General features: G+C 71.8%; 85 protein-coding genes, 1 tRNA gene and 1 pseudogene (1 of these 87 only partly in view). 54 read left to right on the top strand and 33 right to left on the bottom strand.

What is annotated here, in order from left to right:
- The first annotated feature begins 169 nt into the window (after positions 1-169).
- The gene (locus tag IE273_RS06490) at positions 170-832 is read left to right on the top strand and encodes a DegT/DnrJ/EryC1/StrS family aminotransferase (RefSeq protein WP_189814196.1); all 663 of its coding nucleotides are present in this window, start codon (positions 170-172) and stop codon (positions 830-832) included.
- A gap of 84 nt (positions 833-916) precedes the next feature.
- Positions 917-992: transfer RNA gene (locus IE273_RS06485), tRNA-Thr, on the top strand.
- A gap of 44 nt (positions 993-1,036) precedes the next feature.
- Here IE273_RS06485 and IE273_RS06480 read toward each other — a convergent pair.
- Positions 1,037-3,796 (bottom strand): SpoIIE family protein phosphatase, encoded by a 2,760-nt coding sequence (locus IE273_RS06480; RefSeq protein WP_189814160.1) that lies wholly within the window; start codon positions 3,794-3,796, stop codon positions 1,037-1,039.
- A 410-nt stretch (positions 3,797-4,206) separates the two neighbouring features.
- On the opposite strand from IE273_RS06480, the gene IE273_RS06475 reads away from it, so the two are divergent.
- The 9 genes from IE273_RS06475 (at position 4,207) to IE273_RS06435 (ending at position 18,696) form a co-directional block, all read left to right on the top strand.
- Positions 4,207-9,666 carry a HAMP domain-containing protein gene (locus tag IE273_RS06475; RefSeq protein WP_189814159.1) on the top strand — a complete coding sequence of 1,820 codons (5,460 nt, stop codon included), beginning with the start codon at positions 4,207-4,209 and terminating at the stop codon, positions 9,664-9,666.
- A gap of 294 nt (positions 9,667-9,960) precedes the next feature.
- Positions 9,961-10,641 (top strand): response regulator, encoded by a 681-nt coding sequence (locus tag IE273_RS06470; protein ID WP_189814158.1) that lies wholly within the window; start codon positions 9,961-9,963, stop codon positions 10,639-10,641.
- Positions 10,642-10,781: 140 nt separating this feature from the next.
- Positions 10,782-13,526, top strand: a complete 2,745-nt coding sequence (locus IE273_RS06465) for a DNA translocase FtsK (RefSeq protein ID WP_189814157.1) — start codon at positions 10,782-10,784, stop codon at positions 13,524-13,526.
- A 288-nt stretch (positions 13,527-13,814) separates the two neighbouring features.
- Positions 13,815-14,657: a helix-turn-helix domain-containing protein gene (locus tag IE273_RS06460; protein ID WP_189814156.1), complete on the top strand. Its 843-nt coding sequence runs from the start codon at positions 13,815-13,817 to the stop codon at positions 14,655-14,657.
- Positions 14,658-14,752: 95 nt separating this feature from the next.
- On the top strand, positions 14,753-16,225 hold the full coding sequence (gene rimO / locus IE273_RS06455) for a 30S ribosomal protein S12 methylthiotransferase RimO (RefSeq protein WP_189814155.1): 1,473 nt from the start codon (positions 14,753-14,755) through the stop codon (positions 16,223-16,225).
- On the top strand, positions 16,222-16,989 hold the full coding sequence (gene pgsA, locus IE273_RS06450; protein ID WP_189814154.1) for a CDP-diacylglycerol--glycerol-3-phosphate 3-phosphatidyltransferase: 768 nt from the start codon (positions 16,222-16,224) through the stop codon (positions 16,987-16,989). The genes rimO and pgsA overlap by 4 nt, the downstream gene beginning before the upstream one ends.
- Positions 16,986-17,531 (top strand): CinA family protein, encoded by a 546-nt coding sequence (locus IE273_RS06445; protein ID WP_189814153.1) that lies wholly within the window; start codon positions 16,986-16,988, stop codon positions 17,529-17,531. The genes pgsA and IE273_RS06445 overlap by 4 nt, the downstream gene beginning before the upstream one ends.
- A gap of 109 nt (positions 17,532-17,640) precedes the next feature.
- Positions 17,641-18,015 carry a helix-turn-helix domain-containing protein gene (locus IE273_RS06440; protein WP_014675397.1) on the top strand — a complete coding sequence of 125 codons (375 nt, stop codon included), beginning with the start codon at positions 17,641-17,643 and terminating at the stop codon, positions 18,013-18,015.
- Positions 18,016-18,225: 210 nt separating this feature from the next.
- On the top strand, positions 18,226-18,696 hold the full coding sequence (locus tag IE273_RS06435; RefSeq protein WP_189814152.1) for a Dps family protein: 471 nt from the start codon (positions 18,226-18,228) through the stop codon (positions 18,694-18,696).
- 379 nt (positions 18,697-19,075) lie between these two features.
- Here IE273_RS06435 and IE273_RS06430 read toward each other — a convergent pair whose 3' ends face one another.
- The 3 genes from IE273_RS06430 to IE273_RS06420 all read right to left on the bottom strand — a co-directional run bounded on the left by IE273_RS06430 (position 19,076) and on the right by IE273_RS06420 (position 26,076).
- Positions 19,076-19,840, bottom strand: coding sequence for an SDR family NAD(P)-dependent oxidoreductase (locus tag IE273_RS06430; protein WP_189814151.1), 765 nt, complete (start codon positions 19,838-19,840; stop codon positions 19,076-19,078).
- A 192-nt stretch (positions 19,841-20,032) separates the two neighbouring features.
- Positions 20,033-20,878 carry an Fpg/Nei family DNA glycosylase gene (locus IE273_RS06425; RefSeq protein WP_189814150.1) on the bottom strand — a complete coding sequence of 282 codons (846 nt, stop codon included), beginning with the start codon at positions 20,876-20,878 and terminating at the stop codon, positions 20,033-20,035.
- A 113-nt stretch (positions 20,879-20,991) separates the two neighbouring features.
- The gene (locus IE273_RS06420) at positions 20,992-26,076 is read right to left on the bottom strand and encodes an ATP-dependent helicase (protein ID WP_189814149.1); all 5,085 of its coding nucleotides are present in this window, start codon (positions 26,074-26,076) and stop codon (positions 20,992-20,994) included.
- Between the two features lie 367 nt (positions 26,077-26,443).
- Here IE273_RS06420 and IE273_RS06415 point away from each other — a divergent pair, with 367 nt between their 5' ends.
- Genes IE273_RS06415 through IE273_RS06405 form a run of 3 tightly spaced genes read left to right on the top strand, consistent with a single transcriptional unit; the run spans position 26,444 to position 28,421 of the window.
- On the top strand, positions 26,444-27,337 hold the full coding sequence (locus IE273_RS06415) for an AraC family transcriptional regulator (RefSeq protein ID WP_189814148.1): 894 nt from the start codon (positions 26,444-26,446) through the stop codon (positions 27,335-27,337).
- A 23-nt stretch (positions 27,338-27,360) separates the two neighbouring features.
- Positions 27,361-28,116, top strand: a complete 756-nt coding sequence (locus IE273_RS06410) for an AzlC family ABC transporter permease (protein ID WP_189814147.1) — start codon at positions 27,361-27,363, stop codon at positions 28,114-28,116.
- Complete coding sequence (locus IE273_RS06405; RefSeq protein ID WP_189814146.1) at positions 28,113-28,421, top strand: AzlD domain-containing protein; 309 nt, start codon at positions 28,113-28,115, stop codon at positions 28,419-28,421. The genes IE273_RS06410 and IE273_RS06405 overlap by 4 nt, the downstream gene beginning before the upstream one ends.
- A 113-nt stretch (positions 28,422-28,534) precedes the next feature.
- On the opposite strand, the gene IE273_RS06400 is transcribed toward IE273_RS06405, so the two are convergent.
- The gene (locus IE273_RS06400) at positions 28,535-29,479 is read right to left on the bottom strand and encodes a hypothetical protein (protein ID WP_189814145.1); all 945 of its coding nucleotides are present in this window, start codon (positions 29,477-29,479) and stop codon (positions 28,535-28,537) included.
- Between the two features lie 80 nt (positions 29,480-29,559).
- On the opposite strand from IE273_RS06400, the gene IE273_RS06395 reads away from it, so the two are divergent.
- Both IE273_RS06395 and IE273_RS06390 read left to right on the top strand, forming a co-directional pair.
- Positions 29,560-29,754, top strand: a complete 195-nt coding sequence (locus tag IE273_RS06395) for a DUF3046 domain-containing protein (RefSeq protein ID WP_189814144.1) — start codon at positions 29,560-29,562, stop codon at positions 29,752-29,754.
- A gap of 246 nt (positions 29,755-30,000) precedes the next feature.
- The gene (locus IE273_RS06390; RefSeq protein WP_229887106.1) at positions 30,001-31,140 is read left to right on the top strand and encodes an AI-2E family transporter; all 1,140 of its coding nucleotides are present in this window, start codon (positions 30,001-30,003) and stop codon (positions 31,138-31,140) included.
- A gap of 24 nt (positions 31,141-31,164) precedes the next feature.
- Here the strand turns inward: IE273_RS06390 and IE273_RS06385 are convergent, their stop codons facing one another.
- Positions 31,165-31,905, bottom strand: coding sequence for a hypothetical protein (locus IE273_RS06385; protein ID WP_229887105.1), 741 nt, complete (start codon positions 31,903-31,905; stop codon positions 31,165-31,167).
- Positions 31,906-31,998: 93 nt separating this feature from the next.
- Positions 31,999-32,496: a hypothetical protein gene (locus IE273_RS06380; RefSeq protein ID WP_189814142.1), complete on the bottom strand. Its 498-nt coding sequence runs from the start codon at positions 32,494-32,496 to the stop codon at positions 31,999-32,001.
- A 236-nt stretch (positions 32,497-32,732) separates the two neighbouring features.
- Here IE273_RS06380 and recA point away from each other — a divergent pair, with 236 nt between their 5' ends.
- From recA to IE273_RS06365, 3 genes are all read left to right on the top strand, one after another.
- Complete coding sequence (gene recA, locus IE273_RS06375; RefSeq protein ID WP_189814141.1) at positions 32,733-33,863, top strand: recombinase RecA; 1,131 nt, start codon at positions 32,733-32,735, stop codon at positions 33,861-33,863.
- Between the two features lie 3 nt (positions 33,864-33,866).
- Positions 33,867-34,760 carry a recombination regulator RecX gene (gene recX, locus IE273_RS06370; RefSeq protein ID WP_189814140.1) on the top strand — a complete coding sequence of 298 codons (894 nt, stop codon included), beginning with the start codon at positions 33,867-33,869 and terminating at the stop codon, positions 34,758-34,760.
- Positions 34,761-35,151: 391 nt separating this feature from the next.
- On the top strand, positions 35,152-37,680 hold the full coding sequence (locus IE273_RS06365) for an ABC transporter permease (RefSeq protein ID WP_189814139.1): 2,529 nt from the start codon (positions 35,152-35,154) through the stop codon (positions 37,678-37,680).
- Positions 37,681-37,868: 188 nt separating this feature from the next.
- Here the strand turns inward: IE273_RS06365 and IE273_RS06360 are convergent, their stop codons facing one another.
- The 8 genes from IE273_RS06360 to IE273_RS06330 all read right to left on the bottom strand — a co-directional run bounded on the left by IE273_RS06360 (position 37,869) and on the right by IE273_RS06330 (position 44,531).
- Entirely contained in the window at positions 37,869-38,309 is a 441-nt protein-coding gene (locus IE273_RS06360; RefSeq protein ID WP_189814138.1) for a rhodanese-like domain-containing protein, read from the bottom strand.
- Complete coding sequence (locus IE273_RS06355) at positions 38,306-38,857, bottom strand: cupin domain-containing protein (RefSeq protein ID WP_189814137.1); 552 nt, start codon at positions 38,855-38,857, stop codon at positions 38,306-38,308. The genes IE273_RS06360 and IE273_RS06355 overlap by 4 nt, the downstream gene beginning before the upstream one ends.
- Positions 38,858-38,928: 71 nt before the next feature.
- The gene (locus IE273_RS45075) at positions 38,929-38,976 is read right to left on the bottom strand and encodes a hypothetical protein (RefSeq protein WP_309506048.1); all 48 of its coding nucleotides are present in this window, start codon (positions 38,974-38,976) and stop codon (positions 38,929-38,931) included.
- Positions 38,977-39,320: 344 nt separating this feature from the next.
- Positions 39,321-40,973 (bottom strand): FAD-dependent monooxygenase, encoded by a 1,653-nt coding sequence (locus IE273_RS06350; protein ID WP_189814136.1) that lies wholly within the window; start codon positions 40,971-40,973, stop codon positions 39,321-39,323.
- A 177-nt stretch (positions 40,974-41,150) separates the two neighbouring features.
- Positions 41,151-42,044, bottom strand: a complete 894-nt coding sequence (locus IE273_RS06345; RefSeq protein WP_189814135.1) for an amino acid ABC transporter permease — start codon at positions 42,042-42,044, stop codon at positions 41,151-41,153.
- The gene (locus IE273_RS06340; protein ID WP_189814134.1) at positions 42,041-42,706 is read right to left on the bottom strand and encodes an amino acid ABC transporter permease; all 666 of its coding nucleotides are present in this window, start codon (positions 42,704-42,706) and stop codon (positions 42,041-42,043) included. Before IE273_RS06340 ends, IE273_RS06345 begins: the two co-directional genes overlap by 4 nt.
- A gap of 75 nt (positions 42,707-42,781) precedes the next feature.
- Positions 42,782-43,618 carry a glutamate ABC transporter substrate-binding protein gene (locus IE273_RS06335; RefSeq protein ID WP_189814133.1) on the bottom strand — a complete coding sequence of 279 codons (837 nt, stop codon included), beginning with the start codon at positions 43,616-43,618 and terminating at the stop codon, positions 42,782-42,784.
- Between the two features lie 136 nt (positions 43,619-43,754).
- Positions 43,755-44,531, bottom strand: a complete 777-nt coding sequence (locus IE273_RS06330) for an amino acid ABC transporter ATP-binding protein (RefSeq protein ID WP_189814132.1) — start codon at positions 44,529-44,531, stop codon at positions 43,755-43,757.
- A 290-nt stretch (positions 44,532-44,821) separates the two neighbouring features.
- Here IE273_RS06330 and IE273_RS06325 point away from each other — a divergent pair, with 290 nt between their 5' ends.
- Positions 44,822-45,508, top strand: a complete 687-nt coding sequence (locus IE273_RS06325; RefSeq protein WP_189814131.1) for a response regulator transcription factor — start codon at positions 44,822-44,824, stop codon at positions 45,506-45,508.
- A 9-nt stretch (positions 45,509-45,517) separates the two neighbouring features.
- Entirely contained in the window at positions 45,518-46,948 is a 1,431-nt protein-coding gene (locus IE273_RS06320; protein ID WP_189814130.1) for a sensor histidine kinase, read from the top strand.
- 81 nt (positions 46,949-47,029) lie between these two features.
- On the opposite strand, the gene IE273_RS06315 is transcribed toward IE273_RS06320, so the two are convergent.
- On the bottom strand, positions 47,030-48,028 hold the full coding sequence (locus IE273_RS06315) for a TAXI family TRAP transporter solute-binding subunit (protein WP_189814129.1): 999 nt from the start codon (positions 48,026-48,028) through the stop codon (positions 47,030-47,032).
- A gap of 130 nt (positions 48,029-48,158) precedes the next feature.
- Between IE273_RS06315 and IE273_RS06310 the strand changes: the two genes are divergently transcribed.
- Positions 48,159-48,590: a pyrophosphohydrolase domain-containing protein gene (locus IE273_RS06310; protein ID WP_189814128.1), complete on the top strand. Its 432-nt coding sequence runs from the start codon at positions 48,159-48,161 to the stop codon at positions 48,588-48,590.
- A 111-nt stretch (positions 48,591-48,701) separates the two neighbouring features.
- On the opposite strand, the gene IE273_RS06305 is transcribed toward IE273_RS06310, so the two are convergent.
- Together IE273_RS06305 and IE273_RS06300 are read right to left on the bottom strand one after the other, a co-directional pair.
- Positions 48,702-49,145 carry a MarR family winged helix-turn-helix transcriptional regulator gene (locus IE273_RS06305; RefSeq protein WP_189814127.1) on the bottom strand — a complete coding sequence of 148 codons (444 nt, stop codon included), beginning with the start codon at positions 49,143-49,145 and terminating at the stop codon, positions 48,702-48,704.
- 59 nt (positions 49,146-49,204) lie between these two features.
- Positions 49,205-49,564 carry a DUF6204 family protein gene (locus IE273_RS06300; protein ID WP_189814126.1) on the bottom strand — a complete coding sequence of 120 codons (360 nt, stop codon included), beginning with the start codon at positions 49,562-49,564 and terminating at the stop codon, positions 49,205-49,207.
- 169 nt (positions 49,565-49,733) lie between these two features.
- On the opposite strand from IE273_RS06300, the gene IE273_RS06295 reads away from it, so the two are divergent.
- The 3 genes from IE273_RS06295 to IE273_RS06285 all read left to right on the top strand — a co-directional run bounded on the left by IE273_RS06295 (position 49,734) and on the right by IE273_RS06285 (position 51,741).
- A complete protein-coding gene (locus IE273_RS06295) occupies positions 49,734-50,297 on the top strand; it encodes a hypothetical protein (RefSeq protein WP_229887101.1) in 564 nt (187 codons plus the stop codon).
- An 86-nt stretch (positions 50,298-50,383) separates the two neighbouring features.
- Positions 50,384-51,067 carry a hypothetical protein gene (locus IE273_RS06290; protein WP_189814125.1) on the top strand — a complete coding sequence of 228 codons (684 nt, stop codon included), beginning with the start codon at positions 50,384-50,386 and terminating at the stop codon, positions 51,065-51,067.
- Complete coding sequence (locus tag IE273_RS06285) at positions 51,067-51,741, top strand: RES family NAD+ phosphorylase (RefSeq protein WP_189814124.1); 675 nt, start codon at positions 51,067-51,069, stop codon at positions 51,739-51,741. The genes IE273_RS06290 and IE273_RS06285 overlap by 1 nt, the downstream gene beginning before the upstream one ends.
- A 26-nt stretch (positions 51,742-51,767) precedes the next feature.
- On the opposite strand, the gene IE273_RS06280 is transcribed toward IE273_RS06285, so the two are convergent.
- Together IE273_RS06280 and IE273_RS06275 are read right to left on the bottom strand one after the other, a co-directional pair.
- Entirely contained in the window at positions 51,768-53,030 is a 1,263-nt protein-coding gene (locus IE273_RS06280) for a cation:proton antiporter domain-containing protein (protein WP_189814123.1), read from the bottom strand.
- A 266-nt stretch (positions 53,031-53,296) separates the two neighbouring features.
- A complete protein-coding gene (locus IE273_RS06275) occupies positions 53,297-54,670 on the bottom strand; it encodes a chitinase (RefSeq protein WP_189814122.1) in 1,374 nt (457 codons plus the stop codon).
- 228 nt (positions 54,671-54,898) lie between these two features.
- On the opposite strand from IE273_RS06275, the gene IE273_RS06270 reads away from it, so the two are divergent.
- Complete coding sequence (locus IE273_RS06270) at positions 54,899-55,735, top strand: SDR family NAD(P)-dependent oxidoreductase (protein WP_189814121.1); 837 nt, start codon at positions 54,899-54,901, stop codon at positions 55,733-55,735.
- A 137-nt stretch (positions 55,736-55,872) separates the two neighbouring features.
- On the opposite strand, the gene IE273_RS06265 is transcribed toward IE273_RS06270, so the two are convergent.
- From IE273_RS06265 to IE273_RS45070, 3 genes are all read right to left on the bottom strand, one after another.
- Complete coding sequence (locus tag IE273_RS06265) at positions 55,873-57,021, bottom strand: MAB_1171c family putative transporter (RefSeq protein WP_189814120.1); 1,149 nt, start codon at positions 57,019-57,021, stop codon at positions 55,873-55,875.
- A complete protein-coding gene (locus IE273_RS06260) occupies positions 57,014-57,535 on the bottom strand; it encodes a regulator component (protein WP_189814119.1) in 522 nt (173 codons plus the stop codon). Before IE273_RS06260 ends, IE273_RS06265 begins: the two co-directional genes overlap by 8 nt.
- Positions 57,536-57,650: 115 nt before the next feature.
- Entirely contained in the window at positions 57,651-57,881 is a 231-nt protein-coding gene (locus tag IE273_RS45070; protein WP_189814118.1) for a hypothetical protein, read from the bottom strand.
- Positions 57,882-58,567: 686 nt separating this feature from the next.
- Between IE273_RS45070 and miaB the strand changes: the two genes are divergently transcribed.
- Entirely contained in the window at positions 58,568-60,097 is a 1,530-nt protein-coding gene (miaB, locus tag IE273_RS06250; protein ID WP_189814117.1) for a tRNA (N6-isopentenyl adenosine(37)-C2)-methylthiotransferase MiaB, read from the top strand.
- Between the two features lie 83 nt (positions 60,098-60,180).
- On the opposite strand, the pseudogene IE273_RS43345 reads toward miaB, so the two are convergent.
- Positions 60,181-60,284, bottom strand: a pseudogene (locus tag IE273_RS43345) (Lrp/AsnC family transcriptional regulator); the annotation flags it as partial.
- A gap of 97 nt (positions 60,285-60,381) precedes the next feature.
- Here IE273_RS43345 and IE273_RS06245 point away from each other — a divergent pair.
- Positions 60,382-61,095 carry a class III extradiol dioxygenase subunit B-like domain-containing protein gene (locus IE273_RS06245; RefSeq protein WP_189814116.1) on the top strand — a complete coding sequence of 238 codons (714 nt, stop codon included), beginning with the start codon at positions 60,382-60,384 and terminating at the stop codon, positions 61,093-61,095.
- A 330-nt stretch (positions 61,096-61,425) separates the two neighbouring features.
- Here the strand turns inward: IE273_RS06245 and IE273_RS06240 are convergent, their stop codons facing one another.
- The gene (locus IE273_RS06240; RefSeq protein ID WP_014675440.1) at positions 61,426-61,713 is read right to left on the bottom strand and encodes an antitoxin; all 288 of its coding nucleotides are present in this window, start codon (positions 61,711-61,713) and stop codon (positions 61,426-61,428) included.
- Positions 61,714-61,737: 24 nt separating this feature from the next.
- Positions 61,738-62,031: a hypothetical protein gene (locus tag IE273_RS06235; protein ID WP_229887100.1), complete on the bottom strand. Its 294-nt coding sequence runs from the start codon at positions 62,029-62,031 to the stop codon at positions 61,738-61,740.
- Between the two features lie 182 nt (positions 62,032-62,213).
- Here IE273_RS06235 and miaA point away from each other — a divergent pair, with 182 nt between their 5' ends.
- The 6 genes from miaA (at position 62,214) to hflX (ending at position 70,908) form a co-directional block, all read left to right on the top strand.
- Positions 62,214-63,152: a tRNA (adenosine(37)-N6)-dimethylallyltransferase MiaA gene (gene miaA, locus IE273_RS06230; protein WP_189814115.1), complete on the top strand. Its 939-nt coding sequence runs from the start codon at positions 62,214-62,216 to the stop codon at positions 63,150-63,152.
- Between the two features lie 371 nt (positions 63,153-63,523).
- Positions 63,524-64,003, top strand: a complete 480-nt coding sequence (locus IE273_RS06225) for a hypothetical protein (protein WP_189814192.1) — start codon at positions 63,524-63,526, stop codon at positions 64,001-64,003.
- A gap of 46 nt (positions 64,004-64,049) precedes the next feature.
- Positions 64,050-64,919 carry a diaminopimelate epimerase gene (gene dapF / locus IE273_RS06220; protein ID WP_189814114.1) on the top strand — a complete coding sequence of 290 codons (870 nt, stop codon included), beginning with the start codon at positions 64,050-64,052 and terminating at the stop codon, positions 64,917-64,919.
- Positions 64,920-65,105: 186 nt separating this feature from the next.
- Positions 65,106-67,577, top strand: coding sequence for a RelA/SpoT family protein (locus tag IE273_RS06215; protein WP_229887099.1), 2,472 nt, complete (start codon positions 65,106-65,108; stop codon positions 67,575-67,577).
- Positions 67,578-67,684: 107 nt separating this feature from the next.
- Complete coding sequence (locus IE273_RS06210) at positions 67,685-69,208, top strand: M1 family metallopeptidase (RefSeq protein WP_189814112.1); 1,524 nt, start codon at positions 67,685-67,687, stop codon at positions 69,206-69,208.
- 209 nt (positions 69,209-69,417) lie between these two features.
- Positions 69,418-70,908 (top strand): GTPase HflX, encoded by a 1,491-nt coding sequence (gene hflX / locus IE273_RS06205; protein ID WP_189814111.1) that lies wholly within the window; start codon positions 69,418-69,420, stop codon positions 70,906-70,908.
- 65 nt (positions 70,909-70,973) lie between these two features.
- Here the strand turns inward: hflX and IE273_RS06200 are convergent, their stop codons facing one another.
- On the bottom strand, positions 70,974-72,185 hold the full coding sequence (locus IE273_RS06200; protein WP_189814110.1) for a trypsin-like serine peptidase: 1,212 nt from the start codon (positions 72,183-72,185) through the stop codon (positions 70,974-70,976).
- 506 nt (positions 72,186-72,691) lie between these two features.
- Here IE273_RS06200 and IE273_RS06195 point away from each other — a divergent pair.
- The 4 genes from IE273_RS06195 to IE273_RS06180 all read left to right on the top strand — a co-directional run bounded on the left by IE273_RS06195 (position 72,692) and on the right by IE273_RS06180 (position 79,673).
- The gene (locus IE273_RS06195; protein WP_189814191.1) at positions 72,692-74,206 is read left to right on the top strand and encodes a diaminobutyrate--2-oxoglutarate transaminase family protein; all 1,515 of its coding nucleotides are present in this window, start codon (positions 72,692-72,694) and stop codon (positions 74,204-74,206) included.
- Between the two features lie 219 nt (positions 74,207-74,425).
- Positions 74,426-76,471 carry an IucA/IucC family protein gene (locus IE273_RS06190; protein WP_189814109.1) on the top strand — a complete coding sequence of 682 codons (2,046 nt, stop codon included), beginning with the start codon at positions 74,426-74,428 and terminating at the stop codon, positions 76,469-76,471.
- A 105-nt stretch (positions 76,472-76,576) separates the two neighbouring features.
- The gene (locus IE273_RS06185) at positions 76,577-77,347 is read left to right on the top strand and encodes a GNAT family N-acetyltransferase (RefSeq protein WP_189814108.1); all 771 of its coding nucleotides are present in this window, start codon (positions 76,577-76,579) and stop codon (positions 77,345-77,347) included.
- A gap of 334 nt (positions 77,348-77,681) precedes the next feature.
- The gene (locus IE273_RS06180; RefSeq protein WP_189814107.1) at positions 77,682-79,673 is read left to right on the top strand and encodes an ATP-dependent DNA helicase; all 1,992 of its coding nucleotides are present in this window, start codon (positions 77,682-77,684) and stop codon (positions 79,671-79,673) included.
- Between the two features lie 227 nt (positions 79,674-79,900).
- Here the strand turns inward: IE273_RS06180 and lexA are convergent, their stop codons facing one another.
- Positions 79,901-80,680 (bottom strand): transcriptional repressor LexA, encoded by a 780-nt coding sequence (gene lexA / locus IE273_RS06175; protein WP_058082171.1) that lies wholly within the window; start codon positions 80,678-80,680, stop codon positions 79,901-79,903.
- A 564-nt stretch (positions 80,681-81,244) separates the two neighbouring features.
- Between lexA and nrdR the strand changes: the two genes are divergently transcribed.
- Positions 81,245-81,796: a transcriptional regulator NrdR gene (nrdR, locus tag IE273_RS06170; RefSeq protein ID WP_189814106.1), complete on the top strand. Its 552-nt coding sequence runs from the start codon at positions 81,245-81,247 to the stop codon at positions 81,794-81,796.
- A gap of 165 nt (positions 81,797-81,961) precedes the next feature.
- The gene (locus IE273_RS06165) at positions 81,962-84,856 is read left to right on the top strand and encodes a vitamin B12-dependent ribonucleotide reductase (RefSeq protein ID WP_189814105.1); all 2,895 of its coding nucleotides are present in this window, start codon (positions 81,962-81,964) and stop codon (positions 84,854-84,856) included.
- Positions 84,857-84,929: 73 nt separating this feature from the next.
- On the opposite strand, the gene IE273_RS06160 is transcribed toward IE273_RS06165, so the two are convergent.
- On the bottom strand, positions 84,930-85,463 hold the full coding sequence (locus IE273_RS06160) for a TerD family protein (RefSeq protein ID WP_189814104.1): 534 nt from the start codon (positions 85,461-85,463) through the stop codon (positions 84,930-84,932).
- Positions 85,464-85,618: 155 nt separating this feature from the next.
- On the opposite strand from IE273_RS06160, the gene IE273_RS06155 reads away from it, so the two are divergent.
- The 3 genes from IE273_RS06155 to IE273_RS06145 all read left to right on the top strand — a co-directional run bounded on the left by IE273_RS06155 (position 85,619) and on the right by IE273_RS06145 (position 87,950).
- Positions 85,619-86,224: a YdbC family protein gene (locus IE273_RS06155; RefSeq protein ID WP_189814103.1), complete on the top strand. Its 606-nt coding sequence runs from the start codon at positions 85,619-85,621 to the stop codon at positions 86,222-86,224.
- Between the two features lie 148 nt (positions 86,225-86,372).
- A complete protein-coding gene (locus IE273_RS06150; RefSeq protein ID WP_189814102.1) occupies positions 86,373-87,032 on the top strand; it encodes a histidine phosphatase family protein in 660 nt (219 codons plus the stop codon).
- Between the two features lie 12 nt (positions 87,033-87,044).
- Positions 87,045-87,950: an ADP-ribosylglycohydrolase family protein gene (locus IE273_RS06145; protein WP_058082174.1), complete on the top strand. Its 906-nt coding sequence runs from the start codon at positions 87,045-87,047 to the stop codon at positions 87,948-87,950.
- Between the two features lie 364 nt (positions 87,951-88,314).
- Here the strand turns inward: IE273_RS06145 and IE273_RS06140 are convergent, their stop codons facing one another.
- Positions 88,315-89,865, bottom strand: a complete 1,551-nt coding sequence (locus IE273_RS06140) for an MFS transporter (protein WP_189814101.1) — start codon at positions 89,863-89,865, stop codon at positions 88,315-88,317.
- Positions 89,866-90,050: 185 nt separating this feature from the next.
- Between IE273_RS06140 and IE273_RS06135 the strand changes: the two genes are divergently transcribed.
- From IE273_RS06135 to IE273_RS06125, 3 genes are all read left to right on the top strand, one after another.
- A complete protein-coding gene (locus tag IE273_RS06135) occupies positions 90,051-90,674 on the top strand; it encodes a TetR/AcrR family transcriptional regulator (protein ID WP_189814100.1) in 624 nt (207 codons plus the stop codon).
- Positions 90,675-90,755: 81 nt separating this feature from the next.
- Complete coding sequence (gene rnhB, locus IE273_RS06130) at positions 90,756-91,457, top strand: ribonuclease HII (protein WP_189814099.1); 702 nt, start codon at positions 90,756-90,758, stop codon at positions 91,455-91,457.
- A gap of 68 nt (positions 91,458-91,525) precedes the next feature.
- Positions 91,526-92,158 (top strand): hypothetical protein, encoded by a 633-nt coding sequence (locus IE273_RS06125; RefSeq protein WP_189814098.1) that lies wholly within the window; start codon positions 91,526-91,528, stop codon positions 92,156-92,158.
- Between the two features lie 601 nt (positions 92,159-92,759).
- Here IE273_RS06125 and IE273_RS06120 read toward each other — a convergent pair.
- A complete protein-coding gene (locus tag IE273_RS06120) occupies positions 92,760-93,380 on the bottom strand; it encodes a hypothetical protein (RefSeq protein ID WP_189814097.1) in 621 nt (206 codons plus the stop codon).
- Between the two features lie 516 nt (positions 93,381-93,896).
- On the bottom strand, positions 93,897-96,062 hold the full coding sequence (locus IE273_RS06115; protein WP_189814096.1) for a RecQ family ATP-dependent DNA helicase: 2,166 nt from the start codon (positions 96,060-96,062) through the stop codon (positions 93,897-93,899).
- A 142-nt stretch (positions 96,063-96,204) separates the two neighbouring features.
- On the opposite strand from IE273_RS06115, the gene IE273_RS06110 reads away from it, so the two are divergent.
- From IE273_RS06110 to IE273_RS06080, 7 genes are all read left to right on the top strand, one after another.
- Entirely contained in the window at positions 96,205-97,767 is a 1,563-nt protein-coding gene (locus IE273_RS06110) for a DUF4192 domain-containing protein (RefSeq protein ID WP_189814095.1), read from the top strand.
- Positions 97,768-98,429: 662 nt separating this feature from the next.
- Positions 98,430-100,346 (top strand): glycogen debranching N-terminal domain-containing protein, encoded by a 1,917-nt coding sequence (locus tag IE273_RS06105; RefSeq protein ID WP_189814190.1) that lies wholly within the window; start codon positions 98,430-98,432, stop codon positions 100,344-100,346.
- Between the two features lie 152 nt (positions 100,347-100,498).
- Positions 100,499-101,257, top strand: a complete 759-nt coding sequence (locus IE273_RS06100; protein WP_014675471.1) for an NUDIX hydrolase — start codon at positions 100,499-100,501, stop codon at positions 101,255-101,257.
- A 162-nt stretch (positions 101,258-101,419) separates the two neighbouring features.
- On the top strand, positions 101,420-104,173 hold the full coding sequence (locus IE273_RS06095) for an ATP-binding cassette domain-containing protein (RefSeq protein ID WP_189814094.1): 2,754 nt from the start codon (positions 101,420-101,422) through the stop codon (positions 104,171-104,173).
- 162 nt (positions 104,174-104,335) lie between these two features.
- Complete coding sequence (locus tag IE273_RS06090) at positions 104,336-105,223, top strand: FadR/GntR family transcriptional regulator (RefSeq protein ID WP_189814093.1); 888 nt, start codon at positions 104,336-104,338, stop codon at positions 105,221-105,223.
- A 435-nt stretch (positions 105,224-105,658) separates the two neighbouring features.
- The gene (locus tag IE273_RS06085; RefSeq protein ID WP_189814092.1) at positions 105,659-107,191 is read left to right on the top strand and encodes an RNA polymerase sigma factor; all 1,533 of its coding nucleotides are present in this window, start codon (positions 105,659-105,661) and stop codon (positions 107,189-107,191) included.
- Positions 107,192-107,311: 120 nt separating this feature from the next.
- Entirely contained in the window at positions 107,312-108,166 is an 855-nt protein-coding gene (locus IE273_RS06080) for a serine protease (protein ID WP_189814091.1), read from the top strand.
- A gap of 99 nt (positions 108,167-108,265) precedes the next feature.
- On the opposite strand, the gene IE273_RS06075 is transcribed toward IE273_RS06080, so the two are convergent.
- Positions 108,266-108,496 carry a DUF7455 domain-containing protein gene (locus tag IE273_RS06075; RefSeq protein WP_053655192.1) on the bottom strand — a complete coding sequence of 77 codons (231 nt, stop codon included), beginning with the start codon at positions 108,494-108,496 and terminating at the stop codon, positions 108,266-108,268.
- A 440-nt stretch (positions 108,497-108,936) separates the two neighbouring features.
- On the opposite strand from IE273_RS06075, the gene IE273_RS06070 reads away from it, so the two are divergent.
- A protein-coding gene (locus tag IE273_RS06070; protein ID WP_189814090.1) for a DNA gyrase/topoisomerase IV subunit B crosses the window boundary here: on the top strand, positions 108,937-110,995 show its 5' portion. Its footprint extends 65 nt past the window's final position; the window shows 2,059 of its 2,124 coding nt (coding positions 1-2,059); the start codon lies at positions 108,937-108,939; its stop codon lies off the right edge, out of view.

The raw sequence follows: 110,995 nt of genomic DNA, 5'->3' as shown, positions 1-110,995 counted from the left end.
CAGCGCCGATGGTACTGCAGGGGGGACCCTGTGGGAGAGTAGGACGCCGCCGAACTCCCTTTGAAAAGGTCGGATCCTGAACTTCGGTTCGGGGTCCGACCTTTTTCTGTTGTGCGTAACGTGTCGTTCACGTTGCGGGCCCAGCATCCCAGACATGGGAACCGCAGCTATGCTCAGGGCCGCCGGCGTAGGAGTCGGTGACGAGGTCGTCGTACCGGCCTTCGGGAACGTCGAGGTCGCCGAGGCCGTGACCCTTGCGGGCGCGCTCCCGGTGTTCGCGGACATAGATCCCGTGACCTACTGCCTCGACCCGGACGCGGTCGAGGCGGCCGTAACCGCGCGTACGGCCGCGGTGGTTGTCGTCCACCGTTTCGGACGGCGGGCCGACACCGGGCGGTTGCACGCGCTCGGGCAGCGGCACGGGCTGCTGGTGCTGGAGCAGGGCGAGTCCGAGGCGCCGTACGACGAGATAGCGCAGCGCAGGGAGCGCGCGGCTTATCTCGACGCCAAGTTGAAGGGCGTACGGACGCCGGACGGTGGGGACGGGCACACCTATCAGCAGTACGTCGTGCGGGTGCCGGGGAACGGTCGGCCGGACCGGGACGCCTTCGCGCGGGCCGTACGGGCCAAGGGAGTCGAGTGCCGGGTGCCGGTGAAGACGCCCGTGCACCGGCTGCCGGAATTCCGCCGGTGCGTGTCGTTGCCGCAGACCGAGCTGGCCGCCGACGAAACGCTCGCGCTGCCCGTGGACGCCGCGCTCACCAAGCGGGAGATGCACCGCATAGTGTCCGCCTGCAACGCCCTGGGCGGTCTGCTTCAGCCCGCCTTCTGACCGGACAGCGCACGAATTTGGGAACTCGGACCTGCTCGGGGTACAGTTTCTTCGTCGCCGCGAGGGAAACCTCGAAAACGACAGGCCCCTATAGCTCAGTCGGCAGAGCGTCTCCATGGTAAGGAGAAGGTCAACGGTTCGATTCCGTTTGGGGGCTCCAGCAAAAATGCCCCACCCTTCCGGGTGGGGCATTTTCGTGCTTCCTCAGGCCTCCGTGTGGATTCCCGGGACCCGCATCGCCAGAATGGCCATGTCGTCGGACGGGGCGTCGGAGGCGAAACGCTCGACCGCGCGCATGATGCGTGCCGCGACCGCGCCCGCCGTCAGACCCGTGCACGTCGTGAGGACGTCGGCGAGGCCGTCGTCGCCCAGCATGCGCGAGCCCTCCCGGCGTTCGGTGACGCCGTCCGTGACGCACAGCAGCACGTCACCCGGGTCGAGCGTGACCGTCTCCTCGTACAGCTCCAGGTCCTCGATGACGCCCAGCAGCGGCTGGGGTTCGGCCGCGGCCGTCACCGTGCCGTCCTGGCGCAGGCGCAGCGGGAGCGGGTGGCCGGCGCAGACCACCTTCAGCTCGGCGCTGCCGTCCTCCTGAGGGCGCATCTCGCCGTAGAGGAGGGTCAGGAAGCGGCTGCGGTCGCCCTCGTCGAGGATCGCGGAGTTCAGGCGCTCCAGCACGGCCGGGCCGGACAGGCCCTCGCGGGCCAGCAGGCGCAGGGCGTGCCGGGCCAGGCCGGTGACCGCCGCCGCGTTGGGGCCCGTACCGCAGACGTCGCCGATGGCGAAGCCGTACGCGCCGTCGCCGATGGGGAAGAGGTCGTAGAAGTCACCGCCGACCTCGTTGCCCTCGCCGGCCGCGCGGTAGATGACCTCGACCTCGACGCCGTCGATCTGCGGCAGGCCCGGCGGGAGCAGGCTGCGCTGGAGGGACTGGCTGATGGCCGTGCGCTCCGAGTACAGGCGGGCGTTGTCCAGGGCGAGGGCGGCCCGGCGGCTCAAGTCCTCGGCGAGTTCCAGGATTTCCTGGCGGAAGTGCTCGTCGGTGGGCTTGCCGAGGGTCAGCATGCCGATGACGCGGTTGCGCGCGACGAGCGGCAGGACGACCGTCTCGCCGCCGACCGCGGAGGCCGTCGCGAGCGTCGGGCCGATGCCGGAGGCGATCTGGTGCGTGGGGCCGCCGGCCAGGCCCAGGCTGCGCATGGAGGTGCGCAGGGCGGCCTGGTGGGCGACCTCGCCGGGGGCCGTCCACACGCGGGCGCCGGGCGTCGGCACCGGGTCCGGCGGGGGGACCTTCGACAGCAACGACTTGATGCCGTCGATGAGTTCCTCGTCCTCGTGCAGGACGTACGACAGGTACGGCTCGGAGGCCTGGTCGGCGATCGTGTAGACCGCGCACCAGGTGGCCAGCGTCGGGACCGTCATCTGGGCCATCAGGGCCAGCGTCTGGTCCCGGTCCAGGGTGCCGGCCAGCAGGTCGGAGGCCTCGACCAGGAAGCTCAGGGAGCCGCGGCGCAGCCGTTCCAGTTCGCCGAGGCGGGCCGACTCGACGGCCAGGGCGATGCGGTCGGCAGCGAACTGGAGGCGCAGCGCCTCCTCGTTGGTGTAGCGGCCGGGCGCCTCGGCGGCGACGCCGAGGGAGCCGGTGAGGCGGCCCTCGACCTTGAGCGGGACGGTGACGACGGAGCGCATGCCGGTTCCGGCGAGCAGGGGTACGGCCCCGGGGACGGCGGCGAGGTCGTCGTGGACGGCGGGCATGCGGGCGGAGCCGTAGCGGCCGGGGCCGGCCTCGACGGGCACGCGCGCGAAGCGCTGGCGGGCGGAGGGCAGGCCGGTGGAGGCGCGGACCTCCAGTTCCGTCTCGTCGTCGGTGGCGAGCAGCAGGAACGCGGAGTCGCCGTCGAGCATGTCGCGGGCGCGTTCCACCGTGCGCTGGAGGAGGCCGTCGAGGTCGTCCGGGGCGGGGGAGCCGATGAACACCTCGAAGGGGTCGGTGCTCTGCCCGTCGACGGACGGGGCCGGGTCGGTGGCCGGGACGCGGGAGGGGGTTTGCAGGACGGCGCGCTCGTGGTCGCGGACGAGGAGGCAGACGGTGGAGGGTTCGCCTCCGGTGTCGCGGACCCTGAGGTGGGAGGCGTACACCTGGGCCACGCGACCGTCGGCGCCGCGGATGCCGTAGGTGCCCTCCCAGCGGGAGAGCTGGAGGGCCTCGGCGATACCGGTGCCGGTGCCCGGGGTGTGCGGCCAGGCGGCCAGGTCGACGAGGGGCTTGCCGATGACGTCGGAGGACGGGTAGCCGAACAGCTCCTCGGCGTCCTCGTTCCAGGCGCTGATGCCGCCCTTCCGGTCGACCTGGAGGACGGCGACGCGGACGCGGCCGTCGGCCAGCGGGAGGAGGTCGGCGGGCAGGGCCGGGCCGGCGGTGCGGGTGCCGACCGGGCGCTCGGGCAGGTTGAGCTGGAACCAGACGTTCTTGTGGGTGGGGGTGTAGTCCACGCCCCAGCGGGTGGCCAGGGCCGCGCAGAGCTGGAGGCCGCGGCCGCCTTCGCGGTCGGGGCTGCTCATGGCGACGGCGGAGCCCTGGAGGGGGACCTCGCGCTCCGGGTATCGGTCGGAGACCTCGATGCGCACGCCGTCCTCGGTGCGCAGGCACAGCACGTCCGCGTGCGTGCCCGCGTGGACGACGGCGTTGGTCACCAGTTCGCTGGTGAGGACGACCGCGTCGTCGACGATGTCGGCGAACCCCCAGCCCTGGAGGGTGTCGCGGACGAAGGACCGGGCGGTCGCGACCGATCGTCCGACGGGCTCGAAACTGGCAGCCGCGCGCGCGGTGATCACAGAACTCCTCGGCCGGTTGTCGACATGCAGGGCTGCGTGGCCGGCCGGCTCGCTCCGCTGCTGCGGCATCAGCTCGCCGGTCGGCTGTGGCTCCGGGGGATGTCCCCCGGGGATCAGTCCGGTGGTCATGGTGTCCGGCCGCCCCTCCGATGCCCGCTCGTACTCGTGCCACCGCCCAGACCGGTCGGACCGGTGCGGCTGGACAGCCGCATGCAAGGTTACTTACCTTCGCGGTCCCAGCGGATGCCGGTCGCCGGTGTTTACGTCCCCAGGGTGTGCGGACGATGTGCGAAGCTGCCGAACTGTTATGGCCTGGTTCGGCCGGGGTGAAACACTGGGCAGGCTTCTGACGAAGGTCGGGTCGGGCTGCGTGCGTTCCGTGTACGGCGGGCAGCAGCCATTGGTGTGGCCGGACCCCGTCTGGCAGAAATACGCAGCAGTAACCGGTACGCGGAAGTAACCGGTATGCCGATGACCGGCAGGCCGGGCCGAAGCGATCGAGCACAGCAGTAACGGTCTACCCCTCCGGGAGGGACACAGTGGAGTCTGGCGCGGCGACGCGAGGTACGAAGACGCGCGCGAAAGGCGAATCGTCCCTGGGCAGGAGCGGCGGCACCACCACGGTGGACACGGCTGCCCTGAACCGGCTGCTGGCGGCGCTCGTGTCGATGCGCGACGGGAACTTCCGCAAGCGGCTCACGGTCTCCGGGGACGGCGTGATGTCGGAGATCGCGGCCGTCTTCAACGAGGTGGCCGACCGGAACCTGCATCTGACCGGTGAGCTGTCGCGGGTGCGGCGCATGGTGGGGCGTGAGGGAAAGCTCACGGAGCGGCTGGAGACGGGGGCCTGTGAGGGCTCCTGGGCGACGGCCGTCGACAACTCCAACGCGCTGGTGGACGACCTGGTCTGGCCGGTCTCGGAGGTCAGCCGGGTGCTCACCGCGGTCGCCGAGGGCGATCTGTCGCCGCGGATGGAGCTGCGGACGCAGGCGCCGGACGGCGGTACGGGGCACCCGTTGCGGGGCGAGTTCCTGAAGGTCGGCCGTACCGTCAACAACCTGGTCGACCAGTTGTCGACGTTCACGGACGAGGTCACGCGCGTGGCCAGCGAGGTCGGCACCGAGGGCAAGCTCGGCGGTCAGGCCCGGGTGCGCGGTATGTCCGGTTCGTGGAAGGACCTGACCGAGTCCGTCAACACGATGGCGGACCGGCTGACCGCCCAGGTGCGCGACATCGCCCTGGTGACCACGGCGGTGGCGAAGGGTGACCTGTCCCGGAAGGTGACCGTCCATGTCGCCGGCGAGATGCTGGAGCTGAAGAACACCGTCAACACGATGGTGGACCAGCTGTCGGCGTTCTCCTCCGAGGTCACGCGGGTGGCCCGGGAGGTGGGCACGGAGGGCATCCTGGGCGGCCGGGCGCAGGTGCCCGAGGTGGCCGGCGTGTGGAAGGAGCTGACGGACTCCGTCAACACGATGGCGGGCAACCTGACCGCGCAGGTGCGGGGGATCTCCCAGGTGACGACCGCTGTGGCCAACGGCGACCTGTCGCAGAAGGTGACGGTTCCGGCGCGCGGTGAGGTGGCGCAGCTCGCCGAGACGATCAACCAGATGACCGAGACGCTGCGGATCTTCGCGGACGAGGTCACGCGGGTGGCGAACGAGGTCGGCGCGGAGGGGCGGCTCGGCGGCCAGGCGAACGTGCCGGGCGCGGCGGGTACGTGGAAGGACCTGACGGACTCCGTCAACACGGTGTTCCGGAACCTGACCACCCAGGTGCGGGACATCGCCGCGGTGACGACGGCGGTGGCCAGCGGTGATCTGTCGCAGAAGGTCACCGTGGACGTGGCCGGCGAGATGCTGGAGCTGAAGAACACCGTCAACGGCATGGTGGACCAGCTGTCGGCGTTCGGTGCCGAGGTGACGCGGGTCGCCCGGGAGATCGGTGTCGAGGGTGAGCTGGGCGGCCAGGCGCAGGTGCCGGGGGCGGCCGGTACCTGGAAGGACTTGACGGACTCCGTCAACACCGCGTTCCGCAACCTCACCGGGCAGGTGCGCAACATCGCCCAGGTGACCACGGCGGTGGCCAACGGCGACCTGTCGCAGAAGGTCACCGTGGACGTGTCCGGTGAGATGCTCCAGCTGAAGAACACCGTGAACACGATGGTGGACCAGCTGTCGAGCTTCGCCGACCAGGTCACGCGGATGGCCCGGGACGTGGGTACGGAGGGCCGGCTGGGCGGTCAGGCCCGGGTGGACGGCGTCTCCGGTACGTGGAAGGAGCTGACGGACTCCGTCAACTTCATGGCCGGCAACCTGACGTCCCAGGTGCGGCAGATCGCCCAGGTGACGACGGCCGTGGCGCGCGGTGACCTGTCGCAGAAGATCGACGTGGACGCGCGCGGCGAGATCCTTGAGCTGAAGAACACGATCAACACGATGGTCGACCAACTGTCCGCCTTCGCCGACCAGGTGACCCGCGTCGCGCGGGACGTGGGTACGGAGGGCCGCCTGGGCGGGCAGGCGCAGGTGCCCGGTGTGGCCGGTGTGTGGCGGGACCTGACCGACTCCGTGAACGGCATGGCCGGCAACCTCACGGCCCAGGTGCGCAACATCGCGCAGGTCGCCACCGCCGTGGCGCGCGGTGACCTGTCCCAGAAGATCACCGTGGACGCGCGCGGGGAGATCCTGGAGCTGAAGAACACCCTGAACACGATGGTCGACCAGCTGTCGTCGTTCGCCCAGGAGGTCACGCGGGTGGCCCGTGAGGTGGGTACGGAGGGCATGCTCGGCGGTCAGGCCGAGGTGCAGGGTGTCTCCGGCACCTGGAAGGACCTCACGCAGTCCGTGAACTTCATGGCGAACAACCTGACCATCCAGGTGCGCAACATCGCCGAGGTGACGACGGCGGTCGCCAAGGGCGACCTGTCGAAGAAGATCACTGTTGACGCGAAGGGCGAGATCCTTGAGCTCGTCACGACGGTCAACACGATGGTCGACCAGTTGTCCAGCTTCGCCGAGCAGGTGACCCGGGTGGCCCGTGAGGTGGGCACCGAGGGCATCCTGGGCGGTCAGGCGCACGTGCCGGGCGTCACGGGCATCTGGAAGGACCTCAGCAACAACGTCAACCTGATGGCCAACAACCTGACCATGCAGGTGCGGAACATCTCCCAGGTGGCCGCGGCCGTCGCCAACGGTGACCTGACGCAGCAGGTGACGATCGAGGCGCGCGGTGAGGTCGCGCAGCTCGCCGACACGATCAACACCATGGTGAAGACGCTGAGTTCGTTCGCCGACCAGGTCACCAAGGTGGCCCGTGAAGTGGGCACGGACGGCATCCTGGGCGGCCAGGCGCACGTGCCGGGTGTGGCCGGCACCTGGAAGGACCTCACCGAGTCGGTGAACCAGATGGCGTCCAACCTGACCGGCCAGGTGCGCAACATCGCCATGGTCACCACGGCCATCGCCAAGGGTGACCTGACGAAGAAGATCGACATTGACGCGCGCGGCGAGATCCTTGAGCTGAAGACGACGATCAACACGATGGTCGACCAGCTGTCCAGCTTCGCCGAGGAGGTCACCCGGGTGGCCCGCGAGGTGGGTACGGAAGGGCAGCTGGGCGGTCAGGCACGCGTGCGTGACGTCGACGGCACCTGGCGGGACCTGACCGAGTCCGTGAACGAGATGGCCGGGAACCTCACCCGGCAGGTGCGGGCCATCGCGCGCGTGGCGACCGCGGTGACCCGCGGCGACCTGAACCTGAAGATCGACGTGGACGCGTCCGGCGAGATCCAGGAGCTCCAGGACTACATCAACAAGATGATCGCCAACCTGCGCGACACCACGATCGCCAACAAGGAGCAGGACTGGCTCAAGGGCAACCTGGCCCGGATCTCGGCCCTCATGCAGGGCCGCCGGGACCTGGAGGACGTGGCCTCGCTGATCATGAGCGAGCTGACGCCGGTGGTGTCCGCGCAGCACGGCGCGTTCTTCGTGGCGATGCCGCTCATGGAGGGCAAGGGCGTCGGCAACGGCGAGGACGACTACGAGCTGCGGATGCTCGGCTCGTACGGCTACTCGATGGGCTCCATGCCGACGTCGTTCCGGCCCGGTGAGGCGCTGGTCGGCACGGCCGCGCAGGAGAAGCGCACGATCCTGGTGTCGGACGCGCCGAGCGGTTACCTGAAGATCTCCTCGGGGCTCGGCGAGGCGCCGCCCGCGCAGGTCATCGTGTTGCCGGTGCTGTTCGAGGGCAAGGTGCTCGGTGTGATCGAGCTGGCGTCCTTCACGCCGTTCACGCACATCCAGAAGGACTTCCTCAACCAGATCGCCGAGATGATCGCGACCAGCGTCAACACCATCTCGGTCAACACCAAGACCGAACAGCTGCTCAAGCAGTCGCAGGAGCTGACCGAGCAGCTGCGGGAGCGGTCGGCCGAGCTGGAGAACCGGCAGAAGGCGCTCCAGGCCTCCAACGCCGAACTGGAGGAGAAGGCCGAGCTGCTGGCCCGGCAGAACCGGGACATCGAGGTGAAGAACACCGAGATCGAGGAGGCCCGGCAGGTCCTGGAGGAGCGTGCCGAGCAGCTCGCGGTCTCGATGCGCTACAAGAGCGAGTTCCTCGCCAACATGTCGCACGAGCTGCGCACCCCGCTCAACTCGCTGCTGATCCTGGCGAAGCTGCTCGCCGACAACGCCGAGGGCAACCTCTCGCCCAAGCAGGTCGAGTTCGCCGAGACCATCCACGGTGCCGGCTCCGACCTGCTCCAGCTGATCAACGACATCCTGGACCTGTCGAAGGTCGAGGCGGGCAAGATGGACGTCTCCCCGACGCGGATCGCGCTCGTCCAGCTGGTGGACTACGTGGAGGCCACCTTCCGGCCGCTGACCGCGGAGAAGGGCCTGGACCTGTCCGTCCGGGTCTCCCCGGAGCTGCCGGCGACCCTGCACACCGACGAGCAGCGGCTGCTCCAGGTGCTGCGCAACCTGCTGTCCAACGCGGTGAAGTTCACCGACTCCGGGTCGGTGGAGCTGGTGATCCGGCCCGCGGGCGCGAGTGTGCCGCAGTCCATCAGGGAACAGCTGCTGGAGGCCGGTTCGCTGCGTGACCCGGGCGGCGAGCTGATCGCGTTCTCGGTGACCGACACCGGTATCGGCATCGCGGCCAGCAAGATGCGGGTGATCTTCGAGGCGTTCAAGCAGGCGGACGGCACCACCAGCCGCAAGTACGGCGGCACCGGCCTCGGCCTGTCGATCTCGCGGGAGATCGCGCAGCTGCTCGGCGGCGAGATCCACGCGCAGAGCGAACCGGGCCGTGGCTCGACGTTCACGCTCTACCTGCCGCTGCACCCGAGCGAACTGCCGCCGCAGGGCTACCAGCAGTCCGTGCCCGCGCTGGAGGCCGGCGACCTGGTCGCCTCCGAGGCGTATCTGTCCTCGGAGCTGTCCGCGGTGGAGATCGAGACGCCGGCCGAGGTGAAGTCGTACCGGGAGACGCAGAACGGCGCCGCCGCGCTCTTCAGGCGCCGGCGGCGGAGCCGGCCGGAGGACGGGCAGCGGCCCGAGCAGTGGACGGCGGTGCCGGAGCAGGAGCACGCGCCGCAGCAGGGCCGCGCGGTGCGGTTCGGCGGCGAGAAGGTGCTGATCGTCGACGACGACATCCGCAACGTGTTCGCGCTGACCAGTGTCCTGGAGCAGCACGGCCTGTCGGTGCTGTACGCGGAGAACGGCCGCGAGGGCATCGAGGTGCTGGAGCAGCACGACGACGTGGCGGTCGTCCTGATGGACATCATGATGCCGGAGATGGACGGGTACGCGACGACCACGGCGATCCGCAGGATGCCGCAGTTCGCGGGGCTGCCGATCATCGCGCTCACCGCGAAGGCGATGAAGGGCGACCGGGAGAAGGCGATCGAGTCGGGCGCCTCCGACTATGTCACCAAGCCGGTCGATCCTGATCACCTGCTGTCGGTGATGCGCCAGTGGATGACCGCGGAGTGACCGCGGGGTGCCCAGGGTGCGCGGATCGGACGGGTGTGCGGTGAACGCCGGGGGAACCTTCGGCGGCCCCGGGGAGTTGCTGCATGATGAGGACCGGGTACGCGGCGGAATTCCGGATTCCGGGAACCATCCGGGGTCTCGCCGCGTTTCCGCTATGTGCACAGTGACATCGCGGTGACAGGGTGTGGCGACAGGCGGGGTGCGGCTACGATGACCGGCACAAGGACGGGCGGCGAAACGGAGTCGTCCCCTGGGGCGGCGCCCGGTGTACAGCCGGGGCGAGGAGGGCGGGCCATGGTGCAGAAGGCCAAGATCCTCCTGGTCGATGACCGGCCGGAGAATCTGCTGGCGCTGGAGGCCATCCTCTCTGCGCTCGATCAGACGCTGGTGCGGGCATCGAGCGGGGAGGAAGCGCTCAAAGCGCTGCTCACGGACGATTTCGCGGTCATTCTGCTGGATGTCCAGATGCCGGGCATGGACGGGTTCGAGACCGCCGCGCACATCAAGCGGCGCGAGCGCACCCGGGACATCCCGATCATCTTCCTCACGGCGATCAACCACGGCCCGCACCACACCTTCCGGGGCTACGCGGCGGGCGCGGTGGACTACATCAGCAAGCCGTTCGACCCGTGGGTGCTGCGCGCGAAGGTCTCGGTCTTCGTCGAGCTGTACATGAAGAACTGCCAGCTGCGGGAGCAGGCGGCGCTGCTGCGGCTCCAGTTGGAGGGCGGCGCCAAGGGCGGAGCCGCCGGGAAGGAGCCGGCCGGGCTCCTCGCCGAGCTGTCCGCGCGGCTCGCGGCCGTCGAGGAGCAGGCAGAGGCGCTGTCCAAGCAACTGGACGACGACTCCGCGGACGCGGCCGCGGTGGCCACGGCGGCCCATCTGGAGCGCAAACTCACCGGGTTGCGCCGTGCGCTCGATGCCCTGGAGCCGGGCGCGGGCGGCGCCGGTGCCTCGGTGCCCTCGCAGAACTGACGTACAGGCGGAACTGACGCGCACCGGGACCGAGGTCACGGATGAGTGTGCGTCAGTACCGGGCCCCGGCAGGCACGACACGAACGGGTGAAGCTGTGGGCACACGTGTCCGCTGTCGTCTCCCCCGGTAACCTCACACCATGGCCTCACGTCCCTCCGCAGCCAAGAAGCAGCCCGCCAAGAAGGCGGCGGCTCCCGCGAAGGCTCCGGCGAAGAAGGCCGCCCCGAGGAAAGCCCCGGTCAAGAAGGCGCCCGCCAAGAAGGCCCCGGCGAGGAAGGCCGTGCCCGCGAAGCCGGCGCCCGCGCCTGCCGGGGGCCTGTACCGGCTCGTGCGCGCCCTCTGGCTCGGCCTGGCGCACGCCGTCGGCGCCGTCTTCCGCGGCATAGGGCAGGGCGCGAAGAACCTCGACCCGGCCCACCGCAAGGACGGCATCGCGCTGTTGCTGCTCGGCATCGCCCTGATCGTCGCCGCCGGCACCTGGGCGGACCTGCGCGGCCCCGTCGGCGACCTGGTCGAGATCCTGGTCACCGGCGCCTTCGGCCGGCTCGACCTGCTGGTGCCGATACTGCTCGCGGTGATCGCCGTACGGTTCATCCGGCACCCGGAACAGCCGGAGGCCAACGGGCGGATCGTGATCGGCCTGTCCGCGCTCGTCGTCGGCGTGCTCGGCCAGGTCCACATCGCCTGCGGCTCGCCCGCGCGCAGCGACGGCATGCAGGGCATAAGGGACGCCGGCGGCCTCATCGGCTGGGCGGCCGCCACCCCGCTGACGTACACCATGACCGAGGTGCTCGCCGTACCGCTGCTGGTGCTGCTGACCGTCTTCGGGCTGCTCGTGGTGACCGCCACCCCGGTCAACGCCATCCCGCACCGGCTGCGGACGCTCGGCGTGCACCTGGGCCTGTTGCGCGACCCCGAGGAGGACCGGTTCGGGGAGGAGTACTACGACGAGCAGTGGCGCGAGGCGACGCCCGCGCGCCCCCGCCGACGCTCCGCCGCCCCGCAGGCGTACGACCCCGACAGCGCCGAGGAGGACGCCCTCTCGCAGCGCCGCGGGCGCCCCAGGCGCTCCGCGGTGCCCCAGCCGGACCCACAGCGGCAGATGGACGCCGTGGACGTCGCGGCGGCGGCTGCCGCCGCGCTCGACGGCGCCGTCCTGCACGGCATGCCGCCGTCCCCGCTCGTCGCCGACCTCACCCAGGGGGTGAGCGCGGGCGAGCGCGAGGACACCACCCCGGTGCCCGCGCCGGCGACCGCCGACGAGCAGGCCCCCGCTCCTGCCCCCAAGCCGGTGCCGGCGGCCCGCCCCAAGCAGGAGAAGCTGACGGCCGGCTCCGTCCCGGACCTGACCAAGAAGGCCCCGGAGGAACCCCGCGACCTGCCCGCGCGCGCGGAGCAGCTCCAGCTGTCCGGCGACATCACCTACGCGCTTCCCTCGCTGGACCTGCTCCAGCGCGGCGGCCCCGGCAAGGCCCGCAGCGCGGCCAACGACGCCGTCGTCGCCTCGCTCACCCAGGTCTTCACCGAGTTCAAGGTCGACGCGCGCGTCACCGGCTTCACCCGCGGCCCGACGGTCACCCGCTACGAGGTCGAACTCGGCCCCGCCGTGAAGGTCGAGCGGATCACCGCGCTGACCAAGAACATCGCCTACGCGGTGGCCAGCCCGGACGTGCGGATCATCAGCCCGATCCCCGGCAAGTCCGCGGTCGGCATCGAGATCCCGAACACCGACCGGGAGATGGTCAACCTCGGTGACGTGCTGCGACTCGCGGAGTCGGCGGAGGACGACGACCCGATGCTGGTCGCCTTCGGCAAGGACGTCGAGGGCGGGTACGTCATGCACTCGCTGGCGAAGATGCCGCACATGCTGGTCGCCGGCGCCACCGGTTCCGGCAAGTCGTCCTGCATCAACTGCCTGATCACCTCGGTCATGATGCGGGCGACCCCGGAGGACGTCCGGATGATCCTGGTCGACCCCAAGCGCGTGGAGCTGACCGCCTACGAGGGCATCCCGCACCTGATCACGCCGATCATCACCAACCCCAAGCGGGCCGCCGAGGCGCTGCAATGGGTGGTCCGCGAGATGGACCTCCGGTACGACGACCTGGCCGCCTACGGATACCGGCACATCGACGACTTCAACCGCGCGGTGCGCGAGGGCAAGGCCAAGGCGCCCGAGGGCAGCGAGCGCGAGCTACAGCCGTACCCGTACCTGCTGGTGATCGTGGACGAGCTGGCCGACCTCATGATGGTCGCGCCGCGGGACGTGGAGGACTCGATCGTGCGCATCACGCAGCTCGCGCGCGCGGCCGGCATCCACCTGGTGCTCGCCACCCAGCGCCCCTCGGTCGACGTGGTCACCGGTCTGATCAAGGCCAACGTGCCCTCCCGGCTGGCCTTCGCCACTTCCTCGCTCGCCGACTCCCGGGTCATCCTCGACCAGCCCGGCGCCGAGAAGCTGATCGGCAAGGGCGACGGCCTGTTCCTGCCGATGGGCGCGAACAAGCCCACGCGTATGCAGGGCGCGTTCGTGACCGAGGAGGAGGTCGCGGCCGTCGTCCGGCACTGCAAGGAGCAGATGACGCCGGTCTTCCGGGACGACGTCACCGTGGGCACCAAGCAGAAGAAGGAGATCGACGAGGACATCGGCGACGACCTCGACCTGCTGTGCCAGGCGGCCGAGCTGGTCGTCTCCACCCAGTTCGGCTCGACGTCCATGCTCCAGCGCAAGCTGCGCGTCGGCTTCGCCAAGGCCGGACGGCTCATGGACCTCATGGAGTCCCGCAACATCGTGGGGCCGAGCGAGGGCTCCAAGGCGCGTGACGTTCTCGTGAAGCCCGACGAGCTGGACGGCGTCCTCGCCGTGATCCGCGGGGAGTCGTAGGGGTGAGGCGCGAAGGGCCGTTCGGCGGACGCGGGTTACGCCGGGTGGCGGGGTCGCCGTGACCCACCCGTTAGCGACCGGTGGGCAACCGTTCCCCTTTGTCGTACGTCCAGTTGAGCGAAAGGACAGGTAGGCGCCCCATCATGGGGTACCAGCCTGTCAAACCATCGGATAGTCCGGCCATTCCGATGGCGCACAAATGTCCTACCGTCCGGTTGTCCCACCCTTTCGTACCCCCCCTAGACTGAGCTTCCAGCACAGGTGGCTACACGCTCGAAAGGCGCCCCCGTGTCCATCGGCAACTCCCCTGAAGACGAGCGTCCGTTCCGAGACGAGTCCCAGGAAGCCCGACCCTCCGTGGGCCGAGCGCTCCAGCAGGCGCGGATCGCGGCCGGGCTCACCGTGGACGACGTCAGCAGTGCCACTCGTGTCCGTATCGCCATCGTGCGTGCCATCGAGGCGGACGACTTCGCCCCCTGTGGCGGCGATGTGTACGCCCGTGGCCACATCCGCACGCTGGCCAGGGCCGTCCACCTCGATCCCGAGCCGCTGATCGCGCAGTACGACGCCGAGCACGGCGGCCGTCCCGCACCCACCCCCGCCGCACCCCTGTTCGAGGCGGAGCGCATCCGGCCGGAGCGGCGCGGCCCGAACTGGACCGCCGCGATGGTCGCCGCGATCGTCGTCGTGATCGGGTTCGTCGGGTTCACCGCCTTCAAGGGCGGCGGAGCCTCCGGTGACGCCAAGTCGCAGGTCGCCGAGGGTCAGAGCCCCACGCCCGGCAAGTCCGCCTCGCCCACCCCGAAGAAGGACAAGCCCGCCGCACCGACCGGCGAGCCCTCCGACAGCGCCATCGCCGCCGCGCCCCAGGACAAGGTCACCGTCCAGGTCAGCGCGCCCAACGGACGCAGCTGGATCTCGGCCAAGGACCACAACGGCCGGATGCTCTACGACGGGCTGCTGAAGAAGGGCGAGTCCAAGACCTTCCAGGACAGCTCCAAGATCAACCTGATCCTCGGCGACGCCGGGGCGATCGAGCTGTACGTCAACGGCAAGAAGATCGAGGACACCTTCCGGCCCGGCGCGGTGGAGCGCCTCACGTACACGAAGGGCGACCCGGTCGCGGGCTGACGAGGGGCCCGCGGGACGGTCGTGTGACGGAGTCGGCCGCAATCGGCCAACCCCGTCGACGTGGGCTGTCAGTGAGACAAAGTAGTCTTGAGCCCATGCCTGAACGCCGTACCGTCGCACTCGTCACTCTCGGCTGCGCTCGTAACGAGGTGGATTCCGAGGAGCTCGCAGGCCGTTTGGAGGCGGACGGCTGGCAGCTCGTCGAGGACGCCGCGGACGCCGACGTCGCCGTCGTCAACACCTGTGGCTTCGTGGAGGCCGCCAAGAAGGACTCCGTCGACGCGCTGCTGGAGGCCAATGACCTCAAGAGCCACGGCAGAACCCAGGCCGTCGTGGCGGTGGGCTGCATGGCCGAGCGGTACGGCAAGGAACTGGCCGAGGCGCTGCCCGAGGCCGACGGTGTCCTCGGCTTCGACGACTACACGAACATCTCGGACCGCCTCCAGACCATCCTGTCCGGCGGCATCCACGCCGCCCACACCCCCCGCGACCGGCGCAAGCTGCTGCCGATCAGCCCCGCCGAGCGCCAGGAGTCGGCAGCGTCCGTCGCGCTGCCCGGGCACGGCCCGGCCGACCTCCCGGAGGGCGTCGCGCCCGCCTCGGGTCCCCGTGCGCCGCTGCGCCGCCGTCTCGACGGCTCCCCGGTCGCCTCGGTCAAGCTCGCCTCGGGCTGCGACCGGCGCTGCTCCTTCTGCGCCATCCCCTCCTTCCGCGGCTCCTTCATCTCCCGCCGCCCCAGCGACGTCCTGAACGAGACCCGCTGGCTGGCCGAGCAGGGCGTGAAGGAGATCATGCTGGTCTCCGAGAACAACACCTCCTACGGCAAGGACCTCGGCGACATCCGCCTGCTGGAGTCCCTGCTGCCGGAGCTGGCCGAGGTCGACGGCATCGAGCGGGTGCGGGTGAGCTACCTCCAGCCGGCCGAGATGCGTCCGGGACTCATCGACGTCCTGACCTCCACGCCGAAGATCGCCCCGTACTTCGACCTGTCCTTCCAGCACTCCGCGCCCGGCGTGCTGCGCGCCATGCGCCGCTTCGGCGACACCGACCGCTTCCTGGAACTGCTCGACACCATCCGGAGCAAGGCCCCCGAGGCCGGTGTGCGCTCCAACTTCATCGTCGGCTTCCCCGGCGAGTCCGAGTCCGACCTCGCCGAACTGGAGCGCTTCCTGAACGGCGCCCGGCTGGACGCCATCGGTGTCTTCGGGTACTCGGACGAGGAGGGCACGGAAGCGGCGACGTACGACAACAAGCTGGACGAGGACGTCGTCGCCGAGCGCCTGGCCCACATCTCCCGGCTCGCCGAGGAACTCGTCTCGCAGCGCGCCGAGGAACGCGTCGGCGAGACCGTCCAGGTCCTGGTGGAGTCCGTGGACGAGGAGGAGGGTGTCCACGGCCGCGGCGCGCACCAGGCGCCGGAGACCGACGGCCAGGTGCTCCTCACGAGCGGCGCGGGTCTGAGCGTCGGACGTATGGTCGAGGCGAAGGTGGTCGGCACCGAAGGCGTCGACCTGGTGGCCGAGCCGCCGACCGGCTCGCTCGCGTGTAGTGAGGAGGCGGGCAGATGACCGGAGTCCCGGCATCCGCCGCGGGCGGCTCCTCCGGCGCGCAGGGTGCCCGGGGCTCCGCCGCTGCCGACGGCGGAACCCCGTCCGAGGTCTCCGGTTCTGCTTCGGCTCCGGCCACGGCTCCCGAGGGCGGCAAGCCGCCGCGTGGCGGGAAGATCGCGGCGGCGGCCGTCAACCAGGCGAGCGTCTGGAACGTCGCCAATCTGCTGACGATGCTCCGGCTCGTCCTGGTGCCCGGCTTCGTGGCGCTGATGCTGGCCGACGGCGGCTATGACCCGGCCTGGCGCTCCCTGGCCTGGGCGGCCTTCGCCATCGCCATGATCACCGATCTGTTCGACGGACATCTGGCGCGTACCTACAACCTGGTCACCGACTTCGGGAAGATCGCCGACCCCATCGCCGACAAGGCGATCATGGGGGCGGCGCTCATCTGTCTGTCCGGTCTCGGTGATCTGCCGTGGTGGGTGACGGCCGTGATCCTCGGCCGGGAACTCGGCATCACCCTGCTGCGGTTTCTGGTCATTCGCTACGGTGTCATCCCCGCCAGCCGGGGCGGCAAGCTGAAGACGCTCACCCAGGGCGTGGCCGTCGGGATGTACGTCCTGGCCCTGACCGGGTGGCTCGCCAGCCTGCGCTTCTGGGTGATGGCCGCGGCGGTCGTCCTCACCGTCGTCACGGGTCTCGACTACGTAAGACAAGCCATTGTGCTGCGTCGGCGGGGAATCGCCGAGCGGGCGGCAGCGTTGGAGGAGAAGGAAGCGTGAGTTCCCGGGCCACCGAACTGGTGCGACTACTGACCGTGAGGGGAGAGACCCTTGCCGTCGCGGAGTCGTTGACGGGTGGCCTGGTAGCTGCGGAGATCACCGGGGTACCCGGCGCGTCCCGGGTGTTCCGGGGCTCGATCACCGCCTACGCAACCGAACTGAAGCATCAGCTGCTGGGCGTCGACGCCACCCTGCTGGCCCAACGCGGAGCGGTGGATCCGCAGGTCGCGGGCCAGATGGCAGCCGGAGTCCGCAAGGTGCTGGGCGCCGACTGGGGCATCGCGACCACCGGGGTCGCCGGCCCCGACCCGCAGGACGGCAAGCCCGTCGGGACGGTCTTCGTGGCCGTCGACGGGCCCCTCACCGCCCGGTCCGGTTCTGCCGGTGGCGGAAAAGTCGAGGGTCTGCGGTTGAACGGCAGCCGTGCGGAAATCCGTATGGAGAGTGTACGGAGCGTACTCGCAGTGCTCCTGGAGCGGCTGGCGGGCGAACAGACTGGGAATGAGCGGGCACAGGATACGGAACGGAACGGGGGGTTTTGATGTTTGCAGCCCTGAGTGAACACGACATCGCTCCCCGCACGGCCGCGGCGCAAGGCGGTACGGTGGGGCGAGAAGGATGCGGCTACGCGGTCCGAGGAGGGAGCCACCGATGATTCTGCTCCGTCGCCTGCTGGGTGACGTGCTGCGTCGGCAGCGCCAACGCCAGGGCCGTACTCTGCGCGAAGTCTCCTCGTCCGCCCGAGTCTCACTCGGCTATCTCTCCGAGGTGGAGCGGGGGCAGAAGGAGGCTTCCTCCGAGCTGCTCGCCGCCATCTGCGACGCGCTGGACGTACGGATGTCGGAACTCATGCGAGAGGTGAGCGACGAACTGGCGCTCGCCGAACTGGCCCAGTCCGCCCGGGCCACCGAGCCCGTGCCCACACCGGTCCGGCCCATGCTGGGTTCCGTGTCGGTGACCGGCGTGCCACCGGAACGGGTGACCATCAAGGCGCCCGCGGAAGCGGTGGACGTCGTCGCCGCGTGAGGTGCGCGTGCGCGGTCTGACCATCCGGGACGAGTGACGATCCGCCACCGTCCGATACGGCTTGAGCCCCGGCCGGCTCCTCCAGGGAGACCTGAGGAGCCGGCCGGGGCTTTTCCGTGCTCAGCGCCCGGTGTGCGCCCGTTTGCCGGTGGTGTGGGGTGCGGTCATGGTGGGAGGGACGTGACGGCGCCTGAACACCGGAGGAAGCGGATGTACGTCGTGAAGAGCCCGTTGGCCGACGAGGACCTGAAGACCGTGTCCGAGGCGCTCCAGGGCGCCCTCGTCGATCTCGTGGACCTCTCCCTGGTCGCCAAGCAGATCCACTGGAACATCGTCGGTCCCCGCTTCCGCTCCGTCCACCTCCAGCTGGACGAGGTCGTCGACTCCGCCCGCACCCATATGGACACGGTGGCCGAGCGGGCCTCCGCGCTGGGCGTACCGCCCGACGGACGCGCCGGCACGGTGGCCTCCGGCAGCGGCATCAAGACGTCCCCGGCCGGGTGGATCAAGGACGCGGACGCGGTCGGGACGATGGTGGACGCGCTGGGCTCGGTGATCACCCGGATGCGGGCGCGGGTGAAGGCGACGGGGGAGCCCGACCCGGTGTCCCAGGACATGTTCATCGGGATCACCGCGGACCTGGAGAAGCATCACTGGATGTTCCAGGCGGAGAACGCCTGAGCGGTGGGGCCGGGGGCCGGTGCCCAGTGCGGGCAGTCCGCCGAGAACGCCGGGCGGGCTGCTTGCCTCCCGGTGCTGCATCAGTGAGCCCTCGGTGCGCCTCCCGCACGGTCGGGGCGGCGGTCTAGCGTCCGGCTGGAGGTGATGGCGGGCATGGCGGGACGGACAGTGCGCTGGGGACTGGCGCTCGGCCTGGGAGCGGTGTGGTGGTGGGCCGTGCTGCGGCTCGCCGTGGGAGAAGGCGGAGGCGTGCTGGAAGGGGCCGTCGCCGCCGGCGGCTGGGGGCTGAGCCTGCTGCCCGTGCACTGTGTGCCCAAGGGGCGCGCGACCGGCGCCGTGCACCCGGGGCGCTGGGTGGCCGCCTGGCGGGTTGGGGACGTCACCAAGGCATCGCCACGCCCCCGTTCGGGCGAAGTATCTGGCCCGTCATGAACGCCGACGCGTCCGACGCCAGATACAGCACCGCGTGCGCGACGTCGTCCGGTTCGCCGACCCGGCCCAGCGGGGTCATCCGGGTCATCGCGGCCTCCGTGTGCACCTGTGCCTCGCGGTCGTGCCGGTCGGTCATGTGAGTGCGGATCCAGCCCGGCGCGACCGCGTTGACCCGGATGCCGTGCGGGCCGACCTCGGTGGCCAGCGTCTTGGTCAACTGCACCACGGCCGCCTTCGCCGCGCCGTAGCAGAGCAGCCCGGCGCCACCGGTGTCCACCGCGCCGGAGGCCATGGTGACGATGCTGCCGCGGGTCCGGTGGGCGAGCATCAGCCGGGCCGCCTCCTGGCAGGCGTGGAGCACCCCCTTGAAGTTGACGTCCAGCACCTGGTCGAGATCCTCGTCGCGAGTCTCCAGCACCGGACTGCTGTGCATGATCCCGGCGATCGCCGCCAGCACGTCCAGCCGGCCGCAGGACCGGACCGCCTCGCCCAGCCGGGCCCGGTCGGTGACGTCGAGGACGTGGGTACGGGGCTTGCCGCCAGCGTCCTCGATCAGCGCGGCCGTGCCGTCCAGGCCGTCGGCGTCCCGGTCGGCACAGTGCACCGTGGCACCCGCCTCGGCCAGCAGTACGGCGGAGGCTCGCCCGATGCCGCTCGCGGCTCCGGTGACGAAGGCGGTGCGTCCGCTGAGGTCGTACGCGGTGAGGGCCATGAGGGGACGGTACGAGCATGTCTGACGGTCCGTCAATTGGTGGGTCTGCTCGGGACGTGGGGTGCGGGGTACGCGGTGCGGAGTGTGTGGTGCGCGGTGCCGGGTGCGGGGCGTGGGGCAGGTATGACGGCTGGGCGAGGGGGTTTTGGCCTGGGGGCTGGGGCTGGGGCTGGGGCCGGTCAGGCCGGATGGTCAGCGGGTGCGGCGCGGGTACTTGTCGCGCCAGCGTTGGGGCGTGCCGGGGGCGGGGGCGGGGCCCGTCTGGCAGGTGGGACACCAGTAGGTGGGGCGTTCCTGGGAGCCGTCGCCCTGGTCGGCCACCCGCACGGGGGTGTGGCAGCGCAGGCACGGGCGGGGTGCGCGGCCGTAGACGAACAGGTCGTACCGGTGCAGGCCGGTGGTCTGCCGGACCGGGCGGTCGCGGTTGGTCTCCAGCAGTCGCTTGGCCAGCGCGGGCAGTTGCCGGGCGAGGTCCGCGGGGAGCGCCCCGGCCGGCAGCCAGGGGGTGACGCCGAGGAGGAAGCACAGCTCGCTCTTGTAGACGTTGCCGATGCCGGCCAGGTTGCGCTGGTCCAGCAGGGCCTCGCCGAGCTCGCGGGACGGGTCCGACAGGACGTTGGCCAAGGCCCGCTCGGGGTCCCAGTCCGGGCCCAGCAGGTCGGGGCCGAGGTGGCCGACGATCCGCTCCTCCTCGGCCGTGCGCAGCAGCTCCAGGACCTGTAGCCGGTAGCCGACGGCCGTACGGTCGGCGGTGTCGAGGACCGCCCGGATCTGGTACGCCGGTCCGCCCCGCCAGCGCTCGCCCGTGCCGTACACCTTCCACGCGCCCTCCATGCGCAGGTGGGTGTGCAGGGTGAGGCCGCCCTCGAACCGGGTGAGGATGTGCTTTCCGCGCGGGATAGTGTTCAGCACCCCGCGGCCGGCCAGGTCGACCGTGGCGTACTTCGGCACGCGGAAGTCGCTGCGGGTCAGCGCCTTGCCCGCGAGAGCCTCATGCAGCCGCCGGGCGGCCTGCCAGACCGTGTCACCTTCGGGCATGGGTCAAGGGTGCCATGGTGGGGTGAGAGGGGGCGGGGGCGGCGGGACACGGGTTGATGGGACCAGGATCGGCCCCGTGTCGGCACCGGCCCCGCTGCCCGGCCGACCGGACCTCAGGCTCTCAGGCGCAGGCCGCGCGGTGTTGCCACGAACCCCGCCGCCTCCAGGAGGGTGCCTATGGGGGAGGTCAGGGCCTGGGTGCCGTTGATCCGCTCGACCGTGACCGTGCCGAGCGAGCCCGCGCGGGCTGCCGCGGCCAGCGCCTCGGCGGCCGTGCGCAGGCGGGGGTCGTCCGTGGCGGCCGTGTCCGGGGCGGTCGGCCAGGCCAGCAGCGTCTTGCCGCCGCGCTCCATGTACAGCGTGAGCTCGCCCTCCACCAGGACGACCAGCGAGCCCGCCTTACGGCCCGGCTTGTGCCCGGCTCCGGTCGGCGGTTCCGGCCAGGGCAGCGCGGAGCCGTAGGCGTTCGCGGGGTCGGCCGCGGCGAGGACCACGGCGCGCGGGTCGGGCGTGGCGGTGCCCGAGCGACCGTTGCCGTAGCCGCGGTACGGGGCCGCGCCGTAGGAGGTCGGGCCGGAGTGGGTGGAGCCGCCGCCGCGGGGGCCGCCGTAGCCGGGGGAGGCGAACGGGTCGGCGTGGTCGCGGGCTGCCGTGGGGGTGCCGTCGCCGCCGGAGGATTCCTCCGGAGGCCAGGTGAAGTCGCCGTCCAGGCCGGGATGACCGAAGCCGCCGTCGGCTCCGTCGAAGGCGCCGGGGGGTGTGTGGCCGTGCGGGGTGCCGGTGGCGCTGCCGGGACCGTCCGGCTCGTCGAACGGGTTCGGGAGGTCCGGCCCGGCGAAGCCGTTCATGGCAACCGGGGCGCTGAAGCCGTTCGCACCTCCAGGGATGCCGAAGCTGTTCACACCGCCAGGGATGCCGAAGCCCTGGGGGCGGGCCGGGGCCGGCAGGCCCTCCGCCCGTTCGCGGGCGTTCGCCACCGCGCGCAGGCGGTCCACCGCGCCGTCCATGGCGAACTGGGCCGCGCCCAGCCCCTCGACCACGTAGCCGCGCCGGGCCTGACCGCTCTCCTCGAACGCCGACAGCACCCGGTACACCGCTGAGAAGCCGCCCTCGACTCCCTCCGCGGCGACCGCGCCCCGGGTGACCACACCGTGCCGGTCCAGGAGTGTGCGGGCCAGCGCGTGGGCGCGCACGGTGGCGTCCGGCTCGGCGGCGGGCAGCAGTGACCAGCGGCCGGCGACGGTCGGCGGGCCGGTGCGGGAGGCGGTGCGCGCGGCGGCCGTCAGGGAGCCGTAGCGTCCGCGCGGGACGGCACGCTTGGCACGATGGGCGGTCGAGCCGGCCGTACGACCCGAGCCCAGCAGGGAGCGCATCGGCGCCAGGGTGTCGTTGGTGAGCCGGCCCGACCAGGCCAGGTCCCACAGCGCGTCGGCCAGCCGGGGGTCGGTGACGTCGGGATGCGTGGTGGCGCGGACCTGGTCGGCGATCTGCCGGAAGAACAGGCCGTAGCCGCCGGAGAGGGCGTCGAGGACCGACTGGTGGAGCGCGGTCAGCTCCAGCGGGTGCGGTGCCGGGAGCAGCACCGGGGCCGCGTCCGCCAGGTAGAGGGAGACCCAGCCGTCCTTGCCGGGCAGGGCGCCCGCTCCGGCCCACACCACCTCGCCCGCGGCGGTCAGCTCGTCCAGCATCGAGGGCGTGTAGTTCGCCACGCGGGAGGGCAGGACCAGCTTCTCCAGCGCGGAGGCCGGCACGGAGGCACCCTGCAATTGCTCGACGGCCCGCACCAGTCCGTCGATGCCCCGCAGACCATGGCCCTTGCCGATGTGCTGCCACTGCGGCAGGAACTGGGCGAGCGCGGCGGGCGGCACGGGCTCCAGCTCATGCCGCAGGGCCGCGAGGGAACGGCGGCGCAGCCGGCGCAGCACGGCCGCGTCGCACCACTCCTGGCCGATGCCCGCCGGGTGGAACTCGCCCTGAACGATCCGGCCGGCCGCGGCCAGCCGCTGTAGCGCGCCCTCGGTGACCGCCACGCCCAGGCCGAACCGGGCCGCCGCGGTGGCCGAGGTGAACGGGCCGTGGGTACGGGCGTAGCGCGCGAGGAGATCGCCCAGCGGGTCCTTGACCGGCTCGGTGAACGCCTCGGGGACACCGACCGGCAGCGCCGTGCCGAGCGCGTCGCGCAGCCGGCCCGCGTCCTCGACGGCCGCCCAGTGCTCGGCGCCCGCGATCCGCACCTTGATCGCCCGGCGGGCCCCGGCCAGCTCCCGCGCCCACTGCGCGTCCGCACCGCGCGCGACCAGTTCCGCGTCGGTGAGCGGGCCGAGCAGCCGGAGCACGTCGGCGACGCCCTCGACGTCCTTGACCCGGCGGTCCTCGGTGAGCCACTGGAGCTCGCGCTCCAGCTCGGTCAGCACTTCGGCGTCGAGCAGTTCGCGCAGCTCCGCCTGGCCCAGCAGCTCGGCCAGCAGCCGCGAGTCCAGTGACAGCGCGGCGGCGCGCCGCTCGGCCAGTGGAGAGTCGCCCTCGTACAGGAACTGGGCGACGTACCCGAAGAGCAGGGAGCGGGCGAACGGGGACGGCTCCGGGGTGGTGACCTCGACCAGGCGCACCTTGCGGGACTCGATGTCACCCATCAGCTCGACCAGCCCGGGGACGTCGAAGACGTCCTGGAGGCACTCGCGGACCGCCTCCAGGACGATCGGGAACGAGCCGAACTCGCTCGCCACCTGGAGGAGCTGCGCCGCCCGCTGGCGCTGCTGCCACAGCGGGGTGCGCTTGCCGGGATTGCGGCGCGGCAGCAGCAGGGCGCGGGCGGCGCATTCGCGGAACCTGGAGGCGAACAGCGCCGAGCCGCCGACCTGGTCGGTGACGACCTGGTCGACCTCGCCCTTGTCGAAGGCGACGTCGGCCGCGCCGACCGGGGCCTGGTCGCTGTCGTACTCGGTGCCGGCCTTCATGGGCTCCTGGTCGAGCAGGTCCAGGCCCATCAGGTCGGCGTCGGGCAGGCGCAGCACGATGCCGTCGTCGGCGTGCATGACCTGCGCGTCCATGCCGTACCGCTCGGACAGGCGGGCGCCTAGGGCGAGCGCCCAGGGGGCGTGGACCTGGGCGCCGAAGGGCGAGTGGACGACGACGCGCCAGTCGCCCAGCTCGTCACGGAACCGCTCCACGACGATCGTGCGGTCGTCCGGGACGTGGCCGCAGGCCTCGCGCTGCTCGCCCAGGTACGACAGCACGTTGTCCGCCGCCCACGCGTCCAGGCCCGCCGCCAGCAGCCGCAGCCGGGCGTCGTCCTTGGGCAGCGAGCCGACCTCGCGCAGGAACGCGCCCACCGCGCGGCCCAGCTCCAGCGGCCGGCCCAGCTGGTCGCCCTTCCAGAAGGGCAGCCGGCCCGGCACGCCCGGCGCGGGCGAGACGAGGACGCGGTCGCGCGTGATGTCCTCGATCCGCCAGGAACTCGTGCCCAGCGTGAAGACGTCCCCCACCCGGGACTCGTAGACCATCTCCTCGTCCAGCTCGCCGACCCGGCCGCCGCCCTTCTTGGGGTCGGAACCGGCGAGGAAGACGCCGAACAGGCCGCGGTCAGGAATCGTGCCACCGGAGGTGACGGCGAGGCGCTGGGCGCCCGGGCGGCCGGTGATGTCGCCGGTGACGCGGTCCCACACCACGCGCGGGCGCAGCTCCGCGAACGCGTCCGACGGATAGCGGCCCGCCAGCATGTCCAGCGTCGCCGTGAACGCCGACTCGGGCAGCGAGGCGAACGGGGCCGCCCGGCGGACCACGGCGAGCAGGTCGTCGAACTGCCAGGTGTCCAGCGCCGTCATGGCGACCAGCTGCTGCGCGAGCACGTCCAGCGGGTTCGCGGGCACCTTCAGCGACTCGATCGCGCCCGTGCGCATCCGCTCGGTGACCACGGCGGCCTGGACCAGGTCACCCCGGTACTTCGGGAAGACGACACCGGTGGAGACGGCGCCGACCTGGTGTCCCGCGCGGCCCACGCGCTGGAGACCGGAGGCGACCGACGGCGGGGACTCGACCTGCACCACCAGGTCCACGGCGCCCATGTCGATGCCGAGTTCGAGGCTGGAGGTGGCCACCACCGCGGGCAGCCGCCCGGCCTTGAGGTCCTCCTCGACGAGGGCACGCTGCTCCTTGGAGACCGAGCCGTGGTGCGCGCGGGCGATCACCGGCGGCGCGCCCTGGGCCGCGCCGGAGCCGCCCATCAGCTGGGCGGGGGAGTGGTGCTCCTCCAGGGTCTCGCCGGTGGCGCGCTCGTACGCGATCTCGTTGAGCCGGTTGCACAACCGCTCCGCCAGGCGCCGGGAGTTGGCGAAGACGATCGTGGACCGGTGGGCCTGCACCAGGTCGGCGATCCGCTCCTCCACGTGCGGCCAGATCGACGGCCGCTCCCCGCCTTCGGAGGCGTCGGCGGCCGGGGCGCCCGCCAGCTCGCCCATGTCCTCGACCGGGACGACCACGGAGAGGTCGAACTCCTTGCCGGACTCGGGCTGGACGATCTCCACCTTGCGGCGGGGGGACAGATACCGGGCCACCTCGTCCACCGGGCGCACGGTCGCCGACAGGCCGATCCGACGGGCGGGCTTGGGCAGCAGCTCGTCCAGCCGCTCCAGGGAGAGTGCGAGGTGCGCGCCGCGCTTGGTGCCCGCGACCGCGTGCACCTCGTCCAGGATCACCGTCTCCACGCCCGTGAGCGCGTCGCGCGTGGCCGACGTCAGCATCAGGAACAGCGACTCGGGGGTGGTGATCAGGATGTCCGGCGGGCGCGTGGACAGGGCGCGGCGCTCGGCGGCCGGGGTGTCTCCGGAGCGGATGCCGACCCTGACCTCGGGCTCGGGCAGGCCCAGCCGCACGGACTCCTGGCGGATACCGGTCAGCGGGCTGCGCAGATTGCGCTCGACGTCGACCGCCAGGGCCTTCAGCGGGGACACGTACAGCACCCGGCAGCGCTTCTTCGGATCGGCCGGGGGCGGGGTCGAGGCCAGCTGGTCGAGGGCGGCGAGGAACGCGGCCAGCGTCTTGCCGGAGCCGGTCGGGGCGACCACCAGCACGTCCGAGCCCTCCCCGATGGCCTGCCACGCGCCCGCCTGGGCCGCGGTGGGCGCGGAGAAGGCCCCCGTGAACCAGCCGCGGGTCGCGGGGGAGAAGCCGTCGAGGGCTCGGTGTGCGGAGCTGACCATGCGTCCATCCTGCACCCACCCACTGACAATCGCCCTGACCTGGGCAAACGGGGCGAAGGCGGGGCGTGTGACATGGAGTGCCGAGGGGCGTCGGCGGTTGCGCCGGCGGTGAGGGGCTGTGGGCGCCCGGGATCGGGTGGGGCGCCGCGGAGCGATGACCGGTGCTGACCGCGGCTGAGCCGAGCGTGCGGGGCGGGGCGGGGGCAGGGCTCGTGACCGGCTGGACCCGCGAGTCGGGGGGAGCCGGGGCCGACCGTGCGAGCGGGGTCCGACCGTGCAGAGCCGGGCCGGGACGGGTGGAGCCGGCGGGGTGGCGGGCGGAACGCGCGGAGCCGGCGGGGCGGTGGGCGGGGCGGACAATGGGCCCATGGCGGGTTCAGGGGAGCGGGCACGGCACTGGCGGTACGCGGAGCTGCCCGGGGTCGACCTGCTGCGGGCCCGGTACATCCGCAAGACCTTCATCCGGCACACCCACGAGAACTTCGTGATCGCGGCCATCGCCGACGGCGTCGAGGTCTTCCACCACCGGGGCTCCGACGTCTCCGCCGGTGCGGGAGCGCTCGCCCTCGTCAACCCGGACACGCCGCACACCGGCCGGGCCGGAGTGCCCGAGGGCTGGCGGTACGGCGCCCTGTACCCGTCGCCGGACGTGGTCGCCGCGATCGCCGCCGAGACCACCACCCTCCGGGGCACGCCGGGCTTCGTCAGCCCCGTGCTCGACGACCCCGACACCGTCCGCCTGGTGCACCAGGTGCTGCGCGCAGCCGACGAGGGCAACGCGCTGGCCGCCGACACGCTCCTGCGGGTCGCCGTGACCAGGCTGCTGCGGCTGAACGGCGGCCCCCTGCCCCAGCGGCGGCCCCGGACGGCCGGCGCGCGGATCGCGGCACGCGCGCGTGCGGTGCTGGAGGAGCGGATGGCCGCACCGCCGACCCTGGAACAGCTGGCTGCCGACCTCGGGACCGGCCCGTTCGCCCTGCTGCGGGCGTTCCGCGACGCCTACGGCATGCCGCCGCACACCTGGCTGACCGACGCCCGTGTGCGCCACGCGCGGCTGCTGCTGGACGCGGGGACGTCCCCCGCCGAGGCGGCCGTCGCCGTCGGCTTCACCGACCAGCCCCACCTCAACCGGCACTTCGCCCGGATCGTCGGCGTGCCCCCGGGCGCCTACCAGCGCGAGCGCTCCGGCTTCGGTGAGCGCGCGGGGCTGGGGGAGCGCACCGGGCCGGGAGAGCGCAAGAACGTACAAGACGCGGGCTGACGGCCGCCCGTACCGTCCCGGGCGTGGCACAGCACATAGCACTCACGAACCAGACCGCCGACGGCGCGGACAAGCCGGACGCGGCCGTCGTACGGGACGCCCTCGGGGTCGGCGTCGCCGTGGGCCTGTCCGGATTCGCCTTCGGAGTGACCTCGGCCGGCAGCGGACTCGGACTGCTCCAGACCTGCGCGCTCAGTCTCCTGGTGTTCACCGGAGCCTCCCAGTTCGCGCTGGTCGGGGCGCTCGCCGCCGGCGGCAACCCGTTCACGGCCGCCGCGGGCGCCCTCTTCCTGGGCGTGCGCAACGCCTTCTACGGGCTGCGGCTCTCCCAGCTTCTCGCCCTCCCGCGCGCGGTACGGCCGTTCGCCGCGCAGTGGGTGATCGACGAGACCACCGCGGTGACCCTGGCCCAGCCGACCCGGCGGGCCGCGCGGCTCGGCTTCACCGTCACCGGGCTCAGCCTGTACGTGCTGTGGAACCTGACCACGCTGCTCGGCGCCCTGGGCGCGCGGGCGATCGGCGACACGCGCGCGTGGGGCCTGGACGCGGCGGGGCCGGCCGTGTTCCTGGCGCTGCTCGCCCCGATGCTGAAGACGGCCACCGAGCGTGCGGTCGCGGGCCTCGCCGTCCTGCTGGGCCTCGGTCTGCTGCCCGTCCTGCCGGCCGGCGTGCCGGTGCTGGTGGCGGCACTGGCGGCTCCGCTGGCCCTCTTCGTGGAGGGCCGACGCGGGGGCCGTACCCCACAGGAGGACCTGGACGGCTCGGAGGAGAACCGGTGAACACCTGGATCGCGGTCGGCGTGACCGCCCTCGGCTGCTACGCCGTCAAGCTCGCCGGCCTGCTGGTCCCGGCACACGCCGTCGAACGGCCGTACGTGCGGCGGCTCGCCGCCCTGCTGCCGGTCGCCCTGCTCGCCGCGCTCACGGCCCAGCAGACGTTCGCCGCCGGGCACGCGCTGGCGCTGGACGCCCGGGCCGCCGGGCTCGGCGCGGCGGCCGTGGCACTCGTGCTGCGCGCGCCGTTCCTGCTGGTCGTCGCGGCGGCCGTGGTGGTGACGGCGGGTGTACGGGCCGTCGGCGGGTGAGACGGACAGTCGGCCCGGGTCAGCGGGGGCGGGCGGCCGGCGCGTGAGGCGGCCCTCGGGGGCGAGCGGGTCGCCCCCTGTGACGGGCGGGCCCGGACCGTGGCCCGGACCGGTCAGCCCACGAAACGGCCGTAGGCGCGCAGGGTGCACAGGGCCTCGATCGTCACCAGGGAGCGCGCCTCCAGGGCGGGCGCGGGGGCCCACCGGCGCCACCGGACCGGCCAGCCGCCGTCCTCCTGCTGCCCGGCGGCCAAGTGGTCCAGCGAGCGCGTCATCTCGTCGTCCGTGAACCACGCGCGCGCGAGCGAGTCCGGGCTCCGGGCGAAGTCGTGCGGGAAGTGGTGCTCGCCCGGGGCATAGCCGGACGCGACCGGGAACGCGTCGAGCCGGTCCGGGTCCAGCGCCGCGAGCCGCTGCTCCCGCACCAGGCGGCCCAGCCGGTCGGCGGCGGCCTGCGCGCGCGGGCGGTCGGGAGCGGAGTCCAGGAAGGTCACGGCGGCCTGCACCTCGTAGGGGTGGGACTTCTCCAGGGACTCCACCGCCTGCCAGCAGAAGTCGGTGGCCCGGAACAGCCAGGCGTGCCACACCTCGTTGCGGTGCAGCAGCCCGACCACCGGCCCGGTGGCCAGCAGATCGCTGGGCGGATCGTCGACGACCGGGACGAACGGCGCCGTCGGATACCCGCGCTGACCGGGGAGGATCGCCGGCAGGGCGCCGTCCGGGGTGGACACGGAGGTCAGATAGCGGCACACGCGCTCCACCCGCTGGCCGCCGCAGCGCCCGATGGCGTCCAGCACGCGCAGGGCATGCGCCGTGTGCAGGGGCTGGCTGACCGGTCCGCGCAGATCGGGCTCCAGCGCGTGCCCGTAGCCCCCGTCCTCGTTGCGGTAGGCGTCCAGTGCCGCTTCCACCGCCTCCGGGCTGCCGCGCAGGAAGTGGTACGCGAAGAGGTGCTGCTCCAGCACGCGCGCGGTGAGCCACACGAACTGTTCGGCGCGGAAGAGCGGGGAGCGCGCCAGGGGCGTGGAGGGGAGTGGGGAAGCTCCTGTTTCGGCCATGCGTCAGACCGTAGGACGGAAAGCGGTCTCGGCAGGTGCTCCCGGGCAGGGCCCACCCTCAGGGGCGGGATACTGGTGTCATGCGGTTGACGGTCTTCTGGCAGCGGATGGCGGAACACTTCGGTCCGGGGTACGCCGACACCTTCGCGCGCGATCACGTGATGGCGGAACTGGGCGGACGCACGGTGAACCAGGCGCTGGACGCGGGCTGGGAGGCCAGGGACGTGTGGCGCGTGGTCTGCGCGGTGATGGACGTGCCGGGTGAGAGGCGCTGACACGTCGGCCGAAATGCCGGGTTTGCCGGTGGAGAAGTCGACAGTACGGCACTGATCTGTCACGAAGATCGCCGCGAGGCGCCGGTTGTCGGTGGCGTGGGCGAGACTGGGCGCGTGTCACCCAACGAGGACCCCCTGGTATTCACTCCCGAGGACGGCGAGCCGTCCCCCGGGCAGGCAGCTCCGGCCGCTACGATCCCGCCCGGCCCGCCTCCGGCCCCCGGCGCCGTCGCTCCGGCCGCCCGGATGCCGCGCTGGCTGCCGCGTGCCATGGTGCTCGCGCTCGCGCTGATCGCCGCGTTCCAGCTCGGCAGCTGGGCCTTCCACCAGCTGACCGGACTCTTGATCAACATATTGATCGCGTTCTTCCTGGCCCTCGCGATCGAGCCCGCGGTCAGCCGGATGGCGACCCGTGGCATGCGCAGGGGCCTCGCCACCTTCCTGGTCTTCCTAGGGTTGACGATCTTCGCCGCCGGGTTCGTCACCCTGCTCGGGTCCATGCTGGCCGGCCAGATCGTCAAGATGATCGAGGGCTTCCCGGGCTACCTCGACTCGCTCATCCACTGGATCAACCAGACCTTCCACACCGACCTCAGACGGGTGGACGTCCAGGAGGGCCTGCTCCACTCCGACTGGCTGCGCAAGTACGTGCAGAACAGCGCGGCCGGAGTCCTCGACGTCTCCGCCCAGGTGCTCGGCGGGCTCTTCCAGCTGCTGACGGTCGCGCTGTTCTCCTTCTACTTCGCCGCCGACGGCCCCCGGCTGCGCCGCGCCCTGTGCTCCGTCCTGCCGCCCGCACGGCAGGCCGAGGTGTTGCGTGCCTGGGAGATCGCCGTCGACAAGACGGGCGGCTATCTGTACTCGCGCGGCCTCATGGCGCTCATCTCCGGCATCGCGCACTACATCCTGCTGGAGGCCCTCGGCGTGCCGTACGCGCCCGTGCTCGGCGTCTGGGTGGGCCTGGTCTCGCAGTTCATCCCCACCATCGGCACGTACCTCGCGGGCGCGCTGCCGATGCTGATCGCGTTCACCGTCAACCCCTGGTACGCGCTCTGGGTGCTGATCTTCGTCGTGATCTACCAGCAGTTCGAGAACTACATGCTCCAGCCCAAGCTGACCGCCAAGACGGTCGACATCCACCCGGCGGTCGCCTTCGGCTCGGTCGTCGCGGGGACCGCGCTGCTGGGCGCGGTCGGCGCGCTGATCGCCATCCCGGCGGTGGCCACGCTCCAGGCGTTCCTGGGGGCGTACGTGAAGCGGTACGCCGTCACGGACGACCCCCGGGTGCACGGGCGCGGCGGCAGCGGCCCGGGTGGCCCCGGGATGCTCACGCGCGTGCGCCGGCTCTGGGTCGACCGCCGCTCCGGCGGGGTGCAGCGGCCGTAGCTGCCCGCGCGCGACCGCGCTGCCTCAGTACGTCAGGAGCGCCCACCCGGCGGCCATGACGACGGCCGCCGTGTAGCAGCCCGCCGCCACGGCCACGATCCGCCGGCGCGTCCGCTCGTCCCACGGGGTACGGGACAGCAGCCGGGCCAGCAGGGGCAGGACGAGGACCGCGTGCAGGCTCACGCCGTGCAGCGGCTTGAGCGGGGCCGTCGAGCGATAGGCCGCCTCCTGGTGGCCGGTCCGCGTCAGGACGACCCCGCGCGCGATCATCGCCGCACCGGAGGCCAGCGCGATCAGCAGGAGCGCGAAACCGGAACGCACGGCGAGCGGCATGCCGGCGGGGCCCGCCGGCCGGTGCCGGAAGGACGCGACGGCGAAGCCGGTGAGCACGGCCACCAGGACACCGCCGCCCACCGCGAGCGTCATGGACACCGCCGTGTCGAAGGGGGTCTCCCTGTTCAGGTGCGAGGGCACCCGGCGCCACGCCTGGAGGGTGATGCCGCCCACCTCCACCACGCAGTCCGCGGCGAAGACCGGCAGCAGGACCGAGCGCGGCCGGTCACCGGTCCGCAGGTACGACGTGACCCACGTGACCGCGATCAGCGTCGCCCCGAACGAGAGCCCGAACGTGACGGGCTTGCGCCAGGAGACGGGACCGTCCCAGGGGCCGCCGTCGACCGCGAACACCACCAGGTGGACGAGGCCGGACAGGACGAGGAGCAGCCCCGTCGTGTGACAGAGGCGGTCGACGGTGGCACGCGGCATCTTCACGGGCCCAAGGCTTCCGGGCGCGGCCCGCGCGGTCGTCGTCCGGCCGGAGACACCCGTGGTACGTCACCGGGAGCAGGCGGGCCCGTGTCACAGGTGGTCGAAGAACCGGGTCCACCAGGTCGCGTGGGCCTCGTCGACGAGCCAGGTCACGCCGTCGTACGGCCGGTGGAGAAGCCGTGGGGCGACCAGCCGGTAGCCCAGGTCGGACAGGGCGGCCGTGATCCGGTCGCGGTCCGCATCCGACAGCGCTCCGTCGCGCACGGCGTCGTCCAGGTCGTCATGGCTGCCGGGCTCCGGCGTGGTGACCGCCGCCAGATCGCCGTAGTTGCTCAGCCGCACGGCGATGGACACCCCGGCCCCGGTCGCCTCGGCCGGGATGTCCACGGAGAAGGAGAAGCTCGCGTCCTGGATGCCCTCGTCGAGCCGGCAGGAGCGGCCGAAGTCCTGGGTGAGCCGGTCCCGCAGCCCCGTCGCCCGGAGCCGGGCCCCGGCGTGGTCGAAGCCGTCGGGGTACTCCAGGTGGTGCGGTCCGGGCAGGCTGTCCAGGACGTGGAACAGGGCCGGCGTCCGGTCGTCGTCGTTCATCTCCGCCAACCCTACGGAAGCCCCGTCCGGTGCCGGGTGGCGCGCTTGACACGAAAATCGAACATCCATTCTTATGGAGGCTCAGGCGAGGCTTTCGGTTGGGGATTTCGTACCGATTCGCGGGTAGATGTCCCTCGGTTATCCACAGGCTGGGCCTGCGTCGGGGCGCATTGTCAGTGGCAGGCGTTAGCGTCTTTGACGTGAAGCGATCGACTCAAGCAAACCGGGTGGAACCCATGGCAGGAACCGACCGCGAGAAGGCGCTCGACGCCGCGCTCGCGCAGATTGAACGGCAATTCGGCAAGGGCGCGGTCATGCGCATGGGCGAGCGGTCCAAGGAGCCCATCGAGGTCATCCCGACCGGGTCGACCGCCCTGGACGTCGCCCTCGGCGTCGGCGGCCTGCCGCGTGGCCGTGTCGTGGAGATCTACGGACCGGAGTCCTCCGGTAAGACGACCCTGACCCTGCACGCCGTGGCGAACGCACAGAAGGCCGGCGGCCAGGTCGCCTTCGTGGACGCCGAGCACGCCCTCGACCCCGAGTACGCGCGCAAGCTCGGCGTCGACATCGACAACCTCATCCTGTCCCAGCCGGACAACGGCGAGCAGGCCCTGGAGATCGTGGACATGCTGGTCCGCTCCGGTGCCCTGGACCTCATCGTCATCGACTCCGTCGCCGCGCTCGTCCCGCGCGCGGAGATCGAGGGCGAGATGGGCGACAGCCACGTGGGTCTTCAGGCCCGCCTGATGAGCCAGGCCCTGCGAAAGATCACCAGCGCGCTCAACCAGTCCAAGACCACCGCGATCTTCATCAACCAGCTCCGCGAGAAGATCGGCGTGATGTTCGGCTCCCCGGAGACCACGACCGGTGGCCGGGCGCTGAAGTTCTACGCCTCGGTGCGTATCGACATCCGCCGCATCGAGACCCTGAAGGACGGCACGGAGGCGGTCGGCAACCGCACGCGCTGCAAGGTCGTCAAGAACAAGGTCGCGCCGCCCTTCAAGCAGGCCGAGTTCGACATCCTCTACGGCCAGGGCATCAGCCGCGAGGGCGGTCTGATCGACATGGGCGTGGAGCACGGCTTCGTGCGCAAGGCCGGCGCCTGGTACACGTACGAGGGCGACCAGCTCGGCCAGGGCAAGGAGAACGCGCGCAACTTCCTCAAGGACAACCCCGACCTGGCCAACGAGATCGAGAAGAAGATCAAGGAGAAGCTGGGCGTGGGAGTCCGGCCGGAGGAGCCCGCCGCCGAGCCGGGCGCCGACGCGGCGGTCACCACCGCGGCGGCCGACGACCCCGCCAAGTCGGCCCCCGCCCCGGCAGCCGCCAAGGCCACCAAGCCCAAGGCCGCCGCAGCCAAGAGCTGACCCGTGACACGACGAACCGACTGGGCCGAGTACGAGTACGCCACCCCCGGTGCCCCACGGGGGAGGGGCACCGGAGGCCACCCGGACTCCGCCCCGGACGGTGACGGCGGACACCGGAGCGGCGGACACGGGGACGACGGCTTCGGCGCGTACGACGGATACGACGCGTACCGCGGGACCGGCGGCCACAGCGGTGACGGCGCTGCGGAGCTGGGAGACGAGGACGGGGAGCCGTACGGGGGTGATTCGCTCGGCGGTCGTGGGTCCGGGCGGTCCGGGGGAGCGCGCAGCGGTCGCCGGGGGCGTGGCCGGCGGCGCGGGTTCGGCGACGCGTCCGGACCCGGTGAGGACGAAGACGGCCCTCCCTCGGCGAGGGACGAGCGGGGGGAGTCTTCAGGGGACCCGGTCGAGCGGGCCCGGGCGATCTGCCTGCGCCTGCTCACCGGGACCCCGCGCACCCGCAAGCAGCTCGCGGACGCCCTGCGCAAGCGGGAGATCCCCGAGGACGCGGCCGAGGAGGTGCTGTCACGGTTCGAGGAGGTCGGGCTCATCGACGACAGTGCCTTCGCGGACGCCTGGGTGGAGTCCCGGCACCATGGCCGGGGGCTAGCCCGCCGCGCGCTCGCCCGGGAGCTGCGTACCAAGGGGGTCGACTCGGCGTTGATCGACGACGCGGTCGCCCAGCTCGACTCCGAGCAGGAGGAGGCGACCGCCCGCGAACTCGTCGCCCGCAAACTGCGGGCCACCCGTGGCCTCGACCGGGACAAGCGGCTCCGCCGGCTCGCGGGCATGCTCGCCCGCAAGGGCTACCCCGAGGGCATGGCCCTCAGGGTCGTCCGCCAGGCCCTGGAGGAAGAGGGCGAGGACACGGAGTTCCTCGGGGACGGCGACTTCTGACGAGTCCCCGGATGGAGACTTCTGACGGGTCCCGGGATGGAGGCTTCTGACCGCTCCCCGGGGTAAGGGCTTCTCACTGCTCCTCAGAGAGGGAGGGCGCGAGGGCTCCTCGGGACGAGGGGTGCGGCGGCGGCTCGGCACGGAGGGGCGAGAGGGCTGCTCGGCACGGGGGTGCGGCGGTTGCTCGGGACGGGGCGGCCTGACGGGCCGGTCGGGGGCTTGTGACGGGGCACCCCGGGGTGGGGCTAACCCCCGCTGTGGACGGTCGGGGTGGCCCCCGTCGCAAGACGCCGGTCCATCGCAGTGCTCTCCCACCCCCGCACCGGCGAGTCTGTACGCGCGCCCAGCGCACGACACACCCGATGCGTACAACAGAAGAGAGCCCGTCCCCATGATGCTGCGTTACGCCCTGCAATCGGTCCGTGCCCGCAAGGCGGGGTTTCTCGGCGCCTTCCTCGCCCTGATGTGCGCGGCCGCTCTGATCACCGCCTGCGGCACCCTCCTGGACACCGGCCTGCGCGGCACCATCCGTACCGAGCGCTACGCCGCCGCTCCCGTCGTGGTCTCCGCCGACCAGTACGTGCATCGGACCACCGTCAAGCACAAGAAGGGCAAGACCAAGGTCAAGCACAAGGCGAAGCCCATCGCCGAGCGCGCCTGGCTGCCCGAGAACCTGCGCGGCACCCTCGCCCACACCCCCGGCGTGGCCCGGGTCGTCCCCGAACACACTTTCCTCGCCCAGCCGTTGACGCCGGCCGGCACCGGCGGCCGTACCGCCTACGGCCATGCCTGGGACTCCGCCGCGCTGACCCCGTACCGGTTGACAGCGGGCCGCGCCCCCCGGGCCGCCGGTGACGTCGTCGTCGACGGCGACCTCGCCGCGAGGGCCCGGCTGCGGCCCGGCGACCGGCTCACCGTGCAGTCCACCCAGGCCCCGCGCACCTACCGGATCACCGGTATCGCCACCCCGGCCGCCGCCGTACGCCACCAGACGGCCCTGTTCTTCTCCGCAGGCGAGGCCCGCAGACTGGCCGCGCACCCCGGGCAGGTCACCGCGTTCGGTGTACTGCCGGTCAAGGGGGCGGACCCCGAGCGGGTGCGCCGGGCCGTGGCGCGGGCGCTGCACGGCACCACGGCCCAGGTCAGCACCGGGGACGCCCGTGGGCCGGTGGAGTTCCTGGACGCGGCTGCGGCCCGTACCCGGCTGGTCAGCATGGGCGGGGCCATGGGTGGCACCTCGCTGCTGGTGGCGGTGCTCGTGGTCGTCGGCACCTTCGCGCTCACCGTCCAGCAGCGCCACCGCGAACTCGCCCTGCTGCGGGCCATCGCCGCCACGTCCGGGCAGATCCGCAAGCTGCTCGGCCGGGAGGCGCTGATCGTCGGCGCGGCGGCGGGCACGGCCGGTGCCCTGCTCGGGCTGCCGCTCGGCGGCTGGTTGCACACCAGGTTCGTCGCCCTGGGCGCCGTACCCGACACACTCGACCACACCGTCAGTGTCTTCCCGCCGCTCGCCGCTCTCGCCGCCACTCTCCTCGGGGCCTGGGCGGCGGCCCGGATCGCCTCCCGCAGGATCGCCCGGATCCGCCCGGCCGAGGCCCTGGCCGAAGCCAGGACCGAGCGCACCCGCCCCGCCTGGGGCCGCATCGCCGCCGGGCTGCTGCTCCTCGCCGGCGGAGTCGTCCTCGTCGTCGTCCTCACCTCCCTGCGCACCGAGCCCGCCTCGACTCCCGTGACCTTCCTCGCCGTCGTCGTCCTGTCCGCCTCCGTCGCCCTGCTCGGTCCCCTCCTGGTCAAGGCCGCCGCGCTGCTGCTCGCCGGCCCGCTGCGGCTCACCGGTCACGGCGGCAGGCTCGCCACCGCCAACCTGCGCGGCAACGCCGCCCGCATGGCCTCCGTCGTCACCCCCCTCACCCTGCTCGTCGGCATGACCTGCACCGTCCTGTTCGTCCAGGACACCCTCGGCGACGCCGCCCGCGCCCAGGTCCGCGAGGGTGTCCGGGCCGACTGGGTCGTCGCCGCCCAGGGGCCGGGTGTCCCCGGCGAGGCCGCCGAGCGACTGCGCGCACGGCACGACACCGTCACCGAGGTGGTCCGTACGACCGTCCGCGTCGGCCTCGACAAGTACCCCGCACAGGGCGTCACCCCGGCGGGTCTGACCCGCACCTGGGACCCGAAGGTGACCGCCGGCTCCCTCGACCGGCTCGGCCCCGGCACCGTCGCCGTCAGCGAACTGGCCGCCGACCAGCAGCACCTGAAGCCGGGAAGCACCCTGAAACTCACGCTCGGCGACGGCACGCCCGCCACGCTGACCGTCGCCGCCGTCTACGCCCGGGGTCTCGGCTTCGGCGACCTCACCCTCGCCCACGACCTCGTGGCCCCCCACGTGGACAACCCGCTCGCCTCCTCCGTCCTCGTCCGTACGACCCGTACACAGACACAACTCGCGACTACTCTCCGTGAGTTCCCGGGATTGAGAATTCTTTCGCCGGCCGCCGCCGACGCCCTCCAGGCCGATCGGCAGCAGGCGAACGCCGAGGTCAACTACCTGGCCATGGGGCTCGTCCTGGCCTTCACCGCCATCGCCGTCGTGAACACGCTCGCCATGTCGGTCGCCGAGCGTGTCCGGGAGTTCGCGCTGCTCCGCCTCGCCGGTGCGACCCGCCGTCAGGTGCTGCGCATGCTGCGTACCGAGGCGCTGTCCGTCCTGCTCCTCGCCACGTCGGTCGGCAGCGGTATCGCCCTCGCTGTGCTCACCGCGTTCAGCGTCGGCATGACGGGCCGGGCCGCGCCGACGGTCACCCCGCTGCTCTACGTCGGCGTCGTCGCGGTCGCCGGCCTCCTCGCGCTCGTCGCCACTGCCGTACCGGGGCGCGCGGCGCTCCGGGTACGGGCGGTGACCGTGGCCACGGCGAAGGAGTAGCACCGGCCCCTCGTGGGTGCGGGTTCCCGGTCGGCGCCGGCCAGGACGTCCAGCGCCGGCCAGGGTCCGGTGCCCGTCAGGGCGTCCGATGCCGGTCAGGACGGCCAGTGCCGGCCAGGGCGTCCAGCGCTGGTCAGGTTCCGGCAACGATCAGGGCGTCCGGCAACGATCACGGCGGCCGGTGCCGGTCAGGGCGTCGCCGGGCGGACCGGCAGGCCCTCCGCGCGCCACGCCTGGAAGCCGCCCACCAGGTCCGTCGCCCGGTGCAGGCCCAGCTGGTGGAGGGAGGCGGCGGCGAGGCTGGAGGCGTAGCCCTCGTTGCAGATCACCACGATCCGCAGGTCGTGGCCGGTGGCCTCGGGGAGACGGTGGCTGCCCTGGGGGTCGAGTCGCCACTCCAGTTCGTTGCGCTCGACCACGACGGCGCCCGGGATGAGCCCGTCCCGGTCGCGCAGGGCGGCGTACCGGATGTCGACCAGGAGCGCGTCGCCGGACCGCGCCGCCTCATGCGCCTCCCGCGCCTCGACGCGCCGGTAGCCGGATCGCACGCGCTCCAGCAACGCGTCGATGCCCAGCGGCCGTTCCGCCGTCACACCCGTGGTCCCCGGCTGCTCGATCGTGCCGCTCACTGCCAGTCCTCCGGGCGTTCGACCTGCTCCAGGCGCAGCACCTGGTCCGTGCGACTGTAGCGGCGGATCCGGGGCAGCGGCGGGTAGTAGGCGTGGACGGAGATCGCATGTCGCTCTCGGGACTCGTTGAGCACCTCGTGCACATGGTGGCGGCCGAAGGCGCGGCCCTGTCCGGCGGGCAGCCGCCGTACCTGGTCCACCCCCTCGGTGAGCTCCAGGGTCTTCCAGCCGTCGGTGGGCAGCCGGGCGGCGAGGGAGTTCTCGGTGAGCTCGCCCGAAGCGGTGAGGAAGGCACCGACCGAGTCGGCGTGGTCGTGCCAGCCGGTGCCGGTACCGGGCGGCCAGCCGATCAGCCAGGCCTCGCTGCCGCCGGGGCCTTCCAGCCGTACCCAGGTGCGGCCCTCCGGATCGAGCGGTAGGGAGGCGATCAGCTCGGCGTCGGCCGCCGTACGCCGGACGAAGTCCAGGAGGTCCGCCTGGGTGGGCGCCGGGCCGGAGGCGGGGGAGACGGACGCGGGCAGGGAAGGGGAGGGGGAGGGGACAGACACGTACACCGTCCTGAGGAGCGTTCGCGGAACGGGCGCGCGACGGCGCCCGGAAAGGGGGAGAGGGTGCGAATTCAGCAGGACGGGCGACACACGCAGCCCGCATAGCGGACGAGGTCCATATGGACCCTCCGCCACAGGCGCACACAGGTGTCGGTCACGATCCGGAGTACAGCATTGCCGCCGCACTGTGGTCAACCGGGTGTCAGCTGGTGGACGGGGGTGCGAGGAGGTGTGGTCGGCGCGTACGGGAGCCCCCCACGGAGCACGGTCGGGCGCGTACGGGACCCCCCCTACGGAGCACGGTCGGGCGCGTACGGGACCCCCCCTACGGAGCACGGTCGGGCGCGTACGGGACCCCCCCACGGAGCACGGTCGGGCGCGTACGGGACCCCCCCACGGAGCACGGTCGGCGCGCGGTGGGAGCCGTCGCCGGGGTCCGTCGTCGGTGCACGAGCGGGTGCCGTCAGTGTGCGCCCGAGCCGGCCTCCGCCGCCTTCTTCTCCTTCTGCCCGTCCCTCTCCCCCTCCTCCTGCTCCGCCTCCCCCGTCTGCGCCGCGCCCCCCACCGTGGCCTCGGCCGCCGCGTACAGGTCGGCCGGGCGGACCCCGCTCAGCGCGGTGACCAGATGGCCGTCGGGGCGGACGAGCAGCACGCTGTGCGCCGGCGCTCCCGGGTAGCTCTCGGCCACCAGGAGCTCGGCGGGGTTCGGCAGCGCGGCCACGGCCGCCGCGAGCCGGGGCATCACCCCGGCGGACATCCAGTGCTTGCGGTCCCAGACACCCGTACCGGGCGCGATGAGCACGACGAGCAGCGCGCCACGGCCGAGCCGGTCGCGCAGCTGGACGAAGGACCCGTCCTCCGCCGTGACCCGGACGTCGGTGACCGGTGCGCCGGGCGGGGTGTCGACCGGGATCTCCCCTTCCAGCCGCCGGGGTGCGAGCGGCGAGTCGGCGTACGTGCCGGGCGCGCCGAGCGGACCGCGGCCGAGGTGGCCGTCGGTGAGCAGCGCGTCCTGGTTGCGGGCCGCGCCCGGGACGATGTGGCGCAGCCCGCCCCCGCCGCGCAGCACCGGCAGGGCCTGGTCGGCGGCGCGCAGCCGGGCGGCGACCCGCGCGCGCCGCTCGGTCTGGTAGCTGTCCAGCAGGGCCTCGTGCGGACCGTGGTGCCAGGCCGCGGCCAGCTTCCAGGCGAGGTTGTCGGCGTCCCTGAGGCCCTCGTCGAGCCCCTGGGTGCCGAGCGCGCCGAGCAGGTGGGCCGCGTCCCCGGCGAGGAAGACCCGGCCCGCGCGCCACCGGCGGGCGAGGCGGTGGTGCACCGTGTGGACGCCGGTGTCGAGCAGCTCGTACACCGGTGTGGCGTTGTCCGTCCAGCCCGTGAGGGTCTCATGGATCCGGGCCAGCAGGAGCTCGGGTGTGACCAGGTCCTTGCCCGGTGGCAGCAGCCAGTCCAGGCGCCACACGCCGTCCGGGAGGGGGCGGGCGGTCACCTCCCCGGCCGAGGGCCCGGACGACCGCCACGGCGGCATCCGATGGAGCAACGCGTGACCCTCCCACGGAAGTTCCGTGCGCAGCGCGGCGACCGCGTGCCGCTCCACCGCCGTACGGCCCGGGAAGCGGATGTCCTGGAGCTTGCGCACGGTCGAGCGGGCACCGTCGCAGCCGACCAGGTAACTGCCGCGCCACCAGGTTCCCTTGGGTCCACGGGTGCGCGCGGTGATGCCGGAACGCTCCTGCTCGATGGCGTCCAGACGGCTCTCCACCGCCGTCTCCACCAGGGGCTCCATGGCGATGGCCCCGCGCAGGAGGTCCGTGAGCACATGCTGGGCGATGTGCAGCGGCGCGGTTCCGGTCTCGGCGAAGGTGATCTCGCTCATCACCTGCTTGCGTCTGACCGACCGCCAGCCGGCCCAGCGCACGCCGTGTTCCGCGAGCGCGGCCCCGGTCAGCCGCTCCAGCAGGGCGGCCGTGTCCGCGCGCAGGACGACGGTGCGCGCCGGACGGGGTTCCTCCTTGCCGACGCCCTCGTCCAGCACGATGGACGGCACCTGCTGACGCGCCAGCGCCAGGGCGAGCGTGAGCCCGACGGGCCCCGCTCCGACGATGATCACCGGGTCCACGGTGTGGCGCCCCCTGCTCGCGGCGATGCCTTGACGGAGACAAGTGAACAGGAAGGTGAAGCGGGGTGCACGATCACACAACGTATGCAACCCATTGGCAGAGTTTGCGTCAAGCGACCGGGGGCAGTGGCGATCGTGCCACTGCCCCCGGGTGACGCATTCGGGTCTGATCCGGGGTCAGGCCGCGGTCCCGGTACCGGCGTGGCCGGGGATGTTCACGGTCTCGTCGACGCCGAGCACGGCCCCGGTCGACTTCTTGCCGCGCCGCAGCCGGCCCTCCAGCCAGCTCGCGAACGAGGTCAGCGAGAAGTTGATGACCACGAAGATCACGGCCACCACCGTGAAGGAGGCGATGGTGTTGGCGCCGTAGTAGCCGCTCATGGTGTTCGCCGAGGCGAGCAGTTCGGGGAAGGTGAGGACGGCGCCGCCGAGCGCGGTGTCCTTCACGATGACCACGAGCTGGCTGACGATCGCCGGGAGCATGGTGGTGACCGCCTGCGGCAGCAGGATGACCCGCATCACCTGGTTCTTGCGCATACCGATCGCCATGGCCGCCTCGGACTGGCCCTTCGGCAGGGCGAGGATGCCCGCGCGGACGATCTCGGCGAGCACCGACGCGTTGTACAGCACCAGGCCGGTCACGACGGCGTACAGCGGACGGTCGTCGGAACTGACGTCGGTGTACTGGCTGTACAGCTCGTTGCCGAAGATCATCAGGACCAGGACGGGGATCGCCCGGAAGAACTCGACCACGACCGTGGCCGGGACACGCACCCACATGTGGTCCGAGAGCCGGGCTATGCCGAGGACGGCACCCAGCGGCAGCGCGATGACCATCGACAGGGCCGCCGCCTTCAGGGTGTTCTCCAGGCCGGGCCAGATGTACGTCGTGTACGCCTCGGAGCCGTTGAAGAACGGCTTCCACAATGCCCAGTCCAGCTGGTGCTTCTCGTCCAGGGACGCGTACACCCACCAGAGGACGGCCGCGAGCGCGACGACGAAGAACGCCGTGTAGAGGATGTTGCGCCGTTTGGCGCGCGGTCCCTGGGCGTCGTAGAGGACCGAGGTCATCGCTTCACCGCCACCTTCTTGCCCACCCAGCCGAGGATCAGACCGGTCGGCAGGGTCAGGCAGCAGAATCCGAAGGCGATGATCGCGGAGATCAGCAGCAGCTGGGCCTCCTTCTCGACCATGTCCTTCATGAGCAGGGCCGCCTCGGCGACGCCGATGGCGGCGGCCACGGTCGTGTTCTTCGTCAAGGCGATCAGGACGTTGGTCAGCGGGCCGACGGCCGCCCGGAAGGCCTGCGGCAGCACCACCAGGAACAGCACCTGGGAGAAGCTCAGGCCGATGGCCCGCGCGGCCTCAGCCTGGCCCACCGGCACCGTGTTGATGCCGGACCGGATCGCCTCGCACACGAAGGCCGACGTGTAGACGATCAGGCCCAGCACGGCGAGCCGGAAGTTGATCGCGTCGGTGTCCTTCGCGGCGAGGGTGATGTTCAGCGTCTGGTAGAGGCCGAGCGAGGAGAACAGGATGATCACCGTGAGCGGGATGTTCCGCACGATGTTCACGTAGGCGGTGCCGAAACCGCGCATCAGCGGTACGGGACCCACCCGCATGGCTGCCAGCAGAGTGCCCCAGACCAGGGAGCCCACGGCGGACAGCAGCGTCAGCTGCACTGTCGTCCAGAAGGCGCCCAGTACGTCGTAACCGTCAAGAAAGTCGAACACGATCTCCCGCGCTTTCGCGTGTAGGGATGCCCGGACGCGCCGCCCTCAAGGACGGCGCGTCCGCCGGGCGTTGCCTCAGCTCTTGATGTCGCCGATCTTCGGCGCGGGCTCGTTCTTGTAGCCGGCCGGGCCGAAGTTCTTCTTCACGGCCGCGTCCCAGGACCCGTCGGAGACCATGGCCTCCAGCGCCTTGTTGATCTTGCCCTTGAGGTCGCTGCCCTTCTTGACGCCGATGCCGTAGTTCTCGTTGGTCATCTTCAGGCCACCGAGCTTGAACTTGCCCTTGAACTGGGACTGGGAGGCGTAGCCGGCGAGGATCGAGTCGTCCGTGGTCAGGGCGTCGATCACCTTGTTCTGGAGACCGGTCAGGCACGCGGAGTACGTCGGGTACTGCTGGAGCTGCGCCTTGGGAGCGAGCTTCTCCTTGACGTTCTGCGCGGAGGTGGAGCCGGTGACCGAACACAGCTTCTTGTTGTTCAGGTCGGCCGGCGACTTGATGCTGCTGTCGTCCGCGCGGACCAGCACGTCCTGGTGGGCCAGCAGGTACGGCCCGGCGAAGTCGACCAGCTTCTGGCGCTCCGGGGTGATCGAGTAGGAGGCGGCGATGAAGTCGACGTCACCGCGCTTCAGCATGGTCTCGCGGTCGGCGCTCTTCGACTCCTTCCACTCGATCTGGTCGGCGTTGTAGCCGAGCTTCTTGGCGACATAGGTGGCCACGTCGACGTCGAAGCCCGAGTAGCCCTGCGGGGTCTTCTGGCCGATGCCCGGCTGGTCGAACTTGATGCCGATGGTGATCTTGTTGCCACCGCCGGAGGAACCGGCGTCGTCCTTCTTGTCGCCGCCGCAGGCGGTGGCGGTCACGGAGAGGGCGAGGAGGACGGCCGACGCGGCGGTGACCTTGCGGAGCTTCATGCTGAACATCCTTCTGAGTGGTGAGGAACGAGTGCCTGAGGCAGGGGTGGCGCGGACCCGGGCGGGCGTGCGGTCGGACGGCGGGTGCGGCCGGGCGGAGCGGCGGCCGGGCGGTGCGGACGGCCCGGCCGTGCCGTCAGTGGTGCAGGATCTTGGACAGGAAGTCCTTGGCCCGGTCGCTGCGCGGGTTGCTGAAGAACTGGTCGGGCGTGGCCTGTTCGACGATCCGGCCGTCCGCCATGAAGACCACCCGGTTCGCGGCCGATCGCGCGAAGCCCATCTCGTGGGTGACCACGATCATCGTCATGCCCTCGCGCGCGAGCTGCTGCATGACCTCCAGGACCTCGTTGATCATCTCGGGGTCGAGGGCGGAGGTCGGCTCGTCGAAGAGCATGACCTTGGGGCCCATCGCCAGCGCCCGCGCGATCGCGACCCGCTGCTGCTGGCCGCCGGAGAGCTGGGCGGGGTACTTGTCGGCCTGCGTGCCCACGCCGACCCGGTCCAGCAGGGCCCGGGCCTTCTCCCCGGCCTGCTTCTTGTCGGCCTTGCGGACCTTGACCTGACCCAGCATCACGTTTTCGAGCACGGTCTTGTGCGCGAAGAGGTTGAACGACTGGAACACCATGCCCACGTCCGCCCGCAGCCGGGCCAGCTCGCGGCCCTCGTGCGGCAGGGGCTTGCCGTCGATCGTGATCGTGCCCGAGTCGATCGTCTCCAGGCGGTTGATGGTGCGGCACAGGGTCGACTTCCCGGACCCGGAGGGCCCGATGACCACGACGACCTCGCCGCGGGCGATCGTCAGGTCGATGTCCTGGAGCACGTGCAACGCGCCGAAGTGCTTGTTGACGCTCCTCAGGACGACCAGTTCGTCGGACGTGGCCACATCTTCCTTGGCCACCGATACATTGGTCATCGCTCTCAGGCTCCGTCCTCCTCGGGTTTCCGAGGACAGTAGTGAGGGGCTGTGACCTGCGTCATCACATCTGAGGGAGATCTGAGCATCACGATCCGATAGCAATCGGACACATGTCGTAGCACTTGTCGCCGGTGCGCGTATCGGCCGGATAACGGAAGCGACGGGCAACCCGAAGCCTCTTGACGCCGTCCTTGTACATCAGCGTCACTGCACTGGTGCACGCGCGCGTGACCTACACGCCCGACGCGAACCGAGACCGTACGACGGCTGAACCGGAGGGGGCCGGGATGAGACTGCTCCTCGTCGAGGACGACAACCACGTCGCCGCGGCGCTGTCGGCCGTCCTCGCGAAACACGGCTTCCAGGTCACCCACGCGCGCAGCGGCGAGGAAGCCCTCCAGGCGCTCGTCCCCGAGGGCAACGGCTTCGGTGTCGTCCTGCTCGACCTCGGCCTGCCCGACCAGGACGGCTACGAGGTCTGCGGCAAGATCCGCAAACGCACCAGCACCCCGGTGATCATGGTCACCGCGCGCTCCGACGTCCGCTCCCGCATCCACGGGCTCAACCTGGGCGCCGACGACTACGTCGTGAAGCCATACGACACCGGGGAACTGCTCGCCCGGATCCACGCCGTCAGCCGGCGCACCGCCCACGAGGACCCGGCGACCGTCGGCGAGAGCGCCCTGCTCCTCGGCCCGGTCCGGATCGAACTGCCCACCCGCCAGGTCAGCGTGGGCGGTTCGGTCGTCCAGCTGACCCGCAAGGAGTTCGATCTGCTCGCCCTGCTCGCCCAGCGGCCCGGCGTGGTCTTCCGACGCGAACAGATCATCAGCGAGGTGTGGCGCACCAGCTGGGAGGGGACCGGTCGCACCCTGGAGGTGCACGTCGCCTCCCTGCGCGCCAAGCTGCGGATGCCCGCGCTGATCGAGACCGTACGCGGCGTCGGCTACCGGCTCGTCGCCCCGGCCGCCTAGCGGGGACGGGTGCGCACACGCCTCCTCCCGCTGCTCATCGTCCTGCTGGCGGCCGTCCTGCTCGCGCTCGGCATCCCGCTCGCCGGCAGCGTGGCCGCCGCACAGCAGCAGCGGGTCGTCGTCGACCGGATAGACGACACGGCACGCTTCGCGGCACTCGCCCAGTTCGTCACCGACGGGCCCGGCGGACCCCACCGCACCGCCACGGACGAGCGCGGGGAGACCCTGCGCAGCGAACTGGAGAGCTACTACGGCGTCTACGGCATCCGCGCCGGTGTCTTCTACCGCAACGGTTCCGCCATGGCCAATGCGCCCGGCGACTGGTTCGTACCGCGGACCGGGGAGGTGCGCAGGGCGTTCGACGAGGCGCTGCTCAGCCGGCGCAGCCATGACCCGCGGCAGGTGTGGCCCTGGCAGCGCGATTGGCTCGTCGTCGCCTCCCCGGTGATCCGGGACGGGGACGTCGTCGCGGTCGTGGTCACCGACTCGCCCACCGGGCAGCTCCGTTCGCGCATACTGCGCGGCTGGCTGCTCATCGGGGCCGGTGAGATCGCGGCCATGCTGCTCGCCGTCGGCGCCGCGCTCAGGCTGACCGGCTGGGTGCTCAGGCCGGTACGGATCCTGGACGCCACCACCCACGACATCGCCACCGGACGCCTGAAGTCCCGGGTCGCGGTCGCCGGCGGGCCGCCGGAACTCAGACGGCTGGCTCGCTCGTTCAACGAGATGGCGGACAACGTCGAGGACGTGCTGGAGCAGCAGCGCGCCTTCGTCGCCGACGCCTCGCACCAGTTGCGCAACCCGCTCGCGGCGCTGCTGCTGCGCATCGAACTGCTCGCCCTCGAACTGCCGGAGGACAACGAGGAGATCGCCTCGGTCCGCACCGAGGGCAAGCGTCTCGCGCAGGTCCTGGACGACCTGCTCGACCTGGCGCTGGCCGAGCACGCCGAGGCCGACCTCGTGCTGACCGACATCGGCGCGCTGGCCGAGGAACGGGTGGCCGCCTGGGCACCGGCCGCCCGGACCAAGGGCGTCCGGATGACCGGCGACTGCCCGCCCACCACCGGCTGGGCCGACCCGATCGCCCTGTCCAGCGCCCTGGACGCGGTGATCGACAACGCCGTGAAGTTCTCCCCCGAGGGGGGCACGGTCGAGGTCACCGTCGCCACCGACGGCGACACCACCACCGTCGTCGTCACGGACACCGGCCCCGGCCTCACCGACGAGGAACTCGCGCGCGTGGGCGACCGTTTCTGGCGCAGTGGCCGGCACCAGAACGTGAAGGGCTCGGGTCTCGGCCTGTCCATCACCCGCGCGCTGCTCGGCGCGGGCGGCGGCTCGATCGACTACGCCCACCACGAGCCGCGGGGGCTACGGGTGACGGTCCGGGTGCCCCGGCACGCGGAGACCGGCGGGGGCGCGGCGGACGCCGCCTCCTAGGCTCCGCCGAGCCCGGCGTCGGCTCCGGGATCCCCGTTGCCGCGCTTCCCTTGAGCCCTTTACTGCTTCACCGTACGGCCCCTACGGCTTGACCGACCGGTAGTACCGCCGGGCGCCCTCCTGCAAGGGCAGGGGGTCGGTGTAGATGGCGGTGCGCAGATCGACGAGCTGGGCGGAATGCACATGGGCGCCGATGCCGTCCCGGCTCTTGATCACCGTACGGGTCACCCACTCGGTCAGCCGGGGATCCACGTCCGTGCGCGTCATCAGCAGGTTGGACACGGCGATCGTCGGCACCTGCACCCCCTGCTGCACGTCGGGGTAGGCCGACTCGGGGATCTTGGTGGTCCGGTAGTAGCGCGCGCCGTCGCCCTGGCCGTGCAGCCGGGTGACGAGGGTGTCGTCGATCGGCAGGAACCGGAACCCGCCCTGCTGTGCCAGCGCCACCAGTCCCTTCGTGGGCAGGCCGCCGGACCAGAAGAAGGCGTCGATCTTCCCGTCCCGCAGCCGCGCGGGCCCGGTGTCGATGCCGTCCGCGACCGGCGTGATGTCCTTGCGCGGGTCGATACCGGCCGCCCGCAGCACCCGGTCGGCTATCAGCCGCACCCCGGAGTTGGGCAGTCCGGTCGCCACCCGCTTGTGCCGCAGGTCGGCGATGCTCCGGAAGTCCGAGTCGCGCGGGACGATGAGGTGCACATAGTCGTCGTAGAGCCGGGCCACACCGCGCAGCCGCCCGGCGCCGCTGCCGCGCCGCAGCTTGTACGTCGCCACCGCGTCGGCCGCCGCGATGGTGAAGTCGGCCTGCCCGGTCGCCACCCGCTGGACGTTCTCCTGGGATCCGGCGCTGGTGAGCAGCTTCACCTTCAGGCCCGGCATGTCCCTGCGCAGCTCGGTGCGCAGCCGCTCGCCGTACTCCTGGTAGACCCCGCGGGACGTGCCGGTGCTGAACACGATCGTCCCGCTCGGCGGCTTCTCGCCCAAGGGCAGCAGCCACCACAGCAGCAGCGCGAGGGCGACGGCACCGACGACCGCGCCCTGCAACGCCCGGCGCCTGCCGAGCCGGGGGAACACCTTGGACATGCGGCGATCCTGCCAGGCGACGCGCTCCGCTGACCAGGGCCGGGGTCACTCCGGGAACCCGGGAGCGGAGGCCGCGGGGATCCGCACGGGCAAAAGGGGCGTTGTCAGTGGCCGCCGTTAGAGTCGCCGTATGACCACTTCCCCCGTCGACCGGACGAACACGTCACCCGCCCGCCTCGTGCGCGAGTTCCACCACGCCTTCGGTCTCGACGTCCGCAGCACGCCGACGGAGGTGGACCCGGAGCTGGCCGCCCACCGCGGTGAGCTGCTCGCCGAGGAGGCCGCGGAGGTGGCCGAGGTCGCGGTGGAGGGACCGCTGGACCGGCTCGCGCACGAGCTGGCCGACGTGGTGTACGTGGCCTACGGCACGGCCCTGGTGCACGGCATCGACCTCGACGAGGTGATCGCCGAGATCCACCGCGCCAACATGAGCAAGAGAGGCCCGGACGGGACGGTCGCCCGCCGGGCCGACGGCAAGGTGCTCAAGGGGGAGCACTACCGGGCGCCGGACGTCTCGGCCGTACTGCGCCGCCAGGGCTGGATACCGGGCGGCGCGGCCTGACGTCGGTGCCCGACACCGACATCGACACCGACACCGGCAGCCGGAGGCCACGGGTGCCCCTCTCAACGTGACCCGCGCGCCGAGGAGTCGAGGCAGCACGGCGGCGGGGACTCAGCGCCCCGTCAGGCCCGTGCCGCCGAGACGGGTGAGCAGGTCCGCGAGGCGGGCGATGTCCGCCGCGGGCCACGCCGGGCCGGCGAAGACCTCGGCGGCGGTCTCCTCCGCCGTGGTCCGCATCTCGGCCAGTCGGTGCCGGCCCGTCCCGGTCAGCGCCGCGTACGCCACGCGCGCGTCCCGGGCGTCCGTCTCCCTGGTCACCAGCCCGATCCGCTCCAGCGGAGCGAGCCCGCGCGTCACGCCCGAGGCGGTCAGCCCCAGCGCCTCGGCGAGGTCCACCCGGCGCATCCGGCCGCCGGGCGCCTGCTCCAGCCGCAGCAGCAGGGTGAAGTCGGCCAGGCTGACGCCGTGCAGGCCACCGAGCCGGGCGTCGAAGCGTCGTACGAGCGCCGACTGGGCCCGTACCAGGCGCAGAGCCGCGTCCAGGCCCTCACTCACGACCCACTCCCACTCGTACCTCTCTTGCCTTGTCCTTGAGTACTCAAGTTTAGGGGATGTCAGAGACCGGTCGTACGGGCCGCGCGGCGCTGTCGCTTGCCCAGGGGCGCCTGGGAGAGGTCCTCGGCGGTCGTCCGCAGCTGCTTGAAGCCGTAGCCGCGCCCCGTCAGCCAGGACTTCGCCGACTCCTCGGCCCGTTCCGTCGCCTCCAGAATGTCCTCCTCCTTCTCTCCCGTCGCGGAGAAGCGGAAGACGAAGGCGGGCCGGGCGGCGATGTCGTAGGTGAGGGTGCCCTCGGGGGTGAAGGCGGCGCGCAGGACGTCGTGTTCGGCCGCGTCGGCCAGCAGGGCGGCGCGCTGGGCGTCGGTGAGGGCGTCGAAGGCGCCGCGGACGGTGATGCGGAAGGTTCGTGTACTCATTCCGCGACCCTAGGCACAGCCCGGGCGACCCCTCCACCGGGTTTCCCGGTCCGGGTGCCGTCCGCCGGGCCGGGCAGCCGATCCGGGCGTCGGCGGGGCGGACACCGGGCGAGGTCCGGCTCGGCTGTTCACTCGGCGCGCGGGTGCTGATTTCCTGACAGCGTGGGCCATGACGGGGACGGAGGGCGGGGTGGATGTCGGGGAAGCGACCGCGCCCGTGGTCGCGGTCGTCGGGGTCGTCGGCACGCTCCTGTCCGCGCTGCTGACCCAGCGCGCGGCCGACCGCAGCCGCCGGAGGGAGCAGGAGCGCGCCGAGGAGGTGCGCGAGCGGCGCCGGCACGCCCAGGAACTGCGCGCGTGCTACGTCGCCCTCAACACCTGCGCGCGGCAGTACCTGGCCGCGCTCACCGACCAGGTGCACGCCCTGGGGCGTGAGGAGGAGCTCCCGGCCGTCCGGCAGCGGCTCACGGAGGCACGCGACCAGTACCGGGACGTGTACGCGGAGGCCCAGCTGCGGATGCCCGACCGGGTGCTCGGCCTCGCGGGCGGCCTCAGCCACGAACTCGGGGCGGTCTACGGCATGGTCCGGCGCCTGGACGACGGAACCCCACGCGCCGGTGACTCACCGGCCGCGGTGCGGGAGAACATCGACGAACTGTGGGGCCGGCTGCGCGGGATGCGGCGCGAGATGCGCTCACAACTGGGTGGCTTCCGGGCGGATTCCGGGCGGTGAGGAGGCCGGGAGCGGGATCGTGTCGCCGTGCGCGCCGGGGGTCGGCATAGTACGGCGCAGACGGCGGACGCGGAGGGGAGGACGGCGTGCACGAGGAGCGTGCGGGATCGGCGGAGCGGCTGCTCGCCCTGATCGGCGAACACCGGGACACCATCCACGAGGCGCTGGGCGATGAGCAGTACACGGTGCTGCTGGCCCGGCTGACGGCGCTCGCCGAAGCGCCGGCGGACGACGACCGGGCGGTGCGCAGGGCACTCCACGGCGTCAGACTGGTGCTGCTGAAGCTGCCGCTGGGTCATCCGGTGCGCGGGGAACTGGACTCCCCACGCGGTGCCGTGACCCTGCCCGGACCGGGGACCGTGGCCGGGGCGCGGGAGCTGATGGCCTGGTTCGGCCTGCCGTCGCCGGCGCGTGGACCGGCGTACGAACCGGACCCCGGGCACGAGCGGCTGCTGCGGGAACCGGCCCTGTCGGCCCCCGAGGCGCGGGCCCGCTGCGGTGGCGCGCCGCCGCCCGAGCTGATCAGACTGAGCGCTCGCGACGGCGGCGACCGCTACCCGGAGTTCCAGTTCGCACCGGACGGCGGCACCCCGTACGGGGTCGTCCTGGAGGTCAACCGGCTGCTGCTCGCGGACATCGACCCGTGGGGGGCCGCGGCCTGGTGGTTCAGCGGCAACAGCTGGCTGGGCGGCACCCCCGCCGCGCTGCTCGGCCGACTGCCCGACCACCGGCTGACCGGCGCGGCCCGCGAACTGGCGGAGGGGGAGTGATGAGCGGCTTCTTCCCCATGATCGACCTGAAGCTGCGGCCCCGTCGCCGGGTGATCCCGGCGGGCACGGTGCTGTGGCGGGTGCACCAGTCCCGGTACGCGGCGGACGAGTTCAACCCGAGACTCGCGGACATCCACTTCGAGGGAGGCCGCTTCGACGGCACCGTGCTGGACACGTACCACAGCCTGTACCTGGCGGACAGCGCGCTGACGGCACTGGCCGAGAGCGTGCTGCGCTCCCGGCCGTTCGAACCACCCGTCGGTGAGCGCACGATCCCCTACCGCGCGGTCTGGCAGCGGTCGCTCAGCTGTCTGCGCACGCGCTACGACCTGACCCTCGTCTCCCTGATCAGCGGTGCGGACCTGGCCGCCGTGTGCCAGGACGCCACGCTGCTGGAGGACGAGAGCAACTACGCCCGGGCGCGGCGCTGGTCGAGCGAGATCCGGGCGCAGGCATCCGACGCCATGGGCCTGATCTGGGAGTCCCGGCGCAACCGGTCGGAACACGCGCTGGTGCTCTATCACGACCGCTGCGGGGGTCCGGGCGGCGGGCCGCTGGAGGTCCTGCCGGGGCGGGGCGTCCAGGACCTCGGTTCCGAGGAGGGCTGGGAGCGTGCCAACGAACTCCTGGCACCGCTGCGGGCGAGGATCGCCAAGCCCGAGTGGCCGTGTTGAGAGCGAGGTGGACGTCGCGGTGTCCGTCATCGCCCTGCGGTGGGCGACCGGGGATCGCGGGCCGCCGGGAGGAGGTCGTGATCGGCGACGGTGTCCGGCTGGAAGAGTGAGAGGAGCGGCCCCGCCATCGCCGTGGTCACGACGGCCATGGCGACCATCAGGGAGTACAACCGGTCGTTGAGGACACCGAGTTGCAGACCGGCGGTCAGAATGATGAGCTCGGTGAGACCCCTGGTGTTCATCAGCGTGGCGAGCACCGCGGATTGGCGCGCCGTGACGCCGTGGGCCCGGGCGCTCAGGAACGCGCCGAGGAATTTGCCGCTGACCGCGACCAGCAGGATGAGGCTGAAGTCCAGCCATCCGGACCGCCCCAGATGCGACAGGTCGACTTTCAGGCCCACGCTGATGAAGAAGACCGGCAGCAGTAAATGGCTGCTCATGTGGCCGATCCGCTCGGTGATGTCCGCGCGCAGCTGCTCGGTGGATTCCTTCGGCATCACCACGCCGAAGAAGAAGGCGCCGAAGATGAAATGCAGCCCGATCTTCTCCGTGACCGCCCCCGACATGAGGAGCCCGGCGAGGACGACCGTCAGCGCGACGGGACTCAGCCGGGCGGCACCGCCGGCGGCGACCAGTCCGCGCAGCAGCGGACGCACCACCCAGAGCATCACAGCGGCGTACGGGACGAGCAGCAGCAGGTACCACTGGTCGGCGCCGGCCCCGCCGACCAGTGCGACCACGGCGGCGAGCATGCACCAGGCGAGCACGTCACCGATCGCGGCGCAGGCCAGCGCCAGTCCGCCGACCGGGGTGTGCTGCATCTTCCGGTCCGTGAGAATGCGGGCCAGCACCGGAAAGGCGGTCACCGCCATCGCCGTGCCCATGAAGAGCACGAATCCCAGCCGGTGATCCGGGGCGTTGTCGTCGACCAGCAGCAGGGCGAGCAGAGCGCCGAGTCCGAACGGCAGCACGATGGAGGAGACCGACACGGTGACCGCCAGTCGTCCGGTCCCGCGCAGGAGTCCGCGGTCCAGTTCCAGGCCCACGATGAACATGAAGACGGCCATGCCGACATCGGCGAGAGCCGTGAGCATCGGCCGGATGCCGGTGGGAAACAGGAAGTCCGACACCGTATGGCCCAGGAGAGTCGGGCCGAGTGCGATACCCGCGAGCACCTCGCCGATGACCGCGGGCTGGGATAATCGTCGGGCCACCATGCCCAGGAGATGGGCGAGGACGAGAATGAGAGCCAGGTCGGAGAAGAGCGCGAACAATTGGTTCGTGGTCACCGGTCCCTGCCTTCATGACGGGCCGCGTGTGCCGCCCGGAATTCGATGGGATGCCGCCGACGTGCCCAGCCATGCTTCGGTGCGCCGGCCCTCTTTGTCAACGGCTTCCGTGGTCCCGGAAAGGCGACCGGGATTCCCCTTGACGCGGAAGGTGCCGGGAGAGCGGGAAACGGGAGGCGCCGGGCGCGCCGGTCGCCTCCCGTGAGGTCACCGCGAGAGCCCCGGGCCGTCCTGGCGGTGTCCGCCGCCGCCCGGGGCCGGGCCGGTCAGCCGGTGTAGCCGGCGAAGACCCGCGTGTAGTCCCAGGCGGACTGGCTGACGCCGGAGCAGCTGTCGGCGGGCCCGCCGGTGCAGGGACGGTCCCGGTTGGCGGACCAGAAGGTCAGCCGGGCCAGGTGGTGCTGCTGGGCGTAGCCCAGGATGGTGCGGAAGTCGGCCACCGTGACGGTCTCGTTCTGGTCGGTGATGCCGTTCATGGACGAGATGCCCATGTCCCGGTAGGCCTGGTCGTCGCTGTAGTGGTAGGCGTTCTTCAGGGCGTTCTTCAGGCCCTCGGCCGCCTGCACGGTCAGGTTGCCCATGTTCTGGCCCGCGCCGTCGAAGTCGAACGGCATGATGGCCCAGGCGTCGACGGTCAGACCGGAGGCGGCGGCCCGGTTGATGAGGCTGGTGTCGGGGCCGCTCTGCCCGGTGCCGATGGTGATGTACACCTTCAGACCGGGGTTGTTGGCCTTCACGGTCTTCAGCGCGTCGACCGTGCGCTGCTGGACGGTGCCGTTGCTGTAGGCGTCGGCCTCCAGGTCGATGTCGATCGCCTTCAGGCCGTAGGCGTTGACGACCTTCTGGTAGGCGGCGGCGAGCTCGCCGGCGCTGGAGCAGGAACTCTCCAGCTTGTTGCCGCTGTAACCGCCGAAGGACGGGATGACGTCACCGCCGTTCGCCCGCACGGTGTTGACCGTCTGCTGGTCCACTCCGCCGGTCAGCGGACGGCTGCCGTCCCACTGCGGGTTGCAGTAGCCGTTGCTCAGCACGAAGGCGAGCGTGAACCACTTGACGCCCGTGGCCTGGGTGATGGTGGTCGGGTCGGGCGGGCTGCCCCAGCCGTTGTACAGGTACGGCGCCACCGCCATCGGCGCCGAGGGGGTGCTGCCGCCGGCCGCGGGCGCGTTCCACTTCTGGTTGGCGGCGCCGGTGCAGCTCCAGATCTGTGCCCGGGTGCCGTTGGCGGAGTTGTTGTCGGTGACGTCCAGGCACTTGTTCGCCTGCGGGTTGACGATGTCGTGGGCGGCGGTGACCGTCCACTTCTGGTTGGCGCCGCCGGTACAGGTCCACAGCTGCGCCTTGGCGCCGTCGGCGGTGGAGTTGCCGGTGACGTCGAGGCACTTGCCGAGGGCGCGGATGGTGCCGTCGCCGCCGACCGTCCACTGCTGGGCGCTGGTGCCGTTGCAGTCGTAGAGCTGTACGGCGGTGCCGTCGGCGGAGCCGGCCCCGGCGACGTCGAGGCACTTGCCGGCGAGGCCGGTGATGGTGCCGGTGGCGGCCTGCGCGGGGGAGGCGGCGAACAGCCCGGTGGACAGGGTGAGAGCGGCGACCGCCAGCGCGGCGGACGCGGACGCGGGCAGGGACCTGGCTCTGCGCATGGTGGGGACACCCTTTCGTGGGGAGGGGTGGTCGCCCGGCGAAACTAGAGGTCCAGACCACTTCCGTCAAGGTGTGAAGTAAGAAGTGAGGGAAGGGAGTTGCCGTGCCGGCCATCGGAGCGGACGCTGGCCGGAAGTCGTCACCGCCGCGGCGGTGGGTCCTAAGCTCGGTCGCGCTTGACGATCTCGGTGATGCTCGGTGATCTCGGTGAAGGGGCCTGAACTGCAATGGAGGACAAGCGCGTTGTCGTCGTGACCGGCGGAGGCTCGGGTATCGGCCAGGCGACGGCCCGGCTGCTGACCGAGGCGGGTCACCAGGTGGTCGTCTCCGGCCGCCGGACCGAACCCCTGGAGCGCCTCGCGCGGGAGACGGGGGCGCTGGCCCACCCGTCCGACGTCGGGGACCCCGACGCGGCCGAGGGACTGGTCCAGGCGGCCCTGGCCGCGTACGGACGGCTCGACGGGCTGGTGCTGAACGCGGGCATCGGGCGCGGCGGAGCCGTGGGCGACATGTCGCTGCGGGACTGGGACGAGGTGATGCGCACCAACGTGACCGGTCCGCTCCTCCTGCTGCGCGCCGCGATCCCGCACCTGCTGGAGTCCCGGGGAGCGGTGGTCGCCGTCGCTTCCGTGTCCGCGCTGCGCAACGGCACGAGCAACGCGCCGTACGCCACCTCCAAGGCCGCCCTGCTCCAGCTGTGCCGTTCCGTCGCCGTCGACTACGGGCGTCAGGGGGTGCGGGCCAACATCGTGTGTCCCGGCTGGGTGCGCACCGAGATGGCCGACCGGCGCATGGCGCGCTTCGCCGCGGAGGCGGAACTGCCGGGTGGCGGGGTGGAGGCGGGCTACGCGGAGGCCACCAGGCTGCTGCCGCAGGGGCGCCCGGGTGAGCCGCGCGAGGTCGCGGAGGCGATCGGCTGGCTGCTGTCCCCGGCGGCGTCGTACGTCAACGGCGCGGTGCTCACCGTGGACGGCGGCGCGACGGCCCTCGACCCGGGAACACTCGCGTTCGACTACCGGATCGCGGCCCGCGACGGCGAGCACGGCTCCGCCGCTCCCCACTGACCGGGCTTCGGCGCTGCTCGGCTGGTGTGCAGGGCGGTCGACGAGGCTCCTGCTCCGTCACTTCCGCGTGGTCGTCAGGCTTCCGCGCGGCCGGCTGGCTTCCGCGTTGCCGGCTGGCTCCGCCGGTCGGCCAGGCTTCAGCGCCGACGGGCCGGCGAGGTCCGGTCGGGGCAGGGGAGCACGCCGGTCATGGCGGGCCACATCCGGGCGATCCCGAGGAGTGTCCCCGGACTGCCCTGCGTCACCCCGGGCAGGGGCCGCGGGTCGGCCGGTGGCACGCCGGCGAGGACGGCCCGCCGGGCCTGGTCCACGGCACCGGCGAGCGCGGCGGACGCCAGACGATCGTCCCGCACCCCCGCCCGCCTGGCGTACCGGTACGCGTTCTCGTAGGCGTCCGGCCGCACGTACTGCTGGAGTGTCAGAAGGGCGTCGTACGTCTCGATGGTCTGCCGGTGCGCCTGCAAGGCCGGCGGAAGGCGCGGCCACAGCACCTCCTGGAGCCGGGACCGCCGGGGCCTGGCGAGGGCCACATGGGGCACCGCCGTCACCAGGTCGCGCCACAGCGGCCACAGCCGCCAGATCGTCCGCAGCGCGCCGGCCGACCGGACGAGGGCGCTCGCTGTGGGGACCAGCAGGGACGCCGCCCGCAGGAAGCCGTGCACACTCATGATCATGGTCAGGTAGGGGAGCAGGCGCGGGACACGGTCGTAGAGGTGCCAGAGGTAGCCGGACCAGAAGGCGAGCGCGAGCACGCTGCCCGCCGCGAACAGGCGCAGCGACCATACGAGATCGCGCTCGGTCGTCCGCAGGCTGTACCGCCAGCAGACCACGACGGCGGCGGCGTCACCGGCGAGATGGGCGGCGATGAGGATCAGCCAGTAGGCGGACGCGGCGGACGCGGGCCCCTGGGCGGACGCCGTTCCCGTGCCGAGGTGCATGAGACCCAGGACGAGCAACGAGACGAGGGCCGCCGTCATCCCCACCGCCGCGAAGCGGCGCAGCCGCGGAGGACCGCTGGAGTCGACGACGAAGAGCAGGACCAGTCCCGCGCTGAGCACGCCGATCAGATTGCGGGCGAGGGACACCGTGTGGACATCGAGGCCGGCCGACGTGAGCGGGCCGACGATCCCGGGCTGGAAGAGGGTGATCGCGATGGTCGTGGCCAGCACGGTGAGCCAGAGCCCCCGCTGCTGGGAGTGGCGCAGTGCCGGCCGGGCCCGCCAGACGAGGGCGAACCACAGGGCGAAGACGCCGGCGAGTCCGACCCGGGCCGCCAGCTCATTCACCGGCGTCGGCCGTCACCCCGAGGAACGCGCCGAGCCGTCCCAGGGGTCCGGCCGCCCGGTCGGCGGTCCCGGCGCTCTGGATCAGGGTGGCGATCATCTCGGCTTCCTGTTCCTCGGTGTTCGTGTAGCTGGTCCTGGCCCTCAGCCGTGTGACGAGGTGGGGCTGGAGGCCGACCAGGAGGTCACCGGCCTGCTGCTCGCCGTCGACGGTGAGGCTCCGGTGGTGGTCGCACAGCACGTGGCCGATCTCGTGGAGGATGATGTGCTCCCGGTGCAGCGGGGCGGTCCGGGCCTCGTAGAAGACGTAGTCGGCCTTGTCGGTGGCCATCCACAGGCCGCAGGCCCCGGTGGCCGCCGCCTCCTCGGGCAGCTCCCTCAGCACCAGCGGACGGCCTCTGAGTTCTTCCACCCGCTCCCGTACCGCGTCCAGGGACAGCGACCGGGGCACCCCGAGATCGCGCAGGATCGTGGTGCACCGGCGCCGTAGCGCGGCGTACTCGCCCGTTCTCCTCACCTGCCGTGTCACCCCGTTCGGGCGAGAAAGCACTTCACGTCACCAGCGGACAAGCTGTGGGTCACACCTAAGCAGGTCGCGCGCCCTCTTGCACACGCCTGCCGGGCCTTTTTGGTCACCCTTTGGCGAAAACCTTCTGCTGCGCCCGGCCGGCCCATGACCGCGTCGGGGCCAGGACAGGCGCCGGACGGGCCGGGTCAGGCGGCAAGTCGACGTCGCGGCTGACCGGCTCCCAGAGCGGCAACTCGTCACGGACGCTGTCCAGGTGGCCCATGAGCGCGTCCACGGAATCGTCGCCCAGCGGCAGGCGCGGCGGCGTCCTGCCGCTGTCGAGGGCGGCGAGCATGGCTGCGGCGGCCTTGGCGGGATCACCGGGTGCTTGCCGTGCGCACCCTCGACACCGGCGCGGGCGGGGCCGACGGTCGCCTCGTACGCGGGCAGGGAGCCGACCCGGTCCTTGGCGAGCCGGCGTGCGCCTCTTCGACCGGCGCACTGGCGGGGTGACGGTCACCGCGACCGGGCGGGACATCGTGGCGGAGGCCCGCCGTAGGCTGCGCCAGGCCGACCGCGTCCGGGTGCTCGCGGAGCGCCACCGGCGGTCGGGCACCCGGGTGCTGCGGTGGGGTTCGAGGCCGGCCGCGCCGGTGGGCTCACCGCCCGCGCCCGCGGCGAGTTCGCGTGTCGCCGGCCCGGCCTCCGGGTCGAACCGAAACGATTCGACTGTGCCGTCCGGGGAGGCCGTCCGCTTCGCCCCGGCCGGCCTGGCCCGCCACTACACCCGGCCCGACCTCGCCCGGATCCCGCTGCTGGCCGTCGAGCCCCTGCGCGTAGCGATGGCCTGGATGTGGGGAACGGAGACCGATCTCGTCCGAGGGTTCGTCGAGACCGTACGGGGACTCTCGTCCCGTGGTTCGTCGAGACCGTACGGGGACGCGTCGCGGACAGCCCGCCGCAGTGCCCGGGAGGCCGGGCCCGAGGCCGCCGGTCGGCAGGGCAGCGGTCGCCCCCTTCGGGACCGCCTACCCTTGACGCATGACCAGCAGCAGCGACCGGAGCCCCGCAGTGGACGTTCAAGGATCCAAGAGTTACGAAATCCGCACCTACGGGTGCCAGATGAACGTCCACGACTCCGAGCGATTGGCCGGGCTGCTCGAAGACGCCGGGTACGTGCGCGCCCCGGAGGGCTCGGACGGCGACGCCGACGTCGTCGTCTTCAACACCTGCGCGGTCCGCGAGAACGCCGACAACCGGCTCTACGGCAACCTCGGCCGGCTCGCGCCGAAGAAGGCCTCGCGCCCCGGGATGCAGATCGCGGTCGGCGGCTGCCTCGCGCAGAAGGACCGGGACACCATCGTGAAGAAGGCGCCCTGGGTGGACGTCGTCTTCGGCACGCACAACATCGGCAAGCTGCCCGTCCTGCTGGAGCGCGCCCGCGTCCAGGAGGAGGCGCAGGTCGAGATCGCCGAGTCCCTGGAGGCCTTCCCCTCCACGCTGCCGACCCGCCGCGAGAGCGCCTACGCGGCCTGGGTGTCGATCTCCGTCGGCTGCAACAACACGTGCACCTTCTGTATCGTCCCGGCCCTGCGCGGCAAGGAGAAGGACCGCCGCCCCGGCGACATCCTCGCGGAGATCGAGGCCCTGGTCGGCGAGGGCGTCTCCGAGATCACGCTGCTCGGCCAGAACGTCAACGCCTACGGCTCCGACATCGGCGACCGCGAGGCGTTCAGCAAGCTGCTGCGCGCCTGCGGGACCATCGAGGGCCTGGAGCGGGTCCGCTTCACCTCCCCGCACCCGCGCGACTTCACCGACGACGTCATCGCCGCCATGGCCGAGACGCCGAACGTGATGCCGCAGCTGCACATGCCGCTCCAGTCCGGCTCGGACACGGTCCTGAAGGCGATGCGCCGCTCCTACCGTCAGGACCGCTACCTGGGAATCATCGAGAAGGTGCGGGCGGCCATCCCGCACGCCGCGATCACCACCGACATCATCGTGGGCTTCCCCGGCGAGACCGAGGAGGACTTCGAGCAGACGCTGCACGTCGTCCGCGAGGCCCGCTTCGCGCAGGCCTTCACCTTCCAGTACTCCAAGCGTCCCGGCACCCCCGCCGCGACCATGGAGAACCAGATCCCGAAGGAGGTCGTCCAGGAGCGCTACGAGCGGCTGGTCGCCCTCCAGGAGGAGATCTCCTGGGAGGAGAACAAGAAGCAGGTCGGCCGCACGCTGGAGCTGATGGTCGCGGAGGGCGAGGGCCGCAAGGACGGCGCCACCCACCGTCTCTCCGGCCGCGCCCCCGACAACCGCCTCGTCCACTTCACCAAGCCGGACCAGGAGGTGCGCCCCGGCGACGTCGTCACCGTCGAGGTCACCTACGCCGCCCCGCACCACCTCCTCGCCGAGGGCCCCGTCCTCGGCGTGCGGCGCACGCGCGCGGGGGACGCCTGGGAGAAGCGCACCGCCGCGGCGGCCGCCAAGCCGGCGGGGGTCATGCTCGGCCTGCCGAAGATCGGCGTCCCGGCGCCGCTGCCGGCGACCACGGGAAGCGCCTGCGGCTGCGACTGAGGTCCTGGCGCACCGCGGGGCGGCAGGCAGCAGCACGCTCCTGCCACACGTGCGGCCTCTTCGGCGGGTACGTGATCAGCGTCCGGGTGGCCGGGCGCGGCGGGGGACAGGGGGGACCCGTGCCAGTGATCACGCCGTCCCGTTCCATCCGGTCCAGCCTGCCGCGGGCCACGCCGAGGATGCGGGCGGCGAACTCGTGGTGCTCGTCCTGACGGTGACCGGCCCGGCGGACGTGCTGATCGAGGAGTGACACACGCCCCGCTCGCGGGGTTACGCTGCCGATCATGCTTGTCGCCGCCGCAGTCTGCCCCTGCCCACCACTGCTCGTGCCCGAGGTCGCCGCGGGTGCGGCGCCGGAACTGGACGCCGCCCGTGCGGCCTGCACGGACGCGCTCGGCGTGCTCGCCGCCGCCCGCCCCGGCCTGCTGGTGGTCGTCGGCACCGCCGAGGAGGGCGGGCGCGGCGCGTTCCCGCAGGGCACCCCGGGCACCTTCCGCGGGTTCGGGGTCGACCTGGACGTACACCTGGGGCCCGCCGCTCACCCCGCCCCGGAGCGCCCGCTGCCGACCTCCCTGGCCGTCGGCGCCTGGCTGCTGGAGCGGACGGGCTGGTCCGACGCCCCGATCGAGGGACTCGGCGTCGCGGACACGCTGGAGCCGGAGCGGTGCGCCGAGACCGGGCGGGAGCTGGCGGGCCGGGCCGGGCGGGTGGCCCTGCTGGTGATGGGGGACGGCAGCGCCTGCCGCACGGTGAAGGCACCGGGCTACCTGGACGAGCGGGCGGCACCCTTCGACGCGGAGGCCGCCCGGGCACTCGGCGCGGCGGACCTGGCCGCCCTGCGGGCACTGGACCCGGCCCTGGCCCGCGAACTGAAGGCCGCGGGCCGCGCGCCCTGGCAGATCCTGGCCGGCGCGGCCGAGAACGCGAACCTCGGCGGGGCACTGCTGTACGAGGACGCGCCGTACGGCGTGGGGTACATGGTCGCGTCCTGGTCCTGAGCCCGCGCCGAGGTCTGGGCGGCCGTACGACCGCTGCACGCGCGCGTGCGGACGCGGCACGGCGGGCCGGCCCTGCTTCCGCGTGCGGATGTACGGCCGCCCCGCGCCTGCTCGACGCACGTACGACCCTGCCCCTGCGCGTGCTGACGTACCGGCGCCGTCACCGCGCGTGCTGACGTACGACTCCGCTCCCGCGCAGGCTGATCCACGCCGCCGTCGCAGGGGTGGGCGGAGGAACCCCGGCTCTCGGCGGACAGCGCACGCCGCCGGGGCGCCCCGCGGATCACGGGACGCCCCGGGCGCGTAGTCGCCAGGAACGACCGTCGGCCCTCACGAAGCCGGTGGCGGGCCCTCCGGGTGGGTCGGACGGGTCGGGGTCATCGGGTCGTGGGGCGCCGCCTCCGGGCCGCCCTTGTGCGCGAGGCGGTCCATGGCCTCCTTGGCCTTGCCCGTGCCCGCCTGGATCTTGTCGCTGTACTTGCCCTTGGTCCGCTGGTCGACGGCCTTCGCGGCCTTGTCGATCCCGTGCTGGACCTTGTCCCCATGCTGCCGCGCGAGGTCCGACACCTTGTCCTTGGCCGGGCCCAGCTTGGCCTTCATGTTGTCCATCAGACCCATGGTCCACCTTCCCTCGCGGGACAGTTATCTGCGGGCGCCCTCGCCGGCCTCGCTGTCGGCGGCCTCGTCCGCGGACTGCTGGCGGGGGATCCCGGCACCGCCGGACGCGTCGTCCGTACCGGAGTCCGAGCGCACGGCCCCGTCCTCGTGCCCGTCACCGGACGCGTCCTTCGTCTCCGCCGGCCCGGTCCCCCTCGCCTCCGCCGCCTCCGTCTGTTCCGCCTCGGTCTCCTCCGGCTCCGTGCCGCCGCCCACCGCCGTGGCCGACGCCTCCGGAGTCGCCTTCGATCGGCCGAGAAGCCTTGCAAACACGCCCATATCCACTCCATACGGTACTCGTGCGGGCGAATTCCCGCGTCACCCGGTGCGTAAGGTTGCGCCGCCCGGGTCACCGCCTCCGGCAGCCCGGCGGGCGGCACCTCGCACGGGCAACGACCCGGGATGTACACCGTCACGTAACTCGTTCGAGACCTCGCCGGAAGGTTTGCGAGACTGGTGCGGTGAGCAGCGCACCCCCCGCCCCCCGCGTCATCGCCGTCGTCGGACCCACCGCGGCCGGAAAGTCCGATCTCGGCGTCTTCCTGGCCCAGCGGCTCGGCGGCGAGATCGTCAACGCCGACTCCATGCAGCTGTACCGAGGGATGGACATCGGTACCGCCAAGCTGACGCCCGAGGAGCGCGGCGGCGTCCCCCACCATCTGCTGGACATCTGGGACGTGACGGTCACCGCGTCGGTCGCCGAGTACCAGAAGCTGGCCCGCGCGCGGATCGACGCACTGCTCGCAGAGGGCCGCTGGCCCATCCTGGTCGGCGGCTCCGGCCTGTACGTCCGTGGCGCCGTCGACAACCTGGAGTTCCCCGGCACCGACCCGGAGGTCCGGGCCCGCCTGGAGGAGGAGTTGGCGCTGCGCGGCTCGGGCGCGCTGCACGCCCGGCTGGCCGCCGCCGACCCCGAGGCCGCCCGTGCGATCCTGCCGAGCAACGGCCGCCGTATCGTCCGGGCCCTCGAAGTGATCGAGATCACCGGCCAGCCCTTCACGGCCAACCTGCCCGGTCATGACTCCGTCTACGACACCGTCCAGATCGGTGTCGACGTGGCTCGTCCGGAATTGGACGACCGCATCGCGCGGCGCGTCGACCGCATGTGGGAGGCGGGTCTCGTGGCGGAGGTGCGCGCACTGGAGGCGCAGGGCCTGCGCGAGGGGCGCACGGCGTCGCGCGCGCTCGGCTACCAGCAGGTGCTGTCGGCACTCGCCGGGGAGTGCACCGAAGCGGAAGCGCGGGCCGAGACCGTCCGTGCCACCAAGCGCTTCGCGCGCCGCCAGGATTCATGGTTCAGGCGCGATCCCCGCGTGCACTGGTTGAGTGGGGCCGCGGTGGACAGCCGGGAACTTCCGCAGCAGGCCCTGGCGTTGGTCGAACGACCGGTTACAGCCTGATCACGTCATGGCATCGGGATGCGCCGCCGGTCATCGCGGCCATGGGCGCCGTGCCATCATCGAGCTTCGATCGACCAAGTGGAGCCTAGTTGGGAGGGCGCGTGGCGATGGAGGCCGGCCCTCGCGACACCGCACGAAGTGCCGAGCACGTCACCGCAGAGGGTGACGATCCGGGCCGGGGCGGCCCGCGCCCCGGCGGGGACCGCCCACGGGTGAACGGGCATGCCGACAGCCGTCCGTGCGAGAACGGCGTGCTCGACGCCGCTGTCCCCGACGACGGCCTCCGCGAGGACCGTCTCACGGAGACCGCCCTGTCCGACGACCGGCTCCCCGGGAACCTGCTCCCGGAGGACGGCCTCCCCGACGACCACCTGTCCGACCCCGGCCTTTCTGACGACCACCTCTCCGGCGACCGCCTCCCCGAAGACCCTCTGGCCGATGACGGGCCCGACGACACCGTCGGCGGTGTGACCGCCGACGGACCGGCGCCCGAGGAGATGTACCCGAGCGGGCCGGAGGTCGAGGTCGAGCTGCGCCCGCAGCGCCGGCTGCGCATCTGGCAGCTCGCCCCCATCGTGGGCCTGGCCGCCGTCGGCTCCCTGATGTTCGCCTTCCCGCTCGCCTTCGACTTCGGCGACAGCGGCGCGGTCATCGCCATGCTCGGCCTGCTGATCTGTTCCTGCGCGGCGGGCTGGGGCATGATGGCCGCCCGCCGGGTGGGCTACACCTGGCCCGGCCTGCCCCCGCGCGGCTCCGGCCGCCGCCCCGACTGGCGGGTGGTGCTCGGATACGTGCTCCTGGTGGCCGTGGTCGTCGTGCTCGCGGTGTGGCGCGTCGCCCGCCTGCGCTAGACCCGCCGGAACGGGCACTGTCGTACCCACCCCGTACGATCGAGGAATGAGCACAAGGATCGCCTTCCTCAAGGGTCACGGCACCGAGAACGACTTCGTGATCGTTCCGGATCCCGAGAACGCCCTCGACCTGTCCCCGGCCGCCGTCGCCGCCCTGTGCGACCGCCGGGCGGGCATCGGAGGCGACGGCGTGCTGCACGTCGTACGGTCCGCGGCTCACCCGGAGGCGCGGGGGATGGCCGCCGAGGCCGAGTGGTTCATGGACTACCGCAACGGCGACGGCTCGGTCGCCGAGATGTGCGGCAACGGCGTCCGTGTGTTCGCGCGCTACCTCCAGCACGCCGGACATGTGGCCGAAGGGGACCTCACGATCGCCACGCGCGCGGGAGTGAAGACCGTCCACATCGCGAAGGACGGCGACATCACCGTCGGCATGGGCCGCGCCCGCCTCCCCGAGGGAGACGTCACGGTCACCGTCGGTGAGCACAGCTGGCCCGCGCGCAACGTGAACATGGGCAACCCGCACGCGGTGGCCTTCGTGGCCGACCTGGCGCACGCCGGCGACCTGTACGCCGCGCCGCCGGTCAGCCCGGCGGCCACCTACCCGGACGGTGTGAACGTCGAGTTCGTGGTCGACCGCGGCCCCCGCCACGTCGCCATGCGCGTGCACGAGCGCGGCTCCGGCGAGACCCGCTCGTGCGGCACGGGCGCGTGCGCCGTCGCCGTGGCCACCGCCCGGCGGGACGGCACCGACCCGGCCGTCACCGGCACCCCGGCGACATACACCGTCGACGTGCCCGGGGGCCGCCTCGTCATCACCGAGCGACCGGACGGCGAGATCGAGATGACCGGCCCCGCCGTGATCGTCGCCGGGGGCGAGATCGACGCCGAGTGGCTGGCTCACGCGTTCGGCTGACCCGCGACCCTAAACCTCAAATCCGTCGCTCGAATGGGTGATCCGTTTCACGCTCGGCGAGAGGCGGTCTGTCGCACGTGGTGGGCTCGGTAGCATCAAGCACCGGCACGGACGGGGGAACGTCGCCTTCCCTGAGCCGCGTACGCCCTGGGGCCCCGTCCGCCGGTCCACGAGCCGGAGGTGCCCATGAGTGCGGAGGCCACGAATCCTGCGACCGCTGGCCCGGTAGCGCCCACAGCGCCACAAGCGCTCACAGCGTCCGTGGCGCCCGCGGCGGCGCGCAGAAAGTCCAGGCCCCGGATCGATCTGCGCCGACTGGGCCGGGCCGCGCTGCTCGGCCCCACGGCACGCGGCAAACTGCCCGACGCGATCAGCCATGTCGTGGAGGCGCACCGCGCCCACCATCCCGACGCCGACCTCGAACCCCTGCGCCGCGCCTACGTCCTGGCGGAGTCCTCGCACCGCGGCCAGATGCGCAAGAGCGGTGAGCCGTACATCACACACCCGCTCGCCGTGACCCTGATCCTCGCCGAACTCGGGGCCGAGACCATGACGTTGACGGCCTCCCTGCTGCACGACACGGTCGAGGACACCGAGGTGACGCTGGATCAGGTGCGGGAACAGTTCGGGGAGGAGGTTCGTTATCTGGTCGACGGCGTCACGAAACTGGAGAAGGTCGACTACGGAGCCGCCGCCGAGCCCGAGACCTTCCGCAAGATGCTCGTCGCCACCGGCAACGACGTGCGCGTGATGTCGATCAAACTCGCCGACCGCCTGCACAACATGCGCACCCTCGGCGTGATGCGCCCCGAGAAACAGGAGCGGATCGCCAAGGTCACCCGTGACGTCCTCATCCCGCTCGCCGAACGCCTCGGCGTACAGGCACTGAAGACCGAACTGGAGGACCTGGTCTTCGCCATCCTCCACCCCGAGGCGTACGAACACACCAGAGAACTCATCGCGGAGAACGCCGCCCGCCCCGGCGACCCCCTCGCCGAGGTCGCCGACGAGGTGCGCGGGGTGCTGCGCGAGTCCGGCATCCCGGCCGAAGTCCTCATCCGCCCCCGGCACTTCGTCTCCGTCCACCGTGTGGCCCGCAAACGCGGACAGCTGCGCGGCTCCGACTTCGGCCGCCTGCTGGTGCTGGTGAACGAGGACGCGGACTGTTACGGCGTCCTCGGCGAACTGCACACGTGCATGACGCCGGTGGTGTCGGAGTTCAAGGACTTCATCGCCGTACCGAAGTTCAACCTCTACCAGTCCCTGCACACCGCCGTCGCCCGCCCGGACGGCCAGGTGGTCGAAGTCCTCATCCGCACCCACCAGATGCACAAGGTGGCGGAGGCCGGTGTCGTGGCCCTCGGCAACCCGTACGCACCCGTCGCCGACACTCCCGCGTCCGACACCGCCACGGCCGACGCCCCGTCTTCCGGTGCCTCGGCCGACGGTGAGCGCGTCGACCCCACCCGCCCCGGCTGGCTCTCCCGCCTCCTCGACTGGCAGCAGGCCGCCCCCGACCCCGACACCTTCTGGTCCACCCTGCGCGAGGACCTCGCCCAGGACCGCGAGATCACCGTCTTCCGCCCCGACGGCGGCGCGCTCGGCCTGCCCGAGGGCGCCACGTGCGTGGACGCCGCCTACGCGCAGTACGGCGAGGACGCGCACGCCTGCATCGGCGCCCGCGTCAACGGCCGGCTGGCCACCCTCAGCACGGTCCTGCGCGACGGCGACACGGTCCAGTTGCTGATGGGCCAGGACCCGGCCTCCGAACCCTCCCGCGAGTGGCTGGAGCACGCGCACACCCCGGCCGCCCGCATCGCCATCCAGCGCTGGCTGGCGACCCACCCCGTCGGCGGCACCGACCCGGCCGAGCCGGGCGAGTCGGGCGACACCTGCGCCGGAGGCGTCCGGGCCACCGCCGGGCCCCGCACGGCGTCGTCACGGTCGTCGCGGGCGGGAGGGGTCCCTTCGACCGATCCCACAGCCACCACCGCCCGCCCCGCATCTGCCACCGCCCGCTCCGCGGACCCCTCCGCGACCCGTCCAGCAGACCCTTCAGCGGCCCGTCCCGCGAACTCCGCCGCGGCTCGCCCCGCCGGGCCGTCCGGCACCCGCCCCGCAGGTCCCTCCGCCCCCCGTCCCTCAGCCGCTCCGGGGGCTGCGCCGGCGCACCCCGCCGACGGTGCCCACGCCCCGCGCTCCCGGCGCGCCGACGTCCTCGTGGACCGGCCCGGTGCCGCCGTACGGCTCGCCGGGTGCTGCACGCCCGTGCCGCCGGACGAGATCACCGGGTTCGCGGTGCGCGGGGGAGTGGTGACCGTGCACCGCGTGGAGTGCGCGGCGGTGGCGCACATGAAGAGCAGGGGGCGCGCGGAGATCGGCGTGCGCTGGGGGAACACCGCCGAGTGCCGGGTCTCCCTGGTCGCTGAATCGTTCGGCCGCCCCCATCTGCTCGCCGACCTCACCGAGGCGATCGCCGTGCAGGGCGTCGAGATCGTCTCCGCCACCGTCGAACCGCCCAGCCAGCAGCGGGTGCGGCACACCTACACCCTCCAGTTGCCCGACGCGGCCCACCTCCCGGCCCTGATGCGCGCCATGCGGGACGTACCGGGGGTGTATGACGTGCGGAGGGCGCAGCACCAGCCACGGGCGTCCTGACCGGCGTCCACGAGCGTCCCGGCGACGGTGTCCGGCCTACTACCCGTTCGGGTGGGCCGGTCGCGCGTCGTCACCGCGGAGCGCGCAGCCACTGGTAGCGGTGGTCCATGCTGCTCACCCCCCGCTCCCGGCCCCGGACCGTCCTCCCCCGGACCACGCCCAAGGCCTCCCGGCACCGGAAGACGGCCCTGCTCGCCTCCGCCGTCTCCGTCTGCCTGCTGGCCGCCGCGGCGCCGCCCGAACCCCTCGGCGTCGGCGACCGGCTCTTCCCCTACCTGGGCAACCCGGGCTACGACGTCGCCTCGTACGACCTGTCCCTCACCTACCCCGGCACCAACGACAAGCCGCTCCAGGCCGTCACCACCATCGACGCCTGGACCACCGACGACCTGGAGCGCCTCAACCTCGACTTCGCGCACGGCACCGTGCGGTCGGTCGAGGTCGACGGACGTCCCGCGGACTTCACCAGCGCCGGCGACGACCTGGTCGTCACCCCGGAGCACCCCCTGGCCGAGGGCAGCCTGACCCGGATCACCGTGCGCCACACCAGTGACCCCGTCTACGGCAAGGACCAGCAGGGCGGCTGGGTGCGCACCTCCGACGGCCTCGCCATGGCGAACCAGGCCGACGCCGCCCACCTGGTGTTCCCGTGCAACGACCACCCGTCCGACAAGGCGGTGTTCACCTTCCGGATCACCGCCCCGAACGGTTACACCGCCGTCGCCAACGGCCTGCCCGCCGGTGCCGACCGGGTCGGCACCACCACCACCTGGACCTACCGCACCCGGCACCCCATGGCCACCGAACTCGCCCAGGTCTCGATCGGCCGCTCGGCCGTGCCGCGCCGCGAGGGCCCCCACGGCCTGCCCGTGCGTGACGTCGTACCCGCGAGCGACCGCAAGGCCCTCGAACCGTGGCTCGCGAAGACGCCCGACCAGATCGCCTGGATGGAGAGCAAGGTCGGGCGGTACCCGTTCGAGACCTACGGCGTGCTCATGGCCCAGGCCTCCACGGGCTTCGAACTGGAGACGCAGACCCTCTCGCTCTTCGAGAAGGACCTGTTCACCGAGCCCGCCTACCCCCAGTGGTACATCGAGTCGATCATGGTGCACGAGCTGTCCCACCAGTGGTTCGGGGACAGCGTCACCCCCCGTAGCTGGTCCGACGTCTGGCTGAACGAGGGCCATGCCACCTGGTACGAGGCGCTGTACGCCGAGGAGACGGCGCACCGGCCGATGGAGGACCGGATGAAGGCCGCCTACGGCGCCTCCGACCGCTGGCGCGAGGCCGGCGGCCCGCCCGCCCGGCCCAAGCCGCCCGTCCCGGGCCAGAAGATCAGCATCTTCCGGCCCAGCGTCTACGACGGCGCCGCCCTCGCGCTCTACGCGCTGCGGCAGGAGATCGGCCGGCCGGCCTTCGAGCGGCTGGAGCGGATCTGGGTCAGGGAGCACCAGGACGCCACCGCCACCACCGCCGACTTCGTCCGGCTGGCCTCGGCCATCGCCGGCCGCGACCTGAGCGGCTTCTTCAAGGCATGGCTGTACGGCGAGAAGACTCCGCCGATGCCAGGCCACCCGGACTGGAAGCAGGCGGCATCGGCCCAGCCCACCCCGCCCCGGGCCCGGCGGTGACCCGGTGACGCCCGGCCATAACCCGATGACGAGACGTGCCGTACCGTGCGACCATCTAGGGGTGGGCGCGCACGGGACACGGGAATCTCCCGGGGTACTCGTGCGTTGGACATCATGAGCGGCGCGGGCCACCGCACGCCGTGCCGAGGCCGTGACGCCGACGCCGTGACGGCACTCCCACCGACGTATCTCATCGACGTAAGGATCCAATGACCTCCTCTTCTTCCCCTTCCCAGGACACCAAGCGCCTCGCGCACGCCTATCCCGAGGGTCTTCGGGCCGATGCCCTGATGGAAGAGGACGTCGCCTGGAGCTACGAGATCGACGGCGATCGGGACGGCGACCAGTTCGACCGCACCGAGCGCGCGGCCCTGCGCCGCGTGGTGGGCCTGTCCACCGAGCTGGAGGACGTCACCGAGGTCGAGTACCGCCAGCTCCGCCTGGAGCGGGTCGTGCTCGTCGGCGTGTGGACCACCGGCACGGCGCAGGACGCCGACAACTCCCTCGCGGAGCTGGCCGCCCTCGCGGAGACCGCGGGCGCGCTCGTGCTCGACGGCGTGATCCAGCGCCGCGACAAGCCCGACGCGGCCACCTACATCGGCTCCGGCAAGGCCGCCGAGCTGCGCGACATCGTCATCGAGACGGGCGCGGACACCGTCATCTGCGACGGTGAGCTGAGCCCCGGCCAGCTGATCCAGCTGGAGGACATCGTCAAGGTCAAGGTCATCGACCGCACGGCCCTGATCCTGGACATCTTCGCCCAGCACGCCAAGTCCCGTGAGGGCAAGGCGCAGGTCGCGCTCGCGCAGATGCAGTACATGCTGCCGCGGCTGCGCGGCTGGGGTCAGTCGCTGTCCCGGCAGATGGGTGGCGGTCGCGGCGGCCTCGCCACGCGTGGCCCCGGTGAGACCAAGATCGAGACGGACCGGCGCCGGATCCGCGAGAAGATGGCCAAAATGCGCCGGGAGATCGCGGACATGAAGACCGGCCGCGAGATCAAGCGCCAGGAGCGCAGGCGCAACAAGGTGCCGTCCGTCGCCATCGCGGGCTACACCAACGCCGGCAAGTCCTCCCTGCTCAACCGCCTCACGGGCGCCGGCGTCCTGGTCGAGAACGCACTGTTCGCGACCCTGGACCCGACCGTCCGCCGGGCCGAGACCCCGGGCGGGCGGCTCTACACCCTGGTGGACACCGTCGGCTTCGTCCGGCACCTGCCGCACCACCTGGTCGAGGCGTTCCGGTCCACCATGGAGGAGGTCGGCGACTCCGACCTGATCCTGCACGTGGTGGACGGCTCGCACCCGACCCCGGAGGAGCAGCTCGCCGCCGTACGCGAGGTGATCCGGGACGTCGGCGCCACCGACGTGCCCGAGATCGTCGTGGTCAACAAGGCGGACGCGGCCGACCCGCTGGTCCTCCAGCGGCTGCTGCGGGTCGAGAAGCGCTCGATCGCCGTCTCGGCACGCACGGGCCAGGGCATCGAGGAACTGCTCGGCCTGATCGACAACGAGCTGCCCCGCCCCTCGGTCGAGATCGAGGCGCTCGTGCCGTACACCCACGGCAAGCTGGTCGCCCGCGCCCACACCGAGGGCGAGGTGATCTCCGAGGAGCACACCGCGGAGGGCACCCTGCTCAAGGTCCGGGTGCACGAGGAGCTGGCGGCGGACCTCGCGCCGTACGTCCCGGCCCCCGCGGCCTGACCCACCCCGTCACAAGGGCCCGTCACCCCCTCGGGTGACGGGCCCTCGTCATGCCCACCGCCAGGTCACCGCCCGGCGAACTGCTTGCTCACCGACTCGTACAGGCTCTTGGCCACCTCACCCAGCCGGGGACCGGCCAGCCAGCCGGAACGCACCGGTCCGATGGACGTGTTCGACACCAGCGCGGGCTTGCCGTCCGCACCCGTCTCCACCCAGCCGCCACCGGAGGAGCCACCGGTCATCGTGCAGCCGATCCGGTACATCGTCGGGTCGGACTGCTCGATGGAGAGCCGGCCCGGCTTGTCCTGGCACTGGTACAGCAGCTGACCGTCGTACGGCGCCGCCGCCGGGTAGCCGGTCGCCGTGATGCTCTGCACCTGGGACACGGCCGGCGCGTCGAAGTTCACCGGCAGCGCGCCGCCGACGGTCTCCTCCAGCGACTTGCCGCCGCTGCCCTGCTCGGGCGTCACATGGATGACGGCGAAGTCGTACGACGCGCCGTCACCGCCCGTCTCGCCCCCCTTGCTGATCCACTGCTGCGAGGTCTTCGCCGCGTCGGCCCACCACACGCCGTACGGCGCGATCTCGGACCGGCTGGCGTTCTCCAGCTCGGCCGCCGACTTGCCCTGGTCGTTGTACGACGGCACGAAGGCGAGGTTGCGGTACCAACCGCCCTTCTTGCCGGCGTGCACACAGTGCCCCGCCGTCCAGACGAGGTTGGACTTGCCCGGGTGCGCGGGGTCCGTCACCACCGTCGCCGAGCACACCATCGTGCCCTCGGGAGCGTCGAACAGCAGCTTGCCCGAGGTGGCCGCGCTGGTGTGGTACGGCGGGGTCACCGCACGTGCCTGCACCGGCTGCGGCGTCGGGTCCGTCACGCCCTGGTCACCGGAGATGTCGTTGTCGTCGACGCCCTGGTCCGGGTCATCGGCGCGACGCATCCGGTCCGGGTCCCACAGGCCCTTGATGATCGGGTTGATGAAGTCGTTGGCCTCGCGCAGCCAGTCGTCCCGGTTCCAGTTCTTCCAGGCGCCGTTCTTCCACTTGTCGACGTCGATCCCGTGTTCCTTCAGCCTCTGCTTCAGGTCGTCCGGGATCGTGATCTTGCTGTCGCCGGTGCTCACCGCGGACGGCTTGCCGTCGGCGTTGTCGTCGCCGGCGCAGGCGGTGGCGGTCAGCGCCAGCACCGACACGAGAGCGACCGCCGTCAGCGAGGCGGAGGTCCGGCGACCACCCCTCCCTCGCCGAGCGGTGAACGACGGCCGTATGGATCGCATGTTTTTGACTCCCCCTGCTGTGAAAGGAACTCGGCGCTTCGGCCCCGACACCGGCGGCGAACTCGTGGAAGGTTCATGCCGGTCTCACGACCTTCTGGGAACGGCATCACACACTATGCCGTCGCCGTGGGGGAGTTCCGACGGGAGGGCAACGGTTGCGTCACAGGCTGTCTGAACAGGGAACGAGCGTCGGTGAGTTCGAGGTCCGCCTCGTCGCCCACGATGACCCGTGCCGACCGATGACCTGTCACCGGGCGCCCGGCCCCGGCCCGTCCACGGCTGGTCCGTGTCCCACTGGGGCGGCGCGGGCGGAAGCGCTGTCCGGTGGGGGTGCCGGGAGGGGCTCGTCCGCGCGGCGTCCGGCCAAGGATCTCCGGGCGAGCCCGTAACCGCCCGAACGGTCCGCTGTTGTAGCCGGTGGGGCCTGCTGCCAGTGTCCGGTCCCCGAGGATCAACTCGCCTTTGAGCAGCGGGGAGGACAGCGCGCCGTGGCTGTTACGGAGTCGATGGCCGGAGGCACGTCCGGAGAAGCGAGGGCCGTGCACGAGGGGATCCTCAGACGCCAGTCGGCGCGTGAGTCCTCGGCACGCACCTATGCCCGGGCCCTGCCCATCGTGCCCGTCCGGGCGCGAGGACTCACCATCGAGGGCGCCGACGGCCGCCGTTACCTGGACTGCCTCTCCGGAGCCGGCACCCTCGCCCTCGGCCACAACCACCCGGTCGTGCTGGAAGCCATCCGCCGGGTCCTCGACTCCGGCGCCCCCCTCTCCGTCCTCGACCTGGCGACCCCGGTCAAGGACGCCTTCGTCACCGAGCTGTTCCGCACACTCCCACCCGGCCTGGCCGACCGGTCCCGCGTCCAGTTCTGCGGACCGGCCGGCACCGACGCCGTCGAGGCCGCCCTCAAACTGGTCAGGACCGCGACCGGCCGCACCGGCATCCTCGCCTTCACCGGCGCCTACCACGGCATGACCGCCGGCGCCCTGGCCGCCTCCGGCGGCGCCCCCGACGTCCAGGTCGCCCGCCTGCCCTATCCGCAGGACTACCGCTGCCCCTTCGGTGTCGGCGGCCCGCACGGCGCCGAACTCGCCGCCCGCTGGACCGAGTCCCTCCTCGGCGACCCCAAATCCGGCGTCCCGCTGTCGGCCGGGATGATCCTCGAACCGATCCAGGGCGAAGGCGGAGTGATCCCCGCCCCGGACGACTGGCTGCGCCGCATGCGCCGGCTCACGGCGGACCGGTCCATCCCGCTGATCGCCGACGAGATCCAGACCGGAGTCGGCCGCACGGGGGCCTTCTGGGCCGTCGACCACAGCGGCGTCACCCCCGACGTCATGGTCCTGTCCAAGGCCATCGGCGGCAGCCTCCCGCTCGCCGTGATCGTCTACCGCGACGACCTGGACGTCTGGCAGCCCGGAGCCCACGCCGGTACCTTCCGCGGCAACCAGCTCGCCATGGCCGCGGGCACCGCCACCCTCGCCTACGTCCGCGAGAACGCCCTCGCCGAACGCGCCGCCGCCCTCGGCACCCGCGTGCTGACCCGACTCGCCGAACTCACCCACGCGTTCCCCAGCGTGGGAGACGTCCGAGGGCGCGGACTCATGATCGGGGTCGAGCTGGTGAACCCGGACGCCGACCACACCGCTTCTCGCCCGGCGCCCCTTGCCGGTGACGCCGGTGACATCGGTGACGCCGCTGTCGTCGCTGACGTCGGTGCCGGTGGCCTGGGTGACCTCAGCGGCACGGTGGCCCCGCCGGAGCCCACCCGCACCCCGTATCCGGCAGCCCCCGAACTCGCCGCCGCCGTGCAGCGGGAGTGCCTCCAACGCGGACTGATCGTCGAACTCGGCGGCCGGCACGCGTCCGTGGTGAGGCTGCTTCCGCCCCTCACGATCAGCGACGAACAGGCGACGGCCGTACTCGACCGGCTGACCGACGCAGTGGCCGCGGCCGTCCGCCACCAGGAATCCCATGGTCCACACCAGCAACGCCAGCCCCGCTCGGCCCAGCGCGCGGGCTGAACACCACCCGCGCCGGTCCCGGCCCCCGGCGCCGACCTCTGGGCGCGCACCGCTTCCCATACCCGTTCACCCCCCTTTCCGGGTGTCCAGGCCGACGTCCACCGCCGACCGCGACCTCATGTCATCCCGCCCCACCGACCGCCGACCCCGAGGGAACGGCGCCCCAGCGGACGACGGAACGGGCCCGCACCACCTCACTCCAGCCCCCAGAGGAGCGTCATGAACGCCACCCCCGCCCCCGACGACCAGGGAGGCTCCGGCGCCCCGTCCTCCGCAGCACCGCTCACCGAGTCGGTCCCGCGGCAGAGGAAGCGGGAGGAGACGGATCCCGTCCGGTGGACAGCTTCCGTCGCCGATCCGCTGGAGGACCCCGATCCGCTGGAGGACCCCGATCCCCGCGCCGCGGCCCAGGCCGCCGTCGTCGAGAACCTCCTGCGGTGCTGGGCCCGCGAGACCGGCCTCACCGCTCCCACGACCGGCAGCCTCCGCATCCCACTGCCGGCCAGCGGCACCACCCTGATCGCGCCGGTCCGCCACTGGTCCCCGACGGGCTGGCACCGCTTCGGCCCCCCGCGCCTGGCCGACGCGCCCGACACGGCGCCACCCATCGACGCCGTCACTCTCGCGGCCCTCCTCGCGAGGGAACCGGCCACCGAGCCGACCGACACCACCGCCCCCTCACCTCGCACCTTCCCGGGTTCTGATGACGGCACCAACCCCAACGGCACCAACCCCAACGGCACCAACCCCAACGGCACCGGCTCCCCTCCTGACACGGGCGTCGGTGATCGAGCCGACGGCCCCGATCTCGTGGCCAGAGTCGCCGACTCCGTCCGCCGTACCGCCACCTTCATCCGGCACCGGCGGGAACCCCCCGCCGACACCCCCGACCGCTTCCTCAGCGCCGAACAGGCCCTCCTGCTCGGGCACCCGCTGCATCCGACCCCGAAGAGCAGGGAAGGCCTGACCGAGGCGGAAGCCGAGCGGTACTCACCGGAGTCGCGCGGCTCCTTCCCCCTGCACTGGCTGGCCGTCGCCCCCTCTCTCCTCGCGACCGACTCCGCCTGGACCGAGCGCGGCCGTCCCCTGCCCGCCGGGCACCTCGTCCGCCGCCTCGCCGGCACCGGACTGCCGCTGCCCGACGGTTACACCGCCCTGCCACTGCACCCCTGGCAGGCCCGCGAGGTCCGGCACCGCGCGCCCGTCGCCGCGCTGCTCGACTCCGGGCTCCTCCGCGACCTCGGTCCCCTGGGTGCTCCCTGGTACCCCACCTCCTCCGTACGCACCGTGCACCGATCCGGTGCCCCCGCGATGCTCAAGCTCTCGCTGGCCCTGCGCATCACCAACTCCCGCCGGGAGAACCTCCGCAAGGAACTCCACCGCGGAGTCGAGGTGCACCGGCTCCTGCGCACCGGCCTCGCCCGCGAGTGGCACACCGCACACCCCGGCTTCGACATCGTGCGCGACCCGGCCTGGCTCGCCGTCGACGGTCCGGACGGCCTGCCCCTGCCGGGACTCGACGTGGTGATCCGGCACAATCCGTTCACCCCGGCCGACGACGTCGGCTGCGTCGCCGGGCTCGTCGCCCCGCGCCCGTTCCCCGAGCCGCCCGCCGGCAACGCGCCGCTCCACCCCACTCGGCCGATGCGGTCCCGGCTGGCCCAACTCGTCGCCCGCCTCGCCGCACGCACCGGCCGACCCGTCGGCGCCGTCGCCGTCGAGTGGTTCCTGCGCTACCTGGAGCAGGTCGTGCGGCCCGTCCTCTGGCTGGACGGCGAGGTCGGCATCGCCCTCGAAGCACACCAGCAGAACACGCTGGTCCTGCTGGACGGCGAGGGCTGGCCCGTCGGCGGCCGTTACCGAGACAACCAGGGGTACTACTTCCGCGAGTCGCGGCGAGCCGAACTGACCACCCGGATGCCCGGCATCGGCGAGCACAGCGACACCTTCGTCACCGACGAGGTCGCCGACGAGCGCTTCGCCTACTACCTCGCCGTCAACAACGTGCTCGGCCTGATCGGTGCCTTCGGCTCCCAGCACCTCGCCGACGAGCGGCTGCTGCTCGCGGCCTTCCGCCGCTTCCTCACCTGCCTCGCCTCGGGGACCGCCCCGCTGCGCACCTCCCTGCCCGGCCGCCTCCTCGACTCACCCGTCCTGCGCTGCAAGGCCAACCTGCTGACCCGGCTGCACGGTCTCGACGAACTCGTCGGCCCGGTCGACACCCAGTCCGTCTACGTCACCATCGCCAACCCCCTTCATTCATGAGCGACGCACCTCTGCGCACCACCTGAGCGGACCGCCCCCGGCGAACCGCACACCGTCTCCCGTCCGGGGAACATGACCCCCCACGTCTCCTGAGAGGAGCGCACCGTGCCTCCCACCGACGCGAGCGCCGGAACCGGCCCCGTCCCCGCCCAACCGGACAACGCCACCCCCCGCGCGGTCACCGCGGGGCCCCGGAACTCTCCCTTCGGACGTTTCACCGTCGAGGACGACGACCCGGACGGCGAGGACACGCTGGAGCTGTGCCTGCCCGCGGAGTTCGTCGGCCTCCGCGCCGGGGCGACGACCGGCCTCCTCGGCCGACTCGCCACGTGGGGACCGGTCGTGACCCCGGTCGGCTCCTTCCGACTGATGCCCCTACGCCTTGATCAGGACCTCCCGCTCGTCCACCGCTGGATGAACGACCCCGCCGTCGCCGAGTTCTGGGAGCTGGCCGGGCCCCGGAACCGGACGGAGGACCACCTGCGGGCGCAACTCCAGGGCGACGGGCGCAGCGCGCCGTGCCTCGGCGTACTCGACGGCACCCCCATGAGCTACTGGGAGATCTACCGTGCGGACCTGGATCCGCTGGCCCGTCACTACCCGGTGCGCCCGCACGACACCGGGGTCCACCTCCTCGTCGGTGACGCCGCCGACCGGGGGCGAGGGCTGGGATCCGTCCTGCTCCGAGCCGTGGCCGACCTGATCCTCGACCGGCGTCCCACGTGCGCACGTGTCGTGGCGGAACCCGATCTTCGCAACACCCCCTCCATCGCCGCGTTCCTGAGCGCGGGCTTCCGGTTCGCGGCGGAGGTCGATCTGCCCGACAAGCGGGCCGCCCTCGTGATCCGCGACCGAGTCCTGCGCGATGTTCTGTAGCGCCGCGTGACCGTGCGCTCACATATGGATACGAATGGCGGATCCGTGGTGTTCCCGCGTCGAAGAGAAAATTTCGGGGCGACGGCGCCTCTGAGCCAGGGCGACCGTGCCTTCGAGCCAGGGCGACCGCGCCTCCGAGCCGGGGCGGGTGCGCCCCGGTACCGACCACCAGCTCCCGTCCGCCCCGGCCCGACACGGAATCCCCGGGCCCGGCCCCACCCCACCCCCACCCCACCCCTGCCCCCCGTCACCCAGGAGCCCCGCTCGTGAGCCCTCCCCCCGCCCCCGTAACGACCCCCCGTTTGTCAGTGCAGGGTCGTAGGGTGGTCAGGCTATGACGAAGCCCTCCCTCCCCGAACTCCTGCATGCCGCCGTCGCCGCCGTCGGCGGCACGGAGCGCCCCGGCCAGGTGACCATGGCCGAAGCGGTCGCCGAGGCGATCGACGACGGATCCCACCTGCTGGTCCAGGCCGGCACCGGCACCGGAAAGTCGCTGGGCTATCTCGTGCCCGCGCTCGCGCACGGAGAACGCGTGGTCGTCGCGACGGCCACGCTCGCCTTGCAGCGCCAGCTCGTCGAGCGGGACCTTCCGCGCACGGTCGACGCCCTGCACCCGCTGCTGCGCCGCCGCCCGGAGTTCGCGATGCTCAAGGGCAGGTCGAACTACCTGTGCCTGCACCGCTTGCACGAGGGCATGCCGCAGGACGAGGAGGAGGGGCTCTTCGACCAGTTCGAGGCCGCGGCGCCCACCAGCAAGCTGGGCCAGGACCTGCTGCGGCTGCGGGACTGGGCCGACGAGACGGAGAGCGGCGACCGGGACGATCTCACCCCGGGCGTCTCGGACCGTGCCTGGGCTCAGGTCTCCGTGTCGTCGCGGGAGTGCCTGGGCGCGTCGAAGTGCGCGTACGGCGCGGAGTGCTTCGCGGAGATGGCCCGTGAGCGGGCCAAGCTCGCCGAGGTCGTGGTCACGAATCACGCGCTGCTGGCCATCGACGCCATCGAGGGTGCCCCGGTGCTGCCCCAGCACGAGGTGCTGATCGTCGACGAGGCGCATGAACTCGTCTCCCGTGTCACGGGCGTCGCCACCGGCGAGCTCACGCCCGGTCAGGTCAACCGCGCGGTGCGCCGTGCCGCCAAGCTGGTCAACGAGAAGGCCGCCGATCAGCTCCAGACCGCCGCCGAGGGCTTCGAGCGGCTCATGGAACTCGCACTGCCGGGCCGCCTGGAGGAGATCCCGGAAGACCTCGGCTATGCCCTGATGGCGCTGCGGGACGCCGCCCGCACGGTAATCTCCGCGATCGGCGCCACGCGCGACAAGTCCGTCCAGGACGAGGACGCGGTCCGCAAGCAGGCGCTGGCCTCGGTGGAGACGGTGCACGACGTGGCGGAGCGGGTCGTGAACGGCTCGGAGTGGGACGTCGTCTGGTACGAGCGGCACGACCGCTTCGGCGCGTCCCTCCGTGTCGCTCCGATGTCGGTCTCCGGTCTGCTCAGGGAGAAGCTGTTCGCCGACCGGGCCGTGGTCCTCACCTCGGCGACGCTCAAGCTGGGCGGCGACTTCAACGGCGTCGGCGCCTCCCTGGGGCTCGGCCCGGAGGGCACGGAGGGCGAGGACCTGCCGAAGTGGAAGGGCGTCGACGTCGGCTCGCCCTTCGACTACCGCAAGCAGGGCATCCTGTACGTCGCCAAGCATCTGGCACGCCCCGCGCGTGACGGCGAGCGCTCCGACATGCTGGACGAGCTGACCGAGCTGATCCAGGCGGCCGGCGGGCGCACCCTCGGCCTGTTCTCGTCCATGCGGGCCGCTCAGCTCGCCGCGGAGGAGCTGCGTTCCCGGATCCCCGAGTTCCCCATCCTGCTCCAGGGCGAGGAGACGCTCGGCGAACTGATCAAGAACTTCGCGGCCGACCCGAAGACGTGTCTCTTCGGCACGCTGTCGCTGTGGCAGGGCGTCGACGTCCCGGGCCCCAGCTGCCAGCTGGTCGTCATGGACAAGATCCCGTTCCCGCGACCCGACGATCCGCTGATGAGCGCCCGCCAGAAGGCGGTGGAAGAGGCGGGAGGCAACGGTTTCATGGCGGTGGCCGCGACCCACGCGGCCCTGCTCATGGCACAGGGCGCGGGGCGTCTCGTCCGGGCGTCCGGCGACCGGGGCGTGGTCGCCGTACTGGACCAGCGGCTGGCCACCGCGCGCTACGGCGGTTACTTGAAGGCGTCACTGCCGGACTTCTGGTACACCACGGACCGTAACCAGGTCCGCAAGTCGCTCGCGGCGATCGACGCGGTGGCGAAGCAGACCGAGGCGCAGCCGGCGACGGCCAAGTGATCGCGGGGTAGTCCGCCCGACGCCGGCCGGACTACCCGATGCGGTCCGGCCCCATGGCCGCCCGTGAACCCACAAGGCTGCCGGTACACGCAGGGCCGCGGACGGACGGACGCATGGCCCCGAACATACGCAGGCACGGCTCCGGACATACGCAGGGCCCCGGAACCGGCGCAGGGGTTCCGGGGCCCGGTCAGGGAGCGAGCCGACCGGCCCGCCCGCCGCGGCTGTCACACGCGGCGCAGTACGGCGACGACCTTGCCGAGGATGGTCGCGTCGTCGCCGGGGATCGGCTCGTAGGCCGCGTTGTGCGGGAGGAGCCATACGTGGCCGTCCTCGCGCTTGAAGCGCTTGACGGTGGCTTCGCCGTCGAGCATGGCGGCGACGATGTCGCCGTTCTCGGCGACCGGCTGGCGGCGGACGGTGACCCAGTCACCGTCGCAGATCGCCGCCTCGATCATCGAGTCGCCGACGACCTTGAGGACGAACAGTTCGCCGTCGCCGACGAGCTGGCGGGGGAGGGGGAAGACGTCCTCGACGGACTCCTCCGCCAGGATCGGGCCACCGGCGGCGATGCGGCCGACCAGCGGGACGTACGACGCGGCGGGCTTGCCTGCGGTGTCCGTGGGCTGCACGGTGACGGCCTGGTCGGATCCGCGCACCTCGTACGCGCGCGGGCGGTGCGGGTCGCGGCGCAGGAAGCCCTTGCGCTCCAGCGCCATCAGCTGATGGGCGACCGAGGACGTGCTGGAGAGGCCGACGGCCTGGCCGATCTCCCGCATCGACGGCGGGTAACCGCGCCGCTGTACGGAGTCCCTGATGACCTCGATCACCCGGCGCTGCCGGTCGGTGAGGCCGGAGCTGTCCGCCCGGATGCCTGGAGGTCGGCCCGGCAGGGAGCGCTTGTGTCCCTCGGGATTCGTGGCTTCGTTCATCGCGTGTACCGGCTCGACTCGGCCCAAGGAGCGGTCCTGGGCGGTGATGGTGGCACTGTCTGCGGTGGTGGTCACGTCGGCCCCTCTCGATGGTCTCCCTGCTGGACAACGGTAGTTGCTTTCGAAAGGTTGCGCCAAACACACGTTCGAGTGAAAAAGTGCGTTTCGCCTGACGCGATCGTGTGTCTGGGTGTATTGCTAACGCGACACTTGGCGGACAAAAGCGCCCATTGTTGTACTCTTCACCGCCGGGATGCGCAGGCCTCGTGGGCCGTGCCCCAGTCTGCCATCCGGAATCCCGCAGTCCGGGATCCGGGGTCCTTTCTGCGCGGGAGTGCCACGCTTCCTCCTTGTGCCGCCCACGGTATCCCCGCAAGGCGTCGCGGCGGCACTGCCCGGCGCCCGCGTGTCCTCGCCGGTCGCCTGCGGCGCTCGGGGCCGCCCTTCCGGCGCGACACGCGTAGCTGCCTCGCTGTATGAGCCAATCCCCACATCTAGTGGTTGGATGGCTACCGCAGCCCAGAAGTTGTGGTCCCCCGGGTCTGAGACGCCTCGGCCATCGCCTATGCTTAGGGCTGCTTCGCGGGGCCTGTGGGTCCGGCGAGGCTGACGAGTCTGCTGTGAGGAGGGTTGGAGAACATGCACTGCCCCTTCTGCAGGCATCCCGACAGCCGTGTGGTCGACAGCCGTACGACCGACGACGGCACGTCCATCCGCAGGCGCCGCCAGTGCCCTGACTGCTCCCGTCGTTTCACGACCGTGGAGACGTGCTCGCTCATGGTGGTCAAGCGGTCCGGGGTCACCGAGCCCTTCAGCCGCACCAAGATCATCAACGGTGTGCGCAAGGCGTGCCAGGGACGGCCTGTCACCGAGGACGCGCTCGCCCAGCTCGGCCAGCGGGTCGAGGAGGCGGTGCGTGCGACCGGAAGCGCCGAGCTGACCACCCACGACGTGGGTCTGGCCATACTCGGTCCGTTGCAGGAGCTCGACCTCGTCGCCTACCTGCGGTTCGCCTCCGTCTACCGGGCGTTCGACTCGCTCGACGACTTCGAGGCCGCCATCGCGGAGCTGAGGGAGACGACGGGAGGCCCCGCCGCGAACGGGGAAGACGCGGTAACGGGGAGCCAGGAAGACGGTCGCGGGCCCGGCGGGACCACTCAGGTCCCCGTGCCCGCCCGCGCCGCCGACTGACCGGAGGGCCGGAAACCGGGAGGAGAACCGGGTTCCGGCCGGGAGGCGGCGAACGAAGACCTGTTGCGGGTGGCAGCTGAGGGTGCCCGCAGCACATGACAGAAACACGTGCCCATAGGAACAAATGGGTACTTCAGGGCGTTTTTGCCCGTACAGGGAGGCGGCATGACAGAGACGGCGAGCGGTCCGGCACGAGGTTCCCGAGCGAAGGGCGCCAAGGCCACCAAGGGACTGCGTATCGAGCGCATCCACACCACCCCCGGAGTGCACCCGTACGACGAGGTGTCGTGGGAGCGCCGTGACGTCGTCATGACCAACTGGCGCGACGGCTCGGTCAACTTCGAGCAGCGTGGCGTCGAGTTCCCCGACTTCTGGTCGGTGAACGCGGTCAACATCGTCACCAGCAAGTACTTCCGGGGCGCGGTCGGCACCCCGCAGCGCGAGACCAGCCTCAAGCAGCTGATCGACCGCATCGTGAAGACGTACCGGAAGGCCGGTGAGGACTACAAGTACTTCGCCTCGCCCGCCGACGCCGAGATCTTCGAGCACGAGCTGGCGTACGCCCTCCTGCACCAGATCTTCAGCTTCAACAGCCCCGTCTGGTTCAACGTGGGCACCCCGCAGCCCCAGCAGGTCTCCGCCTGCTTCATCCTGTCCGTCGACGACTCCATGGAGTCGATCCTCGACTGGTACAAGGAAGAGGGCATGATCTTCAAGGGCGGCTCCGGCGCCGGCCTGAACCTCTCCCGCATCCGCTCCTCCAAGGAGCTGCTCTCCTCCGGCGGCAACGCCTCCGGCCCGGTCTCCTTCATGCGCGGCGCCGACGCCTCCGCCGGCACCATCAAGTCGGGTGGCGCCACCCGCCGCGCCGCCAAGATGGTCGTGCTCGACGTCGATCACCCCGACATCGAGGACTTCATCGAGACCAAGGTCAAGGAAGAGGAGAAGATCCGCGTCCTGCGCGACGCGGGCTTCGACATGGACCTGGGCGGCGACGACATCACGTCCGTCCAGTACCAGAACGCCAACAACTCGGTCCGCGTGAACGACGAGTTCATGACGGCGGTCGAGAACGGCGGCAAGTTCGGCCTGCGTGCCCGCATGACCGGTGAGGTCATCGAAGAGGTCGAGGCCAAGGCCCTGTTCCGCAAGATCGCCGAGGCCGCCTGGGCCTGCGCCGACCCGGGCATCCAGTACGACGACACCATCAACAACTGGCACACCTGCCCCGAGTCCGGCCGGATCACCGCGTCGAACCCGTGCAGCGAGTACATGCACCTGGACAACACGTCCTGCAACCTGGCCTCGCTGAACCTGATGAAGTTCCTGAAGGACGACGGCAAGGGCAGCCAGTCCTTCGAGGCCGAGCGCTTCCAGAAGGTCGTCGAGCTGGTCATCACCGCGATGGACATCTCGATCTGCTTCGCGGACTTCCCGACCCAGAAGATCGGCGAGAACACGCGCGCGTTCCGCCAGCTCGGCATCGGCTACGCCAACCTCGGCGCCCTGCTGATGGCCACCGGCCACGCCTACGACTCCGACGGCGGCCGCGCCCTGGCCGGCGCCATCACCTCCCTGATGACGGGTACGGCCTACCGCCGCTCCGCCGAGCTGGCCGCGGTCGTCGGCACCTACGACGGCTACGCCCGCAACGCCGACGCCCACAACCGCGTCATGAAGCAGCACGCCGACGCCAACGGCATCGCCGTCCGCATGGACGACCTGGACACCCCGGTGTGGGCCGCCGCCACGGAGGCCTGGCAGGACGTCCTGCGTCTCGGTGAGAAGAACGGTTTCCGTAACTCCCAGGCGTCCGTCCTCGCGCCGACCGGCACCATCGGCCTCGCGATGTCCTGCGACACCACCGGTGTCGAGCCCGACCTGGCGCTGGTGAAGTTCAAGAAGCTGGTCGGCGGCGGCTCGATGCAGATCGTCAACGGCACCGTCCCGCAGGCCCTGCGCCGCCTGGGCTACCAGGAGGAGCAGATCGAGGCGATCGTCGCCCACATCGCCGAGCACGGCAACGTGATCGACGCCCCCGGCCTCAAGCACGAGCACTACGAGGTGTTCGACTGCGCCATGGGCGAGCGCGCCATCTCCCCGATGGGTCATGTCCGCATGATGGCCGCGATCCAGCCGTGGATCTCCGGCGCCATCTCCAAGACGGTCAACATGCCGGAGACGGCGACCGTCGAGGAGGTCGAGGAGATCTACTTCGAGGCATGGAAGCTGGGCGTCAAGGCGCTCGCGATCTACCGCGACAACTGCAAGGTCGGCCAGCCGCTCTCCGCGAAGACCAAGGAGAAGGAGAAGGCCGAGGTCACCGAGAAGGCCGAGGAGACGATCCGGGCCGCGGTCGAGAAGGTGGTCGAGTACCGCCCGGTCCGCAAGCGCCTCCCGAAGGGACGTCCCGGCATCACCACGTCCTTCACCGTCGGCGGCGCCGAGGGCTACATGACGGCCAACTCCTACCCCGACGACGGTCTCGGCGAGGTCTTCCTGAAGATGTCCAAGCAGGGCTCCACCCTCGCGGGCATGATGGACGCGTTCTCCATCGCCGTCTCGGTCGGTCTGCAGTACGGCGTGCCGCTGGAGACGTACGTCTCGAAGTTCACCAACATGCGCTTCGAGCCGGCCGGCATGACGGACGACCCGGACGTCCGGATGGCGCAGTCGATCGTCGACTACATCTTCCGCCGTCTGGCGCTGGACTTCCTGCCGTTCGAGACCCGCTCCGCGCTCGGCATCCACTCCGCCGAGGAGCGTCAGCGGCACCTGGAGACCGGCTCCTACGAGCCGGCCGAGGACGAGGTCGACGTCGAGGGCCTGGCCCAGTCCGCCCCCCGCGCTCAGGAGCTGAAGGCGGTCGCCACGCCGAAGGCCGAGGCCGAGGCGGCCAAGCCCGCGCCGCGGCAGGCGCACACCAGCGCGGAGCTGGTGGAGATGCAGCTGGGCATCCAGGCGGACGCCCCGCTGTGCTTCTCCTGCGGTACGAAGATGCAGCGGGCCGGTTCCTGCTACATCTGCGAGGGCTGCGGCTCGACCAGCGGTTGCAGCTGATGACACGCCGTTCCTGAAGTAAGGGGCGCCGGCCTAGGGCCGGCGCCCCTCACCCGTACGGGTCCCGGGACGCTCAGGACGGGTGGGCCCTGCCCATCACCCGGGTGAAGGTGGCCGGGTCCTCGTCGAAGCCACGCACGCCGGGACGGAACGTCCACTCGTCCGAGTCGTCCCGGACGAACTCGGCGATCGTGGCGGCCGTCGACCCGAGGACCGACGCGAAGCCGTCCTCGGCGAGCACGGTGTACCCCTCACGGATGCGTACGGCGGGATTCAGCACGTGGGCGAACGTCTTGTGCCCGGACCGCTGTTGGATGACGACACCCACCACCACGCGCGCGTAGCGGTCGCTGAGGCGGTCCAGTTCGAGCGTCATCACCTCGTCCCAGCCGAAGCCCTTGCCGTCCGTGCTGTCCCGGTTGAGGAGGATCGTGCCGTCCGGCGAGCGGCTGTCGAAGTGCACCAGATAGGCCGGATCCCCGTACGGGTCGCCCGACAGGAACGTCGCGGCGACGATGTCGAGATCCGTCGACGGCCGACCCGCCGGACTGGGGTCCCACTTGAGCGCGACCTCGACCTTGCGGATTCCCTTGCTGAAGCCGGTCACCAGGCCTTCCCTTCCCCCTGTGGCTCGCTCGACCCCAACTTCCCGTCGGTCGGGGTCCCTTGCCGCCCATCGTCCCACGCGCGCGGGGGCGTGTGCGCGGGCGATCTCCGCCGGAGCGTGACCGACGCCACGCCCCATGGCCTTACGATGGCGCCGTGCTGGTCAAGTGGATTCGCTGCACCGTGGTGGACCGCCGGGGGTTCGAGCGGGGACAGCGAAAATGGGCGGGGCTTCCGGGGGAGCCGGGTTTTCGGGGACAGGGCGGGGGCTGGAGCCGGCAGCGGGCGGGGGTGGCGCACATCTTCACCTTCTGGGAGAGCCGTGCCTTCTACGACTCCTTCATGGCCCGTTCCCACGACCGCCTGGCCGCCGCCCAGTCCGGCACGTTCAAGGACGCCCAGGTCAAGTTGTTCGAGTACCGCTTCGACGTGAAGACGGGATTCGAGCCGCGGTTCACCGACGCCGATCTGATCCGCGTGGCCCTGTGCCGTATCCATGAGGAGCGCGTGGAGCACTTCACGCTCATGCAGGAGAAGGTCTGGAATCCCGCGATGGCGGGTTCGCCCGGCATGATCCGCGGCATGTTCGCGGAGGCTCCGGAGCAGGAGTTCCTGATCCTTTCGATGTGGCGGTCGGCGGCCGAGCACGGAAAGTACCGCACGGAGCGTGTGGAGCGCCTCGCCCTGCGTGCCCAGACCGAGGCGGACATCGCGGCGCTCTCCGGTGACATCGTGGACCTGGAGCCGTCCTGGACGGTCTGACGCAGTGGTCCGACGAACCGTCGCACCGCCCGAAACCGCCCCGGTGCGGCTCGTGCGGAAGCGGCCCCGGACACGGCCGGCATGTGACCTACGCCGTAGAGGACCCCATGAGTGCTCGACTCTCCGTGGTTCGAACTAGGGTTTCGGCATGGCACGACCACGGCGTATCGTCCTTGTCCGGCACGGCGAGTCCACGGGCAACGCCGACGACTCCGTGTACGAGCGCGAGCCCGACCACGCTCTCGCGCTGACCGAGCGCGGCTGGCGGCAGGCCGAGGAGACCGGCAAGCGGCTCCGCGAGGTCTTCGGCCGGGAACGCGTGAGCGTGTACGTCTCCCCCTACCGCCGCACCCACGAGACGCTCCGCGCCTTCCACCTCGACCCCGATCTCATACGGGTCCGGGAGGAGCCCAGACTGCGCGAGCAGGACTGGGGCAACTGGCAGGACCGCGACGACGTGCGCTTGCAGAAGGCCTACCGGGACGCGTACGGCCACTTCTTCTTCCGGTTCCCGCAGGGCGAGTCCGGCGCCGACGTGTACGACCGGGTCGGCGGCTTCCTGGAGAGCTTGTTCCGCAGCTTCGAGGCCCCCGATCACCCGCCGAACGTCCTTCTGGTGACCCACGGGCTGGCGATGCGGCTGTTCTGCATGCGCTGGTTCCACTGGACGGTCGCCGAATTCGAGTCACTGTCCAACCCCGGGAACGCCGAGATCCGGATGCTCGTCCTGGGAGAGGACGGCAAATACGCACTCGACCGGCCCTTCGGGCGCTGGCGGGAACCGGTGCGGTACTGGGCGAACGGATAGAGTGGCAAGGCGATGACCGCTGACTCCTCTTCCCTCGTACGCCTGGAACGTGCCCTGGCGAGCCTGCGGGGACTGGCCGTGGGGGACGCGCTGGGCTCCCAGTTCTTCGTTCCCGCGAACCACCCCCTGCTGAAGCGCCGCGAGCTGCCCGCAGGCCCCTGGCAGTGGACGGACGACACCGAGATGGCCTGCTCCGTGGTCGCCGTTCTCGCCACCCATCACCGCATCGACCAGGACGCGCTCGCCCGCTCCTTCGCCGAGCACCACGACTTCGACCGGGGCTACGGCCCCGCCGTCAACCGGCTGCTGCGCCTCGTCCGGGAAGGCGAGGACTGGCGCCGGCTGGCCGCCGGGCTCTTCAACGGCCAGGGGTCCTGGGGCAACGGCGCGGCGATGCGGATCGCGCCTCTGGGCGCCTGGTACGCGGACGACCCCGAGCAGGCGACCCATCAGGCGGAGATCTCGGCCTACACCACGCACCAGCACCGGGAGGCCGTGGTCGGGGCCATGGCCGTGGCCGCGGCGGCAGCCATGGTGGGCTCGCCCGACGGTCCGCCCGCCCCGGAGGCACTGCTCGACGGCGTCATCGCGCTCGTCCCGAAGAGCGCGGTCGGCCAGGGTCTGCGCCGCGCCCGCGACATGCTCGACTACGGCGACGCCGCCACCGTCGCCGCGGTCCTGGGCTGCGGGCGCCGTACGACGGCCCATGACACCGTTCCCTTCGCCCTCTGGTCCGCCGCGCGTTGCCTCGGCGACTACACATCGGCGTTCTGGACCACCGCCCAGGTCGGTGGGGACGTCGACACGACCTGCGCGATCGTGGGAGGCGTGCTGGCCGCGGCCGAGGCAGGGGCGCCGCCCGCGGAGTGGGTGCGGCACACCGAGGCACTGCCGGACTGGGTGCCCGCGGGGAGCTGACGGCCTCCGTCCGACGCCTTCCGCCTGGCGGCCTTCGCCGGCTTCACGTCGACGATCAGAAACTCTGCGTGCCTATCGGGAACTCTGCGTGACCGCCGCCCGTTCTTCCGGTATCCGCCGTCCATCTCGTTCGTGGTCGGGTGGGCGGGCGGAGCCGTGACCATGACGAAGAGGGACGGAGGGGTGGGAGATGGCGTTCGCCCCGCCGGCGCCTGTGTTGAAGCTGGTTCCGGCTCTGTTCTTCCTGTTCCTCGCCTTGTCCGGGGCACTGGTGGCCGTGGTGCGGCCGACCGGATCTTCGCGTGCGCCGTCGGTCCCCAGGCGACGATCCGGTCGGCCGCGGCATCGCGCGGCCCGGCCCGGATCAGCCGAGGTGCGGCCCCGCCGTGCCCGCGAGGGAGTCGAGGTCGCCCTTGCGGACCCTGAGCACCAGCCAAGCGGTGAGGAAGGCGAGCGCGGCCATCGCCGCGGCCGGTATGAAGGCCGTGGAGATGCCGTGGGCGAGCACGTCGTGGCCCCAGGGCGCGGGCAGACGGTGCGTCTTGGCGAACTGCGCCTTCTGCTCCGGCGAGGCGTCGGCGAGGAACTTCGGCAACTGCTTCTTCGCCTCGTCCGTGCTGGCGGATCCGAAGACGGTCGTCAGGATGGACAGCCCGAGCGAACCGCCGACCTGCTGCATCGCGTTGAGGAGCCCGGAAGCCGCTCCCGCTTCGTGCGGGGCCACACCCGACACGGCGGTGACGGTGGCCGTCACGAAGTTCAGGCCCATGCCGAAGCCGAACACCAGCATGGGGCCCAGCACCCCGCCCACGTAGGTGCTGTCGGGCCGGATGAAGGTCTGCCAGACCAGCCCGATGACCACCAGCGCGGAACCGCCCATCATGAACGGCTTGGGGCCCAGTACCGGCAGGAGGCGCTGGGACAGGCCCGCCCCCACCGCGATCGCGGCGGTCACGGGGAGGAAGGCGAGACCGGCCTTGATGGCGCTGTAGCCGAGCACGTTCTGCACGAACAGCACGATGTAGAAGAACATGCCGAACATCGCCGCGGCCAGGCACAGCATGATCACGTACGTGCCCCAGCGGTTCCGGTCGGCGAACATCCTGAGCGGGGTGATCGGCTCCTTCGCCCGCATCTCGGTGAAGACGAAGGCGAACAGGAGGACCACGGCCGCGCCGAAGGACCCCAGGGTGAGGCTGTCCCGCCAGCCGTCCTCCGCGGCGCGTATGAACCCGTACACCAGCGACGCCATGCCGACCGTGGAGGTCAGCGCGCCGGTGAGGTCGAAGCGTCCCGGATGCCGCTCGGACTCGTTGATGTACAGCGGTGCGAGCGAGGCGATCAGCACACCGATGGGCACGTTGACGAACAGCACCCACCGCCAGTCGAGCCAGTCGGTGAGCATGCCACCCGCGAGCAGGCCGATGGCGCCACCGCCCGCGGAGACGGCGGCGAAGACTCCGAAGGCCCGGTTCCGTTCGGGGCCTTCGGGGAACGTCGTGGTGATCAGCGCCAGCGAGGTGGGCGATGCGATCGCGCCCCCCACGCCTTGCAGAGCCCGCGCGGCCAGCAGTTGCCAGGGTTCCTGGGCCAGACCGCCCAGCAGCGACGCGAAGGTGAACAGCAGGATGCCGGCCATGAACACCCGGCGGCGGCCGAGGATGTCGCCGGCCCGCGCACCGAGCAGCAGCAGACCACCGAAGGTGAGCGTGTAGGCGCTGACCACCCACGTCAGGTCGGTGGTGCTGAACTTGAGGGCCTCTTGAATGTGCGGGAGCGCGATATTCACAATCGTCGCGTCGAGTACCACCATGAGTTGGCAAGCCGCGATGACGGTGAGTGCGATGCCGGGATGCCCCTCCCGGCGGGCCACGCCCGGTTTCTGATCGTCCTTGAGCAGATGAGAGGTCGTCACTGTGGGTCCCCCATACAGGCTTTAGTGAACGCTCGCGTTCACTTGTGCGTCCACGGTAGTGAGTCCCCAACAGTGAACGCAAGCGTTCACTTAATCGTGCGCCACGTTCCGCGTCCCCCTGTTGCTGCGGCGCGGCGCCACTTCCCCCGGAACCCCCGCTTCCCTTGCATGCTGGAGAAACACTGATGGTTACCTCGCGCTGGACGGCCGCCCCTGACCGGACGGCTTCCCCTCGTCGGCGCGGTGCGGTGCTGGAACGCGCGATCCTGGACGCCGCTCTGGAGCAGCTCAGTACGGTCGGCTGGAAGGGCCTGACCATGGAAGGCGTCGCGGCCGGCGCCCAGACCGGCAAGGCCGCGGTCTACCGCCGCTGGCCCTCCAAGGAGGATCTGGTCGCCGACGCCCTGGTGTCCGGACTGCCCCGGGTCGAGAAGGCCCCGGATCTCGGGAGCGTGCGCGAGGACCTGCTCACCCTGTGCCGGCAGGTACGGCGGATCATGTACTCGCGGCCCGGAGTCGCACTGCGTTCAGTGATTCACGAGTGCGATCACGTGCAAGCGGGGCGCTTCGAAGGGGTGATCTTCGGGACCGTGGTGGAGCCGACCGTCAAGCTGCTTCGGGAGGTCATCACTCGGGGCATAGAGCGAGGAGAGGTCCGGCCGGACGCGGCCAACGGGTACGTCTTCGATGCCGTCCCGGCCATGATGATGTACCGATCGAAGATGTGCGCGAGCGAATGGAGCGATCGAGATCTCGAAGAGATGATCGACCAGTTGATGCTCCCGCTGCTGCGGCCCTACGAGACCTGACCCGCCGCGTCGGCACTCCCGGTGCCGGCCGGACGACCGGGGTGTCGCGAGGCGATCCCGGCGGCGTACGCTAAGGGCGCCATGCCGTACGAACCACCTACTCACACCGTCGAGCGCTCCCTGCGCGCCACGACCGGAGCGAAGGTCATTGCCGGTGTCGACGAGGTGGGGCGCGGCGCCTGGGCCGGGCCCGTCACCGTCTGCGCGGCGATCACCGGACTCCGCCGCCCGCCCGAGGGGCTGACCGACTCCAAGCTGCTGACGGTCAAGCGCCGTACGGAACTCGCTCTGATCCTGCAGTCATGGGTGACGGCCTATGCACTGGGGCATGCTTCCCCGGAGGAGATCGACGACCTGGGGATGACGGCCGCGCTGCGGCTCGCCGCGGTCCGCGCTCTGAACGCGCTGCCGGTCCGCCCCGACGCCGTGATCCTCGACGGGAAGCACGACTACCTCGGCGACCCCTGGCAGGTACGCACGGTGATCAAGGGCGATCGATCGTGTGTGGCCGTCGCGGCGGCGTCGGTGATCGCCAAGGTCCAGCGCGACAAAATGATGGCCGAACTGGGTATCGACCATGCAGACTTCGGATTCGCGGACAACGCCGGGTATCCGTCGCCCGTGCACAAGGCCGCACTGGAGGAGTGGGGGCCCACCCCGCACCACCGATTGTCGTGGGCGTATCTTGATGCGTTGCCTCAGTGGCGGCACCTCAAGAAGGTCCGCAGCTGGGCGGACGGAAGCGTTCCGGAAATCGAGGGTCAGCTCGTTCTCGATTTCTGACGGTTCCGCTCGCACTGATGTGCCACCCGGCCATCCGCGCCGCACCAACGTTTGATAAATATCAGCTCATGCCTCTCATTCCCGAGGAGCCTCAGATTCACGAGAGTGCCCAGGGTCCCCGCGCCACTCCGGCCAGCGGCCGTACCGCGCCGACCCCACGCCCCGTACCCGGCCCCCGTCCCGCGGCTCCGTCCCGCCCCGGTCGTCCCGGCCCTCTGCGGCCCACGCCGCCGGTGCAGCGCACGCCGCGTGACGTGGCTCCGGCCACGCCTGGCCCTTCCGGCCCGGCCGCTCCCGCCGCCACCGCGGCGAGCCCGCAGATCCAGCTGATCCCGGCTTCGGCCGAGGGCGCGCTCGACGCCGCCGAGGAGGCCGTGGACCTGCTCCTGGACTCGGGCCGCGCCCCCGGCGACGTGCTCGTGATCACCACTGGTGCCCAGCACCCGTGGGCCGAACACGAGTTGTCCTTCGGTGAGACGTCCTACTGGGCGCAGCACGACGCCGGTGACGACGTCTTCTACGCGGATGCCGCCGTCGCCTCCCGCGCCGTGTCCCGCCCGGTGGTCGTCGTGGCCGTCAACGGAGGACCCGTCTCCGTCGCTGCCACCGCCCTTCCGCTGGCCCACTCCCGGGCCGGTGCCCTGCTGATCGTCTGCGGCGACCCGCAGCAGATCAACTCGGTGCTGGGCGCCGGCGTCTGAGCCGTGTCCGGCACCCCGGGTCACCGGGGTGCCGAGGTGGCCGCTCCGGCGGAGTCCGCACGGTGCGGCTTTTGGCATGCTCGCGTGTGGGCCGCGGCAGCACCGCTGACGGGGCGGCTCTCCGAAGGACCGCTGGAGAGCGGGACGCGGAGGGCCGGCACGCCTGACCGGGTCGCGACAGCGCGGGCGCATGCCGGGCCGGCGGGAGCGCTCTCCCTGTGTGGCCGTGGCCGTGGCCGTGCCGTGGCCCTGGCCGAGGCGACCGCGCCGGGGTTGCTACCGGAGTTGATCTGGCCGGAGCCGATCTCGTACCCCCGGACCAACGCCTGCGCCCACGTGTGTTCTCGGCACCGCTCGCGACAGACGACGGCCCGGCACGGGCATCGCACACCGGGCACCGGCTACCGGCCGGCCACGTGCTTCGGGCAGCCCGGCCGTCCGTTCCGTCTGTGCTGCCCGGCTGGTTCTGGTGCTCGTGCAGCCGAGCCCGGTCGGTCGCGGCGATCGGACACCCCGGCTGTCGCAGCATTCGGTGGCGTTCGTACAGCCAGGTCGGCGGCATGAACCGTCGTACCGCCGGCGCAGCGCTGCTCGGCGAACTTCAGCGAGCCGCAGCCCGGCGCAGCACCTCTGAGACCGGGCCACCGGTGCGCGGTATGAGCGGCGGAGCCTCCGCCGTGGCGAAGGGCTCGGGAGCCGAGTGCGCGTTGGGCCGGCGTCCGCCGCGCCCCTCGCCGAGCACCTGCCAGCCGTCATGCGTCAGCGTGATGTACGCCCCGCAGCGCAGCCCGTGCAGTGTGCAGGCATCGCGCAGTCCCCACATCCAGGCGCCGTCCTCCTCGGTCCAACGCGCGTCACCCTCGCGGCAGTAGAGCAGGACGGCCGTGCGCACAGGAGTGCGGCGGCGGAGGTCGTGCGGAATCACCCGGCGCAACTGGGCCAGCAGCGCGTTGCGGAACATCCAGCCGTCGGCGGCAGCCGGACGGCGTGTGAACGAGGCGCTGGCCCGCAGCCGCTCGTCCGGGTCGAGAACCGCCACGATCGCCGTGAGCGGCTTCGGGTGATGGCGGGCATGCAGCCCGCTGACGACCTCACGGGGGTTGCGCAGCAGAGGGATCCCGGCAGCGGCCCACTCGGCCGGCTCCAGCAGGCGACTGGCGGAAGCGGCGGACGTGGACGTCGACAACGAGGCCGCCGAAGACGAGGCGAATCCGAAGGTCACGTTCCTCCCTTCGGCTACGCGCCCACACTGCGGGCGAGGTCGGATTCGGGGGAGCGCGCACCGCAGCGGAGCCCAACCGGATCACGGACGAGCCGTGCGGGGAGCGGACCTCAATTCTTCCTGTCGAACTTGGCTGCGGCAACGAGCAATTGGCACCGCCGACTGTTATCTGGTGGTGCGTGGCTTATATCCCTACCCAAAGGTTCGGCTGATGACGCCTGAGGTGCCCGGCCGCCGCCCGCCGGGCCACCGTGAGTAGCCGCGCGGTCCTCCCTGAGCAGTGAGGTCCTCCCTGAGCCGTGGAGTCCTGCGGCAACACGTCGCTCAGCCCGGGGGAGGCGAGAGCGGGCGGCGGCACGCCGGTCTCGCGGGACGGCGAGAAGCGGCGGCGGCACTTCGCTCACCCGTGGAAGGCGAGACGTAGTGGCGGCACGTCGGTTGACCCCGGACGGCGAGAAGCGGTCCGGGGCATGTCGGTCACCTCGGTACGGTGAGAAGTGGTCCGCGGCACGTCGCTCACCCCTGCACCGCGAGGACCAGCGGCAGCACTCCGCGCGCCCCGGACTTCCGGAGCAGGCGCGCCGCGACCGCGAGCGTCCAGCCCGTCTCCGTGAAGTCGTCGACCAGCAGCACCGGACCGTTCGACGCGGCGAGTGCCGACGCCAGGTCGGGCGGCACCGTCAACGCGCCGTCGAGGGCCTTCAGTCGCTGCGCGCTGTTGCTGCGTGGCGAGCGGGGAGCGTCCCTGGCGTACTCCACCGAGCCGAGCAGGGGCAGTCTGCCGACTTCGGCGATCCGGGTGCCCAGGGAGTGGATCAGCCGGGGCCGGCTGCGCGAGGCCACGGTGACGACGCCCACGGGCCGGGGCGGGGCGTCGGGCGCACCGGAGGCCCAGCCGCCGGGACCTCGGGCCCAGTCGGCCAGGACGTCCACCACAGCTCGCGCCACGTCGTCGGGGACCGTGGCGTCCGGCGTCTGGGGCGCGAGCAGCGGACGCAGGCGGTTGCCCCAGCCGATGTCGGACAGGCGCCCCAGCGCCCGCCCGGGCGAGGCCTGGTCCCCGGCCGGGATGCGTCCCTTGAGGTCGATGCCGATGGCCGGCAGGCCGGTCGGCCACATGCGGCGGGGCTCCACTTCCACTCCGGCGCGGCCCAGGTCGCTCCGCGCGGCGTCGAGGGCCGCCGGGGACAGACCGGAGGTGAAGCGCGGTCCGGCGCAGTTGTCGCAGCGGCCACACGGTTTGGCGCCCTCGTCGTCCAGTTGGCGCTGGAGGAACTCCATCCGGCACTCGGCGGTGGTCGCGTACTCGCGCATCGCCTGCTGTTCGGCCGCGCGCTGCCGGGCCACCCACGCGTAGCGGTCGGCGTCGTAGGACCACGGCTGTCCGGTCGCGATCCAGCCGCCCTTGACGCGACGCACCGCTCCGTCCACGTCGAGGACCTTCAGCATGGTCTCCAGGCGTGAGCGCCGCAGCTCGACCAGGGGTTCCAGTGCGGGCAGCGACAGAGGGCCGTCCGCCCGGGCCAGGACGTCCAGGGTGCGCCGGACCAGATCCTCGGCGGGGAAGGCCAGCGACGCGAAGTACTGCCAGATCGCCTCGTCCTCCTTGCCCGGCAGCAGCAGTACCTCCGCGTGGTCGACACCACGGCCGGCCCTGCCGACCTGCTGGTAGTAGGCGATGGGGGAGGAGGGCGAGCCGAGATGGACCACGAAACCGAGATCCGGCTTGTCGAAGCCCATGCCGAGCGCGGAGGTGGCGACCAGGGCCTTGACGCGGTTGGCGAGGAGGTCGTCCTCGGCCTGCTGCCGTTCGGCGTTCTCCGTCTTGCCCGTGTACGGGGCGACGGCGTGCCCGCGCTGCCGCAGGAAGGCGGTGACCTCCTCGGCGGCGGCCACGGTGAGCGTGTAGACGATGCCGGAGCCCGGCAGGTCGTCCAGATGGTCGGCGAGCCAGGCCATCCGGTGCGCGGCGTCCGGGAGCCGCAGCACGCCGAGGCTCAGACTCTCCCGGTCCAGCGGCCCGCGCAGGACCAGGGCATCGGACGTGCCCCCCGTGCCGAGCTGCTCGGCGACGTCCGCGGTCACTCGCGCGTTGGCCGTGGCGGTGGTGGCCAGTACGGGGACCCCGGGTGGGAGGTCGGCGAGCATGGTGCGCAGCCGGCGGTAGTCGGGGCGGAAGTCGTGGCCCCAGTCGGAGATGCAGTGGGCCTCGTCCACGACGAGCAGACCGGTGGCCGCGGACAGCTTGGGCAGGACCTGGTCACGGAAGTCCGGGTTGTTCAGCCGCTCCGGCGAGACGAGCAACACGTCGACGTCGCCCGCCGCGATCTCGGCCTGGACGGCCTCCCACTCCTCGGTGTTGGCGGAGTTGATGGTCCGGGCGTGGATACCGGCCCGGCCGGCGGCATCCACCTGGTTCCGCATGAGCGCGAGCAGCGGCGAGACGATCACCGTGGGCCCGCTTCCTCTGGCCCGCAGCAGCGAGGTCGCCACGAAGTACACCGCGGACTTGCCCCATCCCGTGCGCTGTACGACCAGGGCCCGGCGCCGGTCCGCGACCAGTGCCTCGATCGCCCGCCACTGGTCCTCGCGCAGCCGGGCCGCGCCCGTGGCATCCCCGACGAGCCGGGCGAGGACGGCGTCCGCCTGCGCCCGGAGATCCGCGTTGCTCGTGTGCTCCATGCGTCCCATACAACAGGACGGCACCGACAAACGGGCGGGCCCGAGCCGAGGCTGTGGACAACGCGGAAGGCTTTGTCGTGTCCCTGATTCGAGTTATCCACAGGCTCAACCGGAATCTCAAGATCCGCGAGATCGTCGGCGCATGACGAATCACAGCGAAACCACCGGACCGTTCGAAAGCAACGACATCTCGGGGCAGGAACCGGCGGCCACATCCGCGGACCACGCCACGCAGGTCACGCTCCGCACCCCGGCCGAGCTGGCCGACGCCCTGCCCTACCTCCTCGGCTACCGCCCGGAGGACAGCATGGTGCTCGTCGCCCTGCACGACCACGCGGGCCGCCGGGGCAGGTTCGGCGGCCGGGCCCGGCTCGGCATCCCCGCGACCGAGGAGGACTGGGAGGCCGCCGCCCGGCAGCTGGCCCGCGGTCTGGTCACCGGCAGCGAGCGGCGCGGCGCCCGGCCCGAGCGGATGGTGGCCTACGTCTGCCAGGAACCGGGCCCGGGGGAGTCCGGCCGGGACGTCAAACTGCGGCTGGAGAGGCTGGCACAGCTGATGCGCACCGAGTGCGGCAACCTCGACGTGCCGGTCATCGAAGCCCTGTGCATCTCCGACGGCCGTTTCTGGTCGTACTGCTGCCCGGTCAAGGGCTGCTGCCCCGAGGACGGCTCGCCGATGGGCCTTCCCGGCACGTCCGTGCTCGCCGCGGCGGCCACCTACGCCGGCATCCAGGTGCGCGGCACACTGCGGGAGCTGCGCGCCCGGTTGCAGCCCTGGGAGACCAGCGCGGCGCTGGAACAGGAGATCGCCCTGGACACGGCCGGCATGAGCCTGGTGCCCCGCCTCCTGGACGAGACAGCCCGTCAGGAGGTGGCGCAGGAGACTCTAGACCTGGCCGAGCGGATCATTCGCCGCTACGGCACCGCGGCTCCGGTCTCCGGCGCGCATCCGGCGGACGTGCGCGACGACAACCTCCTCGCGGACGACGAGGCGGCCACCCTGATCCTCGGGCTCCAGGACCGTACGACCCGCGACAGGGCAGCCGCCTGGATGGAGGGGGACGAGGCCGGTCCGGCGCTCCGGCTCTGGCGCGCCCTGGCCCGCCGCTGCGTCGGGCCCTACGGCGAGCACGCCGCCGCACCACTGACCCTCGCGGGCTGGGTCGCCTGGTCCATGGGGGACGAACTGGAGGCGCGGGAAGCGCTGGCCATGGCCTTGGCCGCCGATCCCGACTACCTCTTCGCCCGCCTGCTGCACCAGGCCTGCAACGAGGGGCTCGACCCCGAGGCGGTCCGCCGCTGCCTGCGCACGGAGACCGCACGGCACACAACGCCGGGGACCACGGAGCGAACGGACCCGGCACCGCGGACCACCCTCACCGAACCCCCGCAGACCCATGCTCCGGCACCCGCAGCCGGCATCCAGGCGGACGACCAGAGCGCCGAGCCCGCCTCCCGGCCGGGCAGGCAACGACGGCGCCGTGCGCGCACCGCGGACGGCGACGAAGGCCGTCAGACGGCTCGCGCGAAGGGAGGCCGACGGAGGCCGGCCGACACCCGCCCCCGGCCGTCCGCCACCGGGACCTCCAGGCCCGGCACCCGCGGCCCGATCACCACGCGCACGCGTGCGGCGGGTCCAGGCGACGCCTCCACCGGTGGCGCCCGTTCGGACACCGGGCGTCCGCAGCCCGAGGAGAACGGGTGAGCGCCGACCGGTGTGAGCCCGGACAGGTGCCGGCCCGCAGGGGAACGGCCACCCGTCCACCGGGCCTGAGCAAAGGCATCTCCGGGTATCCCGGCAGCTCACTCCTGGCGAGGCATCGAGGCCGATCGGCTCAGGGTGCTCCGACGGCCTCCTGCGGACCGGTCGCGTCGGCACCAGGTGCCCTGACGGCCACCCTCGCCGACCGGTCCCGCCACCATTCGGTCGGCTTCACCGGGAGAGCCGTGACCCGGACGAGTCCCCTGCCGTTCACCTGAGTGGCGGAAAGCCTGGACGGTCCAGCCGCCGCACCCCCCTGCCCTCCGGGGCGATCCACCGGCCGCCCAGCACGTCCGAGGCACACCGAGCGCAGAAGAAGCCAGCCCATGCACCAGCAGCCGACTCCGCCCTCCACCGCCGGCGAACGTCCGTCCCGGAGCAGGCCCGAGCCGTTCCTGACGGACGGCGCAGGCCCCCGCACACCGAGGGCAGCCGACTTTCGACCGACCTCCTGCGCGGACATCCGTCCCCTCGCCCCGGCCGCCCAGGGCAGCCCCCCGTCCGCCGTCACTTCCCGGCCTCGCCGTCCCGCCGCGGCTGCGCCGCCCCGTACACCTCCGGTCAGCCGCCCGGTGCCGGAGTTGCCGCCCACACACGACGCGCTGATGTGCGTGGCCCTGCCCGGCCTCGCCATCTCCGGCGAGTCGGGGCAGTTGGCAGGCCGGGGACTGGACGGGTTCTACCGGGGCGGCAGGCGGCTGCTGTCCCGGTGCCAGGTCCGCGTGGCAGGCCGTGAACCGCTGCCGGTGCAGGCCAGGATGACCGGAGCCGACAGCGCCCGCTTCGTGGGGACGCTGCGCACTTCAGCAGCGGCCGGCCCCGACCCCGATGTCGTCGTCGAACGGACACGTCACGCCGACGGAACCGAAAGGATCACACTTCGCAGCGCGGCCCCGCGTCCGCTGCGCCTGCCCGTCGAGGTCGCCTTCGGCACCGACCTGGCGGAACTCGGCGCCATCGCCGCCGGTGCGGCAGGCCCCGAACTCCCGGCCAGCGTCCACGACTCGGGTCTGCGCTGGGCCAAGGCCGACGTCGCCGCCTGCGTCACCGCCGACCCGCCGCCCGCCGATGCCCTGGCGTCCGCCGGACTGCTGCGCTGGGAGCTGGAACTGCCACCGGGCGGGACGGCTGCCGTGGAGCTGCGGGTCCGGCCCGAGGGCGCCGGCCCCCTGCGGGCCGCGGGACACGCCGCCACCAGCCCTGTGACCCCCGCCCGGGCGGCCGGCGACGACCCCCGGGTGGGCCCGCTGCTGCACTCGGCCGTCGCCGACCTCCAGGCACTGCTCCTGCGCGACCCGGCACACCCCTCCGACACCTACCTCGCGGCGGGCGCCCCCTGGCGCTGCGGAATGGCCCCGGCCGAGGCGCTCGCCGCCGCCCGCATGACGCTGCCCCTGGGCACTCGCCTCGCCGCGGGCACCCTGCGCACCCTGGCCCGTACCCAGCTCCCGGGTCCGGGTCCCCGGGCCGGCCTGATCCCCGGCCCCCGACGCGACGCCGGCCCGCATCTCCCGCCGAGTTGCACCGCGACGGAGGCCACACTGCTCTTCCCCGTCCTGCTCGCCGAGGCCCGCCGCTGGGGGCTGTCCGAACAGGAGACACGGGAACTGCTCCCCTCGGCCGAGCGCTGCCTGACCTGGCTGCGGACCACCGTCCGCGACGGCACCTACCTCTCCGACCCGCACCCCGCAGGACCGGCCCGCTGCGAGACCCAGACTCACGCGCATCGCGCCGCCCTGCTCGGTGCCGACCTTCTGGACGCCTACGACAGACCGGGCGCCACGGAATTGCGTCAGTGGGCCCAGACCCTGCGGTCGGCCTTCCGGGCCGACTTCTGGGTGGAGGACCGCAGTGGTGGGCGCCCGGCCATGGCCCTGACGCCGGACGGCCGGCCCGTGCCCCACCTGGCCGCCACCGCCGTCCACCTCCTCGACACCGGGCTGCTCGGCGCCGGCATGTTCGCCCCGGGCCTGCTCGACAAGGTGCACACCGCACACCTCGCCCGACTGCTTGCCACCCCCGCCATGGACGCGGGCTGGGGACTGCGCGGCCTCGGCACCAAGGAGGCGGGCCACAATCCGTTCGGCCACCGGACCGGGGCCGTGCGCGTCCAGGAGACGGCGCTCGCGGTCGCCGGACTGGCGGCGGCCGGATACGAGAAGGAGGCGGCCGGACTGCTGAACGGGCTGCTGGACGCGGCGGAACACTTCGGCCACCGGCTGCCCGAGATGTTCGCCGGGGAACAGCGTTCCGCCGGCACCGCGCCCCTCCCGCACCCCGCCGCCTGCCGTCCGGCGGCCACCGCCGCGGCCTCCGTGGTCCTGCTGCTCACCGTCCTCGCGGGCATCCGTCCCGACGCCCCCGCCCGCACCGTCACCCTGCGCCCCGTCCGCAGCGCCCCGCTCGGCGAACTCGGACTCAGCGGCCTGCGCGTCGCGGGCGCCCCTTTCGCCGTGCGGATCAGCCGACTGGGACTGGCCATGGTGGAAGAGGCGGCGGACGGCCTGCAACTGGGAGCGTGACACCCGCGGAACAGGCGGTGACCTCGTACGACGGCACTGGATCGACGGACGGAGAGCCGGTTCCGCGCCCTGTTCCGGAGCCAAGCGGAATCGCCATCGGTGCGACCGGCGAAGGGAGTGTTTATCGTCAGGAAGACGACTATGATCGCGGCATGCCCTACGACCCGTCAGCCTTTCCGCCCTTCGCCGTCACCGTGGATCTGGTCGTGCTGACCGTGCGCCGCCATTCCCTGTGCGCGCTGGCGGTCCGCAGGGGCGAGCCCCCGTTCCAGGGGCGCTGGGCGCTGCCCGGCGGCTTCGTACGGGCCGACGAGGATCTGTCCCAGGCGGCGGCGCGCGAGCTGGCCGAGGAGACCGGGCTGTGCGCCCACGATCCCTCGGTCCCGGCTCAGGACAACGGAGCCCACCTGGAACAGCTCGCCACCTACGGTGACCCCAAGCGGGACCCGCGTATGCGCGTGGTCAGCGTCGCGCATCTCGCGCTCGCGCCCGACCTGCCCGCACCGCGCGCCGGCGGTGACGCCAGCAACGCGCGCTGGGCTCCGGTCGAGGAACTGCTCCAGCAGGGTGGATACGGCCGCGACGGCGAACCCGTGGCGCCACTCGCCTTCGACCACGCGCAGATCCTCGCCGACGGAGTGGAACGCGCCCGCTCCAAGATCGAGTACTCGTCGCTGGCCACCGCCTTCTGCCCGCCCGAATTCACCGTCGGAGAGCTGCGCCGGGTGTACGAGGCGGTGTGGGGCGTGGCCCTCGACCCGCGCAACTTCCACCGCAAGGTCACCGGAACACCCGGCTTCCTCGTCCCCACAGGGGGTACGACCACACGCCAGGGCGGCAGGCCGGCCCAGCTCTTCCGGGCCGGCGGCGCCACCCTGCTCAACCCGCCGATGCTGCGCCCCGAGGTGTGAGACGGGGCGGCGGGCCCGCCTGCGCGGCCGTACTGAGCCCCGAGTCCATCGAAGCCCCGAGTCCATCGAACGGCGTACAAGATCGGAGCTAGACCACGCGGCATGTTTGCGCAAGTCGCCTTATACCGGGAAAACCAGACATGTAGCGCTATCTTGCTTCAGGTGATCCAGGCCTTCGGACTGACCAGCAATCCCCGCAAGGCGCATCCGCCCGCTGTCGACGACATCTCCTTCGAAGCGCGCGCCGGGCATGTCACCGCGCTCCTCGGGGCCGCCGGTGCGGGCAAGACGACGGCGCTCAAACTCATGCTTGAGCTCCAACCCGGGCTCGGCATCACCTACTTCAAAGGGCGGCCCCTGCACCGGATCGCACATCCGTCGCGGGAAGTCGGCGTACTCCTCGGCGACGTACCGGGCCACCCGTCCCGCTCGGTCCGGGGTCATCTGCGCATGCTGTGCGCGGCGTCGGGAGTCCCCGCGCGGCGGGCCGACGAGGTCCTCGAAGCGGTGGGTCTCGTCAGCCTCCGCGAGGAACGCCTCGGCACGCTGTCGCGCGGCATGGACCGCAGACTCGGCCTGGCCTGCGCCCTGCTGCCCGACCCGCACACGCTCGTCCTCGACGAACCCGCCGACGGTCTCTCCGCCCGTGAGGCCCAGTGGCTGCACAGCATGCTGCGGGCCCACGCCGTCCAGGGCGGCACGGTGCTCTTCACCACGGCCGACACCAAGGAGGCCGCACGCACCGCCGACCGGGTCGTCACGCTCGACGCCGGCAGAGTCGTCGCGGACCAGGAAGCAAGGGCGTTCGCCCGCCACCGGCTTCGCCCCCGCGTGGCCGTCCGCAGCCCCCACGCCGTACGCCTCGCGGCCCTGCTCGCCAAGGACGCGCGCACCACTCGCCGCTCCGTCGAGGTCGTACGCGAGGGCGGCAACCGCCTGTCGGTGTACGGCACCACGACCGCCGACGTCGGCGAGATCGCGTTCCGCCACGGCATCCTCGTCCACCAACTGGCAGACGAGGTGGGTGACATGGGGCCGGGGGCCGGTACTGAGAGCGACGCGGGGGTGTGTTCCACCGAGCCCCTCCCGGCGGTCCCGGACTCGTCGCCGGCGGCCCGGGAGACCCGGCAGGACCACACCCCGGCGGAATCGGAACCGGCGGCGCCCGACGCTCCGTACGAGGAGCCGGAGCAGGCGTCGGCGGGCCCTTCGTGGGCGCGTCGCCGACGTACCGTGCCGGGCTGCCCGGCGCCGGAGCCCGCCCCGGGCTCCGCGCTCGAACCAGGCTCGGCCGCGCTCGGCGACTCGGCCGGGAACCCGGGTGAAACAGTGGACGAGTTGCCGACGGCGCCCGAACGCGCGAGGCCGGTGTCCGAGGAGACCGCACCGTTTGCCCTCCGCGCGGCGGACTCGCGCGCCACGGAGCCGCCGGTGGAGTCACGCGCCCCGGCGGCCGATGCGGCAACGGGCGAGGCCCGCGCGACAACCTCCGACCGATCCGCGCCCGAGCCGGACACCGCGGCGTCGGGGCACTCGCCGGTCGGCACGACCATCGCCGGGCAGCCTTCGGGACGGCGGGGACACACCCTCGACTCCTCGGCGCCGGAGCATGAGCGGGCCGTGCGTGGACTCTCCCCGGTCGGCGAAGGCCCATTGGCTCCCGGGCTCGCGGCGCGGGAGCGCGGGCGGACCGCCGACGGCGAGCGGACTGCGTCCGGCCGCGGCCTCGACCAAGGCGGCGCGGCGGAACGTCCGCTGGTCGTCTCCGGCGCTACGGCGCACGACGCGCCGTCGGCCGGCGCAGCCGCCGACGATACCCGTGGCCACGGCGGGGTCACCGCGTCCGGCGAGAAGAACACGGCCGGTGCCGACACCGGTGATACGCACGCCAGGGCCACCGGCGGCCGGTCCACCGACCCGGCGGCCACCCCGGACTCCGGCCTCGGCGGAGTCGCCACGGCTTCCGAACCGCAGACCGGACGTACCCGCACGCCCACGGCGACCGTCGCCGGCACCCGTACCCTCCTGCCCGGGGCCAGGAATCCGGCCGCCCGGCAGCAGCGGACCGGCCGGGCAGCCCGGACCGAAGGTGTCCGCTCCTTCCCCGCCGCCTCCGCCCTCCCACCCCCGATCTCCGTCCGCCCCGCCCGCAGCCCCCTCCGCCCCCTGCGCTACGAGATCCGGCGCGCCGGCGGAATCGGCACCGGTTTCCTCACCTGCGGTGCCGTACTGGTGGTGTCCGCGCTCATCGCCGTACTCCTGGCGCGGCTCGGTCACACCCCGCAGGCGCGGCTGTTCGCGGCGTGGCCGCGGGAGCTGCCGCTGCCGCCCGCGGCGCTCGCGGCGGGACTGCTCGGTGCGCTGGCCTTCGGGGACGAGTTCCGCCACCCCGCCCTGGCGGCGGACCGCGGCACCGTGCCCCGCCGGCTGGGGCTGCTCACCGCGAAACTGCTCGTCTCCGGAGCCACCGCGATGCTGCTCGCCTTCCTCACCGTGGGCTGCGACGCCGAAGTGCTCTACATCGTCTACGGACGGGAGCTGACGCACGTTCCCGCGGACTGGCTCTCGCTGACCGCGAGTTGGTTCGGGCTGGTCGTCGGTTGTGCCTGGGCCGGTGTGCTGGCGGCCGGTGTGTTCCGGTCCACGACGGCCGGACTGGCCGCCGTCCTCGCCGTGCCCGTCCTCGTCGTGCCCCTCGTGCACAAGGCGATGCAGGGTCCGGCCGTACGGATGGCGGCCGACTTCCCGGTGCGGATGCGGGAGGTCTTCCTGCTGCGGTGGCCCTTCGGAGGGGAGCGGTACCTGGTCGCGGCCGTGCGGGTCCTGGCCCAACCTGTCGGGGGTGCGCTGGCGTTGTCGCTGCTTGCACTGCTGTGCGCGTACCTGCTCACAGCGCTGCGCACCCGGTTCCGATGACAACCGTCCGTACGTTTTCGTTCTCGCTGTGTGCACAACTCCTCGACGAAGGCCCATTTCTTTTCGATAAGGCGTCAATTGCGACGCCGTGAGCGATCACCCTTTCGTGTGCTTTTCACCAAAGACCTCAAGGGAGTTGAAGGCGGCGCCGACAAAGGATCCGTGAGTACCCTTGCGCACACCATGATGACCGCCGCCCGCTCCACAGACTCCGGTCTGGCCGGCCCGGGCGAACTCGACCGCTACCCCTACGCCGAGGCCCCGGTGACCGACCGCGTCGGCGCACCTGCCTGGGACGGCGGGGACCCCGAGCTGGGCCGTGTCGGCAGGCGGGCCTCGGGCAGCCGCGGACGCGGACTGCACGGCCAACTCGTACAGCAGCTGGGACAGATGATCGTCTCCGGTGACCTGGGCGCCGACCGTCCGCTGGTGCCGGAGGAGATCGGCCAGCGTTTCGAGGTCTCCCGCACCGTCGTCCGCGAGTCCCTCCGCGTCCTGGAGGCCAAGGGCCTGGTCAGTGCCCGCCCGAACGTCGGCACGCGCGTGCGTCCCGTCAGCGACTGGAACCTTCTCGACCCGGACATCATCGAGTGGCGGGCCTTCGGGCCGCAGCGCGACGACCAGCGCCGGGAACTGAGCGAGCTGCGCTGGACGATCGAGCCGCTCGCCGCCCGTCTCGCCGCCGGGCACGGACGCGAGGAGGTGCAGCAGCGCCTCTGCGACATGGTAGAGATCATGAGCCACGCGCTGGCCCAGGGCGACGCGCTCACCTACTCGCGCGCCGACACCGAGTTCCACACGCTGCTGATCCAGATCGCGGGCAACCGCATGCTGGAGCACCTGTCCGGCATCGTCTCGGCGGCGCTCCAGGTCTCCGGCGGCCCGGTCACCGGCTGTGACCGGCCGAACGAGGCGTCCCTCGCGCAGCACGCGCGGATCGTCGACGCGCTCGGTACCGGCGACGGCACGGCGGCGGAGACCGCCATGCGCCAGCTCCTCACCGTCCACCCCGAGGTGGAGCGCGTGGTCCCCGCCCCGCGCGAGCACTGATCTCGCGAGGAACGCGGTGCGGTCGCCGGTGTGCGGCGCTCTCGTGGTACTCGCGGTGGCACCAGGCCCGGGTACCGGCCGCCGCCGGACCCCGCCGGACCGTCTGGAGTCCGGCCGGGTCCGGCGGTGACGGGAACCTCTGGTCGTGGGTGCGGATGGTTCGAAGGCCAAGGACGATCTCGTTTGCACGTGTTTGACCGTCTTTGACTGCTTACGGGGTGTGACTCGGGCCACGCAGATTGGGCGTAACGCTCGTGGAGACAGCGCGATGACCTAAGAGGTGACAGCCGCGGAGGGAATACGGACGCCGAACCAGGCGCTGTGCATCTTCCCGGCCCCCGCCCGCGCCGTCGGCCCATCCCCAGGCCGGTGGTCGGCTCCTGTCCTCACTGGACGGTGCCGGAAGCCGTTTTCCAACGTTCCGAGAGGTTGTTCGTGTCGGCCAGCACATCCCGTACGCTCCCGCCGGAGATCGCCGAGTCCGTCTCTGTCATGGCGCTCATTGAGCGGGGAAAGGCTGAGGGGCAGATCGCCGGCGACGATGTGCGTCGGGCCTTCGAAGCTGACCAGATTCCGGCCACTCAGTGGAAGAACGTACTGCGCAGCCTCAACCAGATCCTTGAGGAAGAGGGTGTGACGCTGATGGTCAGTGCAGCAGAGCCCAAGCGCACCCGCAAGAGCGTCGCAGCGAAGAGCCCCGCCAAGCGCACCGCCACCAAGACGGTCGCGGCGAAGACGGTGACCACCCGTAAGGCCACCACGACCACGGCCGCCCCCGCGGCGCCCGCCGCAGCCGATTCCGCCGAAGAAGCCGCATCCGCCAAGAAGGCCGTCGCCAAGAAGGTGACCGCCAAGAAGACGGTCGCCAAGAAGGCCGTCGCGAAGAAGACGGCCGCCAAGAAGACCACGGCCAAGAAGGACGACGTCGAGCTCCTTGAGGACGAGGTTCTTGAGGACACCAAGGTCGCCGACGAGCCCGAGGGTGCCGAGAGCGCCGGCTTCGTCCTGTCCGACGAGGACGAGGACGACGCGCCCGCGCAGCAGGTCGCCGCGGCCGGTGCCACCGCGGACCCGGTCAAGGACTACCTGAAGCAGATCGGCAAGGTCCCCCTTCTCAACGCCGAGCAGGAGGTCGAGCTGGCCAAGCGCATCGAGGCGGGTCTGTTCGCCGAGGACAAGCTGGCGAACGCCGACAAGCTCGCCCCGAAGCTCAAGCGCGAGCTGGAGATCATCGCCGAGGACGGCCGCCGTGCCAAGAACCACCTCCTGGAGGCCAACCTCCGTCTGGTGGTCTCCCTGGCCAAGCGCTACACCGGCCGCGGCATGCTCTTCCTGGACCTCATCCAGGAGGGCAACCTCGGTCTGATCCGCGCGGTCGAGAAGTTCGACTACACCAAGGGCTACAAGTTCTCCACGTACGCCACCTGGTGGATCCGTCAGGCGATCACCCGCGCCATGGCCGACCAGGCCCGCACCATCCGTATCCCGGTGCACATGGTCGAGGTCATCAACAAGCTCGCGCGCGTGCAGCGCCAGATGCTCCAGGACCTGGGCCGCGAGCCCACCCCGGAGGAGCTGGCCAAGGAGCTCGACATGACCCCGGAGAAGGTCATCGAGGTCCAGAAGTACGGCCGTGAGCCCATCTCGCTGCACACCCCGCTGGGCGAGGACGGCGACAGCGAGTTCGGTGACCTCATCGAGGACTCCGAGGCCGTCGTCCCGGCCGACGCGGTCAGCTTCACGCTCCTGCAGGAGCAGCTGCACTCCGTGCTGGACACCCTGTCCGAGCGCGAGGCGGGCGTCGTCTCCATGCGCTTCGGTCTCACCGACGGTCAGCCGAAGACCCTCGACGAGATCGGCAAGGTGTACGGCGTGACGCGTGAGCGCATCCGCCAGATCGAGTCCAAGACCATGTCGAAGCTGCGCCACCCGTCGCGTTCCCAGGTGCTGCGCGACTACCTCGACTAGGTCGCGGTCGTACGACGGCGAAGGCCCGGTCCCCTCGCGGGAGCCGGGCCTTCGTGCTGCGCGCTTTGGTGTTGTGGATCACTCTGGGTGTCCCAGGAGGACCCAGAGTGAGGAGCATGCATGCGCCGTTCCGTTGTCCGGGCACTGATCCGGCCGCTGGCCCTGGCGGCCACCGTGACCGCGATACCCCTGGTGAGCGCTGCTCCCGCCGTCTCCGACAGCGTAGTGGTCGGAGGGTTCCCGATCGACGTCTCCCAGGCTCCGTGGACGGTGGCGCTGGCCAGCCGTGACCGGTTCGGAGGTATGCGGGCGGGCCAGTTCTGCGGCGCCGTGGCCGTCGGGCGCACCACCGTGGTCACCGCGGCCCACTGTCTGTCCGAGGAGGCCCTCGGGACACCGCCGAACCGTGTGCGTGACCTCAAGGTCATCGCGGGCCGCACCGACCTGCTCTCGGGGCAGGGCGACGAGATCGCCGTACGGGAGGTCCGGCTCAATCCCGCGTACGACGTCACGACCCATTCAGGGGACTTCGCGGTCCTCGGGCTCGCCGGACCGCTGCCGCAGAGCGCGGTCGTCGCCATGGCGGGCGCGGATGATCCGGCGTACGCACCGGGCACGCGGGCCCTGGTGTCCGGGTGGGGGGACACGACGGGCGCAGGGTCCTACGCCCACCGGCTCCATGCCGCACGCGTACGCGTCCTGCCCGACGAGATGTGTGCCCGCGCCTTTCCGGGTGGCCCCGACGGCGCCTACCGGGCCGCCACCATGCTCTGTGCCGGTGAGGCCGGCGGAGGCCCCGACGCCTGCCAGGGGGACAGCGGCGGCCCTCTGGTGGCCGGGGGACGGCTGATCGGCCTCGTGTCGTGGGGGAGCGGCTGTGGACGGCCGGGGCTTCCCGGGGTCTACACGCGCGTCTCCGAGATCGTACGAGCCCTGCGGCCGGCCGCGGGGACCCAGCCTTCCGGGCGCTCGTGAGCGAGCGTCCGCGGGTATGAGCACGGGCGGCCACTCCTGGTGAGGAGCGGCCGCCCGTTCACCGGCCTGTGCCGGGGCTGGCTCGTCGTGGTGCGAGATTCAGCGCTCTTCGTCGGAAGCGGTGTTCGGAGCGGACGTCAGCCGCTCCGTCTCGTCCTGTATCTCAGCGGCGATCTTCTTGAGTTCCGGCTCGAACTTGCGACCGTGGTGGGCGCAGAAGAGCAGTTCTCCGCCGCTGAGCAGGACGACGCGCAGGTATGCCTGGGCGCCGCAGCGGTCGCAGCGATCGGCGGCCGTCAACGGGCTCGCGGGGGTCAGAACAGTAGTCACGTCGCCTCTTCTCTAGCTCGACGAGCTGTCGTACCAGGGTCAACATCCAACCAGCCCGAAAACGTTCCCGCTCGTGGCTTTTCCTCGAAAAAATCTTTCGGGGCGGCTGTCTGCTGCCGGTTGGCGGCGAATGTGCCGTATTGCGTCTCTTGTATGCGTACGGGTTCGCGCTGTCTTGCTGTCTCGGTCCTCCCGGCCGGGTTGCCGGTTGTTCATGAGGACGTGCCCGGAGCCTAAATGGTTCATGCCTCGAAGGGAACGTGATGTGTGCTTCACTCCAACGAGGGATCGAACAGGCATGCGAGCCTGGACTAGTGTGAGGTGCCGACGAGGGTGGCGTTACACCGGCTCTACCAGGGCTCGGTACCCTCTGTGCGGCGACCGAAGCCGCCCCCTTACCCAAAGGGGGGCCATCTGAAATTCAGCGAGGAGCGAACCGCGTGACCGCCGATACGTCCGTGCCGTCCACAGCGCTGCTGGCAGGAGCAGACCGGGACGGCTCCAACTACACCGCGCGGCACCTGCTCGTCCTTGAGGGTCTTGAGGCCGTGCGCAAGCGCCCCGGCATGTACATCGGCTCGACCGACAGCCGCGGTCTGATGCACTGCCTGTGGGAGATCATCGACAACTCGGTGGACGAAGCCCTGGGCGGTTACTGCGACCACATCGAGGTGATCCTCCACGACGACGGCTCCGTGGAGGTGCGCGACAACGGCCGCGGCATCCCCGTGGACGTGGAACCGAAGACCGGCCTGTCCGGCGTCGAGGTCGTCATGACCAAGCTGCACGCCGGCGGCAAGTTCGGCGGCGGCTCGTACGCGGCCTCCGGCGGTCTGCACGGCGTCGGTGCCTCCGTGGTCAACGCCCTCTCGGCCCGTCTCGACGTCGAGGTGGACCGCGGTGGCCACACCCACGCCATCAGCTTCCGGCGCGGCGTGCCCGGAGCCTTCTCCGCCGAGGGTGCCGACGCGAAGTTCGAGGCCAAGAGCGGTCTGCGCAAGGCCAAGAAGATCCCCAAGACGCGCACCGGCACGCGCGTGCGTTACTGGGCCGACCGGCAGATCTTCCTCAAGGACGCCAAGCTGTCCCTGGAGAACCTGCACCAGCGGGCCCGGCAGACCGCGTTCCTGGTGCCCGGCCTGACCATCGTCGTCCGTGACGAGTTCGGCCTGGGCGAGGGCGGCAGCAAGGGCGAGGAGTCGTTCCGCTTCGACGGCGGTATCAGCGAGTTCTGCGAGTACCTGGCGAACGACAGGGCGATCTGCGACGTCCTCCGCTTCTCGGGCAGGGGCACCTTCAAGGAGACCGTCCCGGTTCTGGACGAACACGGTCAGATGACCCCCACCGAGGTCACCCGTGAGCTGGGTGTCGACGTCGCGATGCGGTGGGGCACGGGCTACGACACGACCGTCAGGTCGTTCGTCAACATCATCGCCACCCCCAAGGGCGGCACCCACGTCGCCGGGTTCGAGCAGGCCCTCACCCAGACGCTGAACGATGTGCTGCGCGCCAAGAAGATGCTGCGCGTGGCCGAGGACAACATCGTCAAGGACGACGCACTGGAGGGCCTCACCGCCGTCGTCACCGTCCGGCTGGCCGAGCCGCAGTTCGAGGGCCAGACCAAGGAGGTCCTCGGTACCTCGGCGGCCCGCCGCATCGTGAACAGCGTGATCAGCAAGGAACTGAAGGCGTTCCTCACGGCCACCAAGCGCGATGCCGCCGCCCAGGCCCGGGTGGTCATGGAGAAGGTGGTCGCGGCCGCCCGCACCCGGGTCGCGGCCCGCCAGCACAAGGACGCCCAGCGCCGCAAGACGGCCCTGGAGTCCTCGTCCCTGCCGGCCAAGCTCGCCGACTGCCGCAGCGACGACGTCGACCGCAGCGAGCTGTTCATCGTCGAGGGCGACTCCGCGCTCGGCACGGCGAAGCTGGCGCGGAACTCCGAGTTCCAGGCCCTGCTGCCGATCCGCGGCAAGATCCTCAACGTGCAGCGGTCGTCGGTCACCGACATGCTCAAGAACGCCGAGTGCGGCGCGATCATCCAGGTCATAGGAGCGGGCTCGGGCCGCACCTTCGACATCGACCAGGCCCGCTACGGCAAGATCATCATGATGACCGACGCCGATGTGGACGGCTCCCACATCCGCTGTCTGCTGCTCACGCTGTTCCAGCGCTACATGCGGCCCATGGTCGAGGCCGGCCGGGTCTTCGCCGCGGTGCCGCCGCTGCACCGCATCGAGCTGATCCAGCCGAAGAAGGGGCAGGAGAAGTACGTCTACACGTACTCCGACCGCGAGCTGCGCGACAAGCTCATGGAGTTCCAGAGCAAGGGCGTCCGGTACAAGGACTCCATCCAGCGCTACAAGGGTCTGGGCGAGATGGACGCCGACCAGCTGGCCGAGACCACGATGGACCCGCGCCACCGCACCCTGCGCCGCATCAACCTCTCCGACCTGGAGGCCGCCGAACAGGTCTTCGACCTGCTGATGGGCAACGACGTGG

Source organism: Streptomyces olivaceoviridis (genome assembly GCF_014650115.1).
Taxonomy (GTDB): Bacteria; Actinomycetota; Actinomycetes; order Streptomycetales; family Streptomycetaceae; genus Streptomyces; species Streptomyces olivaceoviridis.
This window is presented reverse-complemented; position numbering and strand designations above follow the sequence as displayed.

Bases quoted from the DNA above. Each gene is read 5' to 3' on its own strand.
- nrdR (WP_189814106.1), top strand. From the start codon at position 81,245: ATGCACTGCCCCTTCTGCAGGCATCCCGACAGCCGTGTGGTCGACAGC.
- IE273_RS06135 (WP_189814100.1), top strand. From the start codon at position 90,051: ATGGTTACCTCGCGCTGGACGGCCGCCCCTGACCGGACGGCTTCCCCT.
- IE273_RS06330 (WP_189814132.1), bottom strand. From the start codon at position 44,531: ATGACCAATGTATCGGTGGCCAAGGAAGATGTGGCCACGTCCGACGAA.
- IE273_RS06115 (WP_189814096.1), bottom strand. From the start codon at position 96,062: ATGGAGCACACGAGCAACGCGGATCTCCGGGCGCAGGCGGACGCCGTC.
- IE273_RS06300 (WP_189814126.1), bottom strand. From the start codon at position 49,564: ATGAGTACACGAACCTTCCGCATCACCGTCCGCGGCGCCTTCGACGCC.
- IE273_RS06390 (WP_229887106.1), top strand. From the start codon at position 30,001: ATGCCGCGCTGGCTGCCGCGTGCCATGGTGCTCGCGCTCGCGCTGATC.
- IE273_RS06345 (WP_189814135.1), bottom strand. From the start codon at position 42,044: ATGACCTCGGTCCTCTACGACGCCCAGGGACCGCGCGCCAAACGGCGC.
- IE273_RS06425 (WP_189814150.1), bottom strand. From the start codon at position 20,878: ATGCCCGAAGGTGACACGGTCTGGCAGGCCGCCCGGCGGCTGCATGAG.
- rimO (WP_189814155.1), top strand. From the start codon at position 14,753: ATGCCTGAACGCCGTACCGTCGCACTCGTCACTCTCGGCTGCGCTCGT.
- IE273_RS06395 (WP_189814144.1), top strand. From the start codon at position 29,560: ATGCGGTTGACGGTCTTCTGGCAGCGGATGGCGGAACACTTCGGTCCG.
- rnhB (WP_189814099.1), top strand. From the start codon at position 90,756: ATGCCGTACGAACCACCTACTCACACCGTCGAGCGCTCCCTGCGCGCC.
- IE273_RS45070 (WP_189814118.1), bottom strand. From the start codon at position 57,881: ATGCTCGCCGCCCTCGACAGCGGCAGGACGCCGCCGCGCCTGCCGCTG.
- dapF (WP_189814114.1), top strand. From the start codon at position 64,050: ATGAGCACAAGGATCGCCTTCCTCAAGGGTCACGGCACCGAGAACGAC.
- IE273_RS06315 (WP_189814129.1), bottom strand. From the start codon at position 48,028: ATGTCCAAGGTGTTCCCCCGGCTCGGCAGGCGCCGGGCGTTGCAGGGC.
- IE273_RS06235 (WP_229887100.1), bottom strand. From the start codon at position 62,031: ATGGGCGTGTTTGCAAGGCTTCTCGGCCGATCGAAGGCGACTCCGGAG.
- IE273_RS06470 (WP_189814158.1), top strand. From the start codon at position 9,961: ATGGTGCAGAAGGCCAAGATCCTCCTGGTCGATGACCGGCCGGAGAAT.
- IE273_RS06145 (WP_058082174.1), top strand. From the start codon at position 87,045: ATGACCGCTGACTCCTCTTCCCTCGTACGCCTGGAACGTGCCCTGGCG.
- IE273_RS06440 (WP_014675397.1), top strand. From the start codon at position 17,641: ATGATTCTGCTCCGTCGCCTGCTGGGTGACGTGCTGCGTCGGCAGCGC.
- IE273_RS06480 (WP_189814160.1), bottom strand. From the start codon at position 3,796: ATGACCACCGGACTGATCCCCGGGGGACATCCCCCGGAGCCACAGCCG.
- IE273_RS06215 (WP_229887099.1), top strand. From the start codon at position 65,106: ATGAGTGCGGAGGCCACGAATCCTGCGACCGCTGGCCCGGTAGCGCCC.
- IE273_RS06465 (WP_189814157.1), top strand. From the start codon at position 10,782: ATGGCCTCACGTCCCTCCGCAGCCAAGAAGCAGCCCGCCAAGAAGGCG.
- IE273_RS06285 (WP_189814124.1), top strand. From the start codon at position 51,067: ATGAGCGGCTTCTTCCCCATGATCGACCTGAAGCTGCGGCCCCGTCGC.
- pgsA (WP_189814154.1), top strand. From the start codon at position 16,222: ATGACCGGAGTCCCGGCATCCGCCGCGGGCGGCTCCTCCGGCGCGCAG.
- IE273_RS06150 (WP_189814102.1), top strand. From the start codon at position 86,373: ATGGCACGACCACGGCGTATCGTCCTTGTCCGGCACGGCGAGTCCACG.
- IE273_RS06200 (WP_189814110.1), bottom strand. From the start codon at position 72,185: ATGCGATCCATACGGCCGTCGTTCACCGCTCGGCGAGGGAGGGGTGGT.
- IE273_RS06400 (WP_189814145.1), bottom strand. From the start codon at position 29,479: ATGGCCGAAACAGGAGCTTCCCCACTCCCCTCCACGCCCCTGGCGCGC.
- IE273_RS06490 (WP_189814196.1), top strand. From the start codon at position 170: ATGCTCAGGGCCGCCGGCGTAGGAGTCGGTGACGAGGTCGTCGTACCG.
- IE273_RS06365 (WP_189814139.1), top strand. From the start codon at position 35,152: ATGATGCTGCGTTACGCCCTGCAATCGGTCCGTGCCCGCAAGGCGGGG.
- IE273_RS06180 (WP_189814107.1), top strand. From the start codon at position 77,682: ATGACGAAGCCCTCCCTCCCCGAACTCCTGCATGCCGCCGTCGCCGCC.
- IE273_RS06420 (WP_189814149.1), bottom strand. From the start codon at position 26,076: ATGGTCAGCTCCGCACACCGAGCCCTCGACGGCTTCTCCCCCGCGACC.
- hflX (WP_189814111.1), top strand. From the start codon at position 69,418: ATGACCTCCTCTTCTTCCCCTTCCCAGGACACCAAGCGCCTCGCGCAC.
- IE273_RS06210 (WP_189814112.1), top strand. From the start codon at position 67,685: ATGCTGCTCACCCCCCGCTCCCGGCCCCGGACCGTCCTCCCCCGGACC.
- IE273_RS06385 (WP_229887105.1), bottom strand. From the start codon at position 31,905: ATGCCGCGTGCCACCGTCGACCGCCTCTGTCACACGACGGGGCTGCTC.
- IE273_RS06190 (WP_189814109.1), top strand. From the start codon at position 74,426: ATGAACGCCACCCCCGCCCCCGACGACCAGGGAGGCTCCGGCGCCCCG.
- miaB (WP_189814117.1), top strand. From the start codon at position 58,568: ATGACCAGCAGCAGCGACCGGAGCCCCGCAGTGGACGTTCAAGGATCC.
- IE273_RS06110 (WP_189814095.1), top strand. From the start codon at position 96,205: ATGACGAATCACAGCGAAACCACCGGACCGTTCGAAAGCAACGACATC.
- IE273_RS06195 (WP_189814191.1), top strand. From the start codon at position 72,692: ATGGCCGGAGGCACGTCCGGAGAAGCGAGGGCCGTGCACGAGGGGATC.
- IE273_RS06080 (WP_189814091.1), top strand. From the start codon at position 107,312: ATGCGCCGTTCCGTTGTCCGGGCACTGATCCGGCCGCTGGCCCTGGCG.
- IE273_RS06415 (WP_189814148.1), top strand. From the start codon at position 26,444: ATGGCGGGTTCAGGGGAGCGGGCACGGCACTGGCGGTACGCGGAGCTG.
- IE273_RS06275 (WP_189814122.1), bottom strand. From the start codon at position 54,670: ATGCGCAGAGCCAGGTCCCTGCCCGCGTCCGCGTCCGCCGCGCTGGCG.
- IE273_RS06105 (WP_189814190.1), top strand. From the start codon at position 98,430: ATGTGCGTGGCCCTGCCCGGCCTCGCCATCTCCGGCGAGTCGGGGCAG.
- IE273_RS06310 (WP_189814128.1), top strand. From the start codon at position 48,159: ATGACCACTTCCCCCGTCGACCGGACGAACACGTCACCCGCCCGCCTC.
- IE273_RS06165 (WP_189814105.1), top strand. From the start codon at position 81,962: ATGACAGAGACGGCGAGCGGTCCGGCACGAGGTTCCCGAGCGAAGGGC.
- IE273_RS06100 (WP_014675471.1), top strand. From the start codon at position 100,499: ATGCCCTACGACCCGTCAGCCTTTCCGCCCTTCGCCGTCACCGTGGAT.
- IE273_RS06380 (WP_189814142.1), bottom strand. From the start codon at position 32,496: ATGAACGACGACGACCGGACGCCGGCCCTGTTCCACGTCCTGGACAGC.
- IE273_RS06245 (WP_189814116.1), top strand. From the start codon at position 60,382: ATGCTTGTCGCCGCCGCAGTCTGCCCCTGCCCACCACTGCTCGTGCCC.
- IE273_RS06240 (WP_014675440.1), bottom strand. From the start codon at position 61,713: ATGGGTCTGATGGACAACATGAAGGCCAAGCTGGGCCCGGCCAAGGAC.
- recA (WP_189814141.1), top strand. From the start codon at position 32,733: ATGGCAGGAACCGACCGCGAGAAGGCGCTCGACGCCGCGCTCGCGCAG.
- IE273_RS06325 (WP_189814131.1), top strand. From the start codon at position 44,822: ATGAGACTGCTCCTCGTCGAGGACGACAACCACGTCGCCGCGGCGCTG.
- IE273_RS06335 (WP_189814133.1), bottom strand. From the start codon at position 43,618: ATGAAGCTCCGCAAGGTCACCGCCGCGTCGGCCGTCCTCCTCGCCCTC.
- IE273_RS06270 (WP_189814121.1), top strand. From the start codon at position 54,899: ATGGAGGACAAGCGCGTTGTCGTCGTGACCGGCGGAGGCTCGGGTATC.
- IE273_RS06435 (WP_189814152.1), top strand. From the start codon at position 18,226: ATGTACGTCGTGAAGAGCCCGTTGGCCGACGAGGACCTGAAGACCGTG.
- IE273_RS06430 (WP_189814151.1), bottom strand. From the start codon at position 19,840: ATGGCCCTCACCGCGTACGACCTCAGCGGACGCACCGCCTTCGTCACC.
- IE273_RS06295 (WP_229887101.1), top strand. From the start codon at position 49,734: ATGACGGGGACGGAGGGCGGGGTGGATGTCGGGGAAGCGACCGCGCCC.
- IE273_RS06125 (WP_189814098.1), top strand. From the start codon at position 91,526: ATGCCTCTCATTCCCGAGGAGCCTCAGATTCACGAGAGTGCCCAGGGT.